This is a genomic window from Pseudomonas sp. W4I3 (genome assembly GCF_030816195.1).
GTDB lineage: Bacteria > Pseudomonadota > Gammaproteobacteria > Pseudomonadales > Pseudomonadaceae > Aquipseudomonas.
Genome location: NZ_JAUSXS010000001.1, coordinates 5,865,183 through 5,978,443 on the forward strand (window position 1 = coordinate 5,865,183; position 113,261 = coordinate 5,978,443).

Genomic DNA, 113,261 nt, shown 5'->3' on the forward strand with positions numbered 1-113,261 from the left:
ATGCTGGCCGGCCTTGGCAAAACCCAGGCGCTCCAGCCAATGGGTCAGCTTGGCGCCGAGGCTTTCATCCACCGCGAATTCGAGGAATTCAATGCCGTCGTATTCGCTGGCCGCCGGGGTCTCGAACAGGATCTCCACGGGCGCGGCAGGTTGTTGCGCGGCCAGGCGCTGGCGGGTTTTCTCTTCCAGGTACAGCAGCGAGCGCAAACCATCGGCCGCATTGGCCCGCGTCGGCGCGGCGCGAAAGCCGTCGTTGAAAATTTCCAGGGACAGGGGCCCGGTGTAGCCACTCTTGATGATCGGCGCGAGAAACCCGGCCAGGTCGAACTCACCTTGGCCTGGGAAGCAGCGGAAATGCCGGCTCCACTCCAGCACGTCCATGGCCAGGATCGGCGCGTCGGCCATTTGCACAAAGAAGATCTTGTCGCCGGGGATCTGGGCAATGCCGCTCGGGTCGCCCTTGAGCGACAACGTGTGGAAACTGTCGAGCAGCACCCCAAGGTTTGGATGATCCACCTGACGCACCAGGCTCCACACCTGCTGCCAGGTGTTCACATGCTTGCCCCAGGCCAGCGCTTCATAGCCAATTCTCAAGCCACGACGGCCCGCGTGTTCGGCCAGCAGGCTGAGGTCGTCCAGCAGGATGCGCTCATCACCCACGCAATCAGCCGAGGCATTGCTGCACACCAGCACCAGGTCGGTGCCCAGCTCCTGCATCAGGTCGAACTTGCGCTCGGCGCGCTCGAGGTTGCGCGCCAGCCGGTCACGGCGGCAGCCTTCAAAGTCTCGAAACGGCTGGAACAGGGTGATGGCGATGCCCAGGTCAGCGCACATCTGCCGGACTTCACGCGGGCTGCCGTCGTAATACAACAGGTCGTTTTCAAAGATCTCAACCCCATCAAACCCGGCGGCGGCAATGGCTTCGAGCTTTTCCGGCAGGGTGCCGCTCAACGACACGGTAGCGATGGAACGTTGCATGGGTCACTCCCGGCAATTGTTGTTTATGGCAAATTATTCGCCCCCAGCCTACACGCGGCAATTAAAATGTACGAACCAGTTAGTTTTTGGTGCGATTATCGAACACTATGCCCCTTTGGCGAATTGACGACTTTTTAACCACTGCGCACCATCGACCTTGCACCAAGACCCAGAACACACCATAAAAATTTCAAAAACGGGTACGACCTCATGCCTTCGCAAAATTCCGTCCTGGCCGCGCGCCCGGGCACACCGCACGCCGGCATCGGCGACAAGATCCGCGGCGCCCTGGCCGTGGGTAAAACCCGCTGGGGCATGCTGGCCCTGGTGTTCTTCGCCACCACCCTCAACTACATCGACCGCGCCGCCCTGGGCGTGATGCAACCGATTCTGGCCAAGGAAATGAGCTGGACGGCGATGGACTACGCCAACATCAACTTCTGGTTCCAGGTCGGCTACGCCATCGGCTTCGTGCTGCAGGGCCGCCTGATCGACCGAGTAGGCGTCAAGCGCGTGTTTTTCTGCGCAGTGCTGCTGTGGAGCCTGGCCACCGGCGCCCACGGCCTGGCCACCTCGGCGGTCGGTTTCATGGTTTGCCGGTTTATCCTCGGGCTGACCGAAGCCGCCAACTACCCGGCGTGCGTGAAGACCACGCGCCTGTGGTTCCCGGCCGGCGAGCGCGCCGTGGCGACGGGCATCTTCAACGCCGGCACCAACGTCGGCGCGATGATGACGCCCATGCTGCTGCCGTTGATCCTGCACGTGTGGGGCTGGCAGGCAGCGTTCCTGTGCATGTCGGCGCTCGGCGCTATCTGGCTGGTGTTCTGGGGTTTGAAGTACTACAACCCGGAAGATCACCCCACCGTTAAACAATCCGAATTGGACTACGTGCAGCGGGAAGTCGAGCCGGAACAGCCCCGCGTGCCGTTCAGCCGCATCCTGCGCATGCGCGGCACCTGGGCCTTTGCGCTGGCCTACTCGCTGACCGCTCCGGTGTTCTGGTTCTACCTGTACTGGCTGCCGCCGTTCCTGAACCAGCAATACAACCTGGGCATCAACGTGACGCAGATGGGCATTCCGCTGATCATCATCTACCTCACCGCCGACTTCGGCAGTGTGGGCGGCGGCATTCTGTCTTCATTCCTGATTGGACGCGGGATGAACTCGATCAAGGCGCGGCTGCTGTCGATGCTGTTGTTTGCCTGCTGCATCGTCGGCGTGATCATGGCGGCCGGTTCCAGCCAGTTGTGGGTCGCGGTGTTTGCCATCTCCCTGGCCATCGGCGCGCACCAGGCCTGGACCGCCAACATCTGGAGCCTGGTCATGGACTACACGCCCAAGCACATGATGAGCACGGTGTTCGGTTTCGGCGGCATGTGCGCGGCCATCGGCGGCATGTTCATGACCCAGATCGTCGGCCACATCCTGACGGTGACCAACAACAACTACACGCTGTTGTTCACCCTGATTCCGGCGATGTATTTCATCGCGCTGGTGTGGATGTACTTCATGGCGCCACGCAAGATTCCTACGGTAGACGCGTAATCAACGCCGCCGCTGCTGCCAGGCAGCGGCCAACCCGCTCATGCAGATCACCCCGATGCCGACCACCGTGGTCATATCGGGGGTATGGCTGAACACCAGCCAACCCAACAAGCCCGCAAACACGATCTGGCAATAGCCAAACGGCGCCAACAAGGCCGGCGCCGCAAAGCGGAACGCCTGGGTGAGCATCAAGTGCGCGGTCATTCCGCAGGTGCCCAGCGCCAGCATCATCACGCCATGCCACAAGGTCGGCACCTGCCAGAAGAACGGCACCATCGCACTCATCACCAGGGTGTTGCACAGACCGGCAAAGAAGTTGCTGGTGGTGGGGCTGTCGTATTGGCTGAGGATGCGCGTGAGCAGTTGGTAGAAGCAGAAGAACAGCGCCGAACACAGCGGCAGCAGCACCGCCGGCGTGAACAGCTCACCGCCCGGATGGATGATGATCACCACGCCGACAAACCCGCAGATCACCGCCAGCCATTGGCCTCGTGTGACGTGTTCGCCGAGCAAGGGCACCGACAGTGCCGTCACCAGGATCGGCGCCAGGAAGTTCACCGCCGTGGCTTCCGCCAGCGGGATGTAGTGCAGCGCCGTGGTGAAGAACAGGCTGGTGCCCAGCAAGCACAACGCCCGCACCACCTGCATCCCCGGCCGCTTGCTGCGCAGCACGCGCAGCCCCGATTGCGGCAGGAAGATCCCGGCCATCAGCAAGGTGTGCACCATGTACCGCGCCCACACCACCATCACGATCGGGTAGAACCCGGCCAGGTATTTGGACAACGCGTCGTGACTGGAGAACAGGAACGTCGCCAGCACAATCAGCAGGATGCCTTTGAATGGATGGTTGACGCCGGAAAGCGGGGTACTGACAGTCATTGAATTCTCTTGTGTGGCGAGCTGAACGCGGTGCGCTTAACCGAAGTAATCTAGCAGCCGGGCAGGCGTCTGCCCCAAGAGCATAAACAAACACCGGGCGAACAGCGCACTAAATCAGCGGATTCGAGTCCAACGCTGCACGCGCGCCCCGGCGTTGCACATTTTTTAATCAAGGCCCTGCCGCTATGAAAAAAATCCTGTTTGCCCTGTCTGCCCTTGCCCTGCTCGCGGCCTGCGATAAAACCCCAAAAGAAACGCCCAAGCCGGCCCCCGCGTCCGTGCAGGCGACCCTGGTACCGCAAACCCCGCCGACCGATAACTGGGTAGGCAAGTGGATTGGCGTCGAAGGCCTGAACATGAGCATCGCCAAGGACGACAGCGTCGGCCGCGGCCACTACCTGCTTACCATGCAGTACGGCCTTGATGCCGACGCTTCGGGCACGTTCAAGGGCCAGGCCACCGATGACGGCATCGCCTTCACCCGCCCGGACGGCCCGCAGGTGCTGCGCGCCGGGGATGGCGCAGCCACTGGTTTGAAATGGCTGGCAGATAAAAAAGACTGCCTGATTGTTGCCGCCGGCGAAGGCTATTGCCGCTAATTGCGACCATACTTCACCCCTATTCTTGCCGGACCGTTTATCAAGAGGAATGCCCCATGCTATGGAAAAAAGGCCGACGCAGCGACAACGTGGTGGATGCCCGCGATGACAGCGGCGGCGGTGGCGGCATGCGCTTCGGCGGTGGCAAGGGCTTGAGCCTGACCGCCATTGTGCTGATCGTCGGCATCGGCTGGCTCACCGGCCAGGACCCGATGCAGATCCTCGGCCAATTGACCGGCCAGATGGAGCAGGCGCCTTCCGTCAGCACGCAATCGCGTCAGGCGCCTCCCGCCAACGATCAGCAGGCCGACTTCGTGCGCGCGGTGCTGGGCGATACCGAAGACACCTGGGGCCAGGTGTTCCAGGAGAACGGCCTGGCCTACAAGAACCCGAAACTGATCCTGTTCCGTGGCCGGGTGAACTCCGCCTGCGGTGGCGCCACCTCGGCCAGCGGCCCGTTCTATTGCCCGGCTGACCAGCAGGTGTACCTGGACCTGGATTTCTTCCGGGAAATGTCACAACGCTTCCAGGCCGCCGGCGACTTCGCCCAGGCATATGTGATCGCTCACGAAGTCGGGCACCACGTACAAACCCTGCTCGGCATCTCGTCCAAGATCCAGAACGCCCGCCAGCAGGGTCGCCAGATGCAAGGCGACGGTGGCCTATTGGTACGCCAGGAACTGCAAGCCGACTGCTTTGCCGGTGTCTGGGCCAATCGCGCGCAGAAACGCCTGAACTGGCTGGAGCCCGGCGATATCGAAGAAGCATTGAACGCCGCCAACGCCATTGGCGATGACCGCCTGCAGCAACAGGGTCAAGGGCGCGTCGTGCCGGACTCGTTTACCCACGGTACCTCGGCCCAGCGCGTGCGCTGGTTCAAGACCGGCTTCGCCCAGGGCCAGATCTCCCAATGCGATACCTTTGCAGCCAAGAGCCTCTAAATGAATAAACGAATGGGGTGGCTGCTGGCCTTGTTGGTGTCCTGCTCGACATTGGCGGCCGAACACGGTGTCAAAGTGGTCAGCCCTGATCGCTTGCACTTGGACGCAGGTGACCTCAGCGTGGGCTTGAGCCAGGATTGGCGCCAACCGCTGCCACAGGTCACTCGTGCGCTGATTATCGTGCATGGCCGCCTGCGCAACGCGCAGACTTACCTGCAAAGCGGTATCGACGCCGCCGCCCGTGCCGGGGTTGGCGCTGATGTGCTCGTAATTGCACCGCAGTTTCTCAACCAGTCGGATGTGAAGCGTAACCACCTGGATAACCAGGTGCTGCGCTGGAAAGGCAACGACTGGATGGCCGGCGAGCCGTCAACCGGTCCCGGCGAGGTCAGCTCTTTTGGCGCCCTGGACCAGATCATCAAGCACCTGGGTAACCGCACCCTGTTCCCGGCGCTCAAAGAAATCGTAGTCGCCGGGCATTCCGGTGGCGGCCAGGTGGTGCAACGCTTCGCGGTCACCGGCCACGCTCACCCGATGCTACAGACCGAGGGCATCCGCCTGCGCTATGTGGTGGCCAACCCATCGTCCTACGCCTACTTCAGCCCACAACGCCCGGTAAAGTTCGAAACGGCCGGTTGCCCGGGTTTCAACGAGTGGAAATACGGCATGCAAGGCCTGCCGGAGTACGCCAAGGGCCAGGGCGCCGAGCAGTTGGAGCAGGCCTATGTGTCACGCGATATCACTTACCTGCTGGGCCAGCAAGACACCGACCCCAACCATCCGGCGTTGGATAAAAGCTGCGAAGCCGAAACCCAGGGCGCCTACCGGCTGATCCGCGGGCACAACTATTTCAACTACCTCAAGCAGCGGCACCCGCAGCTGAGCCACAGGCTGGTGGAAGTGCCGGGGGTGGGCCATGACGGCGACAAAATGTTCACCTCGCCTGAAGGCCAGAAAGTCCTGTTCGCGCAATAACTGACGAAACCGGGACAAATGTGGGAGGGGCAAGCCCCCTCCCACATTTGATCTCTATTGGCTGGACTGGATCATCTGGCGCAGTACCGTGCAATCCTCGGCATGCCAATCCGCCAATTCCGGCCACGGGTTCTCCGGAAGGTTAACCAACACCGTCCGCGCACCGGCTGCCCGGCCGCAGTCCAGGTCGAAGCGATAGTCACCGACCATCACCATCTCCCTCGGATCCACTTCCCAGGCCGCCGCCAGTTTCAACAGGCCACCCGGATCCGGCTTGGGCGGCGCGTCCTCACGCCCCAGCACATCCTCCAGCGCAAAACAGTCCGCCAAGCCAATCGCCTGCAGCGTGACATGCGCCAGCTCCTGCGCATTGCGCGTCAGAATCCCCAGGCGGTAACCGCGCCCGGCCAGCTCACGCACCAGCTCCACCGCGCCCTCGGCGGCGACCGAACCCAGTGCCAATTCGCGCTCGTGCTCCAGCAGCCAGGCATGCTTGGCCGCCGCGATGTCCGCCGGCAACCCGGCAAGGTGAGTGAGAATGTCGTCCTCCGGCGCGATCTCCAACGCCACGCGGATGGCCGCGAAATCATGCACCGCCACCGTGAGGGTGCCGTCCATGTCGAACACCCAATGCCTGACGTCGGCCAGGCTCATGCCCAGTCCTTGCGATGGCGAATCAAGCCTTCCTGAGTCACCGACGCCACCAGTTGCCCGGCGCGGTTGTACACACTGCCTCGGGAGAAACCTCGGGAATTGCCGGCCCATGGGCTGTCCATGGCGTAGAGCAACCAGTCGTCGGCGCGTAGGTCGGCGTGGAACCACAGCGCGTGGTCGAGGCTGGCGACCTGCATGTCTTTTTGCCACACGGTCTTGCCATGGGGCAGCAGCGAAGTGGTCAACAGGCCGAAGTCCGAGGCGTAGGCCAGCAGGTATTTATGCAACGCCGGCGTATCGGCCAGGGCACCGTCGGCACGAAACCACACGTACTTGACCGGGTCGGACGGCTGCGGGTTGAACGGGTCCTTTTCGGTCACGGGCCGTACTTCGATAGGCTTGGGGCACAGCAGCTTGTCGCGCATGTGCTCGGGGATCAGGTGCGCGCGCTGCTGAGTCAGCTCCAGTTCCGACGGCAAGTTTTCCGGGCCGACCACCACAGGCATGGTGGTCTGGTGCTCGAAGCCTTCTTCGTCGTACTGGAACGAGGTGGTGCAGGTGAAAATCGGGTGGCCCTTCTGAATCGCCGTGACGCGGCGCGTGCTGAAACTGCCGCCGTCGCGTACGCGGTCCACCGAATACACCACCGGCAATGCCGCGTCGCCCGGGCGCAGGAAATAACCGTGCAGGGAATGTACGTGGCGCGCTTCTTCGACGGTCTGGCTGGCCGCCGACAGCGACTGGCCCAGCACCTGACCACCGAACAGTTGGCGAAAACCCAGGTCCTGGCTGCGGCCGCGAAAGAGGTTTTCCTCGATCGGCTCCAAGGTCAGCAAGTCCACCAGATCTTCCAATACTTGGCTCATAGAGCAACTCCTAAAATCGATAGGGCATTCCGGGCTGCTTATCCATGCAGCGTGTCCAACCATTGGGCGCGGGTGATGCGGTACAAAACATGCTGGCGCAGCGGGTCATCGGCTGCGACTTTGGGGTGTTCAAAATCTGCCTGCGGATCGTAATGCATACCGATGGCCTGCATGACTTTTTGTGAAGGCAGATTGGCTTCGGTGGTGAAGGCGACGATTTCATCCAGGCTCAGGCGGTCGAAACCACAGCGCAATGCGGTCCACGCCGCCTCGCTGGCATAACCCAGGCCCCAATGTTCACGGGCCAGGCGCCAGCCAATTTCCACCGCCGGGGTGAAGCTCGCTTCGAAACTGACGTTGAGCAGCCCGGTGAGGCCGATGAATTCGCCGGTGTCCTTGCGCTGCAAAGCCCAGAGGCCAAAACCATACTCGGCGAAATGACCGCGAATCCGGCCAATCAATGCGGCGCTTTCCAGGTGGCTCAACTTGGCCGGGAAATAGCGCATCACCTGCGGGTCGGCGCACATCTGCGCAAATGCCTGCAGGTCGCTGTCACGCCATTGGCGCATGATCAACCGTGCACTTTCCAGTTCCAGTATCGGCTCCATGGGTCCCCCTCCCTTGCGATGTGCGTGAGTGTACAGCGCTGGTAAGATCCGACGCAGATTCCTGTCAGAAAATCCCATGCCCTTGCCATTGATCTACCACGATGACTACAGCCCCGAGTTCCCGGCGGACCACCGATTCCCCATGGACAAGTTTCGCCTGTTGCGCGACCACCTGGTGGACAGTGGACTGACAGAGGACCGCCACTTGCTGCGCCCGCAGCTGTGCCCGGCAGAGATTCTGGGCCTGGCCCACGAACCTGGGTATATCGAACGCTACATGAGCGGCGAGTTGTCTCGCGAAGACCAACGGCGCCTCGGCCTGCCGTGGAGCGAAGCCCTGGCGCGACGCACCGTGCGCGCGGTGGGCGGCTCGATCCTGGCGGCGGAGCAGGCGCTGGAGCATGGCCTGGCCTGCCACCTCGCCGGTGGCACCCACCACGCCCACTACGATTACCCGGCGGGCTTTTGCATCTTCAATGACTTGGCGGTGATCAGCCATTACCTGCTGGCCAGCGGCCGGGTCAACCGTGTGCTGATCTTCGACTGCGACGTACACCAGGGCGACGGCACCGCGCGCATCCTGCAGGACACGCCGGATGCCATCACCGTCTCGCTGCACTGCGAAAAAAACTTCCCGGCGCGCAAAGCCCAGAGCGACTGGGACATTGGGTTGCCGATGGGCATGGGCGATGCCGATTACCTCAAGGTGGTCGACGACGCGCTCAACTACCTGCTGCCGCTGTACCAGCCGGACCTGGTGCTGTACGACGCGGGTGTGGATGTACACAAGGACGACGCACTCGGCTACCTCAAGCTCACCGATGCCGGCGTCGCCGCCCGCGATGAAAGCGTGATGCGTCACTGTCTGGGCCGCAATATTCCGGTGATGGGCGTGATCGGCGGCGGCTACAGCAAGGACCGCCCTGCCCTGGCTCGCCGCCACGGCATCCTGCACCACAGCGCTCAGCGTGTGTGGACGTCATCAGGCTGTCATTGAAGTGTGAGCGTTACCCACAATGCCTGTGGAACCACCTGTGGATAACTTGAGCGTAACAGTCTGAAAGCAGTTAGCCGTATGGCTTGCAGGAAACTGTACATTTATTGATCAGGCAGCGCCGCCATCGTCGGGTAGAATACTCGCCCCTATTCATAGCGCCGCAGCCCTGCCCATGCCTCAGACTTCTCCTCATTGTGTCGCCATCATTGGCGGCGGCCCTGCCGGACTGATGGCCGCTGAAATATTGAGCCAGGCGGGCGTGCGGGTGGACCTGTACGACGGCATGCCCTCAGTGGGGCGCAAATTCCTGCTAGCCGGCGTGGGCGGCATGAACATCACCCACTCCGAAGCCTACCCGGCGTTCCTCTCGCGTTATGCCGAACGAGCACCGCACCTGGCACCGTTGCTGCGCAGCTTCGGTGCCGACGCGTTGCGCGAGTGGATTCATGGGCTGGGCATTCAAACCTTTGTCGGCACCTCCGGGCGCGTATTTCCTACGAACATGAAAGCCGCGCCGCTGCTGCGCGCCTGGCTCAAGCGCCTGCGTGAGCAAGGTGTGGTTATCCACACCCGGCATCGTTGGGTGGGGTGGAATGCCGAAGGCGATTTACTTATCCACAGCCCGGAGGGCGAACAAGCCGTGCACAGCGATGCGGTGCTGCTGGCCTTGGGCGGTGGCAGCTGGTCGCGCCTGGGCTCCGACGGTGCCTGGCTCAACCTGTTCGAAGGTCGCGGCCTGCCCTATGTGCGCCTGCAACCGAGCAACTGCGGTTTTGAGGTGTCGGCCTGGAGCGATTTGATGGTCAGCAAATTCGCCGGGGCGCCGTTGAAAAATGTCGCCATTGGGCTGGGGGACGATAAGCCGCGCCTGGGCGAATGCGTGGTGACGGCCACCGGTATCGAAGGCAGCCTGATCTATGCCCTGTCGGCGCCGATTCGCGAAACGATCAACCGTGACGGCGCCGCCACCGTGCATATCGATCTGCTGCCGAGCAAGCCGTTGGACAAGGTGCAGGCTGCCCTGGCCAAGCCACGTGGGTCGCGGTCGATGAGCAAGCATTTGCACAGTCAATTGGGCTTGGATGGGGTCAAGGCAGCGCTGTTGCGTGAGCTGGCCCCTGCTGAACATTTCAATGACCCGGCGCAGCTGGCGGTGGATATCAAGGCGTTGCCGCTGACATTGGTCAGGACTCGGCCATTGGATGAAGCCATCAGCACGGCAGGCGGTGTGCCGTTTGAAGCGCTGGATGAGCGGCTGATGCTCAAGCAACTGCCGGGCGTGTTTTGCGCTGGGGAGATGCTGGACTGGGAAGCGCCGACCGGCGGGTATTTACTGACGGGGTGTTTTGCCAGTGGCAGGGCGGCTGGGCTTGGGCTGCTGGAGTGGCTTAAAAGCAGTCGCAAGCTGCAAGCCTAGAGCTGCAAGCAATAGCTACGTCGTGCCTACTTGCAGCTTTTGACTTGCAGCTCGTAGCTGCTCTACTTCTTCTTACGCGGCCCAGTATTGAACACCGGCACCTTGCGCACTGGCTTGATCGACGGTTCCGTCGGCGCTGCATCGCCGCTGTCCACCCACTTGCCCAGGTTACGCTTGCCGCCACCGCCCGAAGTTTTGGGCTTCTTCGGCTTTTTCGGTTTCTTCACCACCTGCCCACTGGCATCGGTATCCGGCACGCGGTGTTCCGGCTCGAAGTCCGGTTCCATCTTGCGGGTCAGGGTCTGGCGGGTCAGCATTTCGATCGCCGAGAGCATGTTCACTTCATCGGCGCACACCAGCGAAATCGCCTCACCGGTGTTGCCCGCGCGACCGGTGCGGCCGATGCGGTGGATATAGTCTTCGGCGACGATTGGCAGGTCGAAGTTGACCACCAGCGGCAGGTCTTCGATGTCCAGGCCACGGGCCGCCACGTCGGTAGCCACCAGAATCTGCACGTCGCTGGCCTTGAAGCGATCCAGCGCACGCTGGCGTGTGGCCTGGGGCTTGTCGCCATGGATGCCGTCGGCGTTGATGCCCAGCCCCTGCAACTTATCCACCAGCGCATCCACGCCGTTACGGGTTTTGGCGAACACCAGCACCTGCTTCCAGCGACCCTTGCGCATCAGGTGCACGAACAACTCCGCCTTGCGCTTTTTATCCACCGGCACCACCCACTGCTTCACGGTGTTGGCGGCGACGTTGCGCGGGCTGACTTCGATGCTCAGCGGGTCATTGAGCATCTGCCCGGCCAGCGAGCGGATGTCGTCGGAGAACGTGGCGGAAAACAGCAGGGTCTGGCGCTTTTTCGGCAGCATGCGATAAATGTTGGCAAGCTCTTCGGAGAAGCCCAGGTCGAGCATGCGGTCGGCTTCGTCCAGTACCAGGGTTTGCAGCTGGTTGAGTTTCAGCGCGTTCTGGCGGAACAGGTCGATCAGGCGGCCGGGGGTGGCAACCAGGATGTCCACGCCCTTGCGCAGCTTCATCATTTGCGGGTTGATGCTTACGCCGCCGTACACCGCGTAAGTGGTCAGCGGCAGGTGCTGGGCGTATTCGGCGACGCTGGCGTGAACCTGCTCGGCCAGTTCACGGGTGGGGCACAGGATCAGCGCACGTGCCGAATTGGCGGCGACTTTCGGCCCTTCCATCGTCAGCAGCTGCAGCAGCGGCAAGGCAAAGCCTGCGGTCTTGCCGGTGCCGGTCTGGGCCGCGGCCATCAGGTCACGACCGGCCAGCACCGCCGGAATGGCTTGCGCCTGCACCGGCGTCGGGGTCTGGTAGCCAAGCGTCTCAAGGGCGCGCAGCAAGGGTTCGATCAGGCCAAGGGAGGCGAAAGTCATGTGTTTACCGTAGGAAAAATTCAGCGCAAGGTCGCAATTGCGCCGCAGTTTACCTTATTTCCGCCTTCGGCTTGCGCCACTGGGGCAGGCTGATCAGCAACACCGCGCTGATGATCACCAGCATCGCCAGGGCTTCCTCCAGGCCGATGGACTCGCCGACGAACACAATCCCCAGCAACACCGCCACCGCAGGGTTCACATAGGCATAGCTGGTGGCGGCCGCCGGGCGCACATGCTTGAGCAGGTACATGTAGGCGTTGAAGGCGATGATCGAGCCGAACACCGTCAAATAGGCCAGGGCCAGCCAGCCTTCCAATGGCGGCATCGCCTGCAAGTGCTCACCCGACAGGGTGCTGACGATCAACAACGCCACGCCCGCCACCAGCATTTCAGCGGCACTCGCCATCGCGCCCTGGGGCAGCGGCAAGTGTCGGCTCCACACCGAACCGAATGCCCAGGACGCCGCCGCCATCAACAGCAACACCGCGCCCAGCGGGCTCGATTGCAGGGTGCTGCCCATATTGAGCATTGCGATGCCGATAATGCCCAGAATCACCCCGGCCCATTCCAGCGGCGTATTACGCGCGCCCCAGAAAAAACCACACAGCAGGGTAAACAACGGCACCGTGGCCACCGCCAACGCGGCGACGCCGGACGACACGCCCATATGTTCCGCCACGCTGACGCCGCCATTGCCCACGGTGAGCAGCAAAATGCCGATCATCCCGGCGGCCTTCCACTGCGCCCACGTCGGCGCCGGCACACCACGCCACCTGAGGTAGCCGTACATCAACGCACCCGCCGTACAAAACCGAATCCCCGCCAGCAACAACGGCGGCCAGTACTCCACGCCGATGCGAATCACCAGGTAGGTGGAACCCCAGATGACATACAAGGCGAAGAAGGCGGCGATCAAGGGTAAGGGGAAACGACGTGGGCCAGGCATTGGGTGGCTCTATGGCAGGAGGGGGGAGGCTTATTCTAGAAACGAAGGTGCATAAACTTAAGTTACAAAACAGGTTTAAAAGGCCAATACACTTGGCTGCTGACCTGATCGTCCCCACGTTCTGCGTAGGAACGATCTGAAAAAAACCGAATCGAGTGGCAACGTTCAGGTTCGGCAAGACCTCGATTATTTTCTCCAGCGTCGTCATGTGCCGTTGGGGCAGTTGGAAGGGAATGGCAAATATGTCGGTTAAACACCTGCAATTTCAGCAAGTCATCAGCCTCAGCCATCCGGTCAACCCACGTATTCCACTGTGGCCGGGCGACCCACCCATGGAGTTCGAAGAAGTTGCGTCGTTAGAACAGGACGGCTATTTCCTGCGCCGCTTCAGTATGGGGGAACACAGCGCCACCCATATGAATGCGCCGAACAGCTTTTACGCCAATGGAATGGGCATTGACGGTTACCCGGCAGAAGCGCTGGTGCGACCAGCGGTGGTGATCGATGTGCGAGATAAAACCCTGGGCAACCCTGATTATGAAGTCAGCGCGCAGGATATCCATGCCTGGGAACACCAATACGGCCTTATTGGAACGGGTTCGGTGGTGCTGGTGTACACCGGGTGGCAACACCTCTGGAACGACCCGACCGCCTTTTTCGGCCACGATGCGCAAGGCTCGCACTTTCCAGGAATTGGCGAGGCAGCCATTGGCTTTTTGCTGGAGCATCGCCAGATTGCCGGCGTGGGCATTGATACCCATGGCGTGGATTATGGGCAAAGCAGCTCGTTTGCAATCAATCACGCGATACTGGCCGAAAACGGGATTGTGCTGGAGTGCCTGACCCAGCTCGACCGACTTCCGGCCACTGGGGCAACTCTGGTTATAGGGGTATTGGCGCTTGAAGGTGGCTCGGGGTCACCGGCCTCGGTGATGGCCTTTATTCCCTGACGTCATCGCTGCCTACACCGATGACCGTGGGAGGGGGCTTGCTCCCGATGGCGTCAGTGGCCGCGCTGGGCTACAGACGGGAGAATGGGCAATCCAGAAAAGTCTGACGAGACAGCCGGACTATGCCTACTGACCATTCAGAAAGCAGATAAAGCCCTCAGAAAAAAGACGACGTTTCTATGGCCAGCAAGACCGATCCCTTTCATTTGCGGGACGTTTCCGAGAGAATCCCACGGCCTTGTTTCCGTCGGATTCGGTAGCTAGTCTCGCCCTGTCATCGAATGTTCGGTGACCGGACGTGCAAGTCCGACGGCAAGCAGAATCCACACATCACCTACAGCTCATATGCCCAGCTTGACGCTTGGCTTTCGCCCGTTATGGCGGCTGTACGTAGGAGGCCTTCGGGCCTGCTGGGTTTAGCTTCTTGCCCCGGTCTTGCACACCTACGTACAGTTGCCACCCTATTCGCGTGCAAGCGAACGGTGTCGACTTCTTCCAGCAAGGAGTGTTCACCATGGTCAAAGTCACCCCCGATCCACCCAAGTCCAAAGCCGACTTCCTCAGCGAAGACGCCCTGCTCCACCGTCGCGCCATCGACTACTACCTCAAGGCGTCCGCCCCGGATGCGCCCATTTTTATCCTCAATGACAACCTGAGCCTCGAAGATGCCCTGGCCCATGCGGCTGATTTGCTGCAATGCGCGGTAGAGACGGCGCACGCCTCGGGAGAAGTGATGAAGGCGCCGCAGCGGGCGGTGATGCATTTGATGGAGATGGCGAAGGGGGTGGTGGATCAGGCGTTGGCGTGTACGCAGCCTCGATAAGCGCCGCATAACCCATGTGGGAGGGGGCTTGCCCGCGATTGCAGTGTGTCAGCTACATATGAGCTGACTGACCCACCGCCATCGGGGGCAAGCCCCCTCCCACATTTGGAGTTTCAGTGTTCTTGAAACCGCGCCCAGGCTCAGAACCCGCGATGTTTCTTCAAATGCTCGTTGATCTTCGCCGCCGGCACTTTCTGCAAGGTGCACAGCAAATCGTGCGACAGCTCGCGCAGGCCGTGGGTCTGGCGCAGTTCCTGGGCCAGGTGCGCGGTGAGGTTGGCGGCCATTTCTGCGTCCGCCAGCGCCCGGTGGGCCTTGCCGGTGTGGGGCAGCTGGGCGAACGTGTTCAACGTGCCGAGCTTATGGTTTGGCGCCGAAGGCATCAACCGACGAGCCAGCAATAAAGAGCAGGCGAACTTCTGCAGGCGCGTGCGGCGGATCAGGCCCAACTCGTAGTCCCAGAACTTCTGGTCGAACGCGGCGTTGTGCGCCATCAACGGCGTGGTGCCGACGAATTCATTGACCTCATTCATCACCCGCTCGGCCGGTGGTGCGCTGCGCAGCATGGCGTTGCTGATGCCGGTGAGTTGTTCAATAAACGCGGGCACGCGTACGCCGGCATTCATCAGGCTCTGGTAGCGATCGACGATTTGCCCGCGCTCAAGGATGACCACGCCAATCTCCGTGGCCCGGCAGTGGTTGCTCGGGGTGATGCCGGTGGTTTCAAAGTCGATGACCGCTATACGTTCCAAACCTGTTCCAACTCCGTCTAACAATGTAGTGGGCCGCTGCGCTTATTTGAGCAGCAGCGCGCCTTCGATCGGCACGTAGCGGCTGGCGGCGCGTATCAATGAATTGGCCGTCAGCCCCGGTACGCCATACGCAACGGCTTGCACGCCATGTTTGTGGATGATGCGGTCGAGCAGCATGTCGAAGTCGCCATCGCCGGAGGCCAGTACCACTTCGTCGACGTTAGCGGCGGCGTCCATGATGTCGATGGTGATGCCCACGTCCCAGTCGCCCTTGGCAGAGCCGTCGCTGCGCTGGATGTAGGGCTTGAGCTTCACGGTAAACCCGAGGTTGCGCAGGATCTGCTGGAACTGCTGCTGCTTGCTGTCGCCACGGTCGATGGCGTAGGCGTACGCCTCGACAATTTGCCCATGGGCACTGATATCCGCCCACAACGCCGCGTAGTTGAAGTGGCAGCCATAGGCCTGGCGAACGGTGTAATAGAGGTTTTGCACATCGGCGAACACTGCAATTTTCTTCACCGCACTTCCTCAATTGACCGCCAGGCGCCAGCGCCCGGAAAGGGTGCCAGTATGCCAGCCAAGGGAAGGTTTCCGGGAAAAAATCAGACCGGAGCGCCGCAGCGCCCCGGCTGGATGTGTCAGACGAAGGAATCGTCATCGCCAAAGGAGGAGGAATCGTCGGAATAATCGCTGTCGGCGAAGCTGTCCGAGTTGTTGCTGCCCCAGCTGTCATTGCCTGCGAATTTCTGATCATCATTGCCCCAACCACCCTGGTCACTGGCGGGCGCCGGTTGTTCGATGATCTCTTCCACCACCTGCGGCTGCTGGTTGTGGTGGAACAGGCTGCTGATGCCTTCGGCCAGCAACACACCACCGGCCACGCCGGCTGCGGTTTTCATTGCGCCTCCCAGGAACCCGCTGCCCGCTGGCGCAGCGACGGCAGGTTGTGACGGCTGTTGATAATTCTGCTGCGGTGCGGGCGCGTTGAACCCGGGTCGCGCCGGTTCACGCCAACCGCCGCCCGAGTTGCTCGGTGCAGGCTGCGCATCACGCGAACCGCCGCCGCCAAAGATGCTCGAGAGAAACCCGCCACCGCTCGCCGGGGCGGCTGGCGCGGATTTGGCGCGCTCTAATTCTTCCTGCAATTGCTGGATCTGCTGCGCTTGTTGCTTGTTCTGCGCGTCGAGGCTCTTGAGCGCATGTTCCTGCACCAGGATCGACTGGGTCATGTAGTAGCCGGCGGCCGGTTGGCGAGTCATGTGTTCCTTGATCCGCGCTTCGGCCTGGGCGTCGCGGGGGGCTGAGTCCGTTTCGGCTTGCTGCAACCGTGAAAACAGTCCATCGATCAGGGTTTGTTCTTCGCTGTTCATGGCGACCTCGTTAGATTGCCGGTAAAAATCAGGGCCCCGCCTGAGGTCAGGCAAGGTACGCCCTAGTTATGGGGCTGTTACCAATTGTTTCAATGGTCTTTACTCAAGGTTTACGTTTGCTTGCCCACGCCAGCTATCGGTTAAAGTGTGCCCCTGCTTTTTCGGCCTGTGATGACTCTGATGAATCCGTTAGACGTGCTGCGCGACTCCCTCCGCTTTACCCAACGCAACCTGGGCGCGATCGTCCAGCTGTGCCTGCCGCTGGTGATCCTCGAAGCCCTGCTGCAGCAGGTGCTCGACCATACGCTCGGGCCGGATGCCTTCAGCGGTTACAGCGTGGTGGTGGGACTGCTGGTGTATACGTTGTACACCGGCGCCCTGATCCTCTTTCTCGACGCGCGCACCCGAGGCGAATCGCCAAGCACGCGGGATGTGTGGGCCATGGCCCTGGCGATGTGGCCGCGCTTCGCCCTGCTGACTGCCATGAGCACGCTGCTGATTCTGCTCGGGCTGTCGCTGTATTTCCTGCCGGGCCTGTGGTTGATGGTGGTGCTTGCGTTTGCCGAGTACTTGCTGGTACTGCGCGGCCTGTCGGCGCTTGAAGCGATGAAGGAAAGCCTGCGCCTGACCCGCGGACACTTCTGGCGAATCCTGGTGTGCATGCTGTGCGTGATGACCCCGCTGTGGCTGCTCAAGGGCGCCAGCGTGGCGGTCTATCCCGAGCCCGCGCCGCTGCTGGGGCTGCTGATGGACAGCGCCCACAGTTTCCTGCAGCTGTTTACCAGCGTGGTGCTGTTCCGTTTATTCATGTTGATCGGTGGCGACGCCGACGCGCGGTGATATGCTCCGTGCCCATTCTGAAACGCACTTAAGCCGAGCCGATGACCCGTTTATTGCGCATCACCTTGTTGAGTCTGTTGCTGATGGCGGGCCTGTTGACGGCACTGATCTACAGCCTGACCTGGCGCCCGGACGACAAGCAGACCCTGCCCGTCAGTTGCGTGGCGCCGCGTGCGCCCACCCTGCTGCCGGGGCAGGCGCTCAAGGTGATGACCTGGAACGTGCAATACCTGGCCGGCAAGAACTACGTGTTCTGGTACGACACCCCGGACGGCAGCGGCCCGGACGAACGGCCCACGCTTGAAGACATGGCCTTCAGCCTCGACGAGGTGGCGCGGGTGATCCGCGACGAACAGCCCGACATCCTGCTGTTGCAGGAAGTCGACGAAGGCGCCAAGCCCTCCCATTATCAGGATCAGCTCGCTTTGTTGCAGGAGCGCCTGGTCGACCTCTACCCCTGCAGCACCCAGGCTTTCGACTGGAAAGCCGACTTTGTCCCCAACTTGCGTATCTTCGGCAGTGTCGGGCGCAAGCTGGCCACCCTCAGCCGCTACCAGATCGAACACGCCGAGCGCCTGCAATTGCCGACGGCAGAGGCCAATATCATCAGCCGCCAGTTCCAGCCCAAACCGGCGCTGTTGTTGACCTACCTGCCGCTGAGCGACGGCGGCCAGCTGGCCGTGCTCAACACGCGCCTGGACGGCGACGCGCCTGGGCGCAGTGCAGTGCAGGAGCAGGTGAAGGCCACCGTGAAGCTGCTGGATAAACTCGAGGGCCGTGGCACGCCCTGGCTGATTGGGGGGGATTTCAATTTGCTGCCGCTGGGCCAATTCCTGCGCCTGGATGCGCAAAAACGCGGCCAGTATTCGCCCGACAGCGAGCTGCATCTGTTGTGGGACAAATACCCGATGATCCCGAGCAACAACCAATCCAGCGGGATCGACCGGGAAAAATGGCTGACGCACTTCCCCAACGATCCAAGCCTTGAGGGGCCGGATCGGACGCTGGATTACCTGTTCTACAGTTCGCGGATCAAACGGGTGGAGGCCAAGGTGCGACAGCAGGATACGTTGCGCATTTCGAACCATTTGCCGGTGATCGCCCGGTTCCTGCTGCCCGCCGCGCAATAACCCCTAGCCTTTCAACACCTAGGCACGCAGCGGCTCAAGCCACTCAAGGCTGGCAACAGTGCTGCCGGATGGGCGGTATTCACAGCCGATCCACCCTGGGTAGCCACGCTGCTCCAGCGCCGCGAACAAGGCGGCAAAGTCCATGGTCCCGGTGCCCGGCTCATGACGCCCCGGGTTGTCGGCGATTTGTACATGGACGGTCCTGTCGTAAAACTGCGCCAGCACCCCGGCTGCGTCGCCGGTCAACAACTGGGCATGGTAAAGATCCAGAATCAGTCCGACACTCGTAAAGGTTTCCAGCACCTTTTGGGCTTTGCTGAAGTCGGACATGTAATAGCCTGGCATCGCCTGCGGGCTGATGACTTCAATCAGCGTTCGCAAACCCTGGTCTTCGAGGTACTTGACCGCGTATTCCAAATTACCTGCATAGGCAGGCGCGCTCTCATCCTGGGGCGTGGTCACGCCAGACATGATGTGCACATTCGAGCAGTCCAGCGCCTTCGCATAGCGGGCCGCCTCGCGCAGCCCATCGCGAAATTCCTGCTCCTTGCCCTGCAAGGCAGCGATGCCTTTGGTAACACCCGCCGGTGCCGCGAACTGAATCAACGGCAGGTTGTATTGGGCCAGGTGGTCGGCGAGCAGGCTCGCATCGAATTCATAGGGCGACGGAAACTCCACCGCCCTGAAACCGGCAGCGGCGGCGGCTTCGATGCGTTGCAGAAAAGGCAATTCATTAAATTGAAAACCGAGGTGAGCATTGAATTTGAGCATTGATAAATATCCATCCTGGGAATAAACACATCATCAGCCTGGAGCCTTCTTCGCGGCTCCAGCGCCACGCTATCGAAAGTGGTCACTGCGAATACTCATGCTCTTCGTGTGGTATTTTCCCACTCCAGTACGTTGGGGGCATCTGCCCCGACGGGAACGGACTGAAGCTAACCATTCGGAATAAAACCTGTGATCAAGAAAGACCTCGCCCTGCAGTTGGCCCCACGCGTCATCGATATGGTTCGCGCCCGTTCGATGAAAGCCGGTGAGCCCTTGCGCGAGCAGACATTTGCGCAAGCGCTCGGGGTATCGCGCTCGCCTATCCGGCGGGTGTTTGCCTTGCTCGCCGAATGGGACCTTGCCATTCAGGAGCCCAATCGTGGCTACTTCCTCAAACAAGGCGCCGGGCAGATTCAGGAAGCCGCAGTCCCTTGCGCCAGCGATCCTTTCGAGGACTTTTACCTGCGCGTGGTCGACGACATCCTGAGTGGAGAAATACCTGCGCACTTTTTCGAAGCGCAGTTGTTGCGGCGTTACGAGGTGCCCCGGGGGCAGTTGCTCAAGGTGCTGAACAGGCTGGCCAGCGAAGCCATGGTGGAGCGCAAGCCGGGCCAAGGGTGGGGCCTCAAGGACTTCGTGCATAACACGCAAGCGCACATTCAAAGCTACCGTTTCCGAATGGCCATCGAACCGGCGGCGCTGCTTGAGCCCGGTTATCAGATCAATCACGCCGCATTTGCCCAGGCCAGGCAACAGCAACAAGCCCTGATCGACGGCGAGATCCAGACGTTGTCCCGCGCGCAATTGTTCCAGGTGGGCGCCCAGTTTCACGAAATGATCGTGCAGTGTTCCGGCAACGTTTTTTTCATCGACGCCATACGCCACCAGAATCAGCTCAGGCGCTTTATGGGCTACAAGGCCAACATCGATCGCACGCGCCTTAAGGCGCAATGTCAGGAACACATTCATTTGCTCGACCTCATCGAGTCTGATCGGCGTGAAGAAGCCGCACAGTTTCTCTGGCGCCACCTGGATCAAGTCGGCCGTCTCAAGACTGATCAGCGCGTCTTGCCAGAAGATAGCCAAATCTAGAGCACGTCACTGACTACCCGTCAGTGCCGGAGCTTTGCCATCACCGCCCAATAACGGGCCAACCAGCCTAGCACAATTGTTTCCGCTCAATACAGAATACAAAAAAATCACCAAACAGTTAATTTTTTCACAAGATATTGTATTTCATTACAACAATAGGCAATCATGCGCGCCGCTCGGACACGGATCCGTATCGAATCGCACAGGGATGGTTGCCATGAACGAAAGGACATTGGGTAGCGCAGCAGGAGTCTCAAACCTCCTGTTCGGGGTGTACAACACAGTGGTTGCCCTGCTTGGCGCGATGCTGGCCTATAAAGGCGGCCTTCTGATGGCAGCGGGCGGGTCACCCTACTACGCGATGATGGGCACCGCGCTGTTGTTGTCGGCCATCCTCATGGGCCTGAAAAAATCCCTCGGCCTCTACCTTTATGGCGCAGCCTCTGTGACCACCTACGCTTGGGCGGTGTGGGAGTCTGGTTACGATGGCTGGGCCTATATTCCACGCCTGGCCTGGCTGGCGATTCTCAGCGTGCCGTTCCTGGCGTTCTGGCCCTTGGTACGGCGTGATTTTGCCAATGCCAGAAAAAGTCATTACTTGATCATCATGGGTGTGCTGCCGCTGGTGATGGGGGCCACCATCCTGGTGCCGCTGTTCTTCCCCAAAAGCGTTCACCTTGCCGACTCGGCGCTCGCCACCACACGCCCCGCCGTCGCCTTCAGCCGCAGTACCGTCGCTTCTCCAGACGGCAATATTGCCGCGTCACACACCGAGACCAACTGGACCGCCTATGCAGGCTCCAACCTGGGCAACCACTATTCAGCCGCATCGCAAATCACTCCTTCGAATGTGTCGGGCCTGGTCAAAGCCTGGGAATACCACCACGGCGACGTGAAACAACCCGGTGAGAAAACCAAGTACTTGAACGAAGCCACGCCGATCAAGGTGGGTAATTCGCTCTACACCTGCACCCCCAAGCAAATCATCATTTCCCTGGATGCCACCACCGGAAAGGAAAACTGGCGGTTCGACTCCAAAGTCGACCCGGACTACTTCGCCAATGGCGGCGCCTACTGCCGTGGTGTCTCTTATTTCGAAGTCCCCAATGCCAGTGGCTTGTGCGCCTCGCGCATCATCTGGGGCACCAATGATATTCGCCTGGGAGCGGTGGACGCTCTGACCGGCCAGGCGTGCCCCGACTTCGGCAACGCAGGTTTTGCGGATTTAAAAGACGGGCTGGGCACCTTCAGAAAAGGCTCGACGGGCATCACGTCCGCCCCTCTGGTCATTCGCGGGGTCGTGATCACCGGGGGCCGAGTGCTTGACTCGGATGTACGCCCTGCCCCTTCGGGCGTGGTGCGCGCCTACGATGCAGTGACCGGCAAACAGAAGTGGGCCTGGGATTTGGGCCGTCCAGACACCAACGCCCCCGCTCGCGACAACGAAACCTACACCCTCAGCACGCCCAACTCGTGGGCACCGCTGTCGGCCGACGATGAACTGGGCCTGGTGTACGTCACTACCGGCAACGCAGCGGGCGACTTCTATGGCGGCACCCGCACAGAACAAGAAGACAAGTTCAGCTCTTCTTTGGTCGCACTGGACGCCACTACCGGTAAGGTCCGCTGGCACTTCCAGACAGTCCACCATGATCTATGGGACTACGACCTGAGCCCGCAACCCAGCCTGATTGATTTTCCGACGGCTGCCGGGCCACGCCCGGCCGTGATCCAAGCGACCAAATCCGGCCAGTTGTTCGTCCTCGACCGCGCCACCGGCGAACCGCTGGTGGATGTCGTGCAAGCTCCCGTTCCACAGGGCACCGCTCCTGGAGACTACACCGCAGCCACCCAGCCACTGTCCCCTGATATGCCGAGCACCATGGGGCGCCCATCGAAATCACCGGAAGTACTGACCGAAGCCAATGCCTGGGGCCTGACACCTTTCGATCAGATGCAATGTCGCCTCGAATTTCGTCAGGCACGCTACGAAGGGATCTTCACCCCGCCGGTCGTGGGCCAGCAAAGCCTGATCTTCCCCGGCCATCATGGCGGCTTGAACTGGGGCGGTGTGATGGTAGACCTCAAGCGAGGGCTGCTGATCATCAATAACCAGCGCCTCCCTTATATGCAGGGGCTGGTGTCTCGCGAACAACTCGACGCCATCAAGGCCAAGTCGTTCCAGGAGTCGCCGGGCAACGCCCAGGGCTTCCGCGTCCAGGCCGGCTTGCCTTACGGCGCGATTAAAGATCCGTGGATGTCATTCCTTGACCAGCCTTGCATTGCGCCACCCTGGGGTTTTATCTCCGGTATCGATCTGCGCACTCGCGATGTCGTCTGGAGCCGCCCGTTCGGCACAGGCTATGACAGCGGACCTTGGGGGATCGCCTCCCGGATGCGCTTCGAAATCGGTACACCGAGTGATGCAACGGGCGTGACAACCGCCGGCGGCGTGACGTTTATCGGTGCCGCTATTGACCGGTTCATGCGGGCTTACAACAGCGAAAGCGGCGAACTGCTTTGGGAAGAACGCCTCCCAGCAGGCAATCAGGCTTCGCCCTTGACCTATATGAGTCAGGGTCGACAGTACGTTGTGGCAGTGGTTGGCGGTCATGACCGGATCCCAACCAAGTTAGGCGACAGCATCATCGCCTGGGCACTGCCCGAGCAATAAAGCGCAGGCTGTATGAGAGGCTCGCTATGAACGTGTCGGTGGGTAAAACATATACATGTTCTACCCCGGTAGTCATGGCGTAGCGTCCGGCACGTATCGCATCACTTCAGGTGATGAAGTTCTAATGACTTATTTCGGGAAGGTTCTAAGCAACGGCTATCACGGCCGCCCTTTAATCACGTATCGATACCCACTACTACCCAAAATTTAAAGCGCCTGACTTTTTCAGCGCGCGCGTAGGCGATTGCGCCCGGTTTATTCACCCTGTGAAAAAGCCAACGCATCGATATGTACGCTTCACGTTTTATAAAATTGGACAGGACATTAATAATGCTCGAACTTTCTGATGGTTTGTATCTCTTGGTGGGCGTCAGTTTTATCACCTCATTCATGACGGCCGCCATTGGTGTGGGCGGTGGGATCGGACTGCTTGCGGTAATGCCTCAATTCATTCCCATCTCCGCAGTTGTACCGGTTCACGGTTTGATTCAAATGGTCAGCAATGCCAGTCGATTCGCGTTTGACTTCAAAAGTGCAAAAGTTGAAATTCTGCCTAAATACGTTATTGGCTGCCTGGTCGGCGCCTTCATCGGCTACTTCTTCATTGGCAAGTTCCCCGAGCAATATTTATCACTGATTCTCGGCTTCTTCATTCTGGCCATCACCTGGACCAAGATCGTCGCACGCCTGGGTTTTATATTTAAAAACTTTGCGCTAGTGGGCTTCTTTCAAACCTTTCTTTCACTGTTCGTGGCAGTAACCGGTTTGATATCGCAGCCCATCCTGATGAAGATGAATATTAATAAAAACGAAGTCATCGTCACCCACGCCATGCAAATGAGCGTACTGCATGGGCTCAAGGTCGCCGCCTTTGTTATTGCGGGATTTGCGTTCATGGATTACGCCAACCTGATCATCATCATGATTACCGCCTCTACATTGGGTTCGTACCTGGGCGGCTTTCTCAGAGACCGTATATCGCAGCGTGTCGGCGCGGTGCTTTTAAAGGCAGGAGTGACGTTTTTTGGTTTGAAGATGATTTTCGATCATTTTTTCAACGGCCTATAAAAAGTTCTACCATTAAAACAAGGAGCGTGAAATGAGCACACGTAAGTTTGATTTTTTTGAAACCAAAGAAATCTCAACGTTTTTGAAAGAGCAGGGATATTGCGTCATCACGCCTCGAGACCACTCTATGGAAGCCTTTAGAGAAGCCGCCGGCAAGTTTGGGCTGATTCAGTTTCATACCAAGTCCGATGAACATGGTGTGGTGGGCGGTGGCGAGCCAATCAACAAGGACTGGCAACGTTTCAAGGATGATTATCACGGCGAACTGTCGAGCGATTTTTTCCCGCATACCGATGGGTCATTCTTGAATGGCATCGCCTACGTAGAGGGGATTGCGAAAAAAATCACGCCTCCCAAATTCGTCATTCTCCAGTGCGTTTCAAAGCCTGAATTTGGCGGCGACAACTTCTTGGTGGATGGGCAGAAAATCTACAATGACCTGCTTGCCAATCAGGCTGACACATTAAAAATATTGATGACCCGCGGCAGTGTCACTTACTGCCGCGACGATTTGTTGTCCATCGATTGCGCAGTCTTTGAAAAAATCGATGATAAAAAAATAAGAATTCGCTACCGGTATGACAGCACTGCTTTTATTCCCGAATGGGCCAACACTGCGTTTAAATACATCCAGACCCACTACTCCACCAACGAGCGTTACATTACCCCTATCAGCCTTGAGCCAGGGGACATTCTGGTGATGGATAACCTGCGGGTCCTGCATGCCCGGCATAAATTCATCGATGGCAACCAGCAGAGAAAAGTAAGAAGGCTGTGGATCGCTGATGACGCAAGCACCACATTCAAAAACATTCTGGATCAGTCCCCGGTGCGCAGGGCCATGCTGCCCTTTCAGAACTACAATATTGCCCAGTCTGAAACCGCCGAGCATTCTTTCATCGAGTACACCTGCGGCATCCACGCCCTATCGAGCAAGCTGTTGCTAAACGCGCATAAGGAATTTGATAGCGCGCTTGAAGCGCTTTAAGTCCTTCAAGACAACCCCCTTGCTGTGATTCCACACTTTCAGGTAGCCACCCCAGTCATCAAAAAGACTGGGGAGTTACTTACACTCAAGGCTTTCTAGGTTTGATTCGGGCCGTCGCTTCGGCCACCAGCGGATCATCCGGCCAGTAATGCTTGGGGTAACGCCCCTTCAAATCCTTCTTCACCTCGGCGTAGGTGCTGCGCCAGAAGTTCGCCAGGTCCTGCGTGACCTGCACCGGCCGCCGCGCCGGTGATAACAGGTGCAACTTCACCACCTGACGCCCACCCGCAATCCGCGGGGTATCCGCTAACCCGAACAGCTCCTGCAAGCGCACCGCGAGGATTGGCGGCTGTTCGCTGTAGTCCAGGCGCACAGACGAGCCCGAGGGTACCTTCACATGCTGCGGCGCGAGTTCATCCAGGCGCTGGGGCAAGGGCCAGGGCAGCAGGTTGTGCAGGTAGCTGGAAATATCCAGGTTGGCGAAATGGCTCAAACGCGTGACCTTGCCCAGATAGGGCATCAGCCAATGTTCCAGATTGGCCAGCAACGCCTTATCGCTGAGGTCGGGCCACTCGCTGGTTTTGCCGGCGTCCAGGTGGCGCAACAGCATCACTCGTGCTTGCCACTGGCGCAGTTCCGGGGTCCAGGGCAGCAGTTCCAGGCCTTTGCGGCGCACCAGGTTGACCAGTGCCTGACTGCGCGCAGACTCGTCGAGACCGGTCAGCGGGTCACGGCTGAGCACCAGTTCACCGACTTTGCGTTGGCGTTCGGCGCGCAGCACGCCTTCGCGTTCATCCCAATCCAACTGGTCGACGTTGCGCACTTGCTCGGCAAGCACCGTATCGAACAGCGCCGGATCAAAATCCGCCGCCAGGTAGATGCGCTCTTCGCGTTGGCCCTGGCGGCTGCCCAGGTCGGCGATCACCAGCCAAGGTTGTTTCATCAGGCTGTCAGCTTCGGCGAACAGCGCAGCGCGGCCGTTGGCCAAACGGTATTCGGCGCCACCGGGGCGACGCTGTTGAGCGACGCGGTCCGGATAGGCCAGCGCCAGCAGGGCGCCGAGCCAACGAGGGTGGGCGGGTTCGGCCACCGGCTGGCTGGCCTTGCCTCTTAAATAACCACGATACTGGCGCGCCAACTGCCTGGCCCGTTGCACCCCGCCCTGGGTACCACGGGCACGCTCTTCGCCGGACATCAGCGCCAGGCGACTGTGCAAGTCCGCACCACCACCGCGCAAGATATCGCGCTCGCCCAACAGCGCCGCCACGTCGCAGGCCATCGCCGCCAGCCCGAGGTCCTGCCCGCGCAACAACAGATGGGCGATACGCGGGTGAGCCGGCAGCTCGGCCATTTTCTGGCCATGGACGGTGAGTTTGTCGTCATTCAAGGCGCCCAGGCGCACCAGCAAATCCTGGGCCTGGGCATAGGCGGCAGTCGGCGGCACATCCAGCCAAACCAACTGGCTGGGGGTCACGCCCCAACGGGCCAACTGCAGCGCCAGGCCGGCGAGGTCGGCAGCAAGGATTTCCGCACTGCCATAGGCGGCCAAACCGTCATGCTGGTCTTCGGACCACAACCGGTAACACACCCCCGGTTCCAGCCGCCCTGCCCGGCCGGCACGCTGGGTGGCGCTGGCGCGGGAGATGCGTTGAGTATCGAGGCGAGTCATGCCGCTGCCGGGGTCGAAACGCGGCACCCGCGCCAGCCCGGCGTCGATCACCACGCGCACGCCGTTGATGGTCAGGCTGGTCTCGGCGATGTTGGTGGCCAGCACCACTTTGCGCTTGCCAGCCGGTGCCGGGTCGATGGCGGCGCGCTGGGCGTTGAGGTCCAATTCGCCGTGCAGCGGGCAGAGCAGCACATCCGTGCCATCCCCCAAGGCATCGGCCAGTTGCTGGTTGACCCGACGAATCTCCGCCTGCCCCGGCAGAAACACCAGCACACTGCCGGTCTCGTCATGCAAGGCTTCAAGGATTGCCTGCACCACCCGCGGCTCGATAAATTCCCCGGCCTGGTACGGCCGCCCCCAGCGCATCTGCACCGGGAACATACGCCCTTCACTGCGCAGGATCGGCGCGTCGTCCAGCAAACCGGCCAAGCGCTCGCCTTCGAGGGTGGCGGACATCAGCAGGATTTTCAGCGGCTGGTCGTCGCGAAACAGCTCGCGGCCATTGAGGCTCAGGGCCAGCGCCAGGTCGGCGTCGAGGCTGCGCTCGTGGAATTCATCGAAGATCAGCAAGCCCACGCCGTCCAGCGCCGGGTCGTCCTGCAGGCGACGGGTGAGAATGCCTTCGGTGACCACTTCTATGCGGGTATTGGGACCCACTTTGCTGTCGAGACGGATGCGATAGCCGACGGTTTCACCGACCTTCTCACCCAACTCGCTGGCCAGGCGTTCGGCGGCGGCCCGCGCGGCGAGCCGCCGGGGTTCGAGCATCAGGATGGTTTGCCCGGCCAACCATGGCTCGTGCAACAAGGCCAGCGGCACGCGGGTGGTTTTACCGGCGCCGGGTGGCGCTTCCAGCACGGCTTCGTGGCGGATCGCCAAGGCGTCACGCAGGGCGGGTAAAACATCATCAATCGGCAACGAATTCATACTGGCTCCAAAGCAGAGCGACGAGTATAACGGCGAACTGCCGGATGCTTGCGCGGGTCTCAAGAACATCAGCCCACATTGGAGCATCGTCGCCTTGTAGACTCGCTTGTGGCCACCTTTCACACCATGTTCAGGAGAGTTTTATGCGTATCGCTTCCCGTGTCATTGGCGGTGTCCTCGCCGTCACCCTGCTGAGCCAACTCACCGCCTGCGGTTCGATTTTCTACCCGGACCGCCGTGGCCAGATCGACGGCAAGATCGACCCGGCGATCGCCGTGCTCGATGCGGTCGGCCTGCTGTTCTATGTGATCCCCGGCCTGATCGCGTTCGGCGTCGACTTCGCCACGGGTGCGATCTACTACGAACCGGGCAAGACCGCCCAGGTCGCGCCGGAAAAACTGCACGAGGCCATCGGCGCCGACGGCAAGGTCGACAACGCCAAGCTGCAAAGCATCATCGAGAAGGAAACCGGCCGCACCTTGCCACTGGACGACCCTCGCCTGATCCAGTTCAAGGGCAGCGTGCACCAACTGGCGTCCCTGGGCCTGCAGCCCGCCGCGTAAGGACAGCCCATGACCAGCAGTCCCGAACACGCCAGGCTCCTGCGCCTGGCCACCCGCGCCTCGGTGGGCGTGGCCTGTGTGCTGATCATCACCAAGGCCATCGCCTGGTGGTTCAGTGGCTCGGTGGCCATGCTCGCCGGCTTGACCGACTCGCTGCTGGACGGCGTGACCTCGCTGCTCAACCTGCTGGCGGTGCATTACGCCCTGCGCCCCGCCGATGACGATCACCGTTACGGCCACGGCAAGGCGGAGTCACTGTCGGGGATGGCCCAGGCGTTGTTTATCGGCGCCAGTGCAGTGTTGATTGCGTTCCAGGCCTACCAACGCTTGCAGCACCCCGAACCCGTGGGCGCGCCCTGGCTGAGCATTGGCGTGATCGTGTTTTCGCTGGCGCTGACCGTGGCGTTGCTGATGCTGCAACATCGGGTGATCCGCGAAACCGGCTCCAACGCGGTACGCGCCGATTCGCTGCATTACCGCTCCGACCTGATGCTCAACGGCAGCATCCTGGTGGCACTGGTACTCGCGGGTTTCGGCTGGCATCAGGTGGACGCTTGGTTCGGCCTGGCGATCGCCGCTTACATCCTGTGGAGCGCCATCCAGATCGCCCGGGAAAGCTTCGCCGTATTGATGGACGAAGAACTGCCGGCGGACATCAGCCAGCACATGCTGGACCTCGCCCGTGGCGTACCGGGCGTACTGGGTGCCCATGACTTGCGCACGCGGGTGTCCGGCAACCACTGGTTTGTGCAGTTGCATCTGGAGTTGCCAGGGGAGCTGACGCTGTCAGTGGCCCACGGCATCAGCGATCAGGCCGCCGATGCCATTCATCAGGCCTACCCGAAGGCCGAGGTGCTGGTGCATGCGGATCCTGCGGATCAGCTAAAAGCGGCAAGCAACAAGCCCCAAGCTTGAAGCTAAAAACTTGAAGCTTGCAGCTGCTACTGTTGCACCTGATAGCCGCGACTGCTCAGGCAGTTGCCCTGGGCCTGGCGATAGGTTTGCACCACTGCCGGGTCGGGGGCGTAGGTGACCGTGCGAGGGTCGAACCCACTCTGCTGCACGGCCCAGCGATAACAGTCGTAGCCGTCTTGCTGCACCTGGGCCGGTGACTGGCCGTTGGCGGGATACGCCACCACGTCATAACCGTTGCCCTGGGGCGCAGGTTGCGGTGCCGGCACGGCCGTCGGCGGTTGCACCACTACGTACTGCGCGGTGCTGCTCTCGTAGGCGTAATAGGCACCGGCGGCGAGAAAGAACAGCGAACTGCCCACCCACACTTCCCTCGCGTAATCCGGCAGGTATTGCACACGGATACCGTACGGCGGCGTCACCACCACATAGCGCGGGCCTTGTGGGCGATACCAGTAGCCGCCGGAGTAAAAGTAATCCTGGCCACGGTAGGGCACGCGGTAATTGCGGTCGGGAAAACGGTCGACGACGTAGCCTGGGCGATATTGCGGGCCCGACCCCCAACCATTGCCATGCCCATCGGGACGACCTGGCCAGCGGTGGTCGCCAGGACGGCCATTGTCGCCAGGCCGTGAACCTGGACCGCCCGCCTCCCAATGTCGGTTGTCGTCGTTACGCCGTGGGATATCGCGGTAATAGCCCTGTCGCGGCTCCTGGGTCTGGCGCACGGTATCGGGCCGCCCCTGGATCGGCAGGTTATTCGACGGCTGCGGTTGCGGCCGCCCCGGTTCGTTCGCCTGGGGGCGCCCTTGCCATTGACCGCCGCCATTCTGGCCGGCGTGATCGCCATGCGGGTTCTGCGGGCGCGGCTGGTTATTTTCCGCACGCCCACCGCCTTCCGGCCCCCGTTCATGCTGCCCGCCGCCCTGCGGGCGCTGCCCCTGGCCCGGTGAGTTATCGCGTTCGTCGGCTACCGCCTGGGCGCCCACGCTGACCACCAGCAAACCAACACCTGCCATACGCCAGATGCGCTTCATGCTTTTCCTCACTGCGGATTAGGGCCTGTTCATGAGACTGGAAAAGCCTCGCCCGGTTCTGAGAGAGGTTATCAGTCACGAGAACTATTTTCTTGAAGGAAAAGAAAAGGGGTGACCCGTCGGCCACCCCTTGAGAATTTCGTCCTGGCTCAACGCTTTTGACGTTGGCTCACCTCACGCCGTCTTGTGGACAGTGTGCAGCCTGGAGGCCGGCTCAACCCTGCTGGGGTGGCGGCCGCAGCGGGCCGGATTGGGCTCGCTGCAGTGGACTGTTGTCCAGGCGGTGATTCTGTTGATAAAGATACCCGCCTGCGCCCGATGGATGATTGCGAAGATTGCGTCAATAAACAGTGCTTGCGCAATTTTTAACCCTTCATGGATAATTCACCGCAATAGTTACGACGAAGGCTAACCCAATGAGCAAGCTTGACCGATACGACCTGAGTATTTTGGCGGAATTGCAGCGTGACGCACGGATCTCCAACCAGGAGCTGGCCGAGCGTATCGGCCTGTCGCCTTCGCCCTGCTCGCGCCGGGTCAAGCAGTTGGAGGACGACGGCTACATCGCCCGCCAGGTCGCGTTGCTCGACCGCAAGATGCTGGGCCTGAGCCTGACCGCCTACGTATTGATCGGCATGGACCGGCACACCCCGGAACGTTTCGAGAATTTCGAAGCGGCCATCCGCACCCTGCCCCAGGTGCTGGAATGCAGCCTCGTGACCGGGATGGATGCCGACTATCAGTTGAAAGTGGTGGTGCCGGACATGGACCACTATCAGAAACTGCTGCTGGGCCACCTGACCCGGATTGAAGGCGTGACCAGCGTGCGCTCGAGCTTCGTACTGAACCAGGTGCTCAACAGCACCGAGCTGCCGCTGACACACCTGCGCACCTGAGAACACTGAGGCTCAAATGTGGGAGGGGGCTTGCCCCCGATTGCGGTGGGTCAGTTGATAAATGTACCGACTGACACTCCGCTATCGGGGGCAAGCCCCCTCCCACATTTGAAGCATACTTCGATCCAGGTCAATGTAGCGTCTGTGGACACTGCCTTATACTTGCCGCCTGCCCTCGTCGGAAAAGCCCATGAACAACATCGACCCCGCCCTGTTCGAAGAATGGATGATGACCGGCCTGGTCACGATCCTGATTATCTTCATGGGCTTTATCGTCTGGGACCTGGCGAAAAAATCCAAGGCCGGGCGCTTTGGCTCGTTCATTCTGTTTTTCGTGCTGGGCCTGGGCGTGGCCGCGTTCATCATCAAGAGCGTGGTGATCGGCCTGATCGAGTCCGGCGCCTTATAAGCGCGCCGGTACGGCCTTCCACTGGCCCTGGTCGAGGCCTTCGATAGACCAGTCGCCAATGCGCACGCGCACCAGGCGCAACGTCGGCAGGCCCACCGCCGCGGTCATGCGCCGTACCTGGCGGTTACGCCCTTCACGAATCACCAGTTCCAGCCAGTGGGTGGGCACGCTTTTGCGAAAGCGCACGGGCGGGTTGCGTGGCCATAAATCAGGCTCCGCCAACTGCCGGGCCTCGGCGGGCAAGGTCATGCCGTCGTTAAGCTCCACACCGTCGCGCAGACGTTGCAGCTGTTCTTCGGTGGGTTCGCCTTCGACCTGCACCCAGTAGGTTTTCGCCAGCTTGTGCCGGGGGTCGGCAATGCGCGCCTGCAACTGGCCGTCGTTGGTCAGCAGCAACAGGCCTTCGCTGTCACGGTCCAGGCGGCCTGCCGGGTAGATGCCGGGTATGTCGATAAAATCCTTGAGGGTCGCGCGCCCGCCTTCGTCACTGAACTGGGTCAGCACATCGAAAGGCTTGTTGAACAGGATCAGCTTGGGCTCGGCGGGCGGCGCCTTGGCGACACGACGCGGGCCTGCATGCGGGGGTTTCACGCCAGGGCGGCGCGAATCGGGACGGGTAGGACGGGACATGGCGAAGAAAACATCTAACGGTCAGGACCGACAATGCTAGTGGCCTGACCGCTAAATGACCATCCCAACCGCTTAGCGGAACGGTGGCTCGTCGAAGCTGCGCAGTTTGCGCGAGTGCAGCGCGTTGAGTTCGGTGCGCAACAGGTCGACAGCTTCGATGCCGATCTTCAAGTGCTGGCTGACCGCACGCTCATAGAATGCGTTGGCCGAACCGGGCAACTTGATCTCACTGTGCAGCGGTTTATCCGACACACACAACAAGGTGCCGTACGGCACGCGCAACCGGTAACCCTGGGCGGCGATGGTGCCGCTTTCCATGTCCACCGCCACGGCACGCGACAGGTTGATCAGCGGCCGTTCCTGGGCCCAGCGCAGCTCCCAGTTGCGGTCGTCGTAGGTCAGCACGGTGCCGGTGCGCAGGCGTTTTTTCAGTTCTTCGCCTTTTTCGCCGGTGACTTTCGCCGCCGCCTGCTGAAGCGCCAGTTGCACCTCGGCCAGGGCCGGGATCGGGATGTTCGGCGGCACCACACGGTCCAGAATCCCATCGCGACGCATGTAGGCGTGGGCCAGCACATAGTCGCCGATGGTCTGGGATTGGCGCAGGCCGCCGCAGTGCCCGATCATCAGCCAGCAATGCGGGCGCAGCACAGCGAGGTGGTCGGTGATGTTCTTGGCGTTGGACGGGCCCACGCCAATGTTCACCAGGGTCACGCCGTGGCCGTCACTGGCCTGCAGGTGATAGGCCGGCATCTGGTAACGGTGCCACACCACGCCCGCGGCAATCGCCGACGCTTCGCCGTGGTCCATGCTCTTGTCGATCACCACGTTGCCCGGCAGCACCATGCGGATAAACCGTGGGTCGCTGCGCAGTTGCTCCAGGCCATGCAGGATGAACTGGTCAACGTAGCGATGGTAGTTGGTCAGCAGGATCCACGGCTGCACATGGCGCCAGTCACTGCCGGTGTAGTGCACCAGGCGGCGCAGGGAAAAGTCCACACGGGCCGCGTCGAACAGGGCCAGGGGCAGCGGGTCGGTGTTTTCCCAGTCATACAGGCCGTCGGCGATGCCGTCGGTGGCGGCGGACAAGTCGGTGCTGGGGAACACGCGGGCCAGGGTTGCGGCGGTCACGCCGGAGCCGGCCAGTTCGTCGCCCTGCTCCACCACGTAAGGGTAGGGAATGTTTTGCTGGCTGACGCCCACTTCCACCGTCACGGTGAAGTCGTGCATCAACGGCACCAGTTGCTCCAAAAGGTACTTACGGAACGCCGCCGGATGGGTGACGGTGACGCTGTAGGTACCCGGCAACTGCACCTTGGCATACGCCCGGGTAGTTTGTGGGACTTCGCAGTGGCAGTGGTAAGTCAGGCGCAGTTCCGGGTAGCGAAACAGCGCACGTTGTTCGGCGTCGGGTTCGACGCGGTCCTTGAGGTATTGCTTGAGGGCCTGATTGAGCGCGCCAGTCGCACGCTCATGCAGAGCGGCCAGCCGGTCCACGGCCTCTTCAGCGGTTTGAACGACAACAAAAGCTTCGGTCACGGTAAGCATCCTGTGTTCTGGACTTGCAGGCCTTTATCTTGCCTGTATCCAGGCTGCACTGAAACAGTCGGATTGGAATGCTCTTAATAATGTGGGAGGGGGCTTGCTCCCGATGCGGTGTGTCAGCCAGCAGATTTATCAACTGGCTCACCGCTATCGGGAGCAAGCCCCCTCCCACATGGGTGCGTGTTCAGCCAGGGGTTGAGCGGGCGACAAGGGCTTCTACATCCACGCCGCGCGGCAAGGCGCCATACACTCGACCGTGCGACTCGCCCAGGCGACTGGCAATAAACCCATCACTGACCGCCGCATTCCCAGCCTCCAGCAACAGCTTGGCCTGCAGCGCCAGGGCAATATCCTCAGTCAGCTGGCGGGCGCGGTACTGGATATCCTGGGTGTCCATGAACGCCGACTTCAACCGCTCGATGTGCCGCGCCAGTTGCTGGTCGCCATGCCCATCGCCGAGTTCGACAAACAACGCCTCCAGCACGCCCGGCTCTTTCGACAAGGCCCGCAGCACGTCCAGGCATTGCACGTTGCCGGAGCCTTCCCACGTCGAATTCACCGGCGCCTCACGGTACAGACGCGGCAGGATGCTGTCCTCGACATAACCGGCGCCGCCCATGCATTCGGCGGCTTCGTTGATCATGGCCGGCGCCCGCTTGCAGATCCAGTATTTGCCCACCGCCGTCACCAGCCGGGCGAACTTGGCTTCCTGTTCATTGCCCAGGTGATCCAGCGCCCGTCCCATGCGCAGGCTCAAGGCCAAGGCCGCTTCGCTTTCCAGGGCCAGGTCAGCCAGCACGTTCTGCATCAGCGGCTGTTCGCTGAGCACGCGGCCGCCCACCGAGCGATGGGCGCAGTGATGGCTCGCCTGGGTCAATGCCTGGCGCATCAGCGCGCTGGAACCGACCATGCAATCGAAGCGGGTCATGGCGACCATCTCGATGATGGTTGGCACGCCGCGCCCCTCTTCACCCACCATCCAGGCCAGGGCGCCACGGAACTCGACTTCGCTGGAGGCGTTGGAGCAGTTGCCCAGTTTGTTCTTCAAACGTTGAATGTAGAACTCGTTGCGCGTGTCATCCGGGCGATGCCGGGGCAGCAGGAAACAGGTCAGGCCCTTGTCGGTCTGGGCCAGGGTGAGGAAGCCGTCGCACATCGGCGCCGAGCAGAACCATTTGTGGCCCACCAGTTCGTAAGCCTGCCCCGGGCCGCCCGCGCCCACCGCGTAAGCGCGGGTAGTGTTGGCGCGCACGTCGGTGCCGCCCTGCTTTTCAGTCATGGCCATGCCGATGGTGGCACCGGCCTTGTGGGCGATGCCGACGTTGCGCGGGTCGTATTGAGTATTGAGAATTTTCGGCAGCCAGAGGTCCGCCAGGTCGGGTTGCAAGCGCAAGGCCGGGACGCAGGCGAAGGTCATGGTCAGCGGGCAACCGCTGCCCGCTTCGGCCTGGCTGTGCAGGTAGGTCATCGCGGCGCGCGCCACGTGGGCGCCGGATTGCGGGTGGGTCCACGGCAACGACGGCAGGCCATGCTCGACGGCGGTGCGCATCAGTTCGTGGTAGGCGGGATGAAACTCCACCAGATCGATCCGATGACCATAACGGTCATGGCTGCTGAACACCGGCTTGTGCTGATTGGCCAGGAACCCCGCCGCCATCAACGGCCCGCCGGCCAGCGCACCATAGGCATCGATACGCGACTCGGCCCAGCCGGCGCCGAAGCGACGCGTCCACTCTTGCAGGGGCAGGTCGATGCGGTACAGGTTGGTACCGTCCAGGGACGGTGGCTGGTTGGTGACGTCGTGGGTTTCGGCAAACCGGTGCAGATTCATGACGGGCCTCCTGGAAAAAGGCCACGTGACATCGGGGCCCTGATTTCAGTTAAGCACCGTCACAAGCCTTAAAAAAGTGGCATACGTGCCGAATGCTCGGCGCTTTCGCCCTGCTGCGGACACAGTACGAGACGCTCCAGTGTCGCCTGCAAAGCCTCGAAACGTACCGGCTTGGCCAAGTGCTCGCTCATGCCGATGCCATGACAGCGCTCACGATCGGCCACATTCAGCGCCGTGCTCAGACCGATCACCGGCAACTCACCGCAACCTGGCAAGGCACGAATCTGGCAGCACAACGAGAAGCCGCCCTCAGGCACATCCAACACCACCGCGTCGAACCTGTTCTCCTGCAAAGTAGCCAGCGCCGCCGGGCCACCGTCCACGGCCTTGACCCGATAACCCAGCTTGAGCAGCATGCCGCGCACCGCCAGTTGCGCCACGCTGTTGTCATCCACCAGCAGCACTGTGCATTCCAGCGGCGCTCGTTGTGCAGGCTGCACCTGCGTGGCCGGCTTCGGTTCGGGCGGGATCGTCTTGACGTCCATTTCCAGCTGGAAGCGGCTGCCCTTGCGGGGCTCTGAATGATGGGTGAGACGTCCGCCCGCCAGCTCGATCAACTGCCGGCAAATCGCCAGGCCAATGCCCAGGCCGCCGTATTCGCGGGTCATCGAGCCATCGAGTTGGAAGAAGCGCTGATACAGCGTGGCCTCGTCCAGGAAGGCGAAGCCGATACCGGTATCGGTCACGATAAAGCTCAAGCGCCATTCGCCATCTGCCTGGGGAACCCCAACCACGCGCAAGCGCACCGCGCCGTGGTGGGTGAATTTGAAGGCGTTGTCCAACAGGCAATCCAGGCACTGGATCAGCTTGTCGGCGTCGCCGATCACGCGGTCCGGCACGGTATCGGCAACGTCAACGGAAAACTCCAGGCCCTTGGCCTGGGCGCTGGCGGTGAACTGCTGACGCAAGGTATCCAGCACCGCGCGCAAGCCAAACACCTGCGGTCGGGCAGCCAGGCGGCCGGCCTGCAACTCGGTCAGGGTGAGAATGCCGTTGACCATGCGCATCATGTCCCGCGCCGACCCCGCAGCGGTTTGCTGGTATTGCGCCAGGTCATCGTCCAGGGGCACGGTTTGCATCAGCTCGAGGGAGCCGATCACGCCGTTCATCGGCGTGCGTAACTCGTGAGTCAAGGTGGCGAGGAATTCATCCTTGAGCCGATTGCTGCGGGCCAGTTGCTGGTTGAGCACTTCGAGCTTCTGGCTGGCGTCGAACAGGATCTGCGCCTGCTGCTCACGCATGCCGTTGATACGGTCGGCCAGGGCCAGGGACAGCAGCGCGACTTCGATGGCCGAGCCGATCTGGCTGGCATACATGGTGAGGAATACGTTGGGCAAGTAGCCCAGCACCATCAGCGTATTGACTACCCCACCAAGCAAGAACGCCGACCAGGCGATGATGAAATAACGCGCCATGCGCTGGCCGCAATACCAAGCCTTGATCGCCGCCACGAAGATGGTCACGGTGAACACCAGCGCCAGCGCAGTGGCCAGGCGCAGCGCCACCGCGTAGCTGGTCAACAGCGCCAGCACCATGACCAGCCCGCCACAGGCCGTCAGCGCCAGCAAAGTGCGGTTGAGCCAGCGGCTGTGTTGCGCGGTGTGCAGGAAGCTGCGCGCGAACAGGCTGCCGAACAACGCCGCCGAGCCAATCAGGAACGGCACCGCCGCGTTCGCCCACCACGGGTTGTTCGGCCAGAAGTACTCCACGGCCACGCCATTGACCGACAACTGATACAGGCCGAACGAGGCGATATACAGGATGTAATAGAGGTAGCTGGTGTCGCGCACGCTCAAGTAGATGAACAGGTTGTAGACCAGCATGCCCAGCAACACGCCGTAGATAGCGCCCAGCACATACAGGCGCAGCGGCTGCTCTTCCATATAGGCAGTGCCTGCCCACAGGGTCAACGGCGCCTGGATCGAGCCTTGGCTTTGCAGGCGCAGGTAGACCGTCTGCCGCTGGTCGGGCACGAAGTTGAGCTTGAACAGGTAGTTGCTCTGGCGCACTTCACGGCTGGAAAAGGGTAATGCGCTGCCGGTGCGGGTGGTCAGCCGATAGTTGCCGGTGCCGTCGTTCTGGTACAGGTCCAGGCGATTGAGCGGCGGGTAAGCCAGTTCCAGAAACCAGGTACGCGGGGAGCGAGGGTCAATGGCGGTGTAGTGCAGGTTGACCTTGAGCCAGAACACCGAGCGCGAATAACCGGCATTAAGGGTGGGCTTGTCGTGAGTCTTGAATTGGGTGGCGTAGGCAGGGGAGCTGACGTCGGCGATGGTGAGGGTGCCGGTGGGGTCTTCGAGCACTTGCATGACCCGGCCCAGTGGCAGGCTTCGGGTGCTCTGATTGAACTCGACGGCGCCGGCCAGCAGCGGCAGCCCGCACAATAATAAAATCAGCAAATAGCGCATAGAGCCCCAGCGTGGCCTGTCCGGTTATGTCAAAAAGCCCCCCATCCTTTTGAGAAGACGTATACCGGCGATACAGTAAGTTGTTTGGATCCACTCTAGCATAGCCGCTAAAGGCCATTGGACACCATTGGAACTATTTTTTGGAGGGCTCTGGAACGTGGCTTTCAGGGGCATTCATTCGTTTTTCTGCGATTACAAAGGCGCTGTGCAACGCAACATTCCCTTATCGCCGGACAGCCACGCAAAAAGCGTTTGGTGGTAAGCTCGCGCACCATGAATATCTACAGCTCTCGCCCTGTTGTTCTCTGTCTCTCCGGCCATGATCCCAGTGGTGGCGCCGGCTTGCAGGCAGATATCGAAGCCCTGCTCGCCCAGGGTTGCCACGCGGCGCCTGCCGTCACCGCGCTGACCGTGCAGAACACCGTCAATGTCAGCGACTTCCGCGTGCTCGACCGCGAGTGGGTGCTGGCCCAGGCCAATGCCGTGCTCGGCGATTCCGAAGTCGCGGCGGTGAAGCTGGGCATGCTGGGGTCTACGGCGATGGTCGACACGGTGGTCGAACTGCTGCAAGCGCACCCGCACCTGCCGGTGGTCTGCGACCCGGTGCTGCGCGCCGGCGGCGGTGGCAGTCTGGGCAAGGATGAAGTCGGCTATGCGATGCGCGAGCGGCTGTTGCCGCTGGCACTGATCGCCACGCCCAACCTGCCCGAAGCGCGCATCCTTGCCGAATTGCCTGACGGCAGCGCCGATGAATGCGCCGAGAAGCTGCTCCCTTTCATCAAGCACCTGCTGATCACCGGCGGCCACGGCGACGAGCACGAAGTGCACAACCGCCTGTACAGCCGCGACGGCAGCCGCCATACCTATACGTGCCAGCGTCTGCCCGGCAGCTATCACGGCTCCGGTTGCACGCTGGCCAGCGCATTGGCGGGGCGACTCGCCCAGGGCGAAGGCCTGGCCAGCGCCGTGCAGTCGGCGCTTAACTACACCTGGCGCACCTTGCGTGACGCCGAACAACTCGGCCAGGGCCAGTTCGTACCGCGTCGGTTGCCACTGGATTTCTGCTCGTAGCTCACCGTTCATCACCACTTACCGCTCGTCACAGCAAGGGGCTTGCCCGATGAAACTACGTGGCCTTTACGCCATTACCGACAGCCAACTGTTGGCCGGCAAGTTCCTCGCCTACGTCGAAGCGGCGCTGGAAGGCGGCGTGACGCTGCTGCAGTACCGCGACAAAAGCAGCGACGACGCGCGCCGCCTGCGTGAAGCCGAGAAACTGCGGGAGCTGTGCGCGCGCTACAAGACCCAATTGATCATCAACGACGACGCCGAACTGGCCGCACGCCTGGGCGTGGGCGTGCACCTGGGCCAGACCGACGGCCCGCTGACCCCGGCCCGTTCGCTGCTCGGCTCCAGGGCGATCATCGGTGCCACGTGCCACAGCCAGATCGAACTGGCCGAACAGGCCGCCAGGGAGGGCGCCAGCTATGTCGCCTTTGGCCGCTTCTTCAATTCCACGACCAAGCCCGGCGCCCCTGCCGCCAGCCTTGACATGCTGGCCGAGGCGCGCAAGCGCCTGCACCTGCCGATCTGCGTGATCGGCGGCGTGACCCTGGAAAACGCCGAACCGCTGGTGGCCCACGGGGCCGACCTGCTCGCCGTGGTGCACGGCCTGTTCGGCGCCGACAGCACCCAGGAAGTCACGCGCCGCGCCCGTGCATTCAACGACCTTCTTAAATCTTCAGTTTAGAGAGCCCGATCATGTCCCGTTCCGAAACCCTGTTTGCCAACGCCCAGAAACACATCCCCGGTGGTGTGAACTCCCCCGTGCGTGCGTTCAAGAGCGTGGGCGGCACGCCGTTGTTCTTCAAGCACGCAGAAGGCGCCTATGTCACCGACGAAGATGACAAGCGCTACGTCGACTATGTCGGCTCCTGGGGCCCGATGATCCTCGGTCACAGCCATCCGGACGTGCTGGACGCCGTACGCCAGCAACTGCAGCACGGTTTGTCCTACGGTGCTCCGACCGCGATGGAAACCGAGATGGCCGACCTGGTCTGCTCGATCGTGCCGTCGATGGAAATGGTGCGCATGGTCAGCTCCGGCACCGAAGCCACCATGAGCGCCATCCGTCTGGCCCGTGGTTTCACCGGTCGCGACAGCATCATCAAATTCGAAGGCTGCTACCACGGCCATTCCGACAGCCTGCTGGTAAAAGCCGGTTCCGGCGCGCTGACCCAGGGCGTACCGAGTTCGGCCGGCGTACCGGCGGCGTTCGCCAAGCACACCCTGACCCTGCCGTTCAACGACATCGCCGCCGTGGAGCAGATGCTCAGTGAAGTCGGCCAGGACGTTGCGTGCATCATCGTCGAGCCGGTCGCCGGCAACATGAACTGCGTGCCCCCGGCCCCGGGTTTCCTCGAAGGCTTGCGCGAGCAGTGCGACAAGCACGGCGTGGTGCTGATTTTTGACGAAGTGATGACCGGCTTCCGCGTCGCCCTCGGCGGTGCCCAGGCTCACTACGGCGTCACACCGGACCTGAGCACCTTCGGCAAAATCATCGGTGGCGGCATGCCCGTGGGCTGCTTCGGCGGCAAGCGCGAGATCATGCAGCACATCGCGCCCCTGGGCCCGGTCTACCAGGCCGGCACCCTGTCCGGTAACCCGCTGGCAATGGCGGCCGGCCTGACCACCCTGCGTTTGATCAGCCGTCCGGGCTTTCACGCCGAGCTGACCGACTACACCACCCGCCTGCTGGACGGCCTGCAAGTGCGCGCCGACGCCGCCGGCATCCCGTTTGTGACCACCCAGGCCGGCGGCATGTTTGGCCTGTATTTCAGCGGCGCCGACGACATCGTCACCTTTGATGACGTCATGGGCAGCGACGCCGACTTGTTCAAGCGCTTCTTCCACCTGATGCTCGAAGGCGGTGTGTACCTGGCACCAAGCGCCTTTGAAGCCGGCTTCACCTCGATCGCCCATGGCGACGCCGAGCTGAAACTGACCCTGGATGCTGCCGAGCGTGCCTTTGCGGCCCTGAAATAAGTGACGGCGCTGATCTGACGTTGCCCGTGGCAGCGTCAGATTTGCTACTTTGCTTACAGAGATTTCCTGCTTTTTTCGAGAATTGCCCTGCAATCCGGCAGATAACTTGCCCAAGCAGCAGAAAAACGAGTAAAGACTTTGTAAGCAGAGGCCTGCTTATTTCATAATGCGCGCTTATTGGACTCCTTGAGGGTCCGCGCGCCCCGTCAGAGGTAAGTCGATTCCCATGAAACGCACCGGCCGCACCCTGGTTCTGGGCTGCCTGTTGCTCCTTCAGCCGCTGCTGGCGCATGCACAAGCAGGCGGCAACTCGTTGTTAATCCCAGCGATGGGTCGCTGCACCCTCAATACCCAGCCGGACACCCAGGCCGAAGCCCTGAGCGCGTGCCAGAAACAGGCCGATGAGGGGGACGCGCAAGCGCAATACGAGTTGGGCGAGTACTACCACGACAGCAAGAACCCGGCCGTCGACCTCAACAAAGCGTTGAGCTACTTCGAGAAGGCCTCGCTCCAGGGCCACGCCCAGGCGCAATTCCAGTTGGGCAACATGTTCTTTCGCGGTGAAGGTGTACCGGCCAATAACGTCCAGGCCTACATCGTGCTGAAAATGGCTGCGGTCAACGGCGCCGAAGACGCGCTGGACACCGCCGACGAAGTCGCCGAGCACATGCAGCGCGATGAACTGGAAGTGGCAACCCAGGTGCTGGGGCAGATCTTCCGCAATTACCTGCAGGAACTGCAGAGTGCCGACGGGCGTTCGCCCTTCTCACCCCTGCCCTGACCGGCCTTACTTCTCAGGCATTGGCATCGGAAACGGCATGACATTGCTCACGCCGCGCGCTTCGCTGATCTTGGGCGTGCCCAGGCGCTCGACTTCATCGATGCGCACAATCGAATGCATCGGCACAAAACTGCGCACCACGCCTTCAAACTGAGCCTTGAGCTTTTCTTCGCCCGGGTCGACGACCAACTGGGTGCGCTCGCCAAAGACGAACTCTTCCACCTCCAGAAAGCCCCACAGATCACTTTGATAGATCTGCTTGGCGTACATTTCGAACACCTGGCCCTGGTTGAGGAAAATCACCTTGTAGATTGGAGCTTCACGTTTGGTCATGGTGGGCGAGCAACACATCGGGGATATAAAAGAGGGCGCGAACTATAGCATGGCACCCGATGCACAGCGCTAGGAACCAATGGGCATGCCCCCTATAATGCGCGGTTCTTTACCACCAGTTGACGATTCCCATGGCCAAGAAGCTTTACATCGAAACCCACGGTTGCCAGATGAACGAGTACGACAGCTCGCGCATGGTTGATCTGCTGGGCGAACACCAGGCCCTGGAAGTCACCGCCCGCGCCGAAGATGCCGACGTGATCCTGCTCAATACCTGCTCGATCCGCGAACGAGCCCAGGACCGTGTGTACTCGCAGCTGGGCCGCTGGCGCGAATTGAAGCTGGCCAACCCGGACATGGTGATCGCCGTCGGCGGTTGCGTGGCCAGTCAGGAAGGCGCCGCGATCCGCGACCGCGCGCCCTACGTCGATGTGGTCTTCGGCCCGCAGACGCTGCACCGCCTGCCGGAAATGATCGACGCCGCGCGCGCCACCAAGTTGCCGCAAGTGGACGTGTCGTTCCCCGAAATCGAAAAATTCGACCATTTGCCCGAGCCGCGCATCGATGGGCCAAGCGCCTACGTGTCGGTGATGGAAGGCTGCAGCAAATACTGCACCTTCTGCGTAGTGCCCTACACCCGCGGCGAAGAAGTCAGCCGACCGTTTGACGATGTGCTGGCGGAAATCATCCACCTGGCCGAAAACGGCGTGCGTGAAGTGACCCTGCTGGGCCAGAACGTCAACGGTTACCGTGGCCTGACAGACGATGGCCGTCTGGCCGACCTCGCGGAGTTGATCCGTGTGGTCGCCGCCGTCGAGGGCATCGAGCGCATCCGCTACACCACGTCGCACCCGCTGGAGTTCTCCGACAGCCTGATCCAGGCCCACGCCGAAGTGCCGGAGCTGGTCAAGCACCTGCATCTGCCGGTGCAGTCGGGCTCGGACCGCATCCTGTCAGCGATGAAGCGCAACCATACGGCCCTGGAGTACAAATCCAAGCTGCGCAAATTGCGCGCCGCCGTGCCAGGCATCTGCATCAGCTCGGACTTCATCGTCGGCTTCCCTGGCGAGACCGAGAAGGATTTCCAGCAGACCATGAAGCTGATCGAGGACGTGGGTTTCGACTTCTCTTACTCGTTTGTCTACAGCCAACGCCCAGGCACGCCAGCGGCCGACCTGCTGGACGAAACCCCGGAAGCGCTGAAAAAGGAACGTTTGAATGCGCTGCAACATCGCCTGAACCAGCAGGGTTTCGAGATCAGCCGACAAATGGTCGGTTCGATCCAGCGCATCCTGGTGACCGATTATTCGAAGAAGGATCCTGGCGAATTGCAGGGTCGCACCGAGAACAATCGCATCGTCAACTTCCGCTGCGATAACCCGACCCTGATCGGCCAGTTTGCCGATGTGCACATCGACGCGGCCCAGCCGCACTCGTTGCGTGGGTCTCTGGTGCAATAACCGTCATGTCAACGCCATTCAAATGTGGGAGGGGGCTTGCCCCCGATAGCGGTACATCAGACACACATCAGTTGCCTGACACTCCGCTATCGGGGGCAAGCCCCCTCCCACACTGGGACCGTGCAGCATTCCGATAACGTAAGTGCTTTCGCACACCGACGCCTGGCGTTATTCTCTCTTTCACCTCAACAGCCAAAGGGCGGCTAAAAGCGACCTTGAACGCACCTACAGCAGAACCCCATCGTTTTCTCCTCGAGCCGTTTGAGGCTCGCCGTTTCGCCAACCTGTGCGGACAGTTCGACGAGCACCTGCGCCTGATCGAACAACGCCTGAGCATCGAGATCCGCAACCGCGGCAATCAGTTCGAGCTCATTGGTGAACCCCACCACACCACGTCCGCGGAAAACCTGCTGCGTCGTCTCTACCGCGAAACCAAGGGCAGTGAGCTGTCGCCGGAAACGGTGCACCTGTACCTGCAGGAATCCGCCGTGGAAGACCTGGCCAACAACCCCGTAGCCGAAGCCAGCGTGGCCCTGCGTACCAAGAAAGGCATGATTCGCCCACGCGGCTTGAATCAGCAGAAGTACGTCAAGGAAATCCTCGGCAACGACATCAACTTCGGCATCGGCCCGGCCGGTACCGGCAAGACCTACCTGGCCGTGGCCTGTGCGGTCGATGCCCTGGAGCGCGAACAGGTGCGTCGCATCCTGCTGGTGCGCCCGGCCGTCGAGGCGGGCGAAAAGCTCGGCTTCCTGCCTGGCGACCTGGCGCAGAAGATCGACCCGTACCTGCGTCCGCTCTACGACGCACTCTACGAGATGCTGGGCTTTGAGTACGTAGCCAAGCTGATCGAACGCCAGGTGATTGAAATCGCTCCGCTGGCGTACATGCGTGGTCGTACCTTGAACAACAGCTTCATCATTCTCGACGAAAGCCAGAACACCACCGTCGAACAGATGAAGATGTTCCTGACCCGTATCGGTTTCGGCTCCACGGCCGTGATCACCGGCGACATCACCCAGGTCGACCTGCCACAAGGGCACCAAGTCAGGCCTGGGCCAGGTGATCGAAGTGCTCAAGGACGTGCCAGGCATCAGCTTTACGCATTTCATGCCCAAGGACGTGGTGCGCCACCCACTGGTGCAGCGCATTGTCGAGGCCTACGAGCGTTTCGAACACCGCGACGACGGCCTGTCGAAGGACGTACGCCGCGATGCTTGAGCTTGACCTGCAACTGGCCACCGAAGCGGCCGCGCCCAGCGAAGCCCGGTTCCGTCAGTGGTGTGAGCTGGCCTTGCGCCAGCGCACCGCCGATTCGGAGCTGACCATTCGTCTGGTGGACGAGCCCGAAGGTCGTGAGCTGAATCACACCTGGCGCCAGAAAGACTACGCGACCAACGTGCTGTCATTCCCCGCCGACGTGCCCGACGAGTTCCTGGATATCCCGCTGCTGGGCGACCTGGTGATCTGTGTTGCGGTAGTGGAGCGTGAGGCGCAGGAGCAAGAAAAGGAACTCGAGGCCCACTGGGCCCATCTAGTCATCCATGGCTGCTTGCATCTCTTGGGTTACGACCATATAGACGATGACGAAGCCGAGGAAATGGAAGCACTGGAACGAACGTTGCTTGCAGAACTGGGCCATCGCGACCCGTATGCAGACGACGAAAACCAATCGACACTCAACTGAAACAATCAAGGATTTAGAGTAATCGCTATGAGCGAAGACCGATCGAGCAACGGGCAAAAGTCATGGCTGGGTAAATTGACCCAGGCTTTTGCCCACGAGCCGAAAAACCGCCAGGAGCTGCTGGAGCTGCTGCGCGAGGCCCATCAGAACAAGTTGCTGGACAGCGAAGCGCTGGCCATCGTTGAAGGCGCCATCCAGGTCGCTGACCTGCAAGTACGCGACATCATGGTGCCGCGTTCGCAGATGATCAGCATCAAGGCGACCCAGACCCCTCGGGAATTCCTCCCGGCCGTGATCGACTCGGCGCACTCGCGCTACCCGGTGATCGGCGAAAGCCATGACGACGTCATGGGCGTCCTGTTGGCCAAGGACCTGTTGCCGCTGATCCTCAAGGAGAACGGCGACAGCTTCAACATCAAGGACCTGCTGCGCCCGGCCACCTTCGTGCCGGAGTCCAAGCGCCTGAACGTGCTGCTGCGCGAATTTCGCGCCAACCACAACCACATGGCCATCGTGATCGACGAATACGGTGGAGTGGCGGGCCTGGTGACCATCGAAGACGTACTGGAACAGATCGTCGGCGACATCGAAGACGAGCACGACGTTGAAGAAGACAGCTACATCAAGCCACTGCCCAGCGGTGACTTCCTGATCAAGGCATTGACGCCTATCGAGAACTTCAACGAGTTCTTCGACAGCGAATTTTCCGACGATGAATTCGACACCGTCGGCGGCCTGGTGATGAGTGCGTTCGGGCATCTGCCCAAGCGTAACGAAACCACCGAAATCGGCGCGTATCGTTTCCGCATCCTGAATGCCGATAGCCGTCGCATCCATCTGATTCGCCTGACTCCGATTGCCCGCTAAGGACTGACATGCGCCGTATGATTGCACCCGGCTGGCCCGGTAACTTGCTGGCCGTGGTGGCCGGCGCCATTACCACCCTGGCGCTGGCGCCGTTTGACATCTGGCCGCTGGCGCTGGTGGCGGTTGGTGTGTTCTATATCGGCCTGCGTGAGCTGACACCCCGTCAGGCCCTGGGCCGCGGCTGGTGTTTCGGATTTGGCCTGTTTGGCGCGGGCACCAGCTGGATCTACTACAGCATCCACCACTTCGGCGGCGCTTCGGTGCTGCTGGCGGGTTTCTTGATGCTGTTGTTCACCGCCGCCATCGCCTGGTTCTTCGCCCTGCCCGCCTGGCTGTGGGCGCGCTGGCTGCGCCGCAATGAAGCACCGCTGGCCGATGCGCTCACCTTCGCAGCGCTGTGGGTCGGCCAGGAAGCGTTTCGTGGCTGGTTCCTCACCGGCTTTCCGTGGTTGTACTCCGGCTACAGTCAACTCGACGGCCCGCTCAGCGGTCTCGCCCCCCTGGGCGGGATGTGGCTGATTTCGTTCGCCCTGGCGCTGACGGCCGCCGTGCTGTGCAATCTGCCGCGCCTGTTGGCAAGCAAGCGCAACAGCTTCATCGCCGCAGGCTTAGTGCTGCTCGTTGCGCCCTGGGCCATTGGCCTGGCGCTCAAGCATCACGCCTGGACCTCGCCTTCCGGCCCGCCGCTGAGCGTGGCCGCCATTCAAGGCAACGTCGAACAGAGCATGAAGTGGGACCCGGATCAGCTCAATGCGCAGTTGGCGCTGTACCGCGACATGAGCTTGAGCTCCAAGCGCGTCGACTTGCTGGTGTGGCCGGAAACCGCCGTACCGGTGCTCAAGGAGTCGGTCGAAGGTTATCTGGGCATGATGGGCAAGTTCGCCGCCGGCCGTAATACCGCGCTGATCACCGGGGTACCGATTCGTCAGGAGGTGCGCCATGAAAAGCGTTACTTCAATGGCATCACCGTGGTTGGCGAAGGTGACGGCACCTACCTCAAGCAAAAGCTGGTGCCCTTCGGTGAGTACGTGCCCTTGCAGGATATGTTGCGCGGGTTGATCGCCTTCTTCGACCTGCCGATGTCAGACTTCGCCCGCGGCCCTTCAGACCAGCCGATGCTCCAGGCCAAGGGGTATCAGATTGCGCCGTTCATCTGCTATGAAGTGGTGTACCCGGAGTTCGCCGCCGGCCTGTCGGCCCAGAGCGACCTGCTGCTTACGATCAGCAACGATACGTGGTTCGGCCGCTCCATCGGCCCGCTGCAGCATCTGCAGATGGCGCAGATGCGTGCGCTGGAAGCCGGCCGCTGGATGATCCGCGCCACCAACAACGGCGTGACCGGCCTGATCAACCCGTTTGGGCAGATCACCGCACAGATCCCGCAGTTCGAGCGCGGCATTCTCTACGGTGACGTGGTACCGATGCACAACCTCACGCCCTACCTGCAATGGCGGTCGTGGCCGTTGATCATCGTGTGCGTGCTGTTGTTCGGCTGGGCGCTGCTGGCGGCCCGAATGGCCAAAACGGTCTAACAGATCAAACACAAAACCACTGTGGGAGGGGGCTTGCCCCCGAGCTTTTTGTAGGAGCGAGCTTGCTCGCGAAGCACTCATGACCCCCCGCGTTTATCCAGAATGAGCGCGTTGCCTGGGCATTTTTCGCGAGCAAGCTCGCTCCTACAATGAATCACTTTCGCTTAACTGACTGGAATTAGGGGCAACCCCCTCCCACATTTTGTAGCTCGGCGCTATTTGTAGAACAACCGATACCCCACCTGCCCCACCGCCTCGTTGATCAATTGCCCGCTCTGCCACACCGACTTGACCTCCGGCATCCAGCCGCCCAGTGGACGCGCATTGTCCACGCCCAGGAAACCCACCGGCGCTGGCACCACGGTAAAGCCGGCCTTCTCGAAGCTCCACACCGAACGCGGCATGTGCCAGGCCTGGGTCACTACCACCACGCGCTTGATGCCCTGCGGCAATAGAATCTCGGCACTCATCTGCGCATTTTCCCAGGTAGTGCGGCTGCGCTCTTCCTTCCAGCGCACGCTCACGCCGAAATCATTCTGCATCGACATGGCCATCAGCTCTGCTTCGCTGGGCGGTGTGCCGTAGTGCAAGCCACCGGTGGTCAACACCGGCAAGCCGGAGGCCTTGGCCAGACGCGCCGCGAAACGCTGGCGCTCCAAGCCGATGCCGGTGGGTTGATCACTGCCCCACGCAATATCGCCGCGTTCGCGACCGGAGCCGAGCACCACAATCGCATCGGCGCGCTGGGCCAGCGTCGCCCAGTCATCACGGGCCAGGGGCGGCACGGTTTCCAAGGCGTGCGCGCCCCACTGCACCATCACCGGCAGGCTGATCAACCACATCCCGCCCAACCCCAAGGCAAAGCAACACCCCGCCAGCCTTGGACGACTGCGGCGAAACCACCAGGCAAGCGCCAGCAGCAGCAAGAAAATACCGGGAGGCAACAACAATTGTTTAATGAAATAACGAAAAGGCATCGGGCATCTCCAAAGATGCCCGAAGCCTAGATGCAACGGGGTTCAGCAACAATCCTTACCAGCACATTTTGCAAAGTAGCGGATAACGCGGGGTCACTTGCACCGTACGGACCGGAACCTATCCGCGCCGCGACCGGCCGCCAAGTCCTTCAGCCAGAAGACGTTGGCCGAACCAGAAGACGCCTGGACTGGCGGGGAGGCCTGCCCATGAGAGGCACGTGGGTGACGCAACGCCAGGTAGTTCTTGATCAGTTCAAGCTCCGCCTGGCTCAAGCCTCGCAACTCCAGCTCCAGAGGCCGTTCACCACGCAATCGGCCTGCGGTTCTTGCGGCATCCAATGCCCGACCCAAACGGTCGATCAGTCCTTCATATAACTGCGGTTTCGTTAAAGTTCGCTGCGATTCAGCCATCCCCTCACCTCATTGAAGAAATACTTGCTCCCCAATAAACAGCGTAGCCCCCGTGGCTGCGCCTGCCCGATGCCGCGACAGACGGCCTGGCTCGCGCAATCAGGGTTTCCCTCGATAGAGTGGGGTCATGTATGCTACGGCGCTTCCTGTAACTCCACTTCCCGCAGGGTTTGGGCACGCACGCGCCGCTTCTGGTGTCGAACAACCCGGACAATGCACCGAAGAGGAATAGGCCACCCTTATTCAGTTCAAAAGTAGCCATGCACGAACAATATCAGCCCCGTGAAATAGAAAATGCCGCACAAACCTTCTGGGACGAGCAGAAGTCCTTTGAAGTCAGCGAACAGCCAGGCAAGGAGACTTACTATTGCCTATCGATGTTCCCTTACCCCAGCGGCAAGCTACACATGGGGCACGTGCGTAACTACACCATCGGCGATGTGATCTCCCGCTACCAGCGCATGCTCGGCAAGAACGTCCTGCAACCCATGGGTTGGGACGCTTTCGGCATGCCGGCGGAAAACGCCGCGATGAAAAACAACGTGGCCCCCGCCAAGTGGACCTACGAAAACATCGCCTACATGAAGACCCAGCTGCGCAGCCTGGGCCTGGCGGTGGACTGGTCCCGCGAAGTGACCACCTGCAAGCCGGACTACTACCGCTGGGAACAATGGCTGTTCACTCGCCTGTTCGAAAAAGGCGTGATCTACAAGAAAAGCGGCACCGTGAACTGGGACCCGGTCGACCAGACCGTACTGGCCAACGAGCAGGTCATCGACGGTCGCGGCTGGCGCTCGGGCGCGTTGATCGAAAAGCGCGAAATCCCGATGTACTACTTCAAGATCACTGCCTACGCGGATGAACTCTTGTCGAGCCTCGACGACTTGCCGGGCTGGCCTGAACAGGTCAAGACCATGCAGCGCAACTGGATCGGCAAATCCAAGGGCATGGAAGTGCAGTTCCCGTACAACGTCGACTCGATCGGCGAAGCGGGCGCACTCAAGGTGTTCACCACCCGCCCCGACACCCTGATGGGCGCCACTTACGTCGCCGTGGCCGCCGAGCACCCGCTGGCCACCCAGGCCGCACAGAACAACCCTGAGCTGCAGGCGTTCATCGCTGAATGCAAAGGCGGCAGCGTGGCTGAAGCCGACGTCGCGACCCAGGAGAAAAAAGGCCTGCCGACCGGCCTGTTCGTCGAGCACCCGCTGACTGGCGAGAAGCTGCCGGTCTGGGTCGCCAACTACGTGCTGATGCACTACGGCGACGGCGCGGTCATGGCCGTACCGGCCCACGACGAACGCGATTTCGAATTCGCCACCCAATACGGCTTGCCAATCAAGTCCGTGGTTCGCACCAGCTCGGGCGAGACCAACCCGGCCCCATGGCAGGATGCCTACGGCGAACACGGCACCCTGATCAACTCCGGCGAGTTCGACGGCCTGGACTTCCAGGGCGCGTTCGACGCCATCGAAGTCGCGCTGATCAAGAAAAACCTCGGCGCCTCGCGCACCCAGTTCCGCCTGCGCGACTGGGGCATCAGCCGCCAGCGCTACTGGGGCTGCCCGATCCCGATCATCCACTGCCAAAGCTGTGGCGACGTGCCCGTGCCGGAAGACCAACTGCCGGTGGTGCTGCCCGAAGACGTGGTGCCGGATGGCGCCGGTTCGCCACTGGCACGCATGCCCGAGTTCTACGAGTGCAGTTGCCCGAAATGCGGCCAGCCTGCAAAGCGTGAAACCGACACCATGGACACCTTCGTCGAGTCCTCGTGGTATTACGCCCGTTACGCCTCGCCGCACTATGAAGGTGGCCTGGTCGAAAAATCCGCGGCCGACCATTGGTTGCCGGTGGACCAGTACATCGGCGGCATCGAACACGCCATCCTGCACCTGCTGTACGCGCGCTTCTTCCACAAGCTGATGCGTGACGAAGGCCTGGTCAGCTCCGACGAGCCGTTCAAGAACCTTCTGACCCAGGGCATGGTGATCGCCGATACCTACTATCGCCGCGAAGCCAATGGCGCCTACACCTGGTTCAACCCGGCGGACGTCGAGCTCGAACGCGACAGCAAAGCCAAGGTCATCAGCGCCAAGCTCAAGTCCGACGGCCTGCCGGTGGAAATCGGCGGCACCGAGAAGATGGCCAAGTCCAAGAACAACGGCGTCGACCCGCAATCGATGATCGATCAGTTCGGCGCCGACACTTGCCGCCTGTTCATGATGTTCGCCTCGCCGCCCGACATGAGCGCCGAATGGTCCGACTCCGGCGTCGAGGGCTCGCACCGCTTCCTCAAGCGCGTCTGGCGCCTGGCCCATGCCCACGTCAGCCAGGGCGTGCCGGGCACGCTGGATGTCGCGGCCTTGAACGATGAGCAGAAAGCCGTTCGTCGCAGCATTCACCTGGCTATCCGCCAGGCCAGCCAAGACGTAGGGCAGAACCACAAGTTCAACACCGCCATCGCCCAGGTGATGACGCTGATGAACGTGCTGGAGAAAGCCGCGCAGACCACCGAACAGGATCGCGCGTTGATCCAGGAAGGCCTGGAAACGGTTACCCTGCTGCTGGCGCCGATCACGCCGCACATCAGCCACGAATTGTGGGCCCGCCTGGGCCACAGCGGTGCCGTCATCGATGCCCGCTGGCCGGTGCAGGATGACAGCGCGCTGGTACAGGACACGCTGCAACTGGTGATTCAGGTCAATGGCAAGTTGCGCGGCCAGATCGACATGCCGGCCAGCGCCAGCCGTGAAGAAGTCGAAGCGGCTGCACGCTGCAACGAGAACGTGCTGCGCTTTACCGAAGGCCTGACGATCCGCAAAGTGATCGTAGTGCCCGGAAAACTGGTCAATATCGTCGCCAGCTAAATTGGATCGGGCGCAGGGCTTGAGCCCTGCGCCGAACTAAACCTTCAGGGCCTCGATAAGGCCCGCCTGGTTTCAAGGGGAGCAACAACATGATCAAACGCAATCTGCTGGTAATGGGCCTGGCCGTTCTGTTGAGCGCTTGCGGCTTCCAGCTGCGCGGCACCGGCACCAACGAACTGTCGCTCAAGGAACTCGACGTCAGCGCACGCAACGCCTACGGCGAAACCGTCACGCAACTGCGCCAGGCCCTGGAAAACAGCGGTGTGCGCGTCTATACCGGCGCCACCTACAAACTGGACCTGGTCGATGAGCGCGAAACCCAGCGCAACATCAGCTACGCCAGTGCCGGCCGTGCCTCGGACGTCGAGTTGACCACCACCGTCAACTTCGAAGTACAAGGCCGCGACCACCTGCCGCTGATGGGTGACAAGATCCAGGTCCAGAAAGTCGTGAGCCACGACGGCAACAACCTGGTGGGTTCGGACTCCGAAACCCTTCAGGTGCGCAAGGAAATGCGTCGTGAGCTGGTCCAGCGCATGATGACTCGCCTGCAACTGCTGACTCCGGAAAAACTGGCCGAGCTGCAGCAGGTTGCCGACAACAAGGCCAAGGCTGACGCCGATGCCCTGAAAGCCGCGCAAGAGTACGAAGACAACACGCCGAAACAGTCGCCTGTTGAAGTGCCTGTCGAGTAAGCCAGACGGGGCGCCCAAGGCGCCCCGTTCGCCCTGCCTATGAAACTCGCTCCCGCCCAACTCGCCAAACACCTGCAAGGTGGTCTCGCGCCTGTCTACATTGTCAGCGGCGATGACCCGTTGCTGTGCCAGGAAGCCGCCGATGCCATTCGCACCGCGGCGCGCCAGCAAGGTTTCGACGAACGCCAGGTATTCAGTGCCGACGCCAGTTTCGACTGGGGAACGTTGCTGCAAGCCGGCGCGAGCATGTCGCTGTTCGCCGAAAAACGCCTGCTGGAACTGCGCCTGCCCTCGGGCAAGCCCGGCGACAAAGGCGCGGCAGCGTTGATGGAATATTGCTCGCGCCCGGCTGAAGACACGGTGCTGCTGGTCAGCCTGCCCAAGCTTGACGGCAGCGCGCAGAAAACCAAATGGGGCAAGGCGCTGGTGGAAGGCCCACAGACCCAGTTCATTCAGATCTGGCCGGTGGACAGCAGCCAATTGCCGCAGTGGATTCGCCAGCGCCTGTCACAGTCTGGATTGTCGGCTACACAGGATGCCGTCGAGCTGATCGCCGCCAGGGTCGAGGGCAACCTGCTTGCTGCCGCCCAGGAGATCGAAAAGCTCAAGCTGATGGCCGAAGACGGGCAGATCACCGTCGAAACCGTGCAAGGCGCGGTGGCTGACAGTGCGCGTTTCGATGTGTTCGGCCTGGTGGACGCGATCCTCAACGGCGAACCCGCCCACGCCCTGCGCATGCTCGAAGGGCTGCGCGGTGAGGGTGTGGAACCGCCGGTGATTCTCTGGGCCCTGGCCCGGGAACTGCGGGTGCTGGCTAACATTGCGCTGCAATACAGCCAGGGCACGCCACTGGACAAATGCTTCAGCCAGGCCCGGCCACCGGTGTGGGACAAGCGCAAGCCCCTGATGAGCAAGGCCCTGCAACGGCACTCGGCGCAACGCTGGGCGCAACTGTTGCTGGAAGCGCAGCGCATCGACGCACAGATCAAAGGCCAGGCGGCCGGTTCGCCCTGGATGAGCCTGAGCCGCTTGTCACTGTTGATGGCCGGCCAGCGCCTGACGTTGCCTGCCGAATAACCCCTCTTTCAGCAACACTGCGGAACAATGTGGGAGGGGGCTTGCTTGCCCCCGATGGCAGTGTGTCAGTCACCTGATTTATTGACTGTTACACCGCTATCGGGAGCAAGCCCCCTCCCACATTTTGATTGTGTTTACAATTCTCGGGCTTTACAGCGCCGCTATATAGGCAGATTATTTTCGCCGCTCCACCCACCCAAACGAGAGACCCACCATGAGCAAAAAGCCATCCAAGCATGGCCCGAACAAGGCCAAATCCATCATCGCCCAGCCACTGTTCCGCAGCCGTCAGGAACGCGCCGGCAAGGGCAAAGGCAGCTACCGCCGCGAAGCCTTCCAGTCTAATAGCTGGGAGGCTTCTTACTTTCTGGCTGCCTGAAGGCAAGCGCCCCTCTGGCATGATAAGGTCTGTACTTGATTTGTAACCCCCTGGACCTGTGCATGCCCTCTCGTCTTTCCCGTCATTGGCACCTTCGCCAATTGATCGCTGCCTCCAGCCTCATTCTGCTTGTCGCCTGCGCGGAAAAACCCACCGCCGCGGACGCTCAACCCCTGCCCACGCTCAAGACTGCACCGGCCGTTGCGCCTGCCGTCGTTGCGCCGTTGGCGGTGGACAACCTGAACATCCAACCGACCCAGACCTTTGCCGAATGGCAGGCGGGTTTCCGTGCGCAAGCCCTGCAAGCCGGGATCACGGCTGACGTCTTCGATAACGCCTTCGCCGGCGTTACCCCGGACATGGCGGTAATTCGCGCCGACCGCAGCCAGCCGGAGTTTTCCCGCCCGGTGTGGGAATACATCGACGGCGCGCTGTCGCCGCTGCGCGTGCGTAATGGGCAGGCCTTGCTGGTCAAGTACGCCGATATCCTGCAGCGCATCGAAGAGCGTTACGGCGTTGATCGCCAGGCACTCGTCTCGGTGTGGGGCATGGAGAGCAACTTCGGCCAGTTCCAGGGCAATAACTCGGTGATCCGCTCCCTCGCGACCCTAGCCTATGAAGGCCGCCGCCCGGCGTTCGCGCAGGCACAGTTGCTGGCGGCGCTGCAGATCATCCAGCACGGCGATATCCAGGCCGACCAGATGAAAGGCTCCTGGGCCGGCGCAATGGGCCAGACCCAGTTCATCCCTACCACCTATAACACCCACGCCGTGGATTTCGACGGCGACGGTCGCCGCGATATCTGGAACAGCCCGGCTGACGCCCTCGCCTCCACCGCCCATTACCTGCAAAGTTCCGGCTGGCAGAAAGGCCAGCCGTGGGGCGTTGAGGTGCAGCCGCTGCCTTCAGGCTTCGACTATTCCCTGGCCGACGGCGGCATCCGCAAGACCGTCGCCGAATGGCTGAAACTGGGCATCCAGTTGCCGCCCGGCGCGAGCCTGCCTGCCAATGTCGAGCAACTGTCCGCCGCCCTGCTATTGCCGGCCGGCTACCGTGGCCCGGCGTTCCTGGTCCTGGATAACTTTCGTGCGATCCTGAAGTACAACAATTCGTCGTCGTACGCGCTGGCCGTTGGCCTGCTGTCGGAGCGGTTCGGTGGCGGTGGTGTGATTCGCGGGAGCTGGCCGAAGGACGAGCTGCCGCTGAGCCGCTCGCAACGTATCGATCTGCAGACGGCGCTGAGTGCCAAGGGCTACGACGCGGGCAACGCTGACGGGATCATCGGCGCCAATACGCGCAAAGCGATTCGAGCGGCGCAGCAAGCGCTGGGCTGGCCGGCGGATGGGTATCCGACGGTGAAGTTGTTGGAGTCACTGCAAGGTCGCTAAATCTGCTTAAAGCAACTACCGCTATCGGGGGCAAGTCGAATCGTCGCACCGCCCCTCCCACATTTGGAATGCAATCGACTGTGGGAGGGGCGGTGCGACGATTCGACTTGCCCCCGATGCGGTTGAGCAGCCGCTAAAAAATCAGCGGTTGAACACCACATCCTGCTCCAACACCACCTGCTGCTCCCCCGCATCCAGGCGCACCAACGCGCCCATCGGCAACGTCAGGTTCGGATCGCAATGCCCACTGCGCCAGCCGGACAGCACCGGAATGCACAGCGGTTCGAAGGTCTGCTTCAACAGTCGCTCGAGTCCCGCCTGATCCACACCGGCCACATCCCCCACCAACACACCCGCAACCTGATCGAGCTTGCCTGCCAGGCGCAGGTGCGTCAGCAAACGGTCGATGCGATAGAGCGGCTCGTTGACGTCCTCGATAAACAGAATGATGCCGTCAGCGTCGATTTCGTAAGCAGTTCCCATCACCGCCGCGATCATCGACAGGTTGCCGCCCAGCAGGCGCCCGCAGGCGATGCCTGGCTCAATGGTGGTCAATGGGTAGGCCACCGGGTGCGTCAGCAGGCTGCCGGCGCCAAGCTGGCCGCGCAATAGGCTGAACAGGGAGGACTCGGTAGGTTGCTGCTTGCCACCGAGCAAGTCGGCATTGAGCATCGGCCCGTGGAAAGTGACGAAGCCCGCGTAGCGGTTGATCGCCAGGTGCAAGGCGGTGATGTCGCTGTAGCCCACAAGGGGCTTGGGGTGCGCGCGCAACAGGTCGAAATCCAGTGCGTCGAGCAGACGTGGCGTACCGTAGCCGCCGCGCAGGCAGAAAATGGCGTCGATGCCAGGGTCGGCGAAGGCGGCATGCAGGTCGTTGAGGCGTACTTGATCGCTGCCCGCCAGGTAGCCGTCGCGCTCATATACACCGGGAAAAATGCGCAAATCGTAACCACGGGCGCGCATCCACTGCCCGGCTTTTTCAACATCCAGCGCGGCAGGGCCGGCGGGGGCGATCAGGCCGATGGTGCCTTCGCGGCGCAAAGCGGGTACAGGGGCATTCATCCATGGTCTCCCTAATGACGCGGAACGAAATGTGGGAGGGGGCTTGCTCCCGATAGCGCTGGATCAGCCAGTACATCCCGTGACTGACACACCGCAATCGGGGGCAAGCCCCCTCCCACATTGGATCTGTGTTACGAAACCAGGCTTGCCTTGACCAGCTTGGCCTGTTCGTCGGCATGGTACGAAGAGCGCACCAACGGGCCGGAGGCGACGTTCTTGAAGCCCATCTTGTAACCTTCCTCGGCGAACCAGGCGAAGGTGTCCGGGTGCACGAAGCGCTGCACCGGCAAGTGGCTACGGGACGGTTGCAGGTACTGGCCCAGGGTCAGCATATCGATGTCGTGTTCGCGCATGCGCTTCATGACTTCAATGACTTCTTCGTCGGTTTCGCCCAGGCCCAGCATCAAGCCGGATTTGGTCGGAATGTGCGGCATCATCTGCTTGAACTTCTGCAGCAGGGTCAGCGACCACTGGTAGTCCGAACCCGGACGCGCAGCCTTGTACAGGCGCGGAACGGTTTCCAGGTTGTGGTTGAACACATCCGGTGGCTCGGCGGCGGTGATTTCCAGCGCTACATCCATGCGGCCACGGTAGTCGGGCACCAGGGTTTCGAGCATCACGTTCGGCGACAGCTTGCGGATTTCGCGGATGCAGTCGGCAAAGTGCTGGGCACCGCCGTCACGCAAGTCGTCACGGTCCACCGAAGTGATCACCACGTACTTGAGTTTCAGGTCGGCAATGGCGATGGCCAGGCTTTCTGGCTCATTGACGTCCAGCGGCTTCGGACGGCCGTGGCCCACGTCGCAGAACGGGCAACGACGGGTGCAAATGTCGCCCATGATCATGAAGGTGGCGGTGCCGCCGGAGAAGCATTCACCCAGGTTCGGGCACGATGCCTCTTCGCACACGCTGTGCAACTTGTGTTTGCGCAGCAGGGCCTTGATACGGTCGACTTCCGGCGAGACCGGGATGCGCACGCGAATCCAGTCAGGCTTTTTCGGCAGTTCGGTGGTCGGGATGATCTTGACCGGGATGCGTGCAACCTTCTCGGCGCCGCGCAGCTTGACGCCGGCTTCCACCTTGGCACGCGGGGGCCGGGGCTGGACGCTCGGTAACGTCCAGCGTCGGGATCATGGTTTGCACAACATCAGTAGTCATATCAATCGATTCCGCCCGTCAGGGTCGTCTGCTCAGCATAGTCGAGGTGTTTGACGAGCTGCGCGCGCAGCCGGGCACTTACCTCGGCAAATTCTATGGGTGTTGCATGATCGCTCAACTGGGTCATCGCAAGCCCCGCATAGCCACACGGGTTGATCCGCCGAAACGGCGCCAAGTCCATGTCCACATTCAGGGCCAGGCCATGAAAGGAACAACCGTGACGAATGCGCAGCCCCAGGGAGGCGATTTTCGCGCCATCCACGTACACACCCGGTGCATCGGGCTTGGCCGCAGCGGTCACGCCGTAGCTGGCCAGCAGCTCGATCAGGCACGCCTCCATGCGGCTTACCAAGTCACGCACGCCAAACCCCAGCTTGCGCACATCCAGCAACAGGTAAGCCACCAGTTGGCCAGGCCCATGGTAAGTCACTTGACCCCCTCGGTCGACCTGCACCACCGGAATATCACCCGGAAGTAGCAGATGCTCGGCCTTGCCGGCCTGCCCCTGGGTGAATACCGGCGGGTGTTCGACCAGCCAGATTTCATCCGGTGCCGAGCTACCGCGCTCGTTGGTAAAGCGCTGCATGGCGTGCCAGACCGGCTCGTAAGCCATCCGGCCGAGCTCGCGAAAGCCCAGGACCTCTGACATCACAACACCATGTGCACGAAGCCGGTGGCCCGCAGTTCGCTGTTGATGTTGTAGAGCTGGTCTTGATCAATCGCAATGATGTGCAACTGGATCGTGGTGTATTTGCCGGTCGAGCTGGAACGCTCATCCACGCGCTCATCGTTGATCGTTGCGTGTTTACGCACGATCTCAATGATCAAGTCTTTACGGCCGACACCGGTATCACTGATTACCTTGATGGGATAATCCGTCACCGGGAATTCGATCTTTGGCGCCTTCACTTCTACTTCTTTATCGGTCATGGCAGAACAGCCTCGTAAGCGCTAAGCCGTGGCGACGGCAAAGCCCCGCGCTGGATCAACGCGGGGCTTTGCAGGTGCACACAATCAGTTGAACAAGCCGTAGAAGAATAGACGGATGCTATCCCACACGCGGCGGAAGATACCACCTTCGTCGACAGCGTCCAGTGCGATCAGGTCAGCGCTGTGCACGACTTTGTCGTCCAGCTTCACTTCAACCTTACCGATCACGTCACCCTTGGCGATTGGCGCAACCAATTGCGGGTTCAGGGTCATGCTGGCAGCGAGCTTTTTCAGCTGGCCTTTAGGCATGGTCAGGGTCAAGTCGTCAGCCAGGCCGGCCTTGACCTGCGAGGTCGCGCCCTTCCAGACCGGCGCAGTCGCCAGCTCAGCACCCTTCTGGTAGAAGGTCTGGGTTTCGAAGAAGCGGAAGCCGTAGGTCAGCAGCTTTTGCGTTTCGGCCGCACGGGCCTGCTCGCTGTTGGTGCCGAAGACCACAGCGATCAGGCGCTGGCCATCACGTACCGCGGACGACACCATGCAGTAGCCGGCTTCGTCGGTGTGGCCGGTTTTCAGGCCGTCGACGGTCTTGTCGCGCCACAGCAACAGGTTGCGGTTAGGCTGCTTGATGTTGTTCCAGAAGAATTCCTTCTGGGAGTAGATAGCGTAGTGCACCGGGTCGACGCGGATGATTGCGCGGGCCAGGATCGCCATGTCGTGAGCCGACGAGTAATGCTCCGGGTTCGGCAGGCCGGTCGGGTTCATGAAGTGGCTGTTGGTCATGCCCAGATCGCCAGCCGTCTTGTTCATCATGTCGGCGAACGCGTCTTCGCTGCCGGCGATGTGCTCGGCCAGGGCCACGCTGGCGTCGTTACCGGACTGGATGATGATGCCGTGCAGCAGGTCACTGACGGTGACTTGCGAGCCGACCTTGATGAACATCCGCGAACCGCCGGTACGCCAGGCGTTTTCGCTGACGGTGACCGGATCGTTTTCACCGATCTGGCCGCGACGGATTTCCAGGGTCGCGATGTAGGCAGTCATCAGCTTGGTCAGGCTGGCAGGCGGCAGACGCACGTCACCGCCGTTCTCCACCAGCACGTTGCCACTGGCGGCATCCATGAGGACCCAGGCCTTGGCGGCCAGTTGCGGGGAAGCCGGCACCATCTCAACCGCCCAGGCGGCCGGGGTGATGATCAGCGAGATAAGCAGGCACGTACGTTTGGCTAAGGTGGTGATGTTCATCCGTCTCTCGAAATTGCTTATGGAAACTTGCCCTCGCGGGCAAAACTATTCAGACAGCCCGCTTCCAGACTGTCACGTGTTCGGTTGCCCGCTCACCCCTTGCCCCTGGGTTTTTATTGTTCAACGAGCCAACAACCAGGGCCCTGGCACGCGCACGCGCCTGAACCTTCAATTCTTTATTGCTTATTCCGCAGTGACTACGCTGGGCGACCCCAGGTTGGCCAGGCGCACGCTGTTCTGCACTTGCGCAACCTCACCCGGCGAACCGATCGGCCCCATGCGCACGCGGTGCAGGGTTTGCTGGTTACGCACGATGGAGCTGATAAACACTGGCGCGCTGACCATGCCGCTGAGCTTGGACCTTAACAGTTCTGCCGCATCCGGGTTGGCGAAAGCGCCCACTTGCAGGTACTGCCCGCCTACGGTGGAGGCACCAGGCGCGGCATGGGGCACGACAACCGTGTCCGGCGCATGCTGCGCGGGCGGCGGCGTCCATTGTTCGATCTTGCCGGTCGACGCCGTCACTTGCGGTTGCGGTGTGGCGGGCTCGTTGAGCATCAACGGCGCCGGCTTGCCACGCTGGGCCCAGTACTGCGCCGGGTCGATGCCTTCGACCTTGACCCGCGCGGTACCGATTTCGGCGTAACCGAGCTTCTTCGCGGCGGCATAGGACAAATCGATGATCCGGTCCGAATAGAACGGCCCACGGTCATTGACCCGCAGAATCACCGTGCGGTTGTTGTCCAGGTTGGTCACGCGAACATAGCTGGGCAGCGGCAGGGTCTTGTGGGCCGCGCTCATGCCGTACAGGTCATACACTTCGCCGTTGGCGGTGTTCTGGCCGTGGAACTTGGTGCCGTACCAGGACGCCGTGCCCGACTGCACGTAGGTCTTGGATTCCTGCAGCGGGAAGTAATTCTTACCCAGCACGGTATACGGGTTGGCCTTGTAGGGGCCGGTGTGCAAGGTTGGCGTGGCGTCGGGAATCTTCGACACATCCACATCCCACCACGGCGCGCCGTCTTTGTGCGCACGGTTGATGTCCAGCCCTGGCTGGGCACGGACCACGGCACCGCCGGCCTTCTTGGCCGGCGCACGGTTCGGCGTCGTGGAGCAGCTGGCGATCAACAAGGACAACGCGGTGAACGCCACCAACTTGAGCGGTTTTTTGAACGGCGATACCCGCATTACTTGTTGCCCCGTGCTTGAACCAGCTCGTCTGACAGCTGATGCACGGCCATGGCGTACATCACACTGCGGTTATAACGCGTGATTGCGTAGAAATTCTTCAGGCCCATCCAGTATTCAGGGCCATTTTCGCCTTCGAGACGGAACGCCGTTACCGGCATATCATCGCGTGGCGCATTCTGACTCGACCAGCCCAGCGCTCGCAACTCCCCGACGGTCTTCACCGGGTCGATACCCTGGGTCAGGCCTTCATCGGCGCGTTCGCCCGTCACATCGGCGCGAATCACCACCGGTTCGCCGGTAACCCAGCCGTGGCGCTTGAAGTAGCTGGCCACGCTGCCGATGGCGTCGTCCGGGTTGCTCCAGATGTTGATATGCCCGTCGCCGTCGAAATCCACGGCGTAGGCGCGAAAGCTGCTCGGCATGAACTGCGGCAAGCCCATCGCACCGGCGTAGGAGCCTTTGAGGGTCAGCGGGTCGACCTGCTCTTCGCGGGCCAGTAACAAGAATTCGCGCAGCTCCTTGCGGAAGAACTCGGCGCGCGGTGGGTAATCGAAGCCCAGGGTCGACAAGGGCGTCGATCACCCGGTAACTGCCGGTATTGCGCCCGTAGAAGGTTTCGATGCCGATGATCGCGACAATCACCTGGGCCGGCACGCCGTATTCCTGTTCGGCGCGGGCGAGTACCGCCTCATGCTGGCGCCAAAAGTCCACACCCCGCGCCACGCGAGCGTCGGTGAGGAACATCGGGCGATATTCCTTCCACTGCTTCACACGTTCGGCGGGGCGCGAGATGGCGTCGAGGATGGCCTGCTTTTTCTGGGCTTCGCGAAACACGCCCATCAACTGCTCACCGGCGAAACCGTAGTCGCGGGTCATCTCACCGACAAATTCGGCAACCTGAGGTGAACCATCGTAGTCACCGGCCTGCACCTCCTGCGTCGCGCCCAGCAGCCCAATCAGGCCCATCCAGGACGCATGCCGAGTTGCCCAGCCGCGCATTACTTGCATTGACATCTTCACCTTATTCAAACCTGTGCGATCCATTTGCGATGCGTATGAATCGACATCAAAACCCCCAAACGCTGACAGCAATGTCACCAGCGAAGTTCCGCCGTAGCTAATGAATGGCAACGGCACGCCCACCACCGGCAGCAGGCCACTGACCATACCGATGTTGACGAAAACATAAACAAAAAAAGTCATGGTCAGACTGCCGGCCAGCAACTTGCCGAACAGCGTCTGCGCCTGCGCGGTAATCACCAGCCCGCGTCCGATCAACAGCAGATAGATCAGCAGCAGCGCGCAAATGCCTACCAGGCCGAACTCCTCGCCCATCACCGCAATAATGAAGTCGGTGTGGCTTTCCGGCAAAAAGTCCAGGTGCGATTGGGTGCCCAGCAGCCAGCCCTTGCCGAACACGCCGCCGGAACCGATAGCGGCCTTCGACTGGATGATGTTCCAGCCAGTGCCCAACGGGTCGCTCTCTGGGTCGAGGAACGTCAAGATCCGTTGTTTTTGATAGTCGTGCATAAAGAAGAACCACATGGCCACGGCCACCGGCACGGCAGCGGCCAGCACGCTGAGAATCCAGCGCCAGCGCAAGCCCCCCATGAACAGCACGAACGCGCCGCCCGCCAGGATCAGCAACGACGTGCCGAGGTCGGGCTGGCGTACGATAAGAATGAACGGCACGCCGATCAGCAACAAACTGATGGCCACGTGCTTGAGCTGGGGCGGCAACGTGCGCTTGGACAGGTACCAGGCGATGGTGGCCGGCATGAGGATCTTCATGAATTCCGACGGCTGGAAGCGAATCACCCCGGGGATGTTGATCCAGCGGGTTGCGCCCATGGCGTTGTGGCCCATTACGTCCACCACCACCAGCAGCAATACCCCGGCGACATAACCGAGCGGTACCCAGCGCGCCATGAAGCGCGGCTCGAGCTGGGCGATCACCACCATCGACAACAGGCCCAGGCCGAATGACGACGCTTGCTTGATCAGCAGGTCCCAGTTCTTGCCGCTGGCCGAATACAGCACGAACAGACTGCCGGCCGCCAATATCAGCAGCAGCACCAGCAGCGGGCCATCAATGTGCATGCGTTGCAGCAACGTCGCACGGCGACGCATCACATCCTCACTGGAGAGGATGCGGTCAAAATTACTCTTCACGGGCCGTAACCTCGGGGCTTGAAGGGGGGCCGCCATATTCGGGCTTGAGCCTGCCATCGGCGGCCAGCAGCCAGGCGTCCATCACTTGGCGCACCACCGGGGCCGCGACGCCGGAGCCGGACTCACCGTTCTCCACCATCACCGCCACCACGATTTTCGGGTCATCGGCGGGGGCAAAACCGACGAACAAGGCGTGGTCGCGGTGGCGCTCCTGAACCTTGGAGCGGTCGTATTTTTCACCTTGCTTGATCGCGACCACCTGGGCGGTACCGCTTTTGCCGGCGATGCGGTACTGCGCACCGACCGCCGCCTTGCGTGCGGTGCCTCGGGCGCCGTGCATGACCTGCTGCATACCGTGATTGACCTTGGCCCAGTCGGAAGCGTCACGCAGGACGATGTCGGGAATCGGGTTCTCATCCACCGGCTTCTCGCCTTCGATGGTCCTGGCCAGGTGCGGGCGGTTCCACACGCCCTTGTTCGCCACCAGCGCAGTGGCCTGGGCCAGTTGCAACGGGGTGGCCTGCATATAACCCTGGCCAATGCCGAGAATCAGGGTTTCACCGGGGAACCACGCCTGGCGACGCGTCGCCCGCTTCCACTCGCGTGAAGGCATCAGGCCTGGGGACTCTTCGAACATGTCCAAGGAGACTTTCTGACCGAGGCCGAACTTGCCCATGTAGGCCGACAAGCGATCGATCCCCAGCTTGTGGGCCAGGTCATAAAAATAGGTGTCGTTGGAGCGCATGATTGCGGTATCCAGGTCGACATAGCCGTCACCGGTGCGGTTCCAGTTACGGTATTTGTGATCGTAGTTGGGCAGCATGTAGTAGCCGGGGTCATAGACCCGGCTCGACGCGGTGACCACACCCGAATCCAGGCCGGCAATCGCCACCGCTGGCTTGATGGTCGAACCCGGCGGATACAGACCGCGCAATACGCGGTTGAACAGCGGCCGGTCGATGGAGTCGCGCAACTCGGCGTAGGCCTTGAAGCTGATGCCCGTCACAAACAGGTTGGGGTCGAAACTCGGCTGGCTGACCATCGCCAGCACTTCGCCCGTCTTCGGGTCCAGCGCCACCACCGCACCGCGACGACCGCCCAGGGCCATTTCGGCGGCTTCCTGCAACTTGATGTCCAGGCTCAGCACAATGTCCTTGCCCGGCAAAGGATCGGTACGCTTGAGCACGCGCAATACGCGGCCACGGGCGTTGGTCTCGACCTCTTCGTACCCCACCTGACCATGCAGTTCGGGCTCGTAGAAGCGCTCGATGCCGGTTTTGCCAATGTGGTGAGTGCCGCTGTAATTGACCGGATCGAGGGTTTTCAGCTCTTTCTCGTTGATACGCCCCATATAGCCGACCGAGTGGGCAAAGTGCGCACCCTGCGGGTAGTGGCGCACCAACTGCGCCACCACCTCCACGCCCGGCAGGCGGAACTGGTTCACCGCGATCCGGGCGATCTGTTCTTCGTTCAGCTCGAACAGGATCGGCACCGGCTCGAAAGGCCGGCGCCCCTGCTTCATGCGCTTCTCGAAAATCACCCGGTCTTCCGGCGTGAGCTGCAGCACCTCGACAATCACATCGAGGACCTGCTGCCAGTCGCCGGAACGCTCGCGGGTCATGCTCAGGCTGAAGCTGGGCCGGTTATCCGCCACCACCACGCCATTACGGTCGAAAATCAGCCCACGGGTCGGCGGGATCGGCTGCACATGCACCCGATTGTTTTCCGACAAGGTGGAGTGATACTCGTACTGGATCACCTGCAAGTAATACAGGCGCGCGATCAGCACCCCAATCAGCGCCACCACCATGATCGCGCCAAACACCACGCGCGCCCGTACAAGACGTGCGTCTTTCTCGTGGTCCTTGATGCGGATCGGCTGGGTCATCGGGAATGGCGCAGATTATTTGTGGTAAGGGTGCCCGGACAGAACTGTCCAGGCGCGATACAGCTGTTCACCGATCAGAATCCTTACCAACGGGTGCGGTAGCGTGAGTGCCGACAGCGACCAGCGCTGATCGGCCCGCGCACAGACTTCCGGCGCCAGACCCTCGGGACCGCCGACCATGAAGTTGACGGTGCGCGAATCCAGGCGCCAGCGGTCCAGTTCCACCGCCAACTGCTCGGTGCTCCAAGGCTTGCCGTGCACTTCAAGGGTGACGATGCGCTCGTTGGGGCCGACCTTGGCCAACATGGCTTCGCCTTCCTGACGGATAAAGCGCGCCACGTCGGCATTCTTGCCCCGGGTATTGAGCGGTATTTCCACCAGCTCAAGCGACAGCTCAGCAGGCAGACGCTTGGCATACTCGTGCCAGCCTTCTTCCACCCACTTGGGCATGCGTGAACCGACAGCGATCAGACGCAGGCGCACAGCCGTTCCTTATTCCTGGTCTTTGTTGAGCTTGTCGAAGTGCGCGTGGCCCACTTCCGGGCTGTGGTGCTTGCCATCGGCGGCACGGCTCTGCTCGGCGCCTTTCCACAGACGCTCCAGGTCATAGAACTGGCGAGCGTTGGAGGTCATCATGTGAACGATCACGTCGTCCATGTCCAGCAGCACCCAGTCGCTGTCGCCCTTGCCTTCTTCACCCAGTGGCTTCACGCCCTGGGCTTTGACCGCTTCGCGAACCTTGTCCAGCATCGCGCCGATCTGGCGGTTGGAGGTACCGGTGGCGATGATCATGAAGTCGGTGATGCTCTGCTTGTCGCGCACGTCCAGCACCTGGATGTCCTGGGCTTTTACGTCTTCCAGGGCAGCCACGGCGACTTTCACCAGCTCTTCGCCAGCCAGTTCCGGGCCAACGTGGGCTTCTACCGGCAGCGGCGCGCTTTTGAAGGTGCCTTTGCGCTTAACTTTGCTTACGTCTTTGTTCGTCATATAAAACTCGTTTTGCTCGTATGTTCGGGCGCTCGCTGCACGACGGTGCGTAGCGACAAGCGCGCCTTTTCAGTTCGACGCACGGTAAAGCCCGTGCGCATCGATGTAGGCCAGGACCGCGTCAGGCACCAGGAAACGTACCGACTTACCGCTGGCCAGCAGTTGACGGATCTGGGTGGCGGACACCGCAAGCGGGGTCTGCCAGACGAATGCAATATTCCCGTTTGGCCCGGTCAGGGCCAAGGGGTCACTTACCGACCGCGCGGCCAGCAGGTTGCGCAAGGCATCCGGCGGTTCGCTGTCGGCATCCGGGCGTTGCAAAACCAGGATGTGGCAATGCTGGAGGAGTTCCTCCCAGCGGTGCCAAGAGGGCAGGCCGCAAAATGCGTCCCAGCCCAAAAGCAGAAACAATTGGTCATCGGCGGCCAACTCGGCGCGCATCAGTTCCAGGGTGTCGACAGTGTAGGACGGTTTATCGCGCTTGAGTTCGCGATCGTCCACCACCAGCGGTGTTATCCCTTCCACGGCAACGCGCACCATTTCCAGGCGCTGCTGCGCTGAAACCTGCGGCGTATCGCGATGGGGCGGCCGGAAATTGGGCATCAGGCGCAACTCGTCCAATGCCAGGGCATCCGCGACTTCCAGGGCGCTGCGCAAATGGCCGATGTGCACGGGGTCGAAAGTACCGCCGAGCAACCCGATGCGTTTACCCATCAAGTGCGCACATGACCGTCGCCGAACACCACGTACTTCTCGCTGGTCAGGCCTTCCAGGCCAACCGGGCCGCGTGCATGGAGCTTATCGGTGGAGATGCCGATTTCCGCCCCCAGGCCGTACTCGAAGCCATCGGCAAAGCGTGTCGAGGCGTTGATCATGACCGACGCGGAATCCACTTCAGTCAGGAAACGCCGGGCATCGCTGAAATGCTCGGAGACGATGGCGTCGGTGTGCTTGGAACCGTATTTATTGATGTGCTCGATGGCCTGATCCAGGTCGTCGACCATGCGGATCGACAGGATCGGCGCCGTGTACTCGGTGTACCAATCCTCTTCGGTCGCCTCGATCACGTCCGCGCCCAGCAACGCACGGGTACGCTCGCAACCGCGCAGCTCCACGCCCTTGTCGCGGTAGATGGCAGCCAGCGGCGGCAGCACGCGCTCGGCGATGCCGGCGTGCACCAACAGGGTCTCCATGGTGTTGCACGGCGCGTAGCGGTGGGTCTTGGCGTTGTCGGCGATGCGGATCGCCTTGTCGAGGTCGGCGGCAATGTCGATGTAGACATGGCACACGCCGTCCAGGTGCTTGATGACCGGCACCTTGGCGTCGCGGCTGACGCGCTCGATCAGGCTCTTGCCACCGCGCGGTACGATCACGTCGACGAATTCAGGCATGGTAATCAACGCGCCAACGGCCGCACGGTCAGTGGTTTCCACCACTTGCACCACCTCGGCCGGCAACTCGGCCACGGCCAGGCCCTGCTGAATGCAGGTGGCGATGGCACGGTTGGAATTGATCGCCTCGGAACCGCCACGCAGGATGGTGGCATTGCCCGACTTGAGGCACAGGCTTGCGGCGTCGATGGTCACGTTTGGGCGCGACTCATAGATGATGCCGATCACGCCCAGGGGCACGCGCATCTTGCCAACCTGGATGCCGGACGGCAGGTAACGCATATCGCGGATTTCACCGATGGGGTCAGGCAGCTTGGCCACCTGACGCAGGCCTTCGATCATGTCGTCGATACGCGCCGGGGTCAGCGCCAGGCGATCCAGCAGAGCTGGCTCAAGCCCATTGGCGCGGCCGTTGGCCAGGTCCTGTTCGTTGGCGGCGGCGAGCCCTGCGCGCGAAGCATCCAGAGCGTCGGCGGCGGCCAACAGCGCTCGGTTCTTCTGCGCGGTACTCGCACGGGCGATCAACCGCGAGGCCTGACGGGCAGCGCGACCCAGGCGGGTCATGTAGTCAAGGACGGACTCAGTCATGGTCAGGGCGTCTTGGCAAAGAGGAAAGCGGCAGATTATAGCCGTGACGCCGCTCGACTGACAGCGGTGAGGGGCGGATGGTCGAAATGAACTGTAAAAACCTGGGGTTCAGCGGTAATTAAGGCGGGAGTTGTTATGATTCCGTCACATTTAGCCGTAATAACCCTGAACGTTATGTCCAGAATGACCCCTGAACTGCCCGCCAGCGCCCTCCCCGACAGCTTCTTCGACCGCGATGCGCAACTGCTTGCGCAAGAACTGCTTGGAAAAGTCATCCGCCATCGTGTTGGCGAAACCTGGCTTTCGGCGCGAATTATTGAAACCGAAGCCTATTACGTGGCCGAAAAAGGCAGCCACGCCTCGCTCGGCTACACAGAAAAGCGTAAGGCTTTGTTTCTGGATGGCGGGCATATCTACATGTACTACGCCCGAGGCGGTGATTCGCTGAACTTCAGCGCCCATGGCCCCGGCAATGCCGTGCTGATCAAATCGGCTTATCCCTGGGTCGATGAAGTGTCCGGGCCGGCGAGCCTGGCGCAGATGCTCTTGAACAACCCCAACCCCGACGGCAGCCCGCGCACCTCGCAGAAACTCTGCGCGGGCCAGACCCTGCTGTGCAAGGCGCTGGGCCTGAAGGTGCCGATATGGGATGCCAAGCGCTTCGACCGGGAACTGTTGTATGTAGAAGACGTGGGCCAGGTGCCGACGCGAATCATCCAGACCACCCGGCTGGGCATTCCCAGCGGGCGCGATGAGCATTTGATGTACCGCTTCGTCGATGCTGGCTATGCGCTTTATTGCACACGGAACCCGCTGCGCAGAGGCCAGGTCGAAGGCCGCGATTATTTTTTGATTTGAATAACGCCCCCCTCAACACAGTGAACCTTATGTGGGAGGGGGCTTGCTCCCGATAGCGGTGGGTCAGCTAAACAGTGACTGCCTGTTATGCCGCCATCGGGAGCAAGCCCCCTCCCACAGAATATGTATTGCATACATGGAGTGGATTGTATGGGCCAATGGCTCGATAGCATTACCGGCTGGTTGACCCTCAACCCACAATGGCTGGCGGCGGCGGTGTTTATCGTCGCGTGTGTGGAGTGCCTGGCCATCGCCGGGCTGATCGTGCCCGGCACCGTGTTGCTGTTTGCGATTGCCGCGCTGGCCGGCAGCGGCGCGTTGTCGTTGAGTGAAACCCTGCTGCTGGGGTTCCTCGGCGGTTTATTGGGCGATGGGGTTTCCTACTACCTGGGCCGACATTTCCACCAGAACATTAGGCGCCTGCCCGGCCTTCGTCAGCATCCCGAATGGATGAATGGCGCGGAAACCTACTTCCATAAGTACGGCATCGCCAGCCTGCTGGTCGGGCGTTTCATCGGCCCGCTGCGCCCCATGTTGCCGATGGTCGCCGGCATGTGCGACATGCCGTTCCCGCGTTTCGCGGCCGTAAGCGTGATCGCGGCAGCGGGTTGGACCGTGGCTTACCTGCTGCCCGGATGGGCCGCCGGTGCTGCATTCCGCCTGCCGTTGCCCGAAGGTTTCTGGCCGGAAGCCGCCATTGTCGCCGCCTGCCTGGCGGTACTGCTGGGGCTGAGTTTGAACAGCAGCCTGCGCGGCCACCGTCGTGCGACCCTGTGGGTGGGCTGCGCCAGCCTGGTTCTGCTGGTCGCGCTGTTTATCGGCTACCCGCACCTCAATGATTTCGACCAGGGCCTGAGCGCACTGGTGCAGGAACACCGTAGCCCATGGCTCGATCACGTGATGGTGCAACTCACCCAGCTGGGCGAATTCAAGAAGATGTTCGTGGCCAGCGCGGTGTTCACCGGCCTGCTGTTACTGGCGCGACAGTGGCGTCACGCCGTATTCGTCGGAGCCACGCTGGGCGGCGCCGCGGTAATCAATACCGGCACCAAGCTGTTCTTCGCCCGTGGCCGCCCGGAAATCCTGATCGACCCGCTCACCAGCTTCAGCATGCCCAGCGGCCATGCCTCCGGCTCGTTTGCGTTCTTTCTGGCCCTGGCGGTGCTGGCTGGCCGAGGCCAACCCACACGGTTACGCCTGACCTGGCTGCTGCTGGGCTGCATACCCGCCGCGTTCATTGCCTTGTCACGGGTGTACCTGGGCGCTCACTGGCCCACGGATATCCTGGCCGGCACGCTGTTGGCAATGAGCGTGTGTGCGTTCAGCCTCACCGTCATTCAATACCGCAGCCCGTTACCACCGATGACGCAAAAAGCCTGGTGGCTGGTATTGCCTACCGTGGTGGCCGTGCTCGCTTTCATCGCCTTTACCGGTACTTCGCACGCCTTGCTCAGGTACGCCTATTGAACGTCGGCCGGGATTTCAGGTGAACAGCTCACCTTGCAACTCATCCAGCAGCATCTGGATCGCATCCAGCCGCTGCTGCGGATCGTCCAGTTGCAGCAGGTCGATCTTATCGGCCTCGTCGAACGGCAACAGATACGCCAGCTGATTAGCCAGGGCCTGCTGGCCCTCGGCATGGGCGTCCATGTCCAGCGAAGCGACCATCGGGTGCTCCGCCAATGCCTGCAGCAGCGCCAGCAGGTCGGCATCCTCTGCTTCCAGCGGCTGGTCCGGCAGCTCTTCCAGCCACTGCACCTCGGCGACCAGCAACTGGTCCTTTTGCACCCCGGCGTCACGCACGCGGAAACGCCGCCCGCCTTCGACACGAATGCCCAGCAGGCCGTTGTCCTGTTGCTTGAAGTCGCGGATCAGCGCTTCACAGCCGATCAGCGCGTAGCCGTCCGGGGCCAGGCCGACCTCCTTGCCGTCGAGGATGCACACCACGCCGAAGCTTTCGCCCTTTTTCATGCAGCGACTGATCATGTCCAGGTAGCGCGCCTCGAACAGTTGCAAATCGAGCGTGCAGCCAGGGAACAGCACAGTGTTGAGCGGAAACAGCGCCAGACTCATAAAGGTTTCCTTAAACCCGGTTTAAACGATCACCGACACGGCCAGCGGCAGGAAGACCGCCGTGGCCACGCCCATCAAACTCATAGCCAGCGCCGCGAAGGCGCCGCATTCTTCGCTTTTCCTGCAGGGCCACCGAGGTGCCGACCGCGTGAGCCGTCATGCCCAACGCCATGCCGCGTGCTTCGGGGCTGTAGACACCCAGGCGTGACAGCAACGCTGGACCGATCATCGCGCCGACCACGCCGGTGATCAACACGAACACCGCCGCCAATGCCGCCACGCCACCAATCTGCTCGGCCACCAGCATGGCAATCGGCGACGTCACTGACTTGGGCGCCATGGTCATCAGCACCCGGTGTTCGGCACCGAACCACCAGCCCAACAATACGCACAGGCCGGTCGCCAACACCCCACCTATCACCAGCGTAGTAAAAATCGGCCAGAACAATTGGCGAATCCGTCGCAGGTTCAGATAAAGCGGCACCGCCAGCGCGACCGTCGCAGGCCCCAGCAGAATGCCCATGATCTCGGTGCTCTTGCGGTATTCGGCGTAGCTCAGGCCGCAGCCGAGCAACACGCCGATCACCAGCAGCATGGAGACCAGCACTGGCTGGAGGAAGATCCAGCGGGTTTTCTCGAACGCCGCCAGCACCAGTTGATACGCGCCCAGGGTGACGCCGATGCCGAACAGCGGATGATGAATGACGGCCGTCCAGGCGCCCTGCCAGTCGAACATCATTGGTCCTTCTCCTTGCGCTTGACCATCTGCTGCATCAGTACGCCGACAACCCCCATGGCGATGACCAGCGACAGCACCAGCGCGCCGACGATGGCCCAGAAGTCTGCAACGATGTCTTTGGCATACACCATCACGCCCACCGCCGGCGGCACCAGCAACAACGGCAGATAGCGCAACAGACTGCTGGCCGCCAGGCTCAGCGGCTCGCTGACTTCACCGCGCCAGATCAAAAAGCCAAGCATCAACAACAGGCCGATGATCGGCCCCGGCAATACCGGCAACAGCAAATGGTTGATCGCGGTGCCAATCAATTGAAACAGCACCAGCCAGGTCAGGCCACGTAACAGCATCCTCTTCGCCCCCTCAAAACCCATCCGCATTATAAGCACGCCGGCCCTATGCTCCGGCATTCGCCAAAAGCATGTCGTTGACCGGGCCGATTGCCCATGATGATCTACATTGGTTCTCTGTATCCCATAAAAACCCCTCATCAGCGGGGGGATAAAAATGATGAACCCAGGAGAGACGCAATGCCCTATGTACCCGTAGCGCAGCTCAAAGATTATGTCGGCAAGGAACTCGGACGTTCCGACTGGCTCACCATCGACCAGGCGCGCATCAACCTGTTCGCAGAAGCCACCGGCGATCATCAGTTCATCCACGTCGACCCGGTCAAGGCAGCGCAAACCCCGTTCGGCAGCACCATCGCCCATGGGTTCCTGTCGCTGTCGCTGATGCCCAAGCTGATGGAAGACATCCTGATCATGCCCGAAGGCTTGAAAATGGCGGTCAATTACGGCCTGGACAGCGTGCGTTTTATCCAGCCGGTGAAGGTCGGTTCCAAGGTGCGTCTGAACGTCACCCTCACCGACGTCAACGAGAAAAAGCCTGGCCAGTGGCTGTTCAAGGCCACCGCCACCCTGGAAATCGAAGGTCTGGAGAAACCGGCTTATATCGCCGAGTCGCTGTCACTCTGCTTCGTGTAGGACGCTGCCTGTGGCGAGGCAATAAACCTTGCCACAGTGTATGTAAATTTATGTATGAAACTCGCAGCTGCGGCATACTCGGCGCTTAATTATCCGGATCCCGCTATGCGCCCACTCGCTCCCCTTGCCCTTGCCCTGTTGCTCACCGCTTGCGGAGACGGCGAATCGCTGTTGCCGCCCGATGCGCGCCTGCCCGACGGCGGCCGCTACCGGGGCGATGTGGTCAATGGCTTGCTGCAAGGCCAGGGCCGCGTCGACTACCCGAACGGCAGCTGGTACGCCGGCGAGTTCGATAAGGGCCAGTGGCACGGCCAGGGCGAGTGGCACGGCAGCAATGGCGAAGTCTACAAGGGCGAGTTCAAGCAAGGCCTGTTTGACGGCCAAGGCAGCCTGACCACGGCGGGCAGCAGCTACGTGGGCGGCTTCAAGAACGGTCGACGCAACGGCGAAGGCACCCTCAAAGAGGGGCAGATGACCTATCGCGGCGAATTCAAGGACGACCAGTATTCCGGCCTCGGTCGCCTGGAGCTGGCCGACGGCAGCCAATACCAAGGCCAGTTCGCCCACGGCAAACCCAATGGCGAAGGTCAGCGCAACGACGACAGCGGCAATCAGTTCAGCGGCCACTTTGTCGATGGTCAACTGGAAGGCAACGGCACCTTCAACAGCGCCGACGGCGATATCTACGTCGGCCAATTCAAACAGAACCAGCTCAATGGCAAGGGTCGCTATGAAAATGCCGACGGCGACGTCTGGATCGGCCAGTTCAAGGAAGGTGCCCTGAGCGGCAAAGGCGAATTGATCGGCGTCGATGGCAGCCACTACGTGGGCCAGTTTAGTGATTGGCGTTTCAGCGGCGAAGGTCGCTTGAACCTTACCGATGGCAGTTTCTATGTCGGCGGCTTCGACAGCGACAGCTACCAGGGCCGCGGCACGCTGGTGCTCACCGACGGCACGGTGCAGGCTGGCACCTGGGTCAACGGCATGCGCGTGCGCGATGCCGAGGGCAAGCTGCTGCCCGACCCACTGGAAACCGGCGTATTGGCCCAGGGCCGCTTGCTGGCTGACGCCCTCGCCGCCGTGCCGCCCTCCACACCTGCCGTCGAGCTGTACACCCTGGCCTTGGCGGGCGACGGCAAGCAAAGCGTGTTCCTGCGCGAAGCCGATTACGTCAGCAACATGCTCGCCACCCGCTTCGGTGCGCGTGGGCAGATTCGTCTGGTCAACCACCGCGACCACATCGCCGACCGCCCCATGGCCACCCGCGAAAACCTGCGCAGGGCCGTGCAAACCCTGGCCGAACGCAGCGGGCCGGAAGACCTGGTGTTCATCTACATGACCAGCCACGGCACGCACGAACACGAACTGGTGCTGGACCAGCCGCGCATGGAACTGGCCGACCTGCCAGCCGATGAGCTGGCCGCCGTGCTTGCGCCGCTGAAAAACCGCGACAAGATCATCGTGATTTCCGCCTGTTACTCCGGCGGCTTCATCCCGGCATTGAAGGACGAGCACACGCTGATCATGACCGCCTCGCGCGCTGATCGCGTGTCGTTCGGCTGCTCGGAAGAGGCAGACTTCACCTACTTCGGTGATGCCCTTTTCGCACAAGCCTTCAGTCAAACGGACGATTTGCAACACGCGTTCAAACTGGCACAACTGCACGTGGCCGAGCGCGAACAGGCGGACAATTTCGAAGCCTCCGAACCGCAGATCTGGGCCCCCAAGGGCGTGATCGCCCATTGGCAACTATTACGTAAACAGCAGGCACGAAAGGCGCTCGAAAGCGTCTCAATGAATAGCAAGGAAGCCAAAGGCAACTAAGCTGTAACGTGTAACAAGGGGGAAACACCATGTACCTGACACCGCAGCATATCCTGCTGGCCGGCGCGTCCGGCCTCACCGGCGAACACTTGCTGGACCGCCTGCTCAACGAACCTACCGTGACCCGCGTGCTGGCACCCAGCCGCAAACCATTGGCTGAGCACCCTCGCCTGGAAAACCCCGTGGGCGACCCGGCCGTATTCCTGCCACAACTGAGCGGCCAGGTGGATATCGCCTTCTGCTGCCTGGGCACCACGATCAAGAAGGCCGGCTCCGAAGCTGCGTTCCGTGCCGTTGACCTGGATATGGTGGTGGCCTTTGCCAAGCGCGCACGGGAAATGGGCGCGCGGCACCTGATCGTGATCAGTGCAATTGGCGCCGATCCGAAATCTTCGGTGTTCTACAACCGCGTCAAAGGGGAAATGGAGCAGGCACTTAGAGCACAGGACTGGCCGCAACTGACCATCGTGCGCCCATCATTGCTGCTGGGCGAACGATTGGAACCGCGCCTGGCCGAACAGCTGGCGGGGCCGCTGTCGCGCCTGATTCCCGGCAAGTACCACGGCATCGAAGTGTGCGACCTGGCCCGCGCCATGTGGCGTCTGGCGCTGGAGGAGCAGGACGGGATACGGGTTGTGGAGTCGGATGAGTTGCGCAAGCTCGGTAAATAAGGTCTACACAGCAATAAATGTGGGAGGGGGCTTAAGGCTTTTTGTAGGAGCGAGCTTGCTCGCGAAGAACTCAGGGCCGCCGCGGTTATCCAGAATGAACGCGTTGCCTGGACGTTTTTCGCGAGCAAGCTCGCTCCTACATTTGGTTTTGTGTTGCCATTAAGGTCGAGTTAGAGCCCGCCCGTGGCGTTGAAGCCAACCCCCAACACCGTCAACAGCGACAGCGGCAACAGCAAGGTATCGAGCAACGCACTGGCCGGCAGGTCCACATGGGGATAAGTCGGAGCCTCGGCGCCAAACCGGTCTTTCGCACAACAGCCGCCGTTGATCGCATACAAATCCAGGCGCGTGCCGGCGTACACCACTGGCGCGCCAGGTTGTGCGGCATCCAGCGTGCGAGCGGTGGCGCAGCCGGTCAATTGCAGCGCCAGCACTACCAGCAACGCCTTATTCATCGCTGCTCAAATGATGCTCGCCCCAGCGCGGCAGCATGTCTTGAGGGATATTCAGCAGGTTGAGAATGCGCGCCACCACGAAATCCACCAGATCGTCGATGGTCTGCGGCTGGTGATAGAAGCCCGGCGATGCGGGCAGAATGGTCACGCCCATGTTCGACAACTTGAGCATGTGCTCCAGGTGGATGCTGGAATACGGCGCTTCACGCGGCACCAGAATCAACTGACGACGCTCCTTCAGGGTCACGTCCGCCGCACGCTCGATCAAATTGTTACAGGCGCCCGTGGCAATCGCCGACAGGGTGCCGGTGGAGCATGGCACCACCACCATCGCAGCCGGCGCACCGGAGCCGGACGCGACCGGCGACATCCAGTCCTCCTTGCCATACACCTTGATCTGCCCCGCCGCCGCGCCGGTGTATTCGGTGAGGAAGGCCTGCATCATCTGCACTTTGGCGGGTAACGCCACGTCAGTCTCCGTCGCCAGCACCAACTGCGCCGCCTTGGAGATCAGGAAATGCACCTCACGGTCTTCACGCACCAGGCAATCGAGCAGACGCAGGCCATACGGCGCGCCGGACGCGCCGGTCATCGCCAGGGTGACGCGTTCCGGCCCGCTCATTTGAGCGCCTCGGCCAGCTTGCCATGCAGGCCGCCGAAGCCGCCGTTGCTCATGATCACGACGTGCGTGCCCGGCTTGGCCAGGCGCTTGACGTGTTCGATGATGCCCTCCAACGAGTCACACACCGTCGAAGGCACCGTGCACTGCGCGGCGATCGCCGGCAGGTCCCAGCCAAGGTTGGCCGGTGCGTACCAGACCGCCTGGTCGGCGTCATTGACGCTTTCCGGCAGGCCATCGCGGTGCGCACCCAGCTTCATCGAATTGGAGCGCGGCTCGACGACAGCAATGATCTGCGCCTCGCCGACGCGCTTGCGCAGGCCGTCCAGGGTGGTGGCGATGGCCGTGGGATGGTGGGCAAAGTCGTCGTAGATGGTAATCCCATTCACGTCGGCCACCTTCTCCATGCGGCGCTTCACGCTTTTGAATGCGCTCAAGGCCGCGATACCCATGGACGGCACCACGCCCACATGCCGCGCAGCCGCGAGGGTGACCAAGGCGTTGGCGACGTTATGCTGGCCGGTCATGTCCCACTCGACGATGCCCTGGGCTTCGCCTTCGAACAGCACTTCAAACCGGGAGCCGTCGTCACGCAGCAACCTGACCTGCCACTGCCCGCCTGCGCCGGTGGTTTGCACCGGGGTCCAGCAGCCCATGTCGATCACACGCTGCAACGCCGGTTCGGTGGTCGGGTGGATCACCAGGCCTTCACTCGGGATGGTGCGCACCAGGTGATGGAACTGCCGCTCGATGGCCGGCAGATCCGGGAAGATGTCGGCGTGGTCGAACTCAAGGTTATTCAGGATCGCCGTGCGCGGACGGTAGTGGACGAACTTGGAACGCTTGTCGAAGAACGCGCTGTCGTACTCGTCGGCCTCGATCACGAAGAACGGCGTATCGCCCAGGCGCGCCGACACCGAAAAGTTTTGCGGCACACCGCCAATCAGGAAGCCGGGGCTCATGCCCGCATGCTCCAGTACCCAGGCCAGCATACTGCTGGTGGTGGTTTTGCCGTGGGTGCCGGCTACCGCAAGCACCCAGCGCCCTTGCAGCACGTGGTCGGCCAGCCACTGCGGGCCGGAAACATATGGCAAGCCTTTGTTGAGGACATACTCGACCGCAGGGTTACCTCGGGACATGGCGTTGCCAATCACCACCAGGTCCGGCACCGGGTCGAATTGCGCCGGGTCGTAGCCTTGCGTCAGCTCAATGCCCTGAGCTTGAAGCTGGGTACTCATGGGCGGATACACATTGGCATCAGAGCCAGTAACGTGATGGCCCAGCTCTTTGGCAAGCACCGCCATCGAGCCCATGAACGTGCCGCAGATACCAAGAATATGAATGTGCATAGTTGACCTCGTAAAACATCGAGGCAGGTTAGCGCAGGGAGTAGGAAATGGCACTCTTTAGGTCACCGTACCAAGCCCGCCGTCAGTCGACGGGCTGGCAAAACTTCAGGGTGACCCGCACCGTTTACCGCTGAGCGAGCGAGCTGCGTGAAATGTCATACTTTCGCAGTTTTCGATACAGCGTGTTACGGCTCACGCCTAACTGCTGTGCCGTATGGCTCATGTGCCAGCGTTGCTGCTCCAGTGTCGCCAGCAACGCCGAGCGTTCGGCATCGTCCAAGGGCGAATGTGAAAGGGCCGGATCGGAACTGGCCGAACGAGCCTGGCGGATGATCGCGGGTACATCCTCAAGCTCGATCTGGCTGGTGTCGCACAGCGCGACCAGCGTGCGCAATACCGTACGCATCTGTCGGATATTGCCCGGCCAGGCGTAGGCCAACAAAACGTCCCGCGCTGCTGACTTCAAACCGACAGGGCCGCTCACCTGCTTCCTGGGCCAGCAGAAAATCCAACAGTTGCGACTTGTCACTGCGCTCACGCAGCGCCGGCAGGGCGATTTCCAAGCCGTTCAAGCGGTAATACAAATCCTCGCGGAAACTGCCGTCCTGCACACGCTCCAGCAGATTACGGTGCGTGGCGCTGATAATTCGCACGTTCACCGCCTGCGGTTCACCGCCGATGGGCACTACCAGCCGGTCTTCCAGCACTCTCAACAAACGGGTTTGCAGCGCTACGGGCATGTCGCCGATTTCATCCAGAAACAGCGTACCGCCGTCAGCCTGCTGCAGCTTGCCACGCATGCCTTCCTTAAGGGCCCCGGTGAAACTGCCGCCGCGATAACCAAACAGCTCGCTTTCGATCAGGTTTTCCGGAATGGCCGCGCAGTTGAGCGCGACGAAGGCCTTGTCCGAACGCTGACTGGCCTGATGCACAGCCTTGGCGAACGCCTCTTTGCCGCAGCCGGTTTCACCGTTGATCAGCAGCGGCACATCGCGCTCGAACACCCGCAGCGCCTTGCGCATATCGTCCTGCAGCGCAGGGTCCCCCAGGCAGATACCTGACAACCGTGGCGTTTCTGGCTTGGTCATCGGGGTGGGCGCGCGACGCGGCTGGCCTCGCAAGGCGGCAAACAGGCTCCGCCCGCTACGGGTACGCAATGGCCAACTGGCGGTCGCATTGGCGCTGGCGCGGCTCAACAGTTGGTCCAGCGAACAATCGAAAAACGCTTCCACCGACTGCCCCAGCAGACCATCACGCACATGCCCAAGCAGGTTCAGCGCGCTCTGGTTGGCCGCGCAAATACGCCCTTCCCCGTCGAACGCCAGCAGGCCCTCGCTGAACAGGCCCACCGACTCGGCCTGCAGATGGAAGCGCAGCAGCCAGTGGTGTTCAAAGTGGCGCAGGAAATAGCAGCTTTCAATCATCTTGGCCGACAGATTGACCAGCGCCATGGTGTGGAACTGGCTCTGGCGCGACACGGCTTCGCGCGCCGAAGACACGTCCAGCACCGCCAACAGTTCGCCATGGGGGTCGAACACCGGGCTCGCCGAACAGGTCAGCCCGGTGTGTCGGCCACGAAAATGTTCGTCGCGGTGAATGGTCACGGACTGGCGCTCCACCAGGCAAGTGCCGATGCCGTTAGTACCTTCGCGGGCCTCGCTCCAATCGGCGCCCAGCCACAACCCGGCGCGCTCAAAAATCTTGCGCTCGGAGGGCGCCGTGACGCAGTTGAGGATCACACCGCGCGCGTCGGTGAGCAGCACCGCGTGGCCAGCCCCCGAGAGCTGCTGGTGAAGGCTGTTCATCTCATTGCCGGCAATGTGCAGCACGTGCTGCAGGCGCTCGCGGCTTTCCAGCAGGCGGCCCTGTTCAAGCACGGTGGGGGCGATGGTCTGCGCGGGGTCGAGGTGGTAGTCCTCCAGGCAGCGCAGCCAGGAGCGGGCAATCGATGGATCGCTGGCAGGGCCTTGAGCGAGGTCATGCCCACGGGTGACGGTCAAGACTTGCTGGGCATGGCGGCTGAACTGATCGTTGTGCATGTTCTTATTATTCTCCCTGCGTGAGAACGCCCAGCATCCTCCAGGCCCCCGGTCAATGCAATCCCGTCCCGACCCGCCGGTCACGAGCTGTAACGTTTATGGCACACACTGTCACCGCGCCTGTACCAACCGGGTGACAGCAACGCCCAGTAACAAACCCCAACCCATTGAATTACCTGGCCTGCCACGCAGTGGCCCAACCTTTGCTCTAGGCTTTATCACGCGCTTGCCGCGCTCTACTCCAATAAACATAAAAGCAGGAGATGCCCACCATGCGTTATGCACACCCCGGTACCGAAGGCGCTGTCGTTTCGTTCAAGGCCAAGTACGGCAACTACATCGGTGGCGAATTCGTTGCGCCGGTCGATGGCAATTACTTCACCAATACCTCGCCGGTCAACGGCAAGGCCATCGCCGAATTCCCGCGTTCCACTGCCAAAGACATCGACAAGGCGCTGGACGCCGCCCACGCCGCCGCTGACGCCTGGGGCAAGACCTCGGCCCAGGACCGCTCGCTGGTTTTGCTGAAAATCGCCGACCGCATCGAACAGAACCTCGAACTGCTGGCCATCACCGAAACGTGGGACAACGGCAAGGCCGTGCGTGAAACCCTCAACGCCGACATCCCGCTGGCGGCCGACCACTTCCGCTACTTCGCCGGCTGCATTCGCGCCCAGGAAGGCAGCAGCGCCGAAATCAACGAACACACCGCCGCCTATCACTTCCACGAACCGCTGGGCGTGGTCGGCCAGATCATCCCGTGGAACTTCCCCCTGCTGATGGCGGCGTGGAAACTCGCGCCTGCCCTGGCCGCCGGTAACTGCGTGGTGCTCAAGCCGGCCGAGCAAACGCCGCTGGGGATCAACGTGCTGATGGAACTGATCGGCGACCTGCTGCCGCCCGGCGTGCTCAACGTGGTGCACGGCTTCGGCAAAGAAGCTGGCGAAGCCCTGGCCACCAGCAAGCGCATCGCCAAGATCGCCTTCACCGGCTCGACCCCGGTGGGCTCACACATCATGCACGCGGCGGCAGAGAACATCATTCCGTCGACCGTTGAGCTGGGCGGCAAGTCGCCGAACATCTTCTTCGCCGACATCATGAAAGCCGAACCGCAATTCATCGAAAAAGCCGCCGAAGGCCTGGTGCTGGCGTTCTTCAACCAGGGCGAGGTGTGCACCTGCCCATCGCGCGCGCTGGTGGAAGAGTCGATCTACGACGACTTCATGAAAGTGGTGATGAAGAAGATCGAGTCGATCAAACGTGGCGACCCACTGGACACCGACACCATGGTCGGCGCTCAGGCGTCGGAGCAGCAGTTCGACAAGATCCTGTCCTACCTGGAAATCGCCAAGGGCGAGGGCGCGCAGTTGCTCACCGGCGGCAAGGTCGAGAAGCTCAGCGGCGACCTGGCCACCGGCTATTACATCCAGCCGACCCTGCTCAAGGGCACGAACGACATGCGCGTATTCCAGGAAGAAATCTTCGGCCCGGTGGTGAGCATCACCACCTTCAAGGACGAAGCCGAAGCCCTCGCGATTGCCAACGACACCGAGTTCGGCCTGGGCGCCGGCCTGTGGACCCGCGACATCAACCGCGCCTATCGCATGGGCCGTGCGATCAAGGCGGGCCGCGTGTGGACCAACTGCTACCACCTGTACCCGGCGCATGCCGCGTTTGGCGGTTACAAGAAGTCCGGTGTAGGCCGTGAGACGCACAAGATGATGTTGGACCATTACCAGCAAACCAAGAACTTGCTGGTGAGTTACGACATTAATCCATTGGGCTTCTTCTAACTAAGCACCCTCTCCCACATTCAGGAATGCAATAAAGAATGTGGGAGGGGGCTTGCTCCCGATAGCAATGGACCCGCCAACCACTCACTAACTGACCTACCGCTATCGGGAGCAAGCCCCCTCCCACACTCGAACACTTATAAGTACTTGCGACTGCATTCGGCCCACAGAGGCCGAGTTAAAACAATAACAACGAAAGGTACTTCCCCATGCCTAGCGAACCCACTGGATCTTCCGTCGACTTCGAAAAAGTCGGTACCGATTACTTTCAACAACGCGAACTTAAAAAAGGCGCTGCCGGCTGGGTGCTGTTAGTCGGCCTCGGCGTCGCCTACGTAATTTCCGGCGACTACGCCGGCTGGAACTTCGGCCTGGCCCAAGGCGGCTGGGGCGGGATGTTTCTCGCCACATTGCTGATGGCCACCATGTACCTGTGCATGTGCTTTTCACTGGCCGAACTGTCTTCGATGATCCCCACCGCCGGCGGCGGCTATGGCTTTGCCCGCAGTGCGTTTGGCCCTTGGGGCGGGTTCCTCACGGGCACGGCGATCCTGATCGAATACGCCATCGCACCCGCCGCCATCGCGGTGTTTATCGGCGCGTATTGCGAGTCGCTGTTCGGCATTGGCGGCTGGATGATCTATCTGGCGTTTTACATCATTTTTATCGGCATCCACATCTTCGGGGTGGGTGAAGCGTTGAAGCTGATGTTCGTGATTACCGCCATCGCAGCCATCGCGCTGGGCGTGTTTCTGGTGTCGATGGTGCCGCACTTCAACGTCGCCAACCTGCTGGACATCCCGGTGAGCGAAGCCAAGGGCGCCAGCAGCTTCCTGCCGTTCGGCTACGTCGGCGTGTGGGCCGCGATCCCCTATGCGATCTGGTTTTTCCTCGCAGTAGAAGGCGTGCCCCTGGCCGCTGAAGAAACCAAGAACCCCAAGCGTGACCTGCCACGCGGCCTGATCGGCGCGATTGTGGTGCTGACCAGTTTTGCCCTGCTGATCCTGGTGATTGCACCGGGTGGTGCAGGCACTTACGCACTGATCAAATCCGGCAACCCTCTGGTGGAAGCCCTGGCGCTGTCCTACGGCGGTTCGACCTGGATGGGCAGCTTCGTCAACCTGGTGGGCCTGGCAGGCTTGATCGCGAGCTTTTTCTCGATCATCTACGCCTATTCCCGGCAGATCTTCGCCTTGTCCCGCGCCGGCTACCTGCCACGCAAACTCTCCGAAACCAACAAGAGCAAGGCACCGGTGCTGGCCTTGGTGATCCCCGGCATCATCGGTTTTGGTCTGTCGTTGACCGGTCAGGGCGATCTGCTGATTCTGGTGGCGGTGTTCGGCGCCACCATCTCCTACGTGTTGATGATGGCCGCGCACATCACCTTGCGCATCCGTCGCCCTAAAATGGAGCGGCCATACCGCACGCCGGGCGGCATCTTCACCTCGGGCGTGGCGCTGGTGCTGGCCTGCGTGGCCGTGGTGGCGGGCTTCCTGGTGGATCCGCGCGTGGTGATTGGCGCGGCGATCATCTATGGAGTATTAATTGCTTACTTTGCTTTCTACAGCCGGCATCACTTGGTAGCAGGCACGCCGGAAGAAGAATTCGCGGCGATCCAGGCCGCAGAGGCCGCCTTGCACTAACTGCCGTAAACCTCGACGCGGGCGCCTTGCCCGCGTCGTCAAGGAGACACTGTATGGCAAGCTTTTCCCACGCGGTGGGTGCACAGACTTACCGCTTCGACAGCCTCAAGGACCTGATGGCCAAGGCCAGCCCGGCGCGCTCCGGCGACTTCCTGGCCGGCGTGGCTGCGCACAATGATGGCGAGCGGGTCGCGGCCCAAATGGCGCTGGCGAACACGCCGTTGAAACACTTCCTGGAAGAAGCGCTGATTCCCTATGAAAGCGATGAAGTCACCCGGCTGATCATCGACACCCACGACAAACAGGCCTTCGCCATCGTCAGCCACCTGACCGTCGGCGGCCTACGCGACTGGCTGCTCAGCGACGCAGCCGATGAACACTCCCTACGCGCACTGGCGCCGGGGCTGACACCGGAAATGGCCGCCGCCGTGTCCAAGATCATGCGCGTGCAAGACTTGGTGCTGGTGGCGCAGAAGATCCGCGTGGTCACCCAGTTTCGCGGCACCATGGGTCTGCGCGGGCGTCTGTCTACGCGCCTGCAACCCAACCACCCCACTGACGAGCCGGCCGGCATTGCCGCCAGCATTCTCGACGGCCTGCTCTACGGCAACGGCGACGCGATGATCGGCATCAACCCGGCCACCGACAGCATCGCCTCGATCTGCGCCATGCTGGAAATGCTCGACGCAATCATCCAGCGCTACGACATCCCCACCCAGGCCTGCGTGCTGACCCACGTCACCACCTCCATCGAGGCGATCAACCGTGGCGTGCCGCTGGATCTGGTGTTCCAGTCGATCGCCGGCACCGAGGCGGCGAACGCCAGCTTCGGCATCAGCCTGAGCGTGCTGCAGGAAGGCTACGACGCGGGCTTGAGCCTCAATCGCGGCACCCTGGGCCAGAACCTGATGTATTTCGAAACCGGCCAGGGCAGCGCCTTGTCGGCCAACGCGCATTTTGGTGTGGACCAGCAAACCTGTGAAACCCGCGCCTATGCGGTGGCCCGGCATTTCAAACCGTTTCTGGTGAACACCGTGGTCGGTTTTATCGGCCCCGAGTACCTGTACAACGGCAAGCAGATCATCCGCGCCGGCCTCGAAGACCACTTCTGCGGCAAGTTGCTCGGCGTGCCGATGGGGTGCGACATCTGCTACACCAACCACGCCGAAGCCGACCAGGACGACATGGACACCCTGCTGACCCTGCTCGGCGTGGCCGGGATCAACTTCATCATGGGCATCCCCGGCTCCGACGACATCATGCTCAACTACCAGACCACCTCCTTCCACGACGCGCTGTACGCCCGCCAGACACTGGGCTTGAAACCGGCGCCGGAGTTCGAGCAGTGGCTGGCGAAGATGGGCATCTTTACGCAAGCCGACGGCAAGGTACGCTTCGGCAACAACCTGCCACCGGCATTTCGCCACGCCTTGGCGCAATTGGGATGAAGGAGCCGCCTGTGCAACTCGACCTGCCTGACAACCCCTGGCTGCAATTGCGCCGCCTGACCCCGGCGCGCATTGCCCTGGGCCGCACCGGCACCAGCATTCCCACCAGCGCGCAACTGGACTTCCAGTTTGCCCACGCCCAGGCGCGGGATGCGGTGCACCTGCCCTTCGATCATGAAGGGTTGAGCCGCCAATTTGCCGAGCGCGGCCGCGACAGCCTGTTGCTGCACAGCGCCGCCACCGACCGGCATCTGTACCTGCAGCGACCGGACCTGGGGCGTCGCCTGAGTGATGACTCGGCGCAGACACTGCGCGACTACGCTTCAGCACACCCCGATGGCGTGGACCTGGCAATCGTGGTGGCCGACGGCCTGTCGGCGCTGGCCGTGCACAAACACACCGCGCCGTTTCTGACACGTCTGGAAGAACAGACCCACGCCGAAGGCTGGTCGCTGTCACCGGTGATCCTGGTCGAACAGGGCCGCGTCGCCGTGGCCGATGAGATCGGGCAACTGCTCGGCGCCAAAATGGTGGTGATCCTGATCGGCGAACGGCCGGGGCTCAGTTCACCGGACAGCCTGGGCCTGTATTTCACCTACAACCCCAAGGTCGGCCTCACCGACGCCTACCGCAACTGCATCTCCAATGTCCGCCTGGAAGGCCTGAGTTACGGCATGGCGGCCCATCGCCTGCTGTACCTGATGCGCGAGGCGTGTCGTCGGCAGCTGTCGGGGGTCAATCTCAAGGACGAGGCTCAACTGCAAACCCTCGAGTCGGATGACCCGGACCTGACGAAAGGCAATTTCCTGCTCAGCCCGCCCGCAGACTGATCGCGGCACGATTGCGCTTTTTCGCGACGTTAGGCAGCATCGAATCACGGCCGCGCGTGTGGTCATCCCCCATTTGGAAGTTGAGGCCTGGCATGCGGATTACTCAAGCGACCCTGGAACACCTGGACCTGCTCACCCCGTTGTTCGTCAAATACCGCGAGTTCTACGGGGCCCTGCCATTCCCGGACTCGTCGCGGGCCTTTCTGGAAAAGCGCCTGCGGCGCAAGGAATCGGTGATCTACCTGGCGCTGGCCGATGATGATGACAAGCGGCTGCTGGGGTTCTGCCAGCTGTATCCGAGCTTTTCTTCGCTGTCGCTCAAACGGGTGTGGATCCTCAATGACATCTATGTGGCCGAAGACGCGCGTCGGCAACTGGTCGCCGACAACCTGATGCGCACCGCCAAGAAAATGGCCAAGGAAACCCACGCCGTGCGGCTGCGGGTGTCCACCAGCAGCGACAATGACGTGGCGCAGAAGACTTATGAGTCGATTGGATTTCGCGAAGACACCGAATTCAAAAACTACGTGCTGCCGATCAACGAAGACTAACGCTCGGTCCCCTGTGGGAGGGGGCTTGCCCGCGATAGCAGTGTGTCAGCCACTGTTAATAACACTGACCCACCGTCATCGGGGGCAAGCCCCCTCCCACATTGATCCGGCACCTACCCCTTCACACTTTCGCGACACTCCCCGCTACAAAAGCCACACGCTTTTCACCTCTCAATCCGTATAATGCGCACCTCTCAGGGTTGTAAGAATCTCGACATACACGTGTAGCCTTATTACCCGTCGTCCCCGCACTGGCCTGCTGAGCCGGGCCATTCACACAGGTGCCATCCATGGATTTCAACCCGCTAGACCTTATCCTGCATCTCGACGTTTACCTCGACATGCTGGTAACCAATTACGGTCCGTGGATCTACGCCATTCTGTTTCTGGTGATCTTCTGCGAGACCGGCCTGGTGGTCATGCCGTTCCTGCCGGGTGATTCGCTGCTGTTCATCGCCGGTGCCGTTGCCGCGGGCGGCGGCATGGACCCGGTGCTGCTGGCCGGCCTGCTGATGCTGGCGGCCATCCTCGGCGACAGCACCAACTACGTGATCGGGCGAACGGTGGGCGAGCGCTTGTTCAGCAACCCGAACTCGAAAATTTTCCGTCGCGACTACCTGCAAAAAACTCACGACTTCTACGACAAACACGGCGGCAAAACCGTGACCCTGGCGCGCTTCCTGCCGATCCTGCGCACCTTCGCGCCGTTTGTCGCCGGCATTGCCAAAATGCCTTACCCGCGCTTTTTCGGGTTCAGCGTACTCGGCACCATCCTCTGGGTCGGTGGCCTGGTGACCCTGGGTTACTTCTTCGGCAACGTGCCGTTTATCAAGAAGAACCTGTCGCTGCTGGTGGTGTTCATCATCCTGCTGTCCCTGGTACCGATGATCATCGGCGTGGTGCGCAGCCGCTTTGGCCGCACCTCCTCCGAAGCCAACCCGCACTGATCGCCCATGTGGTCCCTCAGCGCCTGGCGTCGCCGGCGCCTGCTGGCCAAGCACCCGATTGCCGATGACACCTGGCAGCGGGTGCGTCACCACCTGACCTTTCTCGATGGCATCACGGCCGAGCAAGACCAGTGGCTGCGCGAAGCCTGTGTGCTGTTTCTGGCGGATAAACACCTCACCGCCCTGCCCGGCGTCGAACTGCATCAGGAACAGCGCCTGCTGCTCGCCGCCCAGGCGCAACTGCCGCTGATGAACCTGGACGACCTCGACTGGTATCAGGGCTTCCATGAAATCGTGCTGTACCCCGACGACTTCCTCAGTCCGCAACGCCACCGCGATGCCAGCGGCGTGGAACACGAGTGGGACGGCGAACACAGCGGCGAAGCCTGGCAACAGGGCCCGGTGATCCTCGCCTGGCCCGGCGTCCTCGCCAGCGGCCAGTGGGAAGGCTACAACCTGGTCATCCACGAACTGGCGCACAAACTGGACATGCTCAACGGCGACGCCAACGGCCTGCCGCCGCTGCACCACGACATGCGCGTGCAGGAATGGGCCAGCGTGATGCAAAGCGCGTTTGACGACCTCAATCGCCAACTGGACGCCAACCCGGACGCCGACACCGAGATCGACCCTTACGCGGCGGAAAACCCGGCGGAATTCTTTGCCGTGACCAGCGAATATTTTTTCAGCGCCCCGGATTTACTGGTCAGCCATTATCCACAGGTGTACGCGCAACTCAGCCGCTTCTACCGCCAGGACCCGTTGGCCCGCCTGACCCAACTGCAGGCCCACGACCCGCGCTACCAGCCACAGGGCGAATGACCGTACGACGCTTGGCGCATGGCATCGGCGTCAGAATATGCCTATAATCGCCGCCACTTTTAGGCCAATCCGGCCATGTCATATGGCCAACTACGGGGGCAACGCCCAATGAGCTACAGCAAGATTCCGGCTGGCAAAGACCTGCCGAACGACATCTACGTCGCCATCGAAATTCCGGCCAACCACGCGCCGATCAAATACGAAATCGACAAAGACAGCGACTGCCTGTTCGTTGACCGTTTCATGGCCACCCCGATGTTCTACCCGGCCAACTACGGTTTCATCCCCAACACCCTGGCTGACGACGGTGACCCCCTCGACGTGCTGGTCGTGACCCCTTACCCGGTCACCCCAGGCTCGGTTATCCGCGCTCGCCCGGTCGGCATCCTGAACATGACCGACGACGGCGGCGGCGATGCCAAAGTCATCGCAGTGCCACACGACAAGCTGTCCCAGCTGTACGTCGACGTGAAGGAATACACCGACCTGCCACCGCTGCTGCTGGAACAGATCAAGCACTTCTTCGAGAACTACAAAGACCTCGAAAAAGGCAAATGGGTGAAGATCGACGGTTGGGGCAACGCAGACGCCGCCCGCGCCGAGATCATGAAGTCGGTTGCCGCCTACAAAGGCTGATACCCGCAACTCATTGCCACGGCGATAGAAAAGCCCCGATTACTCGGGGCTTTTTTTTGGAAAAATTAAACATCGAGTTCATTTATTAACTTGCGACGTTCAACTAAGAAGCACCACTGAAGAATAAGACTACAACTAAGGAAAAGCCTACACGCGCAACTCAACGCATAGTTTATTTGAATAGCTTCCCCGGCCAGTAAACTCTGCGTTCATGAATACATCAGGTGATCGTTTAAAAGCGCTGCTACGGGAAGTTCATCTTTCCGCCTCCGACTTCGCCAAGAACCGCGGCGTCACGCCTCAGCACGTGAACAACTGGTTCAAGCGCGGCGTCCCCATGGGCCGACTCAACGAGATCGCAGAACTGCTGTGCGTCTCCAGCCGCTGGTTAAGCGACGGCCGCGGCCCCAAACATCCACCGGCCAACTACGTGTTGGACGGCCCCACCGCAAGGATTGCACCCGCCCGCGAAGACATCGGCAAATACCTTACAGGCCCCGCCTGCCGCCCGGAAAACTCCGACGTGGAGATCCCCCTCCACCCCACCTTCACCTCCACCGAGCGCATCCGCGTCTCCCAGCACACCCTCCAAACCCTCAACGTAGACCCCGACCGCGCCGTAGGCGCCTACATGGTCGACAACAGCATGATCGACATCATCCAGCAAGGCGCCACCCTCGCCGTCGACAAAGGCCGCACCCAAATCATCGACGGCGAAATCTACGCCGTCGAACACGACGGCATGCTGCGCATCAAATACCTCTACAACCGACCTGGCGGCGGCTTGCGCATGCGTAGCCACAACGCCAGCGAACACCCGGACGAATACCTCACCTATGACCAACGCTTCGAGCAGAACTTCCAGATAGTGGGCTGGGTATTCTGGTGGTCCACCCTCAACAACCGCCGCCCACCGGTACCGCTGGACGAACACCTGCTGGGCTGGGAAGGCTCTAAATCGGAACCGGAGGTGGGCAACTGAGGTGAATGTGGGTATCATGCGCCGCACATTTGGCAGGGGAATGGCTTCACGCTGTTTGCCCTGTCAGGCGATGCGGAGGAGTTCCCGCAGATGCCCTACTATTCAGCCCGACGCAATGTGGGCTGAGCGATTTGAAGGCTGGTGAGGCTTGTCAAAAACAAGCTGAGGCAGTCCCCGAGAAGCCGGCCACAAGCCGGCTTTTTAATGCCCGTCTATCCCTGATCATTTGTCCAACAACTGCTGGACAATTGAATGCTAAAAGAGCTGGCCCTTATTCGCCCAGCCTGTCCCGCCCTGAGAGGTTTACACCTTCTGATTTGTATTCAGGAGGACGTTGACCCGCAACCTCTACGTATCAGCCAGCGACTCAAGGTGACTTTCGCCTCGACACCCAACGGGCAAAAAGCACCGGCCTTTTAATTGTCTCGCTCTGGTTGACGGTAAGACACGCAACAGCCGATTTATCACTTCAAGCCCAACCATTAATCTGTGCCCATGTTGAACGCAACGCCCAACCAACCTAAACAAAAAAGGATTCAACCATGAGCACGCCAACCTACAGCCGCTTGAACAAAGACGACGCCATCGTTCTGCTGGTCGACCACCAGACCGGCCTGATTTCCTTGGTGCAGGACTTCTCGCCCAACGAGTTCAAGAACAACGTGCTGGCCCTGGCGGACCTGGCCAAGTTCTTCAACCTGCCGACCATCCTCACCACCAGCTTCGAACAAGGCCCCAACGGCCCGCTGGTGCCGGAGTTGAAAGAGATGTTCCCGGACGCGCCCGTATATCGCCCGCCCTGGCCAGATCAATGCCTGGGACAACGAAGACTTCGTCAAGGCGATCAAGGCCACCGGCCGCAAGCAGATCATCATTGCCGGCGTGGTAACGGATGTGTGCGTAGCGTTCCCGACCTTGTCGGCGCTGGCGGAAGGGTTTGAAGTGTTTGTGGTGACCGATGCGTCGGGTACGTTCAACACCACCGTGCAACAAGCGGCCTGGAGCCGGATGACACAGGCGGGTGCGCAACTGATGAACTGGTTCTCGGTAGCGTGCGAGCTGCACCGCGACTGGCGCAACGATATCGAAGGGCTGGGGAATTTGTTGTCGCAGCGCATTCCCAACTATCGCAACCTGATGAATGGGTATGCGGCGCTGACGGCGCAGCAGAAGTAAGTCAGCCGAGTGAGACGACAAGCCTGCCCTGAAAAGCAGGCTTTTTCATGTCACGCCTTGCCCAGCCAACAACTGCTCGACCACCGCCTCGAGCTTCGCCACCGCCTCCATCCGTTTTGCAGCAGATATCTGCCTGACATTATGCAATTTCCATCGTACGGCGGGTAATTGGTCTACTCCCGATACATTCAACGCAGCCCAGTCTGGCTCTCCCTGTTTGACAGAGATGAGGAAAGCGGCATCCTGTTCGCCGAATTGTCGACAGATCGCAGCCAGCAACGCTTCTCTGGTCGCTTCTAACTGGCCAAGCGTGACCGGTTCTCGTGTCATGCCGGCAAACTCAGCCTCAAACGCGCCTGCCAACGGCTTCCAGCGCGGAGCAAGCAGTTCGGCCATAGGCCTGAGCGGCATAACGTGGATCAAGTGGCATTGGCAAAATTCTCCGGAACGGTAATGAGGAACTCTTTATCGAGTCGACCGCCCCGGATGATTTGCCGCTTGCCCTTGCCTAGATCGATGCTGGAACGATCTATCCGCCCGTACCAGGCGTGAGCCGCATTACGTGCCAGTACAAAGAACACACGTTTGACGCGAATGGAGTTGCACGCTTCAAGCAGCTTCTGCAGACGCCTGGGGCTCAACGTAGCAAGGCCGTTGAGAACATCGGCCACACCGCTGAACAGCATTTCGTCGGCGCTTTGGTGAATAAGCTCGAGCACCGCACGTTCCGGGGTAGAGATTTTTAGCGCGAATTGACGATAAGGCATCTGGAAATCTTGTAACGCCATATCTTCCAGTGCAGTGAAGAGCACGCCTGGATAGAAATTCACCTGCGCGCCCCAGTCATGCTTGCGAAACCAACCGGGAAGAACAGCCCCCGCTAAGCCAGATAGCTCAACCGTCTCTGTCCCAAACGTCAGGTAATGGCTGTATCCGGCCAAGCTCAACGCCGTGGCGCCGCCCGGCCAAATCTGCACCGTGGCGCCCTGTTGCAAAGCGAATACACCGCCGTGCCAGTCGATACTGTCGCCGCTGCGTTTCCAGGCACCGTGCCCCAAGCGCTCTACCCAGCCTGTTTGCTGATACTTCTGAACGAGATTCGGGCCGACACCCTGTTCGTGAAGCCACGCTTGGGTGGCGATCACGCCCGAAGGCCAGTCCTCTAGAAGACGGTTTATTTTCATAATTAATATCACCCGATAAGGGTATTTTTAGTGAAAATATTAAACCACGATAACCCGACGCCAAGTCAGTCTTTTTCCGGCCTGCGATTGTCTCTCGTAGATGGACAGTAAGACTCCTTGCAGCCAATTTATCTACCGACCGCTGCCTATTAATCTGTGCCCATGTTGAACGCAACGCCTAACCAACCTAAACAAAAAAGGATTCAACCATGAGCACGCCAACCTACAGCCGCTTGAACAAAGACGACGCCATCGTTCTGCTGGTCGACCACCAGACCGGCCTGATTTCCCTGGTGCAGGACTTCTCGCCCAACGAGTTCAAGAACAACGTGCTGGCCCTGGCGGACCTGGCCAAGTTCTTCAACCTGCCGACCATCCTCACCACCAGCTTCGAACAAGGCCCCAACGGCCCGCTGGTGCCGGAGTTGAAAGAGATGTTCCCGGACGCGCCGTATATCGCCCGCCCTGGCCAGATCAATGCCTGGGACAACGAAGACTTCGTCAAGGCGATCAAGGCCACCGGCCGCAAGCAGATCATCATTGCCGGCGTGGTAACGGATGTGTGCGTAGCGTTCCCGACCTTGTCGGCGCTGGCGGAAGGGTTTGAAGTGTTTGTGGTGACCGATGCGTCGGGTACGTTCAACACCACCGTGCAACAAGCGGCCTGGAGCCGAATGACCCAGGCGGGTGCGCAACTGATGAACTGGTTCTCGGTAGCGTGCGAGCTGCACCGCGACTGGCGCAACGATATCGAAGGCCTGGGGAATTTGTTGTCGCAGCGCATTCCCAACTATCGCAACCTGATGAATGGGTATGCGGCGCTGACGGCGCAGCAGAAGTAAGTCAGCCGAGTGAGACGACAAGCCTGCCCTGAAAAGCAGGCTTTCGTTGTTGCCAAATCTCCACTAGAGGTTCCGGCCATCCCAATTTACGCGATCTGGACCAGAACCACCCTAGACGATGAGCCGAATAACCCGCACAATCGGCTCACTAAGTGAGCCGAATAAGCCTTTTTAATCGGCTCATACACTAGGCACTTTCTCCATGAACCACCCGCACTGGATCTGGCAACACACCGACTGGCCGCACTTTCACTGGCAACCTGAGCGCCTGGCGGCCTTGCTGCGCCAGTGTGGGCAGGCCCAAGGCAAGCTGCTGGGCATGCTGGGCTCCGTCACCGATGCAGCCAGTGCGCGCAGCGAATTGGATACGCTGCTGCAGAATATTCTGACCTCTTCGGCTATCGAAGGTGAGCAACTGAATGTCGGCTCGGTGCGGTCCTCCCTGGCGCGACGGTTAGGCTTGGAGGCGACGCAAGACGCTCAGGTCAGCCGCCGTAGTGAAGGCCTCGCTGACCTGATGATCGATGCCACCGAGCAGTTTGCCGAGCCGTTCACGTACTCGCGCCTCATGCACTGGCATCATTTGCTGTTTCCGACTCCGGAAACGAGCCTCGCCGCGCGAAGCATAAATGTCGGGGGGCTGCGCGGGGATGAGCCGATGCAAGTGGTATCGGGGCGTCTTGACCGTCCCACCGTGCATTTTGAGGCGCCGCCACGCTTGGGACTGGAGCAGGCCCTGGATGAATTTCTTGAGTGGTTCGAACTGAGCCGCAATCAACCGGAACTAGACCCGTTCATACGCGCTGGCGTTGCGCATTTCTGGTTTGTCACGCTTCACCCGTTCGATGACGGCAATGGTCGCCTGACACGCGCTATCACTGACTTGGCCTTGGCTCAGGGCGAACATCAGGCGATACGCTTTTATGCGATGTCCGCCAGCATCCTTGAAGATCGCTCGGGTTATTACGACGCACTGGAGTCCAGCCAAAAGGCCACGCTCGATATTACCGACTGGCTGGAGTGGTTCCTCAGAACTTTATTGCGCAGCCTGCAACAGGCGATGGCGCAGATAGACCGTGTGTTGAGCAAGACCCGGTTCTGGGACCAACACCGCGGCGCTGCGTTATCGGCCGAACAGGTCAAGGTACTCAATCGTCTGCTCGACGGTGGCGAGAAAGGCTTCGAGCAGGGCATCAGCGCTGCGCAGTACCAGGCAGTGGCCAAAGTGTCCAAGGCGACAGCCACGCGGCATCTGGCCGACCTGCTGGAAAAAAACTGCCTGGTCCGTCTTCCCGGAGGCGGCCGCAGCACGCGTTATCGGGCCAATACCAAAGGCGAATGACGCCGCCACTCATTTGCCCCGATTCCCCATGTCTGCTAGTGTCGCGCCGGTTTACCGTCTACCGGAATTGCCGCCATGGCCCGCAAAAAAGTTGCACTCGATTTCGAACAATCCCTCGCCGACCTGCAAACCCTGGTCGAGCGTCTGGAGAACGGCGAGTTGTCGCTGGAAGACTCGTTGACGGCGTTTGAGCAAGGCATTGGCCTGACTCGCGACTGCCAGAGCGCGTTGGCGCAGGCTGAGCAGAAAGTGCAGGTATTGCTTGAACGCGACGGGGAGTTGGCTGAAGAACCTTTCGATGCGGAACAACCCGAATGATCGATGCGTATCAGGCCAGTAGCCAAGCCCGAGTGAACGCGGCGCTGGAGCCCTTGTTTGTTGCGCCAGGCCCGGAAATGAGCCGCCTTTACGACGCCATGCGCTACAGCGTGATGAATGGCGGCAAGCGCGTGCGCCCGTTGCTGGCGTATGCAGCGTGTGAAGCGCTGGGCGCGCCCGCCGAAGAGGCGAATGGCGCGGCCTGTGCGGTGGAACTGATTCACGCCTATTCCCTGGTACACGATGATCTGCCGGCAATGGATGACGACGACCTGCGTCGCGGTCAGCCGACCACCCATAAAGCCTTTGACGAAGCCTATGCGATCCTGGCCGGTGATGGCCTGCAGAGCCTGGCGTTCAGCGCGTTGCTGGACCCGCGCTTGAGCCGCGTGAATGCCGAGATCCGCCTGCGTATGGTCACCGCGCTGGCCCTGGCTGCGGGCCCGGCCGGCATGGTCGGCGGGCAGGCGATCGACATGGGTTCGGTCAGCCTCAAGCTGGACCAGAAAGCCCTGGAACACATGCATCGCCACAAGACCGGCGCGCTGATCGAGGCCGCCGTGCACCTCGGCGCCCTGGCCAGCGGCCGGGCCGAGGCCGCGCAATTGGCGGCGCTGCAGACTTATTCGCGGGCTATCGGCCTGGCGTTTCAGGTGCAGGACGACATTCTTGACGTGGAAAGTGACACCGCGACCCTCGGCAAACGCCAGGGCGCCGATATTGCTCGGGACAAACCGACTTATCCTGCGCTGCTCGGGCTGGAAGCCGCCAAGGCGTATGCCCTGGAGCTGCGCGATCAGGCCCTGGATGCCCTGCGACCTTTCGACGCGGCGGCCGAGCCATTGCGTGACTTGGCGCGGTATATCGTCGAACGTCGGCACTGATGCCTGCGGCGATCAGCGCCGCATATCGACCAAGTTCGCCCCCCTGCGTGGGCAGTTTGCGATGCTTGAGGTAAACTGCCGCCTCTTCTATACCTATAACGATTCGCCTGATGCCCACGACGTTCCAAGAGATTCCCCGCAAGCGCCCGTCAACGCCCCTGCTCGACCGTGCTGCCACGCCGGACGGCCTGCGTCGACTGGGTGAAGCCGAGCTGGAAACCCTGGCCGATGAACTGCGCCTGGAATTGCTCTACACGGTCGGCCAGACCGGTGGGCATTTCGGTGCCGGGCTGGGCGTGATCGAGCTGACCATCGCCCTGCACTACGTTTTCGACACCCCGGATGACCGGCTGGTGTGGGACGTGGGCCATCAGGCGTATCCGCATAAAATCCTCACCGGCCGTCGCGAACGCATGGCCAGCCTGCGCCAGAAGGACGGCATCGCCGCCTTCCCGCGTCGCTCCGAAAGCGAGTACGACACCTTTGGCGTCGGTCACTCCAGCACCTCGATCAGTGCAGCGCTGGGCATGGCGATTGCCGCCCGCCTGCAAAACAGTGATCGCAAGGCGATTGCCGTGATCGGCGATGGCGCGCTGACCGCGGGCATGGCCTTCGAAGCCTTGAACCATGCGCCGGAAGTGGACGCCAACATGTTGGTGATCCTCAACGACAACGACATGTCGATTTCGCGAAACGTCGGTGGCCTGTCCAATTACCTGGCGAAGATCCTCTCCAGCCGCACCTACGCCAGCATGCGCGAAGGCAGCAAGAAAGTGCTGTCGCGTCTGCCCGGCGCGTGGGAAATCGCCCGTCGTACCGAAGAATATGCCAAGGGCATGCTGGTACCCGGCACGCTGTTCGAAGAGCTGGGCTGGAACTACATCGGCCCGATCGACGGCCATGACCTGCCGACCCTGATCGCCACGCTGCGCAATATGCGTGACCTCAAGGGCCCGCAATTTCTGCATATCGTCACCAAAAAGGGCAAAGGCTTCGCGCCGGCGGAAGTCGACCCTATCGGCTACCACGCGATCACCAAGCTGGAACCACTGGACGCCCCTGCCGCCGCGCCGAAAAAGCCCAGCGGGCCGAAGTATTCCGGGGTGTTTGGCGAATGGCTGTGCGACATGGCCGCTGCCGACCCGCGCCTGGTGGGGGTGACCCCAGCGATGAAGGAAGGCTCCGACCTGGTGGCCTTCAGCGAGCGTTTCCCGCTGCGTTACTTCGATGTGGCGATTGCCGAGCAGCACGCAGTGACCTTCGCCGCCGGCATGGCCTGTGAAGGCGCCAAGCCAGTGGTGGCGATTTATTCGACCTTTTTGCAACGCGGTTATGACCAGTTGGTGCATGACGTGGCGGTGCAGAACCTTGACGTCCTGTTCGCCATCGACCGTGCCGGCCTGGTGGGCGAAGACGGCCCGACCCACGCAGGCAGTTTCGACTTGTCCTACCTGCGCTGCATCCCCGGCATGCTGGTGATGACGCCCAGCGACGAGAATGAACTGCGCAAGATGCTCAGCACCGGCCACCTGTACAACGGCCCGGCGGCGGTGCGCTATCCGCGCGGTAACGGCCCGAACGCAGTCATCGAGAAGGACCTGGAGCCTATCGAAATCGGCAAGGGCATCGTGCGGCGCCAAGGCAGCAAGACGGCCTTCCTGGTGTTCGGCGTGCAACTGGCCGAAGCGCTCAAGGTAGCCGAGAAGATCGACGCCACTGTGGTCGACATGCGCTTCGTCAAACCGCTGGATGAAGCCTTGGTGCGCGACATTGCTGCTAGCCACGAGCTGCTGGTGACGGTTGAAGAAAACGCGATCATGGGCGGTGCCGGCGCGGCGGTCAGTGAGTTCCTGGCACGGGAGAATATCCTCAAGTCGGTGCTGCACCTGGGCTTGCCGGATGCGTACGTCGAACACGCCAAGCCGGCGCAGATGCTGGCTGAGTGCGGGCTGGATGAAAGCGGCATCGAAGCCTCGGTGCGCCAGCGCATGGCGCTGCTCGGCCTGTAGAACCCGCTCTAAATGTGGGAGGGGGCTTGCTCCCGATAGCGGCGGTTCAGTCATCCACTATGCTGACTGACAGCGCGCCATCGGGGGCAAGCCCCCTCCCACATTTGATATGTGTCATCTTCAAATACCATGGGTAGCCCATGAAACATCTTCGTCTCGCCCTGCCCTTGCTGCTTCTGCCAGCCTCGGACCTGCTCGCCGACACCCGCGACCAGGCGCTGAAACTCTCCGACGTGGTCATCAGCGCCAACCGCCAGGTGCAGGCGCGCAACGACAGCAGCGCCGCCAACACTGTGTTCACCCGAGCCGATATCGACCGCCTGCAACCTTCCAGCCTGACCGACCTGCTCAGCCGTGTACCCGGCGTACAAGTCGCGCCCACCGGTGGCCGTGGCAGTCTGCCGGGGATTTACATTCGCGGCACCAAATCCGCGCAAAGCCTGGTGCTGGTGGACGGCCAGCGCATTGCCAACACCACGTCAGGCGACAGCGGCCTGCAATACCTGAACGTCGACCAGATCGAGCGCGTGGAAGTGCTGCGCGGTTCACGCTCGGTGATCTACGGCAGCGATGCGATTGGCGGGGTGATCCAGGTGTTTACCCGGCGCAACGCCGAGCAAGGCCTGCAACCGCGCTTGAAGCTGGGCTTTGGCAGCAACCAGACCTGGGAGCGCAGCCTCGGCCTGTCGGGCGGCGATGAACAGACGCGCTTCAACCTGGGCGCAAGCCTGGACGAAACCGCCGGCATCAACTCGACGCATCAGTCGTTTCCCAGCGACGGCGACCACGATGCCTATCGCAACCGGTCCCTGAGCCTGAACCTCAGCCATTCGTTCAGCGATGACCTGGAAGTGGGCTTCAACCTATTGGATAACCGCGGCAAGTCAGAGTACGACAACAGCTTCGGGCGCTTCGACTTGGCTACCGGACAAAGCGTCGGCCAGAAACCCTACACCGACTACACCGTCAGCAGTGCCAGCGGTTATGTCGACACCAGACTCAGCGAAAGCTGGCAGTCACGCCTGGAACTGGGCCACAGCGAAAACCGCGACACCAAGCGCGACACCCTCAGCGATGAGTTCAGCGTGTTCAACACTTACCGCGACTCGGTCAACTGGCAGAACGACCTGACCCTCAACGAGCGCAACAGCCTGATCGTCGGCGGCGACTGGTACGAAGACCGCTTCCACGGCTCCACCACGTTTACCGAAGACAGCCGCTGGAACCGCGCCGCCTTCGTGCAGCACCGCTTCCAGGGCGAATGGTTTTCCACCGAACTGGGCCTGCGCCGCGACCAGAACCAGCAATTCGGCGGCCAGAACAGCTGGAGTGGCACGCTGACGGTGCCGATCAACCCTGACAACGAGGTGTTGCTGAGCTACAGCGAAGGCTTCCGTGCGCCCACCTTCAACGACCTCTACTACCCCGACACGCAGTACAGCAACCCCGACCTGCAGCCCGAGACGTCAAAGAGCTACGAGCTGCAATGGCGCAGCCAACTCACCGACAGCACCCGCGTGGAAGCGTCGCTGTACCGTACCGACCTGAGCGATGCGATCATCCTCGACGGCGGCAAACCGCAGAACGTGGCCTCGGCACGCATCAACGGCTTTGAAGCAGCGCTCAAGCAGGACCTGTTTGGTTGGCAGGGCAACCTGGGCGTGTCGCTGATCGACCCGCGTGACCGCGACAATGGTCATACTCTGGCGCGTCGCGCACGGCGCACGTTGAATCTGGATCTGGACCGGCAGTTCGACAAGCTCGGCGTGGGCGCCAACTGGCAGGCGATCAGCAGCAGCTACGATGATGAAGCCAACCGTAATCGCCTGGGCGGTTATGCATTGCTGGGCCTGCGCGGCAGTTGGGCGCTGAACCCTGCGGTGTTGCTGTCGTTGAAGGTCGACAACCTGTTGGACAAGGCCTATTCACGGGCGCGCTACAGCTATGACGATCCAGCGTTTCTGAACAATCAGGACTACCGGGAAGAGGGCCGAGTGTGGATGTTCGGGGTGACGTGGACGCCGAAGATGTAAGGCGCCTCTTCGCGGGCAAGCCCACTCCCACCTATTGAGTTGTGAACACATTCAAAATGTGGGAGGGGCTTGCCCCCGATGGCGGCCTCACACGTTCGGGGCAATCACCTGACACAACCGCGCCAATGCTTCCAGCATCTGCCCGCTGGGCCGTTCCAGCCCCTTGTCCGGCACCACGCGCACCCGCGCCGCCATGCTTGGCCAGACCTTCCAGGCCTCCAGCTGAGCCTGATCACCCACCAGGATCAGCTCCGGATCACGCTGCAACACTGATTCGATATTGACCTGCGGCGCCGGCAGCTTGAGGTCATCGAACACATTGCGCGCCCCGCATACCTTCAACGCATCACTGATAATCTGCCCACCGCCTACGGTGTACAGCGGCGGGTTCCATACCTGATAAAACACCCGCACCGGCTCGACGCGCTGATAGCGCTGGCGCAGTTGGGCGAGGCGTTGGCGTAGTTTTTCGGCCAACGCTTGGCCGGCCTCCCCGCGCCCCAATCGCTCGGCAATGGCTTGGACCTGACGGGTCAGCTGATCAAGGCTATGGGGTTCGGCGACGTACACCGGGATGTTCAGGCGCAGCAGCTGTTCACGCTGGGCCGTGCCGACGCTGCCGGGCCAGAGCAGGATCAGATCGGGCTTGAGGCTGAGCAGGCGTTCGATGTCCAACTGGCCGTAATGCCCGACCGATGGCACCTCCGCCAGCGCCGCCGGACGCTCGCCGCCATCGAGCACACCGACCAATAAGTCGGCGGCACCCAATTCAACCACGATTTCAGAGAGCGACGGCGCCAAGCTCACCACGCGTTCAGCCGCCATTACTTGGGCGCTGAACACCAGCAGCAGCGCCAGCCAGTAGCGCTTCATCCCAACTGGCGCGGGATGCGATAGAGGTAAAACAGCACCATCGTCGACAGCGCCAGCAGGAACAGCGGCACCGCTTCCAGGCCGACGAACACTGCCAGCGCGCCGATCCAGGCCGGTAGCGCTGCCACCAGCAAGGCCGTGCGCCGTCGTGCCGCGAGGGCGATCCAGGCGGCGGGTTCTTCAGGGGTGTCGAGGGCTTTGGAAGTGGCGATCAGCGCGTGTTTATAGGCATGAAAATAACGCAGGCTGAGAAACATCGAGGCCACGCCGGCGATAAAGAACGGCATGGCCAGCACGGGAAGCAGGGATTCGGCGCGGCCAAACACCAGGTTGATCACGAACAACGGCAGCAATGCCAGGGCCAGGTACTGCCACCAGTTGAAGGACAGTCGCCGTTTCACCTGGCCGCGGGTCACGCGCGGTCAACCTCACCCTGATGCTCGTTGCCCATCATGTGGTCGAGTTTGCTGGCCTTGGTGGCCAGGTACAGCTTGTTGTGCGGGTTGTGCCCGGTGTGCAGCGGTACGCGCTCGGCCACGGTGATGCCCATCTCGGTCAACGCTTTGACCTTGCGCGGGTTATTGGTCATCAGGCGCAGGGATTTCACGCCCAGGTGCTCCAGCATCGGCAGGCAGATCGCGTAGTCACGCTGGTCGGCGGCGAAGCCGAGGCGCTCGTTGGCTTCCACGGTGTCGGCGCCGCCATCTTGCAATTCATAGGCGCGGATCTTGTTCAGCAGGCCAATGCCACGGCCTTCCTGACGCAAGTACAGCAGCACACCACGGCCTTCACGGGCGATGGCCTGCAACGCGGCTTCCAGTTGCGAGCCGCAGTCACAGCGCTGACTGAACAGCGCGTCGCCGGTCAGGCATTCGGAATGCACGCGGCCCAACACCGGCGCACCATCAGCGATGTCGCCCAGGCTGAGCACAACGTGCTCGCGCCCGGTGGCTTCTTCAAGAAAGCCATGCATGGTGAATGTGGCAAAAGGGGTAGGCAGCTTGGAAGCGGCGACGAAAACGACGGGCACCGTGTGCTCCTGATTTCAGATTTCACAGAGGCAGGCATTGTAACAGCCTGTTCCTACAGACGCTTAAGCTGAATTATCGCTGATAAAGATCAATAGGTTCGATTGGCCTTCGGCTTGGTTCTATGCAATAGCGAGCTTGCTCGCAAAAAGTGCGTTCATTCAGACTGTCCACATGACGTTGACGATTGTCGCGAACAAGCTACTAGAACGGATACGGTTGTTTCCAGCGTTCGAAAATCGGCTTCAATTCGCCATTTTTTACCAGTGCGGTCATGCGCTGGTCGAACACTGCCATCAACGCCCGCCCCCGCTCGTTATCGGCGAAACCCACGTAGAGCGGCAGTTCAATGAGATGGGTAAGCCTGAATCGGGACGGGTCCTCAGCTTGGCTGAGCACGTACCGGGCTTCGGTCAGCGCCTCGATGTAAAAGTCCGCATGGCCGTGTTGCAGCATCGACAAGATACCGCTGCGCCGTTGGACCTGATTGAATCGGCGCACGTTCGGCAGGTACTTCTCGTATTTGTAGCCACGCACCCAGGCCAGGCGGTAATCGCCGAGCGTCGCCAGGTTGGGCGTGGGCAGGGTTGCCAGCCCGAGGGCATAGATAGGGTCGGCGTCGAAATGCCAGCGCGGGTACAACACTTGCTCGGCTTCGTCGCGATAGGAACCGACCCAGCCATCCACCTCGCCGCGCTGAGCCAGGCCCACCGAGCGGGTATAGGGCTCGCTGCGGGTCTGCACGGTGATGCCGGCGGGTTCGAACACCCGGCGCAGCACGTCCCAGGCCAGACCGCTGCCATCATTGTTGGTGTAGTCGCTCCACTCCTCGCTGACCAGCGTGATCTTGCCGGGCACCGGGTTTTCATCCGCCTGAAGCACAGAGGTAAAGGCACACAGCATGATCAGCAGCCAGCAGCGCACACTCATAAGGATGGCTTCCTACGTGGAGATAATCATATGAAGGGTAGCGCAGTACGCTGGCTACGATAGCTCGTGAAAATGCTGGTAGCCATGTACGGCCGGGGTGATGTCTTGGCCCACGTTATCGAGCAGCGTGACGCCCTGCCCCGCTTCCACCCGGCCGATCACGTGAATCGGCCAGCCATTCGCCTGCAACGCTGCCAGTTCGGCCTGCGGTAGCGTGAACACCAGCACATAGTCATCGCCGCCACTCAGCGCGGCCACACGGGCCTCCTCATTGCCGACAAACGCCAGCAACGCCGCAGACAACGGCAATGTGTCACGTTCGATCAGCAGGCTGACAGACGATGCCCTGGCGATATGCCCGCAATCGGCCAATAGCCCGTCGGAGATATCCATGGCCGAGGTCGCCTTGCCGCGCAGAGCCAGACCCAACGCCAATTGCGGTTGCGGCGACCAATAGTGGGCGAGCAGTGGTTCAGCGATGGCGGCTTGCGCGCTGCGCTGGCCCAGTACCAACGGCAAGGCGCCGGCCGCATTGCCCAGCTCCCCGCCGACACACAGCAGGTCCCCTGGCCGCGCACCGCTGCGCGTCAAGGCAAGCCCGGCCGGCACTCGGCCAAATACGGTCAAGGTCAGGCTCAGCGGCCCGCGCGTGGTGTCACCGCCCACCAGGCCCACGCCGCAGCGTTGCGCCATGGCATTCAAACCCTGGGCATAGCGTTGCAACCAGTCGGCATCGACGGACGGCGTGGTCAGGGCAAGGGTAAACGCAAGGGGGTGGGCGCCCATGGCGGCCAGGTCGCTCACCGCCACGGCCAACGAGCGCTGGCCGAGCAGGAACGGGTCACACGGGTCGGCGAAGTGCACGCCAGCCACCAAGGTATCGGTGGAGACTGCCAGTTGCTCCCCGGCGGGAAGCGCAAGCAAGGCGCAGTCATCGCCGATCCCCAGGGCAATGCCTTCGCCACCTTGCGCACAGGGCGCGGCGGCGAAGTAATTACGGATCAGCTCAAACTCGCCCATCGAGGAATCAAGCGCGGATTAGCGCTTGTGTTCCTTCACTTCGGCTTCACGCAGGCGCGGGGCCAGCTTGTCGAGCACGCCGTTGACGAATTTGTGACCGTCGGTCGAACCGTAGACCTTAGCCAGTTCGATGCCTTCGTTGATCACCACGCGGTACGGCACGTCGACGCGCTTGAGCAGTTCCCAGGTGGACAGGCGCAGAACGGCCAGTTCAACCGGATCGAGCTCTTCGAGGGTCAGGTCCAGGCATGGCGTCAGCGCTGCGTCGATTTCGGTCAGGTTGGCCGGAACACCGTGCAGGATGTCGTGGAAGTAGCTCTGGTCGGCGAAGGTGAAATCGTTATCGACGCGAAATTGCGCTTCGATTTCGTTCAACGACGTACCGGCCATGTGGCGCTGGTACAGCGCTTGGGTCGCCAATTGACGGGCCGCACGGCGCTTTTCGCTTTTCGATGGCTTGCCGGCGTCGGCCGGGCGCTCGTCGCGTGGGTTGAAACGATCGCTCTCGTCGGAAATCACTTGGCCTCCAACTGCGACAGCAGGCTGACCATTTCCAGGGCGGACAGGGCAGCTTCAGCGCCTTTGTTGCCGGCCTTGGTGCCGGAACGCTCGATGGCTTGCTCGATGGAATCCACGGTCAGCACGCCGAATGCGACCGGCACGCCGAACTCCATGGACACCTGGGCCAGGCCCTTGGTGCATTCGCCAGCCACGTATTCGAAGTGCGGGGTACCGCCACGAATGACCGCGCCCAGGGCGATGATCGCCGCATACTCACCCTGCTGGGCAACTTTCTGCGCAACCAGTGGGATTTCGAAGGCGCCAGGGGCACGGATAATGGTGATGTCGCTCTCGCTCACACCGTGGCGAACCAGGGCGTCAACGGCACCGCTTACCAGGCTTTCAACCACGAAGCTGTTGAAGCGGCCAACCACCAGGGCGTAGCGGCCTTTGGGGGCGATGAAGGTACCTTCGATGGTCTTCAGGGTCATTCGACAAATCTCTTAAAGAGCCGGGACGCGAAAAGTGCGTCCCTCAGTGATGATTTAACCGCGAACAAGGGGCAAAAATCGCCAGCCTTTATTCGGAGGGCACGTATTCTACAACTTCCAGATCGAAACCGGATATCGCATTAAATTTCATCGGTGCGCTCATCAGGCGCATCTTGCGCACACCGAGGTCGCGCAGGATCTGCGAGCCGGCACCGACGATGCTGTAGGTGGTCGGCTTTTTCACCGGCGTGTGGTCGGCGGTTTCGCGGATATGCGCCAGCAATACATCGCCATCCAGCGGGTGTCCGAGCAACAGCACCACGCCACTGCCTGCCTCGGAAACCGCGGCCATGGCGGCGCGCAGGCTCCAGCGGCCGGGCTGCTTGACCATCAGCAAGTCGCGCAGCGGGTCCATGTTGTGCACGCGCACCAGGGTCGGCTCTTCGGCGCAGATGTTGCCCAGGGTCAGGGCCATGTGCACGTCGCCTTCCACTGAATCACGGTAGGTCACCAAATTGAATTGGCCCAGTTCGCTGTCCAGCGGCTGCTCGGCAATCCGCTGAACGGTACGTTCATGGATCATGCGGTAGTGGATCAGGTCGGCAATGGTGCCGATCTTGAGGTTGTGTTCGGCGGCAAACGCTTCGAGTTCGCTGCGACGGGCCATGGTGCCGTCGTCGTTCATCACTTCACAGATCACGCCGCTGGGTTCGAAACCAGCCATGCGCGCCAGGTCGCAGGCCGCTTCGGTATGACCGGCGCGGGCCAGGGTGCCGCCCGGCTGGGCCATCAGCGGGAAGATGTGGCCGGGGCTGACGATGTCTTCGGCCTTGGCGTCCTTCGCCGCAGCGGCTTGCACGGTGCGGGCGCGGTCAGCGGCAGAGATGCCGGTGGTCACGCCGGTGGTGGCTTCAATCGATACGGTGAACTTGGTGCCAAAACCCGAGCCATTGCGCGGCGCCATCAACGGCAGCTTGAGCAATTCACAGCGTTCGCGGCTCATGGGCATGCAGATCAACCCACGGGCGTGCTTGGCCATGAAGTTGATGTGCTCAGGCTTGCAGGCCTCGGCGGCCATGATGATATCGCCTTCATTCTCGCGATCTTCGTCATCCATCAGGATGACCATCTTGCCTTGGCGGATGTCTTCAACCAGTTCTTCGATGCTATTGAGCGCCACGCGGCACCCCCTTGGTCAGGATTTCAGGTAGCCGTTAGCGGCCAGAAAACTTTCGGTGATATTACCCGATGCAGGCTCTGCGGCCTTTTCGCCCAGCAGCAGGCGCTCCAGGTAACGGGCAAGCAAGTCCACTTCCAGGTTCACCCTGCGGCCCGGCTGGTAGGAGGCCATGATGGTTTCGCTGAGGGTGTGGGGAATGATGGTCAGTTCAAATTCGGCGCCATTGACGGCGTTCACGGTCAGGCTGGTGCCGTCGACGGTGATCGAGCCTTTGTGGGCGATGTACTTGGCCAGCTCCTTCGGCGCGCGAATCCGGAATTCAACGGCGCGTGCATTTTCGCTGCGGGCCACGACTTCACCGACGCCATCGACGTGGCCGCTGACCAGGTGGCCACCCAGGCGCGTGGTCGGCGTCAGGGCTTTTTCCAGGTTGACTGGGCTGCCGGCTGCAAGATCGCTCATCGCGGTGCAGTCCAGGGTCTCGCGACTGACATCGGCGGCGAAGCCATTGCCCGGCAGCTCGACGACGGTCAGGCACACACCGCTGACGGCGATGCTGTCGCCCAGCTTGACGTCGCCCAGATCGAGCTTGCCGGTTTCAACCTGCAGGCGGATATCGCCGCCTTTGGGGGTCATTGCACGGATGCTGCCGATGGACTCGATAATGCCGGTGAACATTTCGTTCTCCTGAAAACGGGGACTGACGCTCAAGCGCAGGCCGTAAATTATACGCTCGCTGCCGGAAGCGGGACGGCGGTGATTCGCCAGTCGTCGCCAACAGCGCGCATGTCGGTGATCTTGAGTTGGGGGGCGTCGGCGAGTTTCTCAAGCGGCCAGTCCAGCAACGGCCGGGCAGCGGAACCGAGGAACTTGCCGGCGACGAAAATCACGTACTCATCGACCAGGCCCTGCTGGGCAAACGCGCCCGCCAGGCTTGGGCCCGCCTCCACCAGCACGTCGTTGACGCCACGGGCGGCCAGGGCCACCAGCGCTGAACGCAGGTCGACCTGGCCCTCCACGCCCGGCACCACCAGGCACTCGGGGCCACGCGGAAACTGGTTCTCCGGGGTCACGCAGGTGATGACCAGCGCCGGGCCCGCCTTGAAGAAGGGCGCATTGAGCGGCACGCGCAGGCGGCCGTCGATCAATACACGCAGCGGCGGACGCGACATGGCCAGGGCGGTGGTTTGTGCATCCAGGCCCAACTCGGCGGCGCGCACGGTCAGGCGGGCGCCGTCGGCCAGCACGGTGTCGGCGCCGGTCAACACCACGCTGGCTTCGGCACGCAGGCGCTGGACGGCGGCGCGGGCGGCGGGGCCGGTGATCCATTGGCTTTCGCCGCTGGCCATGGCGGTGCGCCCGTCCAGGCTCATCGCCAGCTTGACCCGCACGAACGGCAGGCCGTGTTCCATGCGCTTGAGAAAGCCAGGGTTGAGCGCACGCGCTTCGGACTCCAGCACACCGCTGCGAATCTCGATCCCGGCCTGGGCCAAACGCTGCATGCCGCGCCCCGCCACTTCCGGGTTGGGGTCCTGCATGCCGGCCACTACCCGCGCCACACCGGCACTCACCAGCGCATCGGCGCAGGGCGGCGTGCGGCCGTGGTGGCTGCAGGGTTCGAGGGTCACGTACACCGTCGCGCCACGGGCCTTGTCGCCGGCGGCGCGCAAGGCGTTGGGTTCTGCATGGGGCTCGCCGGTGCGCTCGTGCCAGCCTTCGCCGACAATCTGCCCATCGCGCACGATCACGCAGCCTACCCGTGGGTTGGGGTGGGTGGTGTACAGGCCCTTGCGCGCCAGTTCGAGGGCGCGGGCCATGTAATGGGCGTCGAGCACAGCCTGTTCAGCAGTCATTGTTTGGAAGGCTCACGCGCCAGGCGGTCGATCTCTTCGCGGAACTCATTGAGGTCCTGGAAGCGTCGATACACCGAGGCGAAACGGATATAGGCGACTTCGTCGAGCTTTTGCAGCTCGCCCATCACCAGTTCGCCCACCACCAGGCTCTTGACCTCGCGCTCGCCGGTGGCGCGCAGCTTGTGCTTGATATGCACCAGCGCCGCTTCCAGCCGCTCGACACTCACCGGGCGTTTTTCCAGGGCGCGCTGCATACCGGCGCGCAGTTTTTCTTCGTCGAAAGGCTGGCGGCTGCCGTCGGACTTGATCAGACGTGGCAACACCAGTTCGGCGGTTTCGAAGGTGGTGAAACGCTCACCACAGGCCAGGCATTCGCGCCGGCGACGCACTTGGTCGCCCTCGGCGACCAGACGCGAGTCGATGACCTTGGTGTCGTTGGCACCGCAGAAGGGACAGTGCATGGTTGGCAGGCAACAAAAAATGGGAGGGCCATGGTAGCGCATCCCCGTCGCAAGACAAGCCATAGCCTTTACGGTATATAGGCTGGTTATTATGTTTCATATTTTTTAAGCCACGGATTTTGTCCTTTCTGGAGCCGTACATGCAGTTACGACCACTTGTTTTGATCACTCTGTTCAGTTTTCTGGTCGCCTGCAGCAGCGAAGCCCCCAAGCCTGCCGCGCCTCAGCCAACCCCTGCACAAGAGAAAAAAGTCCCGGGCATAGAAGACTTGGGTCCCCTGCCCGCCTACCAGCGCGAGATCAGCGGCAACCTGACCAACGTGCCGGCCGGCGCCGAAGTCGAGTTGGCGCTGCTGGTGATCGACGACCGCTCGCGCCCACAGCAACTGCTCGCCAGCAGCGTGTTGACCGGCAACGGCAAGCCCCTGGCCTTTCGCCTGCGCTTCAACCCCGAAGCGTTCCCGGCCGGTGCACGGGTTGAATTGCGCGGTCGCGCCAGCCAGTCCGGCCAGTTGATCCTGCACCTGCCCGCCGTGCGCATCACTCAGGCGATTACCCAGACCACCGGCCCCCTGCAACTCGTCAAGGCGCCATGACGCCACCGCTGCACCTGCAACGTGCCCTGAGCGAGTTGATCGGCGACGCACAACTGGTGCCCAGCCTCTTGCCGGGCACTGAGCTGGCGTTGTGGCTGCTCGACGCCGACAACATGGACCGCGCCTTCAGCCAGGAGGAAACCCGCCGCATCCTGCACGAGCCGCCCTACTGGAGCTTCTGCTGGGCCAGCGGGTTGGCGCTGGCGCGCTATCTGGCGGCGAACCCCGAGTGGGTAGCGGGCAAGCGCGTACTGGATTTCGGCGCCGGCTCCGGCGTGGCCGGGATCGCGGCCGCCAAGGCCGGGGCACTGGAGGTCGTGGCCTGCGACCTGGACCCGCTGGCGCTGGCGGCTTGCCGGGCGAATGCCGAACTCAACGGCGTGGAACTGAATTATTCAGCAGACTTCTTCGCCGAAGCCGATCGTTTCGACCTGATCCTGGTGGCCGACGTGCTCTACGACCGCGCCAACCTGCCGCTGCTGGACCAGTTCCTGACCCGTGGCCGCGAAGCGCTGGTGGCGGATTCGCGGGTGCGCGACTTCCAGCACCCGAATTATCAGCGCCTGGAGGTGCTGGAGGCCTTGACCTTGCCGGACCTGGCCGAGCCTTGGGAGTTTCGCAAGGTGAGCCTGTACCATTCGCGAAGGCTTTTGTAGGCGCGAGCGTGCTCGCGAAGCACTCAGGGGCAGCGCGTTTATTCAGAATGAACGCGTTGCCTACACGTTTTTCGCGAGCAAGCTCGCTCCTACATTTGATCGCGCTCGCTTTCGGCCAACCGCGCCAGCCCTTATAGTTGCCCCCATTCCCGCTTTATTCGAGACGCCTCATGAGTGAGCCCACGCCGTACATCTTCGATGTCACTACCGCCAACTTCGACCAGGCGGTGATTCAGAACTCTTTTGAACGACCTGTATTGGTGGATTTCTGGGCCGAGTGGTGCGCGCCGTGCAAGGCGTTGATGCCGATGCTGGCGCAGATCGCCGAGAGCTATCGCGGTGAGTTGCTGCTGGCCAAGGTCGATTGCGAGGCCGAGCAGGACATCGTTGCGCGTTTTGGTATTCAAAGCCTGCCGACCGTGGTGCTGTTCAAGGACGGCCAGCCGGTGGATGGGTTTGCCGGGGCGCAGCCGGAGTCGGCGGTGCGGGCGATGCTTGAGCCCCATGTGCCGATGCCGCCACCGGCTGCGGCGGACCCGCTGGAGCAGGCACAGGCGCTGTTTGCCGAGGGCCGTATCAGCGATGCCGAAGCGGTGCTGGTTGCGCTGTTGGGCGAAGACAACACCAACGCCGCCGCGCTGATCCTGTACGCACGGTGCCTGGCCGAACGCGGTGAACTGGGTGAAGCCCAGGCCGTGCTGGATGCGGTCAAGAGCGACGAGCACAAGGCCGCCCTCGCCGGCGCCAAGGCGCAAATCACCTTTCTGCGCCAGGCTGCCGACCTGCCGGACGCCGCCGACCTGAAAAGCCGCCTGGCGCAGAACCCCCAGGACGACGAAGCGGCTTATCAGTTGAGCATTCAACAACTGGCGCGCCAGCAATACGAGGCTGCGCTGGAAGGCCTGCTCAAGCTGTTCATGCGCAACCGCAGCTACAGCGAGGGCCTGCCGCACAAGACCTTGCTGCAGGTGTTCGAGCTGCTTGGCAATGACCACCCGCTGGTCACGGTGTACCGCCGCAAATTGTTTGCCGCGTTGTACTAGCCTCACCTTGTAGGAGCGAGCTTGCTCGCGAAAAACGTCAACGATAACGCGAACCGCCTGGATGTACGCGGCGCCTACGCGTTTTTCGCGAGCAAGCTCGCTCCTACAAAGCGTCGATCCAGGTGTACAGCGGCGTATCTGCGCCGCTGGTCACCTTCACCTTCGCGCTATGGCGCAGGCGCACCAGCAGGCGCTTGCCCGCCGCCGCATCGCCGGCCAAACCTTCCAGTCGATCCAGTAATTCCAGGCCGCTGAGCTGTCCGGCATCGCGCAGCAGCGCCTGGGCGCCCTGCCAGTGGTCTTCGTTCGGCTTGGCCGGTGCCGCGCTTGGCGCACTCTGCGCCGGGGCGGCCTGCAATTGCGCGCCCAGCCGTGCCCAATCGCCGTCGTCCAGTTCCAGGGTCAAGTCCACCGGCAGGTCGCCGACGGTTCCACGAATTCGCAACATCGTCCTTCCTCCAGCATTTTTTCTGACGGGCATGCTCCCATGCAGCTTGCGCAACGCCAAGCGGACGGTCAAACTCTCGGCACTTCTGTTATAAGATTACATAACAAAACTTTCATCTCTGGAGTCCCGCCATGCGCCGTCTGCTGCTCGCTTTGCCGTTTGCCCTGCTGCCACTGGCTGTCGCTCATGCCCATGAAGACCACGAGCATGAGCACGGCAGCCTAGGCGCTCACGAACACGGCGTCGGCCGCCTTAATGCGGTGCTGGACGGCCAGTCTCTGGAGCTTGAGCTGGACAGCCCGGCCATGAACCTGGTGGGTTTCGAACACGCGCCAACCAGTGCCGCCGACAAGGCCAAAGTCGCCGCAGCGCGCAAACAGCTGGAAGATCCGCTGGCGCTGTTCAGCCTGCCCAAGGCCGCCGGTTGCGTCATCAGCTCCCAGGAACTCAACAGCCCGCTGTTCGGCGACAAGCCGCAAGCCGATCATGATGACGACGACGATGACCACGCCACCGACGGCAAAGGCGCCGCCGCCCACGAACATCACCACGACCACAGCGAAATCCACGCCCACTACGAACTCACCTGCGCCACCCCCACGGCGCTGAGCAACCTGGACCTGAGCCAAGTGTTCAAGACCTTCCCCGCCACCCAGAAAATTCAGGTACAACTGATCGGCCCGAGCGGTCAGCAAGGTATTGACGCGACGGCCACTGCAGCCACCCTGAAGTTCTGAGTTCACATGACCCACGCATTGATCCAACTGTCCGACCTGAGCTTCAACTGGCCCGGTCATCCGCAGTTGCTGGACATCCCCGCGTTCCGCCTGGAGCCGGGGGAAACCCTGTTCCTCAAGGGCCCCAGCGGCAGTGGCAAAACCACCCTGCTCGGTTTGCTCGGCGGCGTGCAGACACCCAGCCGAGGCAGTATTCGCCTGCTCGGCCAGGAGCTGAGCGAGCTGTCGGCCGGCGCCCGTGACCGTTTTCGTGTGGACCACACGGGCTACATCTTCCAGCAGTTCAACTTGCTGCCGTTCTTGTCGGTGCGCGAGAACGTCGAGCTGCCGTGTCACTTCTCCAAACTGCGGGCACAGCGCGCGATTCAGCGCCACGGCAGCGTCGATCAGGCCGCGGCGACCTTGCTTGCCCACCTGGGCCTGAAAGACCCGAGCCTGCTTGAACGCCGCGCCGACTCGCTGTCCATCGGCCAGCAACAACGGGTGGCCGCCGCCCGTGCGCTGATCGGCCAACCGGAACTGGTGATCGCCGACGAGCCCACCTCGGCCCTCGACTACGACGCGCGCGAGGCGTTCATTCAACTGCTGTTCGCCGAATGCCGCGAGGCCGGGGCCAGCCTGTTGTTTGTCAGCCACGACCAAAGCCTGGCACCGCTGTTCGACCGCAACCTGTCGCTGGCCGAACTCAATCGCGCCGCCACGCTCGCAGAGGTTTGAGATGTATCTGTTCCGTCTAGCCATGGCCAGCCTGGCTAACCGCCGCTTTACCGCGATCCTCACCGCTTTTGCCATCGCACTTTCCGTCTGCTTGTTGCTCGCGGTGGAGCGCGTGCGTGTGGAAGCGCGCAACAGCTTCGCCAGCACCATCAGCGGCACGGACTTGATCGTCGGCGCACGCTCGGGCTCGGTGAACCTGCTGCTGTACTCGGTGTTCCGCATCGGCAACGCCACCAACAATATCCGCTGGGACAGCTACGAGCACTTCGCCGCCAGCCCCCAGGTGAAATGGGCGATTCCGATTTCCCTCGGCGACTCCCATCGCGGTTACCGGGTGATGGGCACCAATGAGTCCTACTTTGAGCATTACCAGTACGGGCGCAAACAGAACCTCGAGCTGGCCAGCGGCCGCGCCTTTGCCACCGACCCGTTCGAGGTGGTGCTCGGCGCCGAAGTCGCCGACGCCCTGCACTACACGCTCGGCGACAAACTGGTGCTGGCCCATGGCGTAGCGTTGGTCAGCCTAGTCAAGCACGATGACAAGCCCTTTACCGTGGTCGGTATCCTCAAGCGCACCGGCACGCCGGTGGACCGCACGCTGCATATCAGCCTCGGCGGCATGGAGGCGATCCACATCGACTGGCACAACGGCGTACCGGCCCAGGGCAAGGGCCGCATCAGCGCCGATCAGGCACGCAACATGGACCTGACCCCGCAAGCGATCACCGCGTTCATGCTCGGTTTGAACAACAAGATTTCCACCTTCGCCCTGCAACGGGAAATCAACGAGTTCCGTGGCGAGCCGATGCTGGCGATTTTGCCAGGGGTGGCACTGCAAGAGCTGTGGAGCATGATGGGCACCGCCGAAAAAGCCTTGTTCGTGATCTCGCTGTTCGTGGTGCTGACGGGCTTGATCGGCATGCTCACGGCAATTCTCACCAGCCTCAACGAGCGCCGCCGCGAAATGGCGATCCTGCGCTCGGTGGGCGCACGGCCATGGCACATCGCAACGCTGCTGATCTTCGAAGCCTTCGCCCTGGCCCTGGCCGGCGTGGTGGCCGGCTTGGGTTTGCTGTACGTCTGCATCGCCGCATCGCGCGGCTATCTGCAGGCCAACTACGGGCTGGACCTGCCCATGGCATGGCCGAGTGAATATGAATGGACGTTGCTCGCCGGTATCCTGGCGGCCGCTCTATTGATGGGCAGCGTGCCCGCGTGGCGTGCCTATCGCCAGTCGTTGGCCGATGGCCTGTCGATTAGGCTGTAGAACAGCCGCTGCAAGTTTTTAGCCCCAAGCTGCAAGCGAATCGGGTTCTACTTGAAGCTTGCAGCTTGGCGCTACCCACTGAGGAGTCTTCATGCGTCATGCCCTGTTTGCCCTGCTATTGCTTATGGCCCTGCCCGCCTGGGCCGAGGAGCAGC

108 protein-coding genes and 6 pseudogenes (2 of these 114 cut by a window edge) are annotated in these 113,261 nt (G+C 61.6%); 60 read left to right on the plus strand and 54 right to left on the minus strand.

Features of this window, described 5'->3' with window-relative positions:
* Nucleotides 1–978: the 5' portion of a 3-dehydroshikimate dehydratase QuiC gene (gene quiC / locus QF045_RS26710; protein WP_306494718.1), read on the minus strand. The gene continues 924 nt to the left of window position 1, outside the view; the window shows 978 of its 1,902 coding nt (coding positions 1–978); its start codon is at nt 976–978; its stop codon lies off the left edge, out of view.
* 210 nt (nt 979–1,188) lie between these two features.
* Between quiC and QF045_RS26715 the strand changes: the two genes are divergently transcribed.
* Nucleotides 1,189–2,523: an MFS transporter gene (locus QF045_RS26715; protein WP_306494719.1), complete on the plus strand. Its 1,335-nt coding sequence runs from the start codon at nt 1,189–1,191 to the stop codon at nt 2,521–2,523.
* Here QF045_RS26715 and QF045_RS26720 read toward each other — a convergent pair whose 3' ends face one another.
* Entirely contained in the window at nt 2,524–3,402 is an 879-nt protein-coding gene (locus tag QF045_RS26720) for a DMT family transporter (RefSeq protein ID WP_065935812.1), read from the minus strand. It lies immediately after the preceding gene.
* 185 nt (nt 3,403–3,587) lie between these two features.
* On the opposite strand from QF045_RS26720, the gene QF045_RS26725 reads away from it, so the two are divergent.
* The 3 genes from QF045_RS26725 to QF045_RS26735 are packed head-to-tail and all read left to right on the plus strand — an operon-like array spanning nt 3,588 to nt 5,917.
* Entirely contained in the window at nt 3,588–4,001 is a 414-nt protein-coding gene (locus QF045_RS26725) for a lipoprotein (RefSeq protein WP_306494720.1), read from the plus strand.
* A gap of 56 nt (nt 4,002–4,057) precedes the next feature.
* Nucleotides 4,058–4,942 carry a neutral zinc metallopeptidase gene (locus QF045_RS26730; protein WP_306494721.1) on the plus strand — a complete coding sequence of 295 codons (885 nt, stop codon included), beginning with the start codon at nt 4,058–4,060 and terminating at the stop codon, nt 4,940–4,942.
* Entirely contained in the window at nt 4,943–5,917 is a 975-nt protein-coding gene (locus QF045_RS26735; protein WP_306494722.1) for an alpha/beta hydrolase, read from the plus strand.
* A 54-nt stretch (nt 5,918–5,971) separates the two neighbouring features.
* On the opposite strand, the gene QF045_RS26740 is transcribed toward QF045_RS26735, so the two are convergent.
* Genes QF045_RS26740 through QF045_RS26750 form a run of 3 tightly spaced genes read right to left on the minus strand, consistent with a single transcriptional unit; the run spans nt 5,972 to nt 8,045 of the window.
* The gene (locus QF045_RS26740; RefSeq protein ID WP_306494723.1) at nt 5,972–6,571 is read right to left on the minus strand and encodes an HAD family hydrolase; all 600 of its coding nucleotides are present in this window, start codon (nt 6,569–6,571) and stop codon (nt 5,972–5,974) included.
* Nucleotides 6,568–7,437, minus strand: a complete 870-nt coding sequence (gene tesB / locus QF045_RS26745) for an acyl-CoA thioesterase II (protein WP_032884635.1) — start codon at nt 7,435–7,437, stop codon at nt 6,568–6,570. Before tesB ends, QF045_RS26740 begins: the two co-directional genes overlap by 4 nt.
* A gap of 38 nt (nt 7,438–7,475) precedes the next feature.
* Nucleotides 7,476–8,045 carry a GNAT family N-acetyltransferase gene (locus QF045_RS26750; protein ID WP_306494724.1) on the minus strand — a complete coding sequence of 190 codons (570 nt, stop codon included), beginning with the start codon at nt 8,043–8,045 and terminating at the stop codon, nt 7,476–7,478.
* A 76-nt stretch (nt 8,046–8,121) separates the two neighbouring features.
* On the opposite strand from QF045_RS26750, the gene QF045_RS26755 reads away from it, so the two are divergent.
* On the plus strand, nt 8,122–9,042 hold the full coding sequence (locus QF045_RS26755) for a histone deacetylase (protein WP_306494725.1): 921 nt from the start codon (nt 8,122–8,124) through the stop codon (nt 9,040–9,042).
* 172 nt (nt 9,043–9,214) lie between these two features.
* Complete coding sequence (locus tag QF045_RS26760; RefSeq protein WP_306494726.1) at nt 9,215–10,459, plus strand: TIGR03862 family flavoprotein; 1,245 nt, start codon at nt 9,215–9,217, stop codon at nt 10,457–10,459.
* 62 nt (nt 10,460–10,521) lie between these two features.
* Here the strand turns inward: QF045_RS26760 and QF045_RS26765 are convergent, their stop codons facing one another.
* On the minus strand, nt 10,522–11,856 hold the full coding sequence (locus QF045_RS26765; RefSeq protein ID WP_306494727.1) for a DEAD/DEAH box helicase: 1,335 nt from the start codon (nt 11,854–11,856) through the stop codon (nt 10,522–10,524).
* A 49-nt stretch (nt 11,857–11,905) separates the two neighbouring features.
* Entirely contained in the window at nt 11,906–12,802 is an 897-nt protein-coding gene (yedA, locus tag QF045_RS26770) for a drug/metabolite exporter YedA (protein WP_306494728.1), read from the minus strand.
* Between the two features lie 242 nt (nt 12,803–13,044).
* Between yedA and QF045_RS26775 the strand changes: the two genes are divergently transcribed.
* Together QF045_RS26775 and QF045_RS26780 are read left to right on the plus strand one after the other, a co-directional pair.
* Nucleotides 13,045–13,752, plus strand: coding sequence for a cyclase family protein (locus QF045_RS26775; protein ID WP_306494729.1), 708 nt, complete (start codon nt 13,045–13,047; stop codon nt 13,750–13,752).
* 514 nt (nt 13,753–14,266) lie between these two features.
* The gene (locus tag QF045_RS26780) at nt 14,267–14,575 is read left to right on the plus strand and encodes a DUF3077 domain-containing protein (RefSeq protein WP_306494730.1); all 309 of its coding nucleotides are present in this window, start codon (nt 14,267–14,269) and stop codon (nt 14,573–14,575) included.
* 140 nt (nt 14,576–14,715) lie between these two features.
* On the opposite strand, the gene QF045_RS26785 is transcribed toward QF045_RS26780, so the two are convergent.
* From QF045_RS26785 to QF045_RS26795, 3 genes are all read right to left on the minus strand, one after another.
* A complete protein-coding gene (locus QF045_RS26785; protein ID WP_306494731.1) occupies nt 14,716–15,327 on the minus strand; it encodes a PolC-type DNA polymerase III in 612 nt (203 codons plus the stop codon).
* Nucleotides 15,328–15,369: 42 nt separating this feature from the next.
* Nucleotides 15,370–15,846: an NYN domain-containing protein gene (locus QF045_RS26790; protein ID WP_124364522.1), complete on the minus strand. Its 477-nt coding sequence runs from the start codon at nt 15,844–15,846 to the stop codon at nt 15,370–15,372.
* 119 nt (nt 15,847–15,965) lie between these two features.
* Nucleotides 15,966–16,697 (minus strand): DUF2076 domain-containing protein, encoded by a 732-nt coding sequence (locus QF045_RS26795; protein ID WP_306494732.1) that lies wholly within the window; start codon nt 16,695–16,697, stop codon nt 15,966–15,968.
* Between the two features lie 180 nt (nt 16,698–16,877).
* On the opposite strand from QF045_RS26795, the gene QF045_RS26800 reads away from it, so the two are divergent.
* Both QF045_RS26800 and QF045_RS26805 read left to right on the plus strand, forming a co-directional pair.
* Entirely contained in the window at nt 16,878–17,537 is a 660-nt protein-coding gene (locus tag QF045_RS26800; RefSeq protein ID WP_306494733.1) for a YciC family protein, read from the plus strand.
* 41 nt (nt 17,538–17,578) lie between these two features.
* A complete protein-coding gene (locus tag QF045_RS26805; protein ID WP_306494734.1) occupies nt 17,579–18,667 on the plus strand; it encodes an endonuclease/exonuclease/phosphatase family protein in 1,089 nt (362 codons plus the stop codon).
* A gap of 18 nt (nt 18,668–18,685) precedes the next feature.
* On the opposite strand, the gene QF045_RS26810 is transcribed toward QF045_RS26805, so the two are convergent.
* Entirely contained in the window at nt 18,686–19,438 is a 753-nt protein-coding gene (locus QF045_RS26810) for a hydroxypyruvate isomerase family protein (RefSeq protein WP_306494735.1), read from the minus strand.
* A gap of 189 nt (nt 19,439–19,627) precedes the next feature.
* Between QF045_RS26810 and QF045_RS26815 the strand changes: the two genes are divergently transcribed.
* The 4 genes from QF045_RS26815 to QF045_RS26830 all read left to right on the plus strand — a co-directional run bounded on the left by QF045_RS26815 (nt 19,628) and on the right by QF045_RS26830 (nt 25,260).
* On the plus strand, nt 19,628–20,530 hold the full coding sequence (locus QF045_RS26815) for a GntR family transcriptional regulator (RefSeq protein ID WP_306494736.1): 903 nt from the start codon (nt 19,628–19,630) through the stop codon (nt 20,528–20,530).
* Nucleotides 20,531–20,747: 217 nt separating this feature from the next.
* Nucleotides 20,748–23,204 carry a membrane-bound PQQ-dependent dehydrogenase, glucose/quinate/shikimate family gene (locus QF045_RS26820; RefSeq protein ID WP_306494737.1) on the plus strand — a complete coding sequence of 819 codons (2,457 nt, stop codon included), beginning with the start codon at nt 20,748–20,750 and terminating at the stop codon, nt 23,202–23,204.
* A 330-nt stretch (nt 23,205–23,534) separates the two neighbouring features.
* Nucleotides 23,535–24,272, plus strand: a complete 738-nt coding sequence (locus QF045_RS26825; protein WP_306494738.1) for a TSUP family transporter — start codon at nt 23,535–23,537, stop codon at nt 24,270–24,272.
* A gap of 31 nt (nt 24,273–24,303) precedes the next feature.
* Entirely contained in the window at nt 24,304–25,260 is a 957-nt protein-coding gene (locus QF045_RS26830) for a TauD/TfdA family dioxygenase (protein ID WP_306494739.1), read from the plus strand.
* 85 nt (nt 25,261–25,345) lie between these two features.
* On the opposite strand, the gene hrpB is transcribed toward QF045_RS26830, so the two are convergent.
* Nucleotides 25,346–27,856, minus strand: a complete 2,511-nt coding sequence (gene hrpB / locus QF045_RS26835) for an ATP-dependent helicase HrpB (protein WP_306494740.1) — start codon at nt 27,854–27,856, stop codon at nt 25,346–25,348.
* A gap of 143 nt (nt 27,857–27,999) precedes the next feature.
* Here hrpB and QF045_RS26840 point away from each other — a divergent pair, with 143 nt between their 5' ends.
* Both QF045_RS26840 and QF045_RS26845 read left to right on the plus strand, forming a co-directional pair.
* On the plus strand, nt 28,000–28,419 hold the full coding sequence (locus tag QF045_RS26840) for a polyribonucleotide nucleotidyltransferase (protein ID WP_306494741.1): 420 nt from the start codon (nt 28,000–28,002) through the stop codon (nt 28,417–28,419).
* 9 nt (nt 28,420–28,428) lie between these two features.
* Nucleotides 28,429–29,334, plus strand: coding sequence for a cation diffusion facilitator family transporter (locus tag QF045_RS26845; protein WP_306494742.1), 906 nt, complete (start codon nt 28,429–28,431; stop codon nt 29,332–29,334).
* 26 nt (nt 29,335–29,360) lie between these two features.
* Here QF045_RS26845 and QF045_RS26850 read toward each other — a convergent pair whose 3' ends face one another.
* The gene (locus tag QF045_RS26850; protein ID WP_306494743.1) at nt 29,361–30,368 is read right to left on the minus strand and encodes a DUF6515 family protein; all 1,008 of its coding nucleotides are present in this window, start codon (nt 30,366–30,368) and stop codon (nt 29,361–29,363) included.
* Between the two features lie 416 nt (nt 30,369–30,784).
* Here QF045_RS26850 and QF045_RS26855 point away from each other — a divergent pair, with 416 nt between their 5' ends.
* Nucleotides 30,785–31,264, plus strand: a complete 480-nt coding sequence (locus tag QF045_RS26855) for an Lrp/AsnC family transcriptional regulator (RefSeq protein WP_003194418.1) — start codon at nt 30,785–30,787, stop codon at nt 31,262–31,264.
* Between the two features lie 199 nt (nt 31,265–31,463).
* Nucleotides 31,464–31,673, plus strand: coding sequence for a DUF2788 domain-containing protein (locus QF045_RS26860; protein ID WP_025999909.1), 210 nt, complete (start codon nt 31,464–31,466; stop codon nt 31,671–31,673).
* Here the strand turns inward: QF045_RS26860 and QF045_RS26865 are convergent.
* The 4 genes from QF045_RS26865 to QF045_RS26880 all read right to left on the minus strand — a co-directional run bounded on the left by QF045_RS26865 (nt 31,668) and on the right by QF045_RS26880 (nt 38,144).
* Nucleotides 31,668–32,303 (minus strand): pseudouridine synthase, encoded by a 636-nt coding sequence (locus QF045_RS26865; RefSeq protein WP_306494744.1) that lies wholly within the window; start codon nt 32,301–32,303, stop codon nt 31,668–31,670. The genes QF045_RS26860 and QF045_RS26865 overlap by 6 nt on opposite strands.
* A gap of 72 nt (nt 32,304–32,375) precedes the next feature.
* Nucleotides 32,376–33,848 carry an AMP nucleosidase gene (amn, locus tag QF045_RS26870; RefSeq protein WP_306494745.1) on the minus strand — a complete coding sequence of 491 codons (1,473 nt, stop codon included), beginning with the start codon at nt 33,846–33,848 and terminating at the stop codon, nt 32,376–32,378.
* Between the two features lie 181 nt (nt 33,849–34,029).
* Entirely contained in the window at nt 34,030–35,676 is a 1,647-nt protein-coding gene (locus QF045_RS26875; protein WP_306494746.1) for an acyl-CoA dehydrogenase family protein, read from the minus strand.
* Nucleotides 35,677–35,744: 68 nt separating this feature from the next.
* Nucleotides 35,745–38,144 carry a 7TM diverse intracellular signaling domain-containing protein gene (locus tag QF045_RS26880; RefSeq protein ID WP_306494747.1) on the minus strand — a complete coding sequence of 800 codons (2,400 nt, stop codon included), beginning with the start codon at nt 38,142–38,144 and terminating at the stop codon, nt 35,745–35,747.
* Between the two features lie 273 nt (nt 38,145–38,417).
* Between QF045_RS26880 and QF045_RS26885 the strand changes: the two genes are divergently transcribed.
* From QF045_RS26885 to QF045_RS26900, 4 genes are all read left to right on the plus strand, one after another.
* Nucleotides 38,418–39,215 carry a hydroxymethylpyrimidine/phosphomethylpyrimidine kinase gene (locus QF045_RS26885; protein WP_306494748.1) on the plus strand — a complete coding sequence of 266 codons (798 nt, stop codon included), beginning with the start codon at nt 38,418–38,420 and terminating at the stop codon, nt 39,213–39,215.
* 49 nt (nt 39,216–39,264) lie between these two features.
* On the plus strand, nt 39,265–39,894 hold the full coding sequence (thiE, locus tag QF045_RS26890; RefSeq protein WP_306494749.1) for a thiamine phosphate synthase: 630 nt from the start codon (nt 39,265–39,267) through the stop codon (nt 39,892–39,894).
* A gap of 11 nt (nt 39,895–39,905) precedes the next feature.
* The gene (hemL, locus tag QF045_RS26895; RefSeq protein WP_306494750.1) at nt 39,906–41,189 is read left to right on the plus strand and encodes a glutamate-1-semialdehyde 2,1-aminomutase; all 1,284 of its coding nucleotides are present in this window, start codon (nt 39,906–39,908) and stop codon (nt 41,187–41,189) included.
* 226 nt (nt 41,190–41,415) lie between these two features.
* Complete coding sequence (locus tag QF045_RS26900) at nt 41,416–41,970, plus strand: tetratricopeptide repeat protein (RefSeq protein ID WP_057724919.1); 555 nt, start codon at nt 41,416–41,418, stop codon at nt 41,968–41,970.
* Between the two features lie 6 nt (nt 41,971–41,976).
* Here the strand turns inward: QF045_RS26900 and QF045_RS26905 are convergent, their stop codons facing one another.
* Nucleotides 41,977–42,303, minus strand: a complete 327-nt coding sequence (locus tag QF045_RS26905) for a DUF1820 family protein (protein ID WP_003236992.1) — start codon at nt 42,301–42,303, stop codon at nt 41,977–41,979.
* Nucleotides 42,304–42,434: 131 nt separating this feature from the next.
* Here QF045_RS26905 and miaB point away from each other — a divergent pair, with 131 nt between their 5' ends.
* From miaB to lnt, 5 genes and pseudogenes are all read left to right on the plus strand, one after another.
* Complete coding sequence (gene miaB / locus QF045_RS26910) at nt 42,435–43,763, plus strand: tRNA (N6-isopentenyl adenosine(37)-C2)-methylthiotransferase MiaB (protein WP_306494751.1); 1,329 nt, start codon at nt 42,435–42,437, stop codon at nt 43,761–43,763.
* Nucleotides 43,764–43,978: 215 nt separating this feature from the next.
* Nucleotides 43,979–44,984, plus strand: a pseudogene (locus QF045_RS26915) (PhoH family protein).
* Nucleotides 44,977–45,450, plus strand: coding sequence for an rRNA maturation RNase YbeY (gene ybeY / locus QF045_RS26920; RefSeq protein WP_306494752.1), 474 nt, complete (start codon nt 44,977–44,979; stop codon nt 45,448–45,450). Before QF045_RS26915 ends, ybeY begins: the two are co-directional and overlap by 8 nt.
* A 27-nt stretch (nt 45,451–45,477) precedes the next feature.
* Entirely contained in the window at nt 45,478–46,317 is an 840-nt protein-coding gene (locus QF045_RS26925; RefSeq protein WP_010206772.1) for an HlyC/CorC family transporter, read from the plus strand.
* Nucleotides 46,318–46,325: 8 nt separating this feature from the next.
* Nucleotides 46,326–47,849 carry an apolipoprotein N-acyltransferase gene (gene lnt / locus QF045_RS26930; protein WP_306494753.1) on the plus strand — a complete coding sequence of 508 codons (1,524 nt, stop codon included), beginning with the start codon at nt 46,326–46,328 and terminating at the stop codon, nt 47,847–47,849.
* Nucleotides 47,850–48,064: 215 nt separating this feature from the next.
* Here the strand turns inward: lnt and QF045_RS26935 are convergent, their stop codons facing one another.
* Nucleotides 48,065–48,826 (minus strand): YdcF family protein, encoded by a 762-nt coding sequence (locus tag QF045_RS26935; RefSeq protein WP_306494754.1) that lies wholly within the window; start codon nt 48,824–48,826, stop codon nt 48,065–48,067.
* A 93-nt stretch (nt 48,827–48,919) separates the two neighbouring features.
* Nucleotides 48,920–49,237: a hypothetical protein gene (locus QF045_RS26940; RefSeq protein WP_306494755.1), complete on the minus strand. Its 318-nt coding sequence runs from the start codon at nt 49,235–49,237 to the stop codon at nt 48,920–48,922.
* Nucleotides 49,238–49,497: 260 nt separating this feature from the next.
* On the opposite strand from QF045_RS26940, the gene leuS reads away from it, so the two are divergent.
* From leuS to QF045_RS26965, 5 genes are all read left to right on the plus strand, one after another.
* Nucleotides 49,498–52,104 carry a leucine--tRNA ligase gene (gene leuS / locus QF045_RS26945; protein WP_306494756.1) on the plus strand — a complete coding sequence of 869 codons (2,607 nt, stop codon included), beginning with the start codon at nt 49,498–49,500 and terminating at the stop codon, nt 52,102–52,104.
* An 89-nt stretch (nt 52,105–52,193) separates the two neighbouring features.
* Nucleotides 52,194–52,799 (plus strand): LPS assembly lipoprotein LptE, encoded by a 606-nt coding sequence (gene lptE / locus QF045_RS26950; protein ID WP_306494757.1) that lies wholly within the window; start codon nt 52,194–52,196, stop codon nt 52,797–52,799.
* A gap of 39 nt (nt 52,800–52,838) precedes the next feature.
* Nucleotides 52,839–53,876 carry a DNA polymerase III subunit delta gene (gene holA, locus QF045_RS26955; RefSeq protein ID WP_124388338.1) on the plus strand — a complete coding sequence of 346 codons (1,038 nt, stop codon included), beginning with the start codon at nt 52,839–52,841 and terminating at the stop codon, nt 53,874–53,876.
* Between the two features lie 214 nt (nt 53,877–54,090).
* On the plus strand, nt 54,091–54,255 hold the full coding sequence (gene arfA, locus QF045_RS26960) for an alternative ribosome rescue factor ArfA (protein ID WP_003176285.1): 165 nt from the start codon (nt 54,091–54,093) through the stop codon (nt 54,253–54,255).
* Nucleotides 54,256–54,317: 62 nt separating this feature from the next.
* A complete protein-coding gene (locus QF045_RS26965) occupies nt 54,318–55,643 on the plus strand; it encodes a lytic murein transglycosylase (protein WP_306494758.1) in 1,326 nt (441 codons plus the stop codon).
* Between the two features lie 141 nt (nt 55,644–55,784).
* Here the strand turns inward: QF045_RS26965 and QF045_RS26970 are convergent, their stop codons facing one another.
* The 13 genes and pseudogenes from QF045_RS26970 to QF045_RS27030 all read right to left on the minus strand — a co-directional run bounded on the left by QF045_RS26970 (nt 55,785) and on the right by QF045_RS27030 (nt 68,252).
* The gene (locus tag QF045_RS26970; protein ID WP_306494759.1) at nt 55,785–56,705 is read right to left on the minus strand and encodes an LD-carboxypeptidase; all 921 of its coding nucleotides are present in this window, start codon (nt 56,703–56,705) and stop codon (nt 55,785–55,787) included.
* A gap of 131 nt (nt 56,706–56,836) precedes the next feature.
* Nucleotides 56,837–57,784, minus strand: a complete 948-nt coding sequence (gene lipA, locus QF045_RS26975) for a lipoyl synthase (RefSeq protein WP_306494760.1) — start codon at nt 57,782–57,784, stop codon at nt 56,837–56,839.
* 80 nt (nt 57,785–57,864) lie between these two features.
* Nucleotides 57,865–58,512 carry a lipoyl(octanoyl) transferase LipB gene (gene lipB, locus QF045_RS26980; RefSeq protein WP_306494761.1) on the minus strand — a complete coding sequence of 216 codons (648 nt, stop codon included), beginning with the start codon at nt 58,510–58,512 and terminating at the stop codon, nt 57,865–57,867.
* Nucleotides 58,512–58,793 (minus strand): DUF493 domain-containing protein, encoded by a 282-nt coding sequence (locus QF045_RS26985; RefSeq protein WP_124388344.1) that lies wholly within the window; start codon nt 58,791–58,793, stop codon nt 58,512–58,514. Before QF045_RS26985 ends, lipB begins: the two co-directional genes overlap by 1 nt.
* Before the next feature lie 84 nt (nt 58,794–58,877).
* Nucleotides 58,878–60,035, minus strand: a complete 1,158-nt coding sequence (locus tag QF045_RS26990; RefSeq protein ID WP_124388345.1) for a D-alanyl-D-alanine carboxypeptidase family protein — start codon at nt 60,033–60,035, stop codon at nt 58,878–58,880.
* A gap of 183 nt (nt 60,036–60,218) precedes the next feature.
* Complete coding sequence (locus QF045_RS26995; protein ID WP_306494762.1) at nt 60,219–61,223, minus strand: septal ring lytic transglycosylase RlpA family protein; 1,005 nt, start codon at nt 61,221–61,223, stop codon at nt 60,219–60,221.
* Nucleotides 61,223–62,234 (minus strand): annotated as a pseudogene (gene mltB, locus QF045_RS27000) (lytic murein transglycosylase B). Before mltB ends, QF045_RS26995 begins: the two are co-directional and overlap by 1 nt.
* Before the next feature lie 17 nt (nt 62,235–62,251).
* Nucleotides 62,252–63,356 (minus strand): annotated as a pseudogene (gene rodA / locus QF045_RS27005) (rod shape-determining protein RodA).
* Nucleotides 63,357–63,387: 31 nt separating this feature from the next.
* A complete protein-coding gene (gene mrdA / locus QF045_RS27010; protein WP_306494763.1) occupies nt 63,388–65,286 on the minus strand; it encodes a penicillin-binding protein 2 in 1,899 nt (632 codons plus the stop codon).
* 15 nt (nt 65,287–65,301) lie between these two features.
* A complete protein-coding gene (gene rlmH / locus QF045_RS27015; RefSeq protein ID WP_003176297.1) occupies nt 65,302–65,769 on the minus strand; it encodes a 23S rRNA (pseudouridine(1915)-N(3))-methyltransferase RlmH in 468 nt (155 codons plus the stop codon).
* A gap of 9 nt (nt 65,770–65,778) precedes the next feature.
* The gene (gene rsfS, locus QF045_RS27020; protein ID WP_003176298.1) at nt 65,779–66,273 is read right to left on the minus strand and encodes a ribosome silencing factor; all 495 of its coding nucleotides are present in this window, start codon (nt 66,271–66,273) and stop codon (nt 65,779–65,781) included.
* A 69-nt stretch (nt 66,274–66,342) separates the two neighbouring features.
* Nucleotides 66,343–66,987 (minus strand): nicotinate-nucleotide adenylyltransferase, encoded by a 645-nt coding sequence (nadD, locus tag QF045_RS27025; RefSeq protein ID WP_306494764.1) that lies wholly within the window; start codon nt 66,985–66,987, stop codon nt 66,343–66,345.
* Entirely contained in the window at nt 66,987–68,252 is a 1,266-nt protein-coding gene (locus QF045_RS27030) for a glutamate-5-semialdehyde dehydrogenase (RefSeq protein ID WP_306494765.1), read from the minus strand. The genes nadD and QF045_RS27030 overlap by 1 nt, the downstream gene beginning before the upstream one ends.
* Before the next feature lie 174 nt (nt 68,253–68,426).
* On the opposite strand from QF045_RS27030, the gene QF045_RS27035 reads away from it, so the two are divergent.
* Nucleotides 68,427–69,110: a DNA-3-methyladenine glycosylase gene (locus QF045_RS27035; protein ID WP_306494766.1), complete on the plus strand. Its 684-nt coding sequence runs from the start codon at nt 68,427–68,429 to the stop codon at nt 69,108–69,110.
* 150 nt (nt 69,111–69,260) lie between these two features.
* Complete coding sequence (locus tag QF045_RS27040; RefSeq protein ID WP_306494767.1) at nt 69,261–70,577, plus strand: bifunctional DedA family/phosphatase PAP2 family protein; 1,317 nt, start codon at nt 69,261–69,263, stop codon at nt 70,575–70,577.
* Between the two features lie 15 nt (nt 70,578–70,592).
* Here QF045_RS27040 and QF045_RS27045 read toward each other — a convergent pair whose 3' ends face one another.
* From QF045_RS27045 to QF045_RS27055, 3 genes and pseudogenes are all read right to left on the minus strand, one after another.
* Nucleotides 70,593–71,183, minus strand: a complete 591-nt coding sequence (locus QF045_RS27045) for an LON peptidase substrate-binding domain-containing protein (protein WP_306494768.1) — start codon at nt 71,181–71,183, stop codon at nt 70,593–70,595.
* 21 nt (nt 71,184–71,204) lie between these two features.
* Nucleotides 71,205–71,922 (minus strand): annotated as a pseudogene (locus QF045_RS27050) (LrgB family protein).
* Nucleotides 71,919–72,272: a CidA/LrgA family protein gene (locus tag QF045_RS27055; RefSeq protein WP_306494769.1), complete on the minus strand. Its 354-nt coding sequence runs from the start codon at nt 72,270–72,272 to the stop codon at nt 71,919–71,921. The pseudogene QF045_RS27050 and the gene QF045_RS27055 overlap by 4 nt, the downstream one beginning before the upstream one ends.
* A 180-nt stretch (nt 72,273–72,452) precedes the next feature.
* On the opposite strand from QF045_RS27055, the gene QF045_RS27060 reads away from it, so the two are divergent.
* The 3 genes from QF045_RS27060 (at nt 72,453) to QF045_RS27070 (ending at nt 75,403) form a co-directional block, all read left to right on the plus strand.
* A complete protein-coding gene (locus QF045_RS27060; RefSeq protein WP_306494770.1) occupies nt 72,453–72,908 on the plus strand; it encodes a MaoC family dehydratase in 456 nt (151 codons plus the stop codon).
* Between the two features lie 105 nt (nt 72,909–73,013).
* Complete coding sequence (locus QF045_RS27065) at nt 73,014–74,732, plus strand: C13 family peptidase (RefSeq protein ID WP_306494771.1); 1,719 nt, start codon at nt 73,014–73,016, stop codon at nt 74,730–74,732.
* A gap of 29 nt (nt 74,733–74,761) precedes the next feature.
* Nucleotides 74,762–75,403 carry an oxidoreductase gene (locus QF045_RS27070; protein ID WP_306494772.1) on the plus strand — a complete coding sequence of 214 codons (642 nt, stop codon included), beginning with the start codon at nt 74,762–74,764 and terminating at the stop codon, nt 75,401–75,403.
* A gap of 170 nt (nt 75,404–75,573) precedes the next feature.
* On the opposite strand, the gene QF045_RS27075 is transcribed toward QF045_RS27070, so the two are convergent.
* The 4 genes and pseudogenes from QF045_RS27075 to QF045_RS27090 form a co-directional block, all read right to left on the minus strand.
* The gene (locus tag QF045_RS27075) at nt 75,574–75,858 is read right to left on the minus strand and encodes a YceK/YidQ family lipoprotein (protein ID WP_306494773.1); all 285 of its coding nucleotides are present in this window, start codon (nt 75,856–75,858) and stop codon (nt 75,574–75,576) included.
* Nucleotides 75,851–76,480: a flavin prenyltransferase UbiX gene (ubiX, locus tag QF045_RS27080; RefSeq protein WP_065910043.1), complete on the minus strand. Its 630-nt coding sequence runs from the start codon at nt 76,478–76,480 to the stop codon at nt 75,851–75,853. The genes QF045_RS27075 and ubiX overlap by 8 nt, the downstream gene beginning before the upstream one ends.
* Nucleotides 76,477–77,826, minus strand: coding sequence for a UDP-N-acetylmuramate:L-alanyl-gamma-D-glutamyl-meso-diaminopimelate ligase (gene mpl, locus QF045_RS27085; protein WP_306494774.1), 1,350 nt, complete (start codon nt 77,824–77,826; stop codon nt 76,477–76,479). The genes ubiX and mpl overlap by 4 nt, the downstream gene beginning before the upstream one ends.
* 124 nt (nt 77,827–77,950) lie before the next feature.
* Nucleotides 77,951–79,865: pseudogene (locus QF045_RS27090) on the minus strand (sigma-54-dependent Fis family transcriptional regulator).
* Between the two features lie 272 nt (nt 79,866–80,137).
* On the opposite strand from QF045_RS27090, the gene QF045_RS27095 reads away from it, so the two are divergent.
* From QF045_RS27095 to ycaC (QF045_RS27140), 10 genes and pseudogenes are all read left to right on the plus strand, one after another.
* Entirely contained in the window at nt 80,138–81,658 is a 1,521-nt protein-coding gene (locus tag QF045_RS27095; protein WP_306494775.1) for an aldehyde dehydrogenase family protein, read from the plus strand.
* A gap of 209 nt (nt 81,659–81,867) precedes the next feature.
* Nucleotides 81,868–83,301 (plus strand): ethanolamine permease, encoded by a 1,434-nt coding sequence (gene eat, locus QF045_RS27100; protein WP_306494776.1) that lies wholly within the window; start codon nt 81,868–81,870, stop codon nt 83,299–83,301.
* Between the two features lie 53 nt (nt 83,302–83,354).
* On the plus strand, nt 83,355–84,749 hold the full coding sequence (locus tag QF045_RS27105; RefSeq protein ID WP_306494777.1) for an ethanolamine ammonia-lyase subunit EutB: 1,395 nt from the start codon (nt 83,355–83,357) through the stop codon (nt 84,747–84,749).
* On the plus strand, nt 84,746–85,579 hold the full coding sequence (eutC, locus tag QF045_RS27110; RefSeq protein WP_306494778.1) for an ethanolamine ammonia-lyase subunit EutC: 834 nt from the start codon (nt 84,746–84,748) through the stop codon (nt 85,577–85,579). Before QF045_RS27105 ends, eutC begins: the two co-directional genes overlap by 4 nt.
* A gap of 92 nt (nt 85,580–85,671) precedes the next feature.
* The gene (locus QF045_RS27115; protein WP_056846361.1) at nt 85,672–86,130 is read left to right on the plus strand and encodes an N-acetyltransferase; all 459 of its coding nucleotides are present in this window, start codon (nt 85,672–85,674) and stop codon (nt 86,128–86,130) included.
* Nucleotides 86,131–86,420: 290 nt separating this feature from the next.
* Nucleotides 86,421–87,077, plus strand: coding sequence for a DedA family protein (locus QF045_RS27120; protein ID WP_046069710.1), 657 nt, complete (start codon nt 86,421–86,423; stop codon nt 87,075–87,077).
* 6 nt (nt 87,078–87,083) lie between these two features.
* The gene (locus tag QF045_RS27125) at nt 87,084–87,899 is read left to right on the plus strand and encodes a zinc-dependent peptidase (RefSeq protein WP_306494779.1); all 816 of its coding nucleotides are present in this window, start codon (nt 87,084–87,086) and stop codon (nt 87,897–87,899) included.
* A gap of 108 nt (nt 87,900–88,007) precedes the next feature.
* Nucleotides 88,008–88,535 (plus strand): inorganic diphosphatase, encoded by a 528-nt coding sequence (gene ppa, locus QF045_RS27130; RefSeq protein ID WP_003176323.1) that lies wholly within the window; start codon nt 88,008–88,010, stop codon nt 88,533–88,535.
* A gap of 211 nt (nt 88,536–88,746) precedes the next feature.
* Entirely contained in the window at nt 88,747–89,517 is a 771-nt protein-coding gene (locus QF045_RS27135; RefSeq protein WP_306494780.1) for a helix-turn-helix transcriptional regulator, read from the plus strand.
* Nucleotides 89,518–90,059: 542 nt separating this feature from the next.
* Nucleotides 90,060–90,693, plus strand: a pseudogene (gene ycaC / locus QF045_RS27140) (isochorismate family cysteine hydrolase YcaC).
* Between the two features lie 45 nt (nt 90,694–90,738).
* On the opposite strand, the gene QF045_RS27145 reads toward ycaC (QF045_RS27140), so the two are convergent.
* Together QF045_RS27145 and QF045_RS27150 are read right to left on the minus strand one after the other, a co-directional pair.
* On the minus strand, nt 90,739–91,089 hold the full coding sequence (locus QF045_RS27145) for a hypothetical protein (RefSeq protein WP_306494781.1): 351 nt from the start codon (nt 91,087–91,089) through the stop codon (nt 90,739–90,741).
* 23 nt (nt 91,090–91,112) lie between these two features.
* The gene (locus tag QF045_RS27150) at nt 91,113–91,877 is read right to left on the minus strand and encodes a type IV toxin-antitoxin system AbiEi family antitoxin (protein ID WP_306494782.1); all 765 of its coding nucleotides are present in this window, start codon (nt 91,875–91,877) and stop codon (nt 91,113–91,115) included.
* Nucleotides 91,878–92,086: 209 nt separating this feature from the next.
* Here QF045_RS27150 and ycaC (QF045_RS27155) point away from each other — a divergent pair, with 209 nt between their 5' ends.
* The 6 genes from ycaC (QF045_RS27155) to QF045_RS27180 all read left to right on the plus strand — a co-directional run bounded on the left by ycaC (QF045_RS27155) (nt 92,087) and on the right by QF045_RS27180 (nt 99,305).
* Nucleotides 92,087–92,719, plus strand: coding sequence for an isochorismate family cysteine hydrolase YcaC (gene ycaC / locus QF045_RS27155; RefSeq protein ID WP_003239464.1), 633 nt, complete (start codon nt 92,087–92,089; stop codon nt 92,717–92,719).
* A gap of 202 nt (nt 92,720–92,921) precedes the next feature.
* Nucleotides 92,922–94,061, plus strand: a complete 1,140-nt coding sequence (locus QF045_RS27160) for a Fic family protein (RefSeq protein WP_306494783.1) — start codon at nt 92,922–92,924, stop codon at nt 94,059–94,061.
* Nucleotides 94,062–94,136: 75 nt separating this feature from the next.
* The gene (locus QF045_RS27165; protein ID WP_003176346.1) at nt 94,137–94,379 is read left to right on the plus strand and encodes an exodeoxyribonuclease VII small subunit; all 243 of its coding nucleotides are present in this window, start codon (nt 94,137–94,139) and stop codon (nt 94,377–94,379) included.
* Nucleotides 94,376–95,263, plus strand: a complete 888-nt coding sequence (gene ispA / locus QF045_RS27170) for a (2E,6E)-farnesyl diphosphate synthase (RefSeq protein WP_306494784.1) — start codon at nt 94,376–94,378, stop codon at nt 95,261–95,263. Before QF045_RS27165 ends, ispA begins: the two co-directional genes overlap by 4 nt.
* Nucleotides 95,264–95,373: 110 nt before the next feature.
* On the plus strand, nt 95,374–97,272 hold the full coding sequence (gene dxs, locus QF045_RS27175; RefSeq protein WP_306494785.1) for a 1-deoxy-D-xylulose-5-phosphate synthase: 1,899 nt from the start codon (nt 95,374–95,376) through the stop codon (nt 97,270–97,272).
* A 140-nt stretch (nt 97,273–97,412) separates the two neighbouring features.
* Nucleotides 97,413–99,305 carry a TonB-dependent receptor domain-containing protein gene (locus QF045_RS27180; RefSeq protein WP_306494786.1) on the plus strand — a complete coding sequence of 631 codons (1,893 nt, stop codon included), beginning with the start codon at nt 97,413–97,415 and terminating at the stop codon, nt 99,303–99,305.
* Between the two features lie 87 nt (nt 99,306–99,392).
* Here the strand turns inward: QF045_RS27180 and QF045_RS27185 are convergent, their stop codons facing one another.
* The 11 genes from QF045_RS27185 to nrdR form a co-directional block, all read right to left on the minus strand.
* Nucleotides 99,393–100,178 (minus strand): cobalamin-binding protein, encoded by a 786-nt coding sequence (locus tag QF045_RS27185; RefSeq protein WP_306494787.1) that lies wholly within the window; start codon nt 100,176–100,178, stop codon nt 99,393–99,395.
* Nucleotides 100,175–100,594 (minus strand): nuclear FMR1 interacting 1 family protein, encoded by a 420-nt coding sequence (locus QF045_RS27190; protein ID WP_124388380.1) that lies wholly within the window; start codon nt 100,592–100,594, stop codon nt 100,175–100,177. Before QF045_RS27190 ends, QF045_RS27185 begins: the two co-directional genes overlap by 4 nt.
* Entirely contained in the window at nt 100,591–101,208 is a 618-nt protein-coding gene (ribA, locus tag QF045_RS27195; RefSeq protein WP_057724861.1) for a GTP cyclohydrolase II, read from the minus strand. The genes QF045_RS27190 and ribA overlap by 4 nt, the downstream gene beginning before the upstream one ends.
* Before the next feature lie 202 nt (nt 101,209–101,410).
* Nucleotides 101,411–102,136: an ABC transporter substrate-binding protein gene (locus tag QF045_RS27200; protein WP_306494788.1), complete on the minus strand. Its 726-nt coding sequence runs from the start codon at nt 102,134–102,136 to the stop codon at nt 101,411–101,413.
* A gap of 54 nt (nt 102,137–102,190) precedes the next feature.
* Entirely contained in the window at nt 102,191–103,156 is a 966-nt protein-coding gene (gene thiL, locus QF045_RS27205; protein ID WP_306494789.1) for a thiamine-phosphate kinase, read from the minus strand.
* An 18-nt stretch (nt 103,157–103,174) separates the two neighbouring features.
* Nucleotides 103,175–103,675: a transcription antitermination factor NusB gene (nusB, locus tag QF045_RS27210; protein WP_032884564.1), complete on the minus strand. Its 501-nt coding sequence runs from the start codon at nt 103,673–103,675 to the stop codon at nt 103,175–103,177.
* The gene (gene ribE / locus QF045_RS27215; protein WP_003176356.1) at nt 103,672–104,148 is read right to left on the minus strand and encodes a 6,7-dimethyl-8-ribityllumazine synthase; all 477 of its coding nucleotides are present in this window, start codon (nt 104,146–104,148) and stop codon (nt 103,672–103,674) included. The genes nusB and ribE overlap by 4 nt, the downstream gene beginning before the upstream one ends.
* An 88-nt stretch (nt 104,149–104,236) precedes the next feature.
* The gene (gene ribBA / locus QF045_RS27220) at nt 104,237–105,328 is read right to left on the minus strand and encodes a bifunctional 3,4-dihydroxy-2-butanone-4-phosphate synthase/GTP cyclohydrolase II (RefSeq protein WP_306494790.1); all 1,092 of its coding nucleotides are present in this window, start codon (nt 105,326–105,328) and stop codon (nt 104,237–104,239) included.
* A 15-nt stretch (nt 105,329–105,343) separates the two neighbouring features.
* Nucleotides 105,344–106,006: a riboflavin synthase gene (locus QF045_RS27225; RefSeq protein ID WP_306494791.1), complete on the minus strand. Its 663-nt coding sequence runs from the start codon at nt 106,004–106,006 to the stop codon at nt 105,344–105,346.
* A 47-nt stretch (nt 106,007–106,053) separates the two neighbouring features.
* Nucleotides 106,054–107,181: a bifunctional diaminohydroxyphosphoribosylaminopyrimidine deaminase/5-amino-6-(5-phosphoribosylamino)uracil reductase RibD gene (ribD, locus tag QF045_RS27230; protein WP_306494792.1), complete on the minus strand. Its 1,128-nt coding sequence runs from the start codon at nt 107,179–107,181 to the stop codon at nt 106,054–106,056.
* On the minus strand, nt 107,178–107,642 hold the full coding sequence (gene nrdR / locus QF045_RS27235) for a transcriptional regulator NrdR (RefSeq protein ID WP_019818855.1): 465 nt from the start codon (nt 107,640–107,642) through the stop codon (nt 107,178–107,180). The genes ribD and nrdR overlap by 4 nt, the downstream gene beginning before the upstream one ends.
* Before the next feature lie 140 nt (nt 107,643–107,782).
* On the opposite strand from nrdR, the gene QF045_RS27240 reads away from it, so the two are divergent.
* The 3 genes from QF045_RS27240 (at nt 107,783) to trxA (ending at nt 109,937) form a co-directional block, all read left to right on the plus strand.
* Complete coding sequence (locus tag QF045_RS27240; protein WP_124388386.1) at nt 107,783–108,238, plus strand: YbaY family lipoprotein; 456 nt, start codon at nt 107,783–107,785, stop codon at nt 108,236–108,238.
* Nucleotides 108,235–108,894 (plus strand): methyltransferase, encoded by a 660-nt coding sequence (locus tag QF045_RS27245; RefSeq protein WP_306494793.1) that lies wholly within the window; start codon nt 108,235–108,237, stop codon nt 108,892–108,894. Before QF045_RS27240 ends, QF045_RS27245 begins: the two co-directional genes overlap by 4 nt.
* 170 nt (nt 108,895–109,064) lie before the next feature.
* Nucleotides 109,065–109,937, plus strand: a complete 873-nt coding sequence (trxA, locus tag QF045_RS27250) for a thioredoxin (RefSeq protein WP_124388388.1) — start codon at nt 109,065–109,067, stop codon at nt 109,935–109,937.
* 103 nt (nt 109,938–110,040) lie between these two features.
* Here trxA and QF045_RS27255 read toward each other — a convergent pair whose 3' ends face one another.
* A complete protein-coding gene (locus QF045_RS27255) occupies nt 110,041–110,385 on the minus strand; it encodes a hypothetical protein (protein WP_306494794.1) in 345 nt (114 codons plus the stop codon).
* Nucleotides 110,386–110,516: 131 nt separating this feature from the next.
* Between QF045_RS27255 and QF045_RS27260 the strand changes: the two genes are divergently transcribed.
* The 4 genes from QF045_RS27260 to QF045_RS27275 all read left to right on the plus strand — a co-directional run.
* Entirely contained in the window at nt 110,517–111,122 is a 606-nt protein-coding gene (locus QF045_RS27260; protein WP_306494795.1) for a DUF2796 domain-containing protein, read from the plus strand.
* Between the two features lie 6 nt (nt 111,123–111,128).
* Complete coding sequence (locus tag QF045_RS27265; protein WP_306494796.1) at nt 111,129–111,839, plus strand: ABC transporter ATP-binding protein; 711 nt, start codon at nt 111,129–111,131, stop codon at nt 111,837–111,839.
* 1 nt (nt 111,840) lies between these two features.
* Nucleotides 111,841–113,106, plus strand: a complete 1,266-nt coding sequence (locus tag QF045_RS27270) for an ABC transporter permease (protein ID WP_306494797.1) — start codon at nt 111,841–111,843, stop codon at nt 113,104–113,106.
* Nucleotides 113,107–113,197: 91 nt separating this feature from the next.
* Nucleotides 113,198–113,261, plus strand: partial view of a DUF3299 domain-containing protein gene (locus tag QF045_RS27275; RefSeq protein ID WP_306494798.1) — the beginning only. Its footprint extends 458 nt past the window's final position; only the first 64 of its 522 coding nucleotides appear in the window; it begins with the start codon at nt 113,198–113,200; the stop codon falls past the right edge of the window.

Bases quoted from the DNA above. Each gene is read 5' to 3' on its own strand.
- QF045_RS26715 (WP_306494719.1), top strand. From the start codon at position 1,189: ATGCCTTCGCAAAATTCCGTCCTGGCCGCGCGCCCGGGCACACCGCAC.
- QF045_RS26720 (WP_065935812.1), bottom strand. From the start codon at position 3,402: ATGACTGTCAGTACCCCGCTTTCCGGCGTCAACCATCCATTCAAAGGC.
- QF045_RS26725 (WP_306494720.1), top strand. From the start codon at position 3,588: ATGAAAAAAATCCTGTTTGCCCTGTCTGCCCTTGCCCTGCTCGCGGCC.
- QF045_RS26730 (WP_306494721.1), top strand. From the start codon at position 4,058: ATGCTATGGAAAAAAGGCCGACGCAGCGACAACGTGGTGGATGCCCGC.
- QF045_RS26735 (WP_306494722.1), top strand. From the start codon at position 4,943: ATGAATAAACGAATGGGGTGGCTGCTGGCCTTGTTGGTGTCCTGCTCG.
- QF045_RS26740 (WP_306494723.1), bottom strand. From the start codon at position 6,571: ATGAGCCTGGCCGACGTCAGGCATTGGGTGTTCGACATGGACGGCACC.
- tesB (WP_032884635.1), bottom strand. From the start codon at position 7,437: ATGAGCCAAGTATTGGAAGATCTGGTGGACTTGCTGACCTTGGAGCCG.
- QF045_RS26750 (WP_306494724.1), bottom strand. From the start codon at position 8,045: ATGGAGCCGATACTGGAACTGGAAAGTGCACGGTTGATCATGCGCCAA.
- QF045_RS26755 (WP_306494725.1), top strand. From the start codon at position 8,122: ATGCCCTTGCCATTGATCTACCACGATGACTACAGCCCCGAGTTCCCG.
- QF045_RS26760 (WP_306494726.1), top strand. From the start codon at position 9,215: ATGCCTCAGACTTCTCCTCATTGTGTCGCCATCATTGGCGGCGGCCCT.
- QF045_RS26765 (WP_306494727.1), bottom strand. From the start codon at position 11,856: ATGACTTTCGCCTCCCTTGGCCTGATCGAACCCTTGCTGCGCGCCCTT.
- yedA (WP_306494728.1), bottom strand. From the start codon at position 12,802: ATGCCTGGCCCACGTCGTTTCCCCTTACCCTTGATCGCCGCCTTCTTC.
- QF045_RS26775 (WP_306494729.1), top strand. From the start codon at position 13,045: ATGTCGGTTAAACACCTGCAATTTCAGCAAGTCATCAGCCTCAGCCAT.
- QF045_RS26780 (WP_306494730.1), top strand. From the start codon at position 14,267: ATGGTCAAAGTCACCCCCGATCCACCCAAGTCCAAAGCCGACTTCCTC.
- QF045_RS26795 (WP_306494732.1), bottom strand. From the start codon at position 16,697: ATGAACAGCGAAGAACAAACCCTGATCGATGGACTGTTTTCACGGTTG.
- QF045_RS26800 (WP_306494733.1), top strand. From the start codon at position 16,878: ATGAATCCGTTAGACGTGCTGCGCGACTCCCTCCGCTTTACCCAACGC.
- QF045_RS26805 (WP_306494734.1), top strand. From the start codon at position 17,579: ATGACCCGTTTATTGCGCATCACCTTGTTGAGTCTGTTGCTGATGGCG.
- QF045_RS26810 (WP_306494735.1), bottom strand. From the start codon at position 19,438: ATGCTCAAATTCAATGCTCACCTCGGTTTTCAATTTAATGAATTGCCT.
- QF045_RS26820 (WP_306494737.1), top strand. From the start codon at position 20,748: ATGAACGAAAGGACATTGGGTAGCGCAGCAGGAGTCTCAAACCTCCTG.
- QF045_RS26825 (WP_306494738.1), top strand. From the start codon at position 23,535: ATGCTCGAACTTTCTGATGGTTTGTATCTCTTGGTGGGCGTCAGTTTT.
- QF045_RS26830 (WP_306494739.1), top strand. From the start codon at position 24,304: ATGAGCACACGTAAGTTTGATTTTTTTGAAACCAAAGAAATCTCAACG.
- hrpB (WP_306494740.1), bottom strand. From the start codon at position 27,856: ATGAATTCGTTGCCGATTGATGATGTTTTACCCGCCCTGCGTGACGCC.
- QF045_RS26840 (WP_306494741.1), top strand. From the start codon at position 28,000: ATGCGTATCGCTTCCCGTGTCATTGGCGGTGTCCTCGCCGTCACCCTG.
- QF045_RS26845 (WP_306494742.1), top strand. From the start codon at position 28,429: ATGACCAGCAGTCCCGAACACGCCAGGCTCCTGCGCCTGGCCACCCGC.
- QF045_RS26850 (WP_306494743.1), bottom strand. From the start codon at position 30,368: ATGAAGCGCATCTGGCGTATGGCAGGTGTTGGTTTGCTGGTGGTCAGC.
- QF045_RS26855 (WP_003194418.1), top strand. From the start codon at position 30,785: ATGAGCAAGCTTGACCGATACGACCTGAGTATTTTGGCGGAATTGCAG.
- QF045_RS26865 (WP_306494744.1), bottom strand. From the start codon at position 32,303: ATGTCCCGTCCTACCCGTCCCGATTCGCGCCGCCCTGGCGTGAAACCC.
- amn (WP_306494745.1), bottom strand. From the start codon at position 33,848: ATGCTTACCGTGACCGAAGCTTTTGTTGTCGTTCAAACCGCTGAAGAG.
- QF045_RS26875 (WP_306494746.1), bottom strand. From the start codon at position 35,676: ATGAATCTGCACCGGTTTGCCGAAACCCACGACGTCACCAACCAGCCA.
- QF045_RS26880 (WP_306494747.1), bottom strand. From the start codon at position 38,144: ATGCGCTATTTGCTGATTTTATTATTGTGCGGGCTGCCGCTGCTGGCC.
- QF045_RS26885 (WP_306494748.1), top strand. From the start codon at position 38,418: ATGAATATCTACAGCTCTCGCCCTGTTGTTCTCTGTCTCTCCGGCCAT.
- thiE (WP_306494749.1), top strand. From the start codon at position 39,265: ATGAAACTACGTGGCCTTTACGCCATTACCGACAGCCAACTGTTGGCC.
- hemL (WP_306494750.1), top strand. From the start codon at position 39,906: ATGTCCCGTTCCGAAACCCTGTTTGCCAACGCCCAGAAACACATCCCC.
- QF045_RS26900 (WP_057724919.1), top strand. From the start codon at position 41,416: ATGAAACGCACCGGCCGCACCCTGGTTCTGGGCTGCCTGTTGCTCCTT.
- QF045_RS26905 (WP_003236992.1), bottom strand. From the start codon at position 42,303: ATGACCAAACGTGAAGCTCCAATCTACAAGGTGATTTTCCTCAACCAG.
- miaB (WP_306494751.1), top strand. From the start codon at position 42,435: ATGGCCAAGAAGCTTTACATCGAAACCCACGGTTGCCAGATGAACGAG.
- ybeY (WP_306494752.1), top strand. From the start codon at position 44,977: ATGCTTGAGCTTGACCTGCAACTGGCCACCGAAGCGGCCGCGCCCAGC.
- QF045_RS26925 (WP_010206772.1), top strand. From the start codon at position 45,478: ATGAGCGAAGACCGATCGAGCAACGGGCAAAAGTCATGGCTGGGTAAA.
- lnt (WP_306494753.1), top strand. From the start codon at position 46,326: ATGCGCCGTATGATTGCACCCGGCTGGCCCGGTAACTTGCTGGCCGTG.
- QF045_RS26935 (WP_306494754.1), bottom strand. From the start codon at position 48,826: ATGCCTTTTCGTTATTTCATTAAACAATTGTTGTTGCCTCCCGGTATT.
- QF045_RS26940 (WP_306494755.1), bottom strand. From the start codon at position 49,237: ATGGCTGAATCGCAGCGAACTTTAACGAAACCGCAGTTATATGAAGGA.
- leuS (WP_306494756.1), top strand. From the start codon at position 49,498: ATGCACGAACAATATCAGCCCCGTGAAATAGAAAATGCCGCACAAACC.
- lptE (WP_306494757.1), top strand. From the start codon at position 52,194: ATGATCAAACGCAATCTGCTGGTAATGGGCCTGGCCGTTCTGTTGAGC.
- holA (WP_124388338.1), top strand. From the start codon at position 52,839: ATGAAACTCGCTCCCGCCCAACTCGCCAAACACCTGCAAGGTGGTCTC.
- arfA (WP_003176285.1), top strand. From the start codon at position 54,091: ATGAGCAAAAAGCCATCCAAGCATGGCCCGAACAAGGCCAAATCCATC.
- QF045_RS26965 (WP_306494758.1), top strand. From the start codon at position 54,318: ATGCCCTCTCGTCTTTCCCGTCATTGGCACCTTCGCCAATTGATCGCT.
- QF045_RS26970 (WP_306494759.1), bottom strand. From the start codon at position 56,705: ATGAATGCCCCTGTACCCGCTTTGCGCCGCGAAGGCACCATCGGCCTG.
- lipB (WP_306494761.1), bottom strand. From the start codon at position 58,512: ATGTCAGAGGTCCTGGGCTTTCGCGAGCTCGGCCGGATGGCTTACGAG.
- QF045_RS26985 (WP_124388344.1), bottom strand. From the start codon at position 58,793: ATGACCGATAAAGAAGTAGAAGTGAAGGCGCCAAAGATCGAATTCCCG.
- QF045_RS26990 (WP_124388345.1), bottom strand. From the start codon at position 60,035: ATGAACATCACCACCTTAGCCAAACGTACGTGCCTGCTTATCTCGCTG.
- QF045_RS26995 (WP_306494762.1), bottom strand. From the start codon at position 61,223: ATGCGGGTATCGCCGTTCAAAAAACCGCTCAAGTTGGTGGCGTTCACC.
- mrdA (WP_306494763.1), bottom strand. From the start codon at position 65,286: ATGACCCAGCCGATCCGCATCAAGGACCACGAGAAAGACGCACGTCTT.
- rsfS (WP_003176298.1), bottom strand. From the start codon at position 66,273: ATGACGAACAAAGACGTAAGCAAAGTTAAGCGCAAAGGCACCTTCAAA.
- nadD (WP_306494764.1), bottom strand. From the start codon at position 66,987: ATGGGTAAACGCATCGGGTTGCTCGGCGGTACTTTCGACCCCGTGCAC.
- QF045_RS27030 (WP_306494765.1), bottom strand. From the start codon at position 68,252: ATGACTGAGTCCGTCCTTGACTACATGACCCGCCTGGGTCGCGCTGCC.
- QF045_RS27035 (WP_306494766.1), top strand. From the start codon at position 68,427: ATGTCCAGAATGACCCCTGAACTGCCCGCCAGCGCCCTCCCCGACAGC.
- QF045_RS27040 (WP_306494767.1), top strand. From the start codon at position 69,261: ATGGGCCAATGGCTCGATAGCATTACCGGCTGGTTGACCCTCAACCCA.
- QF045_RS27045 (WP_306494768.1), bottom strand. From the start codon at position 71,183: ATGAGTCTGGCGCTGTTTCCGCTCAACACTGTGCTGTTCCCTGGCTGC.
- QF045_RS27055 (WP_306494769.1), bottom strand. From the start codon at position 72,272: ATGCTGTTACGTGGCCTGACCTGGCTGGTGCTGTTTCAATTGATTGGC.
- QF045_RS27060 (WP_306494770.1), top strand. From the start codon at position 72,453: ATGCCCTATGTACCCGTAGCGCAGCTCAAAGATTATGTCGGCAAGGAA.
- QF045_RS27065 (WP_306494771.1), top strand. From the start codon at position 73,014: ATGCGCCCACTCGCTCCCCTTGCCCTTGCCCTGTTGCTCACCGCTTGC.
- QF045_RS27070 (WP_306494772.1), top strand. From the start codon at position 74,762: ATGTACCTGACACCGCAGCATATCCTGCTGGCCGGCGCGTCCGGCCTC.
- QF045_RS27075 (WP_306494773.1), bottom strand. From the start codon at position 75,858: ATGAATAAGGCGTTGCTGGTAGTGCTGGCGCTGCAATTGACCGGCTGC.
- ubiX (WP_065910043.1), bottom strand. From the start codon at position 76,480: ATGAGCGGGCCGGAACGCGTCACCCTGGCGATGACCGGCGCGTCCGGC.
- mpl (WP_306494774.1), bottom strand. From the start codon at position 77,826: ATGCACATTCATATTCTTGGTATCTGCGGCACGTTCATGGGCTCGATG.
- QF045_RS27095 (WP_306494775.1), top strand. From the start codon at position 80,138: ATGCGTTATGCACACCCCGGTACCGAAGGCGCTGTCGTTTCGTTCAAG.
- eat (WP_306494776.1), top strand. From the start codon at position 81,868: ATGCCTAGCGAACCCACTGGATCTTCCGTCGACTTCGAAAAAGTCGGT.
- QF045_RS27105 (WP_306494777.1), top strand. From the start codon at position 83,355: ATGGCAAGCTTTTCCCACGCGGTGGGTGCACAGACTTACCGCTTCGAC.
- eutC (WP_306494778.1), top strand. From the start codon at position 84,746: ATGAAGGAGCCGCCTGTGCAACTCGACCTGCCTGACAACCCCTGGCTG.
- QF045_RS27115 (WP_056846361.1), top strand. From the start codon at position 85,672: ATGCGGATTACTCAAGCGACCCTGGAACACCTGGACCTGCTCACCCCG.
- QF045_RS27120 (WP_046069710.1), top strand. From the start codon at position 86,421: ATGGATTTCAACCCGCTAGACCTTATCCTGCATCTCGACGTTTACCTC.
- QF045_RS27125 (WP_306494779.1), top strand. From the start codon at position 87,084: ATGTGGTCCCTCAGCGCCTGGCGTCGCCGGCGCCTGCTGGCCAAGCAC.
- ppa (WP_003176323.1), top strand. From the start codon at position 88,008: ATGAGCTACAGCAAGATTCCGGCTGGCAAAGACCTGCCGAACGACATC.
- QF045_RS27135 (WP_306494780.1), top strand. From the start codon at position 88,747: ATGAATACATCAGGTGATCGTTTAAAAGCGCTGCTACGGGAAGTTCAT.
- QF045_RS27145 (WP_306494781.1), bottom strand. From the start codon at position 91,089: ATGGCCGAACTGCTTGCTCCGCGCTGGAAGCCGTTGGCAGGCGCGTTT.
- QF045_RS27150 (WP_306494782.1), bottom strand. From the start codon at position 91,877: ATGAAAATAAACCGTCTTCTAGAGGACTGGCCTTCGGGCGTGATCGCC.
- ycaC (WP_003239464.1), top strand. From the start codon at position 92,087: ATGAGCACGCCAACCTACAGCCGCTTGAACAAAGACGACGCCATCGTT.
- QF045_RS27160 (WP_306494783.1), top strand. From the start codon at position 92,922: ATGAACCACCCGCACTGGATCTGGCAACACACCGACTGGCCGCACTTT.
- QF045_RS27165 (WP_003176346.1), top strand. From the start codon at position 94,137: ATGGCCCGCAAAAAAGTTGCACTCGATTTCGAACAATCCCTCGCCGAC.
- ispA (WP_306494784.1), top strand. From the start codon at position 94,376: ATGATCGATGCGTATCAGGCCAGTAGCCAAGCCCGAGTGAACGCGGCG.
- dxs (WP_306494785.1), top strand. From the start codon at position 95,374: ATGCCCACGACGTTCCAAGAGATTCCCCGCAAGCGCCCGTCAACGCCC.
- QF045_RS27180 (WP_306494786.1), top strand. From the start codon at position 97,413: ATGAAACATCTTCGTCTCGCCCTGCCCTTGCTGCTTCTGCCAGCCTCG.
- QF045_RS27185 (WP_306494787.1), bottom strand. From the start codon at position 100,178: ATGAAGCGCTACTGGCTGGCGCTGCTGCTGGTGTTCAGCGCCCAAGTA.
- QF045_RS27200 (WP_306494788.1), bottom strand. From the start codon at position 102,136: ATGAGTGTGCGCTGCTGGCTGCTGATCATGCTGTGTGCCTTTACCTCT.
- thiL (WP_306494789.1), bottom strand. From the start codon at position 103,156: ATGGGCGAGTTTGAGCTGATCCGTAATTACTTCGCCGCCGCGCCCTGT.
- ribE (WP_003176356.1), bottom strand. From the start codon at position 104,148: ATGACCCTGAAGACCATCGAAGGTACCTTCATCGCCCCCAAAGGCCGC.
- QF045_RS27225 (WP_306494791.1), bottom strand. From the start codon at position 106,006: ATGTTCACCGGCATTATCGAGTCCATCGGCAGCATCCGTGCAATGACC.
- ribD (WP_306494792.1), bottom strand. From the start codon at position 107,181: ATGACTGCTGAACAGGCTGTGCTCGACGCCCATTACATGGCCCGCGCC.
- nrdR (WP_019818855.1), bottom strand. From the start codon at position 107,642: ATGCACTGTCCCTTCTGCGGTGCCAACGACACCAAGGTCATCGACTCG.
- QF045_RS27240 (WP_124388386.1), top strand. From the start codon at position 107,783: ATGCAGTTACGACCACTTGTTTTGATCACTCTGTTCAGTTTTCTGGTC.
- QF045_RS27245 (WP_306494793.1), top strand. From the start codon at position 108,235: ATGACGCCACCGCTGCACCTGCAACGTGCCCTGAGCGAGTTGATCGGC.
- trxA (WP_124388388.1), top strand. From the start codon at position 109,065: ATGAGTGAGCCCACGCCGTACATCTTCGATGTCACTACCGCCAACTTC.
- QF045_RS27255 (WP_306494794.1), bottom strand. From the start codon at position 110,385: ATGTTGCGAATTCGTGGAACCGTCGGCGACCTGCCGGTGGACTTGACC.
- QF045_RS27260 (WP_306494795.1), top strand. From the start codon at position 110,517: ATGCGCCGTCTGCTGCTCGCTTTGCCGTTTGCCCTGCTGCCACTGGCT.
- QF045_RS27265 (WP_306494796.1), top strand. From the start codon at position 111,129: ATGACCCACGCATTGATCCAACTGTCCGACCTGAGCTTCAACTGGCCC.
- QF045_RS27270 (WP_306494797.1), top strand. From the start codon at position 111,841: ATGTATCTGTTCCGTCTAGCCATGGCCAGCCTGGCTAACCGCCGCTTT.